This window comes from Rhizobium sp. BK112 (assembly GCF_014193215.1).
GTDB classification, from domain to species: Bacteria; Pseudomonadota; Alphaproteobacteria; order Rhizobiales; family Rhizobiaceae; genus Rhizobium; species Rhizobium anhuiense.
Genome location: NZ_JACHYZ010000006.1, coordinates 1 through 113930, shown reverse-complemented (window position 1 = coordinate 113930; position 113930 = coordinate 1). Strand labels below are relative to the sequence as shown.

Annotated in this window: 106 protein-coding genes and 5 pseudogenes (1 of these 111 running past the window's edge); 62 read left to right on the top strand and 49 right to left on the bottom strand. The window is 61.1% G+C overall.

Going from position 1 to position 113930, the window contains the following annotated elements:
- On the top strand, positions 1 to 323 hold the 3' end of the coding sequence (locus tag FHT75_RS18130) for a fatty acid desaturase (RefSeq protein ID WP_183845104.1). Its footprint begins 601 nt before the window's first position; the window shows 323 of its 924 coding nt (coding positions 602-924); the start codon falls outside the window, past its left edge; it ends in the stop codon at positions 321 to 323.
- A gap of 140 nt (positions 324 to 463) precedes the next feature.
- Here the strand turns inward: FHT75_RS18130 and FHT75_RS18125 are convergent, their stop codons facing one another.
- The gene (locus FHT75_RS18125; protein WP_183845103.1) at positions 464 to 1060 is read right to left on the bottom strand and encodes a TetR/AcrR family transcriptional regulator; all 597 of its coding nucleotides are present in this window, start codon (positions 1058 to 1060) and stop codon (positions 464 to 466) included.
- Positions 1061 to 1163: 103 nt separating this feature from the next.
- Here FHT75_RS18125 and FHT75_RS18120 point away from each other — a divergent pair, with 103 nt between their 5' ends.
- Complete coding sequence (locus tag FHT75_RS18120) at positions 1164 to 2207, top strand: saccharopine dehydrogenase family protein (RefSeq protein WP_183845102.1); 1044 nt, start codon at positions 1164 to 1166, stop codon at positions 2205 to 2207.
- Between the two features lie 282 nt (positions 2208 to 2489).
- Positions 2490 to 2828 carry a hypothetical protein gene (locus tag FHT75_RS18115; RefSeq protein WP_183845101.1) on the top strand — a complete coding sequence of 113 codons (339 nt, stop codon included), beginning with the start codon at positions 2490 to 2492 and terminating at the stop codon, positions 2826 to 2828.
- Positions 2829 to 2885: 57 nt separating this feature from the next.
- Here the strand turns inward: FHT75_RS18115 and FHT75_RS18110 are convergent, their stop codons facing one another.
- Together FHT75_RS18110 and FHT75_RS18105 are read right to left on the bottom strand one after the other, a co-directional pair.
- Positions 2886 to 3506, bottom strand: a complete 621-nt coding sequence (locus tag FHT75_RS18110; protein ID WP_028756770.1) for a helix-turn-helix domain-containing protein — start codon at positions 3504 to 3506, stop codon at positions 2886 to 2888.
- On the bottom strand, positions 3496 to 3681 hold the full coding sequence (locus FHT75_RS18105; RefSeq protein ID WP_028756771.1) for a hypothetical protein: 186 nt from the start codon (positions 3679 to 3681) through the stop codon (positions 3496 to 3498). The genes FHT75_RS18110 and FHT75_RS18105 overlap by 11 nt, the downstream gene beginning before the upstream one ends.
- 401 nt (positions 3682 to 4082) lie before the next feature.
- On the opposite strand from FHT75_RS18105, the gene msuE reads away from it, so the two are divergent.
- The 6 genes from msuE (at position 4083) to FHT75_RS18075 (ending at position 6253) form a co-directional block, all read left to right on the top strand.
- Positions 4083 to 4643 (top strand): FMN reductase, encoded by a 561-nt coding sequence (msuE, locus tag FHT75_RS18100; protein WP_028756772.1) that lies wholly within the window; start codon positions 4083 to 4085, stop codon positions 4641 to 4643.
- A gap of 11 nt (positions 4644 to 4654) precedes the next feature.
- The gene (locus FHT75_RS18095) at positions 4655 to 4852 is read left to right on the top strand and encodes a hypothetical protein (protein WP_028756773.1); all 198 of its coding nucleotides are present in this window, start codon (positions 4655 to 4657) and stop codon (positions 4850 to 4852) included.
- 96 nt (positions 4853 to 4948) lie between these two features.
- Positions 4949 to 5125 carry a hypothetical protein gene (locus tag FHT75_RS18090; RefSeq protein ID WP_164735886.1) on the top strand — a complete coding sequence of 59 codons (177 nt, stop codon included), beginning with the start codon at positions 4949 to 4951 and terminating at the stop codon, positions 5123 to 5125.
- Between the two features lie 13 nt (positions 5126 to 5138).
- Positions 5139 to 5291: a hypothetical protein gene (locus tag FHT75_RS18085; RefSeq protein WP_165932218.1), complete on the top strand. Its 153-nt coding sequence runs from the start codon at positions 5139 to 5141 to the stop codon at positions 5289 to 5291.
- Positions 5292 to 5358: 67 nt separating this feature from the next.
- Positions 5359 to 5940: an RBBP9/YdeN family alpha/beta hydrolase gene (locus FHT75_RS18080; protein ID WP_028758374.1), complete on the top strand. Its 582-nt coding sequence runs from the start codon at positions 5359 to 5361 to the stop codon at positions 5938 to 5940.
- A 10-nt stretch (positions 5941 to 5950) separates the two neighbouring features.
- On the top strand, positions 5951 to 6253 hold the full coding sequence (locus tag FHT75_RS18075) for a hypothetical protein (RefSeq protein ID WP_183845100.1): 303 nt from the start codon (positions 5951 to 5953) through the stop codon (positions 6251 to 6253).
- A 160-nt stretch (positions 6254 to 6413) separates the two neighbouring features.
- Here the strand turns inward: FHT75_RS18075 and FHT75_RS18070 are convergent, their stop codons facing one another.
- From FHT75_RS18070 to tauA, 3 genes are read right to left on the bottom strand one after another with little or no spacing between them, the layout of a single operon-like run.
- Positions 6414 to 7268 carry an ABC transporter permease subunit gene (locus tag FHT75_RS18070; protein ID WP_047612316.1) on the bottom strand — a complete coding sequence of 285 codons (855 nt, stop codon included), beginning with the start codon at positions 7266 to 7268 and terminating at the stop codon, positions 6414 to 6416.
- Positions 7265 to 8053, bottom strand: coding sequence for a taurine ABC transporter ATP-binding protein (locus FHT75_RS18065; RefSeq protein ID WP_047614701.1), 789 nt, complete (start codon positions 8051 to 8053; stop codon positions 7265 to 7267). Before FHT75_RS18065 ends, FHT75_RS18070 begins: the two co-directional genes overlap by 4 nt.
- Positions 8054 to 8109: 56 nt before the next feature.
- A complete protein-coding gene (gene tauA / locus FHT75_RS18060; RefSeq protein ID WP_183845099.1) occupies positions 8110 to 9123 on the bottom strand; it encodes a taurine ABC transporter substrate-binding protein in 1014 nt (337 codons plus the stop codon).
- Between the two features lie 223 nt (positions 9124 to 9346).
- On the opposite strand from tauA, the gene FHT75_RS18055 reads away from it, so the two are divergent.
- Together FHT75_RS18055 and FHT75_RS18050 are read left to right on the top strand one after the other, a co-directional pair.
- Positions 9347 to 10702 carry an FAD/NAD(P)-binding protein gene (locus FHT75_RS18055; protein WP_246712945.1) on the top strand — a complete coding sequence of 452 codons (1356 nt, stop codon included), beginning with the start codon at positions 9347 to 9349 and terminating at the stop codon, positions 10700 to 10702.
- A gap of 140 nt (positions 10703 to 10842) precedes the next feature.
- Complete coding sequence (locus FHT75_RS18050; RefSeq protein ID WP_028756780.1) at positions 10843 to 11535, top strand: GntR family transcriptional regulator; 693 nt, start codon at positions 10843 to 10845, stop codon at positions 11533 to 11535.
- A 47-nt stretch (positions 11536 to 11582) separates the two neighbouring features.
- Here the strand turns inward: FHT75_RS18050 and FHT75_RS18045 are convergent, their stop codons facing one another.
- Both FHT75_RS18045 and FHT75_RS18040 read right to left on the bottom strand, forming a co-directional pair.
- Entirely contained in the window at positions 11583 to 11900 is a 318-nt protein-coding gene (locus FHT75_RS18045) for a hypothetical protein (RefSeq protein ID WP_049816567.1), read from the bottom strand.
- Positions 11901 to 12178: 278 nt separating this feature from the next.
- The gene (locus FHT75_RS18040; RefSeq protein ID WP_125853765.1) at positions 12179 to 12361 is read right to left on the bottom strand and encodes a hypothetical protein; all 183 of its coding nucleotides are present in this window, start codon (positions 12359 to 12361) and stop codon (positions 12179 to 12181) included.
- 514 nt (positions 12362 to 12875) lie between these two features.
- Between FHT75_RS18040 and FHT75_RS18035 the strand changes: the two genes are divergently transcribed.
- The 11 genes from FHT75_RS18035 (at position 12876) to FHT75_RS17985 (ending at position 23492) form a co-directional block, all read left to right on the top strand.
- Positions 12876 to 13478, top strand: a complete 603-nt coding sequence (locus FHT75_RS18035; protein WP_028759123.1) for an amino acid synthesis family protein — start codon at positions 12876 to 12878, stop codon at positions 13476 to 13478.
- A 14-nt stretch (positions 13479 to 13492) separates the two neighbouring features.
- Positions 13493 to 14338 (top strand): alpha/beta fold hydrolase, encoded by an 846-nt coding sequence (locus FHT75_RS18030; RefSeq protein WP_183845097.1) that lies wholly within the window; start codon positions 13493 to 13495, stop codon positions 14336 to 14338.
- Entirely contained in the window at positions 14335 to 15270 is a 936-nt protein-coding gene (locus FHT75_RS18025) for a flavin reductase family protein (protein WP_097542513.1), read from the top strand. Before FHT75_RS18030 ends, FHT75_RS18025 begins: the two co-directional genes overlap by 4 nt.
- Positions 15267 to 16307, top strand: a complete 1041-nt coding sequence (locus FHT75_RS18020; RefSeq protein WP_183845096.1) for an LLM class flavin-dependent oxidoreductase — start codon at positions 15267 to 15269, stop codon at positions 16305 to 16307. The genes FHT75_RS18025 and FHT75_RS18020 overlap by 4 nt, the downstream gene beginning before the upstream one ends.
- Positions 16308 to 16311: 4 nt before the next feature.
- A complete protein-coding gene (locus tag FHT75_RS18015) occupies positions 16312 to 17775 on the top strand; it encodes an aldehyde dehydrogenase (protein ID WP_183845095.1) in 1464 nt (487 codons plus the stop codon).
- Positions 17776 to 17780: 5 nt separating this feature from the next.
- Positions 17781 to 18104 carry an NIPSNAP family protein gene (locus tag FHT75_RS18010; protein ID WP_183845094.1) on the top strand — a complete coding sequence of 108 codons (324 nt, stop codon included), beginning with the start codon at positions 17781 to 17783 and terminating at the stop codon, positions 18102 to 18104.
- Positions 18105 to 18152: 48 nt separating this feature from the next.
- Positions 18153 to 19163, top strand: coding sequence for an ABC transporter substrate-binding protein (locus FHT75_RS18005; RefSeq protein WP_097622473.1), 1011 nt, complete (start codon positions 18153 to 18155; stop codon positions 19161 to 19163).
- Between the two features lie 113 nt (positions 19164 to 19276).
- Positions 19277 to 20149 carry an ABC transporter permease gene (locus tag FHT75_RS18000; RefSeq protein ID WP_097542509.1) on the top strand — a complete coding sequence of 291 codons (873 nt, stop codon included), beginning with the start codon at positions 19277 to 19279 and terminating at the stop codon, positions 20147 to 20149.
- 1 nt (position 20150) lies between these two features.
- The gene (locus FHT75_RS17995; protein ID WP_047612339.1) at positions 20151 to 20951 is read left to right on the top strand and encodes an ABC transporter permease; all 801 of its coding nucleotides are present in this window, start codon (positions 20151 to 20153) and stop codon (positions 20949 to 20951) included.
- Positions 20948 to 22027 carry an ABC transporter ATP-binding protein gene (locus FHT75_RS17990; protein ID WP_047612341.1) on the top strand — a complete coding sequence of 360 codons (1080 nt, stop codon included), beginning with the start codon at positions 20948 to 20950 and terminating at the stop codon, positions 22025 to 22027. Before FHT75_RS17995 ends, FHT75_RS17990 begins: the two co-directional genes overlap by 4 nt.
- Positions 22028 to 22037: 10 nt before the next feature.
- Positions 22038 to 23492 (top strand): NAD-dependent succinate-semialdehyde dehydrogenase, encoded by a 1455-nt coding sequence (locus FHT75_RS17985; protein WP_183845093.1) that lies wholly within the window; start codon positions 22038 to 22040, stop codon positions 23490 to 23492.
- Between the two features lie 93 nt (positions 23493 to 23585).
- Here FHT75_RS17985 and FHT75_RS17980 read toward each other — a convergent pair whose 3' ends face one another.
- From FHT75_RS17980 to FHT75_RS17960, 5 genes and pseudogenes are all read right to left on the bottom strand, one after another.
- Entirely contained in the window at positions 23586 to 23942 is a 357-nt protein-coding gene (locus tag FHT75_RS17980) for a RidA family protein (protein WP_063475863.1), read from the bottom strand.
- A 16-nt stretch (positions 23943 to 23958) separates the two neighbouring features.
- Positions 23959 to 24780, bottom strand: coding sequence for an ABC transporter permease (locus FHT75_RS17975; RefSeq protein WP_183845092.1), 822 nt, complete (start codon positions 24778 to 24780; stop codon positions 23959 to 23961).
- Positions 24780 to 26036, bottom strand: a complete 1257-nt coding sequence (locus FHT75_RS17970; RefSeq protein WP_183845091.1) for an ABC transporter permease — start codon at positions 26034 to 26036, stop codon at positions 24780 to 24782. Before FHT75_RS17970 ends, FHT75_RS17975 begins: the two co-directional genes overlap by 1 nt.
- Before the next feature lie 69 nt (positions 26037 to 26105).
- Entirely contained in the window at positions 26106 to 27155 is a 1050-nt protein-coding gene (locus FHT75_RS17965) for an ABC transporter substrate-binding protein (RefSeq protein ID WP_047612353.1), read from the bottom strand.
- Between the two features lie 48 nt (positions 27156 to 27203).
- Positions 27204 to 28284, bottom strand: a pseudogene (locus FHT75_RS17960) (ABC transporter ATP-binding protein).
- Positions 28285 to 28513: 229 nt separating this feature from the next.
- Between FHT75_RS17960 and FHT75_RS17955 the strand changes: the two are divergent.
- Together FHT75_RS17955 and FHT75_RS17950 are read left to right on the top strand one after the other, a co-directional pair.
- On the top strand, positions 28514 to 29911 hold the full coding sequence (locus tag FHT75_RS17955; protein WP_047612358.1) for a PLP-dependent aminotransferase family protein: 1398 nt from the start codon (positions 28514 to 28516) through the stop codon (positions 29909 to 29911).
- Positions 29912 to 29914: 3 nt separating this feature from the next.
- Complete coding sequence (locus FHT75_RS17950; RefSeq protein WP_063475866.1) at positions 29915 to 31207, top strand: NAD(P)/FAD-dependent oxidoreductase; 1293 nt, start codon at positions 29915 to 29917, stop codon at positions 31205 to 31207.
- 7 nt (positions 31208 to 31214) lie between these two features.
- Here FHT75_RS17950 and FHT75_RS17945 read toward each other — a convergent pair whose 3' ends face one another.
- From FHT75_RS17945 to FHT75_RS17920, 6 genes are all read right to left on the bottom strand, one after another.
- Positions 31215 to 31529 (bottom strand): WGR domain-containing protein, encoded by a 315-nt coding sequence (locus FHT75_RS17945; protein ID WP_312865379.1) that lies wholly within the window; start codon positions 31527 to 31529, stop codon positions 31215 to 31217.
- Between the two features lie 58 nt (positions 31530 to 31587).
- Positions 31588 to 32565: an ABC transporter ATP-binding protein gene (locus tag FHT75_RS17940; RefSeq protein ID WP_047612363.1), complete on the bottom strand. Its 978-nt coding sequence runs from the start codon at positions 32563 to 32565 to the stop codon at positions 31588 to 31590.
- 4 nt (positions 32566 to 32569) lie between these two features.
- Positions 32570 to 33397 carry a carbohydrate ABC transporter permease gene (locus FHT75_RS17935; RefSeq protein WP_047612366.1) on the bottom strand — a complete coding sequence of 276 codons (828 nt, stop codon included), beginning with the start codon at positions 33395 to 33397 and terminating at the stop codon, positions 32570 to 32572.
- Positions 33394 to 34272 (bottom strand): carbohydrate ABC transporter permease, encoded by an 879-nt coding sequence (locus FHT75_RS17930; protein ID WP_047612369.1) that lies wholly within the window; start codon positions 34270 to 34272, stop codon positions 33394 to 33396. Before FHT75_RS17930 ends, FHT75_RS17935 begins: the two co-directional genes overlap by 4 nt.
- Before the next feature lie 66 nt (positions 34273 to 34338).
- Positions 34339 to 35622, bottom strand: coding sequence for an ABC transporter substrate-binding protein (locus FHT75_RS17925; RefSeq protein ID WP_047612371.1), 1284 nt, complete (start codon positions 35620 to 35622; stop codon positions 34339 to 34341).
- A 37-nt stretch (positions 35623 to 35659) separates the two neighbouring features.
- On the bottom strand, positions 35660 to 37981 hold the full coding sequence (locus FHT75_RS17920; RefSeq protein ID WP_183845090.1) for an alpha-L-rhamnosidase: 2322 nt from the start codon (positions 37979 to 37981) through the stop codon (positions 35660 to 35662).
- Positions 37982 to 38124: 143 nt separating this feature from the next.
- Between FHT75_RS17920 and FHT75_RS17915 the strand changes: the two genes are divergently transcribed.
- Positions 38125 to 39186: a LacI family DNA-binding transcriptional regulator gene (locus tag FHT75_RS17915; RefSeq protein ID WP_097595481.1), complete on the top strand. Its 1062-nt coding sequence runs from the start codon at positions 38125 to 38127 to the stop codon at positions 39184 to 39186.
- 112 nt (positions 39187 to 39298) lie between these two features.
- Here FHT75_RS17915 and FHT75_RS17910 read toward each other — a convergent pair whose 3' ends face one another.
- A complete protein-coding gene (locus FHT75_RS17910) occupies positions 39299 to 40210 on the bottom strand; it encodes a dihydrodipicolinate synthase family protein (protein WP_063475872.1) in 912 nt (303 codons plus the stop codon).
- 148 nt (positions 40211 to 40358) lie between these two features.
- Between FHT75_RS17910 and FHT75_RS17905 the strand changes: the two genes are divergently transcribed.
- Positions 40359 to 41063: a GntR family transcriptional regulator gene (locus FHT75_RS17905; RefSeq protein WP_183845089.1), complete on the top strand. Its 705-nt coding sequence runs from the start codon at positions 40359 to 40361 to the stop codon at positions 41061 to 41063.
- Between the two features lie 117 nt (positions 41064 to 41180).
- On the top strand, positions 41181 to 41921 hold the full coding sequence (locus FHT75_RS17900; protein ID WP_063475873.1) for a DUF4231 domain-containing protein: 741 nt from the start codon (positions 41181 to 41183) through the stop codon (positions 41919 to 41921).
- A gap of 87 nt (positions 41922 to 42008) precedes the next feature.
- Here FHT75_RS17900 and FHT75_RS17895 read toward each other — a convergent pair whose 3' ends face one another.
- Entirely contained in the window at positions 42009 to 43346 is a 1338-nt protein-coding gene (locus tag FHT75_RS17895) for an alpha-L-fucosidase (RefSeq protein ID WP_183845088.1), read from the bottom strand.
- A gap of 89 nt (positions 43347 to 43435) precedes the next feature.
- A complete protein-coding gene (locus tag FHT75_RS17890) occupies positions 43436 to 44443 on the bottom strand; it encodes a LacI family DNA-binding transcriptional regulator (protein WP_183845087.1) in 1008 nt (335 codons plus the stop codon).
- Positions 44444 to 44621: 178 nt separating this feature from the next.
- Here FHT75_RS17890 and FHT75_RS17885 point away from each other — a divergent pair.
- From FHT75_RS17885 to FHT75_RS17875, 3 genes and pseudogenes are all read left to right on the top strand, one after another.
- A pseudogene (locus FHT75_RS17885) lies at positions 44622 to 44744 on the top strand (SDR family oxidoreductase); the annotation flags it as partial.
- Positions 44735 to 46477, top strand: coding sequence for an L-arabinonate dehydratase (gene araD, locus FHT75_RS17880; RefSeq protein ID WP_183845086.1), 1743 nt, complete (start codon positions 44735 to 44737; stop codon positions 46475 to 46477). The pseudogene FHT75_RS17885 and the gene araD, both read left to right, overlap by 10 nt.
- A 29-nt stretch (positions 46478 to 46506) precedes the next feature.
- Complete coding sequence (locus FHT75_RS17875) at positions 46507 to 47226, top strand: ribonuclease activity regulator RraA (protein ID WP_097630232.1); 720 nt, start codon at positions 46507 to 46509, stop codon at positions 47224 to 47226.
- A 267-nt stretch (positions 47227 to 47493) separates the two neighbouring features.
- Here FHT75_RS17875 and FHT75_RS36495 read toward each other — a convergent pair.
- From FHT75_RS36495 to FHT75_RS17860, 3 genes and pseudogenes are all read right to left on the bottom strand, one after another.
- Positions 47494 to 47682, bottom strand: a pseudogene (locus FHT75_RS36495) (hypothetical protein); the annotation flags it as partial.
- 640 nt (positions 47683 to 48322) lie between these two features.
- Entirely contained in the window at positions 48323 to 51463 is a 3141-nt protein-coding gene (locus FHT75_RS17865) for an efflux RND transporter permease subunit (protein ID WP_183845085.1), read from the bottom strand.
- Complete coding sequence (locus FHT75_RS17860; protein WP_179869489.1) at positions 51463 to 52563, bottom strand: efflux RND transporter periplasmic adaptor subunit; 1101 nt, start codon at positions 52561 to 52563, stop codon at positions 51463 to 51465. The genes FHT75_RS17865 and FHT75_RS17860 overlap by 1 nt, the downstream gene beginning before the upstream one ends.
- Positions 52564 to 52769: 206 nt before the next feature.
- Between FHT75_RS17860 and FHT75_RS17855 the strand changes: the two genes are divergently transcribed.
- From FHT75_RS17855 to FHT75_RS17845, 3 genes are all read left to right on the top strand, one after another.
- Positions 52770 to 53456: a response regulator gene (locus FHT75_RS17855; RefSeq protein ID WP_097622504.1), complete on the top strand. Its 687-nt coding sequence runs from the start codon at positions 52770 to 52772 to the stop codon at positions 53454 to 53456.
- Between the two features lie 2 nt (positions 53457 to 53458).
- Positions 53459 to 54772 (top strand): ATP-binding protein, encoded by a 1314-nt coding sequence (locus tag FHT75_RS17850; RefSeq protein WP_183845084.1) that lies wholly within the window; start codon positions 53459 to 53461, stop codon positions 54770 to 54772.
- 77 nt (positions 54773 to 54849) lie between these two features.
- Positions 54850 to 56304, top strand: a complete 1455-nt coding sequence (locus tag FHT75_RS17845; RefSeq protein WP_183845083.1) for an efflux transporter outer membrane subunit — start codon at positions 54850 to 54852, stop codon at positions 56302 to 56304.
- Positions 56305 to 56335: 31 nt separating this feature from the next.
- Here the strand turns inward: FHT75_RS17845 and FHT75_RS17840 are convergent, their stop codons facing one another.
- The 5 genes from FHT75_RS17840 to FHT75_RS17820 are packed head-to-tail and all read right to left on the bottom strand — an operon-like array spanning position 56336 to position 62245.
- On the bottom strand, positions 56336 to 57172 hold the full coding sequence (locus FHT75_RS17840; RefSeq protein WP_097630235.1) for an HpcH/HpaI aldolase/citrate lyase family protein: 837 nt from the start codon (positions 57170 to 57172) through the stop codon (positions 56336 to 56338).
- Complete coding sequence (locus tag FHT75_RS17835; RefSeq protein ID WP_097542480.1) at positions 57169 to 57621, bottom strand: MaoC family dehydratase; 453 nt, start codon at positions 57619 to 57621, stop codon at positions 57169 to 57171. Before FHT75_RS17835 ends, FHT75_RS17840 begins: the two co-directional genes overlap by 4 nt.
- Entirely contained in the window at positions 57621 to 59486 is a 1866-nt protein-coding gene (locus FHT75_RS17830; RefSeq protein ID WP_183845082.1) for an acetyl/propionyl/methylcrotonyl-CoA carboxylase subunit alpha, read from the bottom strand. The genes FHT75_RS17835 and FHT75_RS17830 overlap by 1 nt, the downstream gene beginning before the upstream one ends.
- Before the next feature lie 6 nt (positions 59487 to 59492).
- Entirely contained in the window at positions 59493 to 61103 is a 1611-nt protein-coding gene (locus tag FHT75_RS17825; protein WP_183845081.1) for a carboxyl transferase domain-containing protein, read from the bottom strand.
- Positions 61100 to 62245 (bottom strand): isovaleryl-CoA dehydrogenase, encoded by a 1146-nt coding sequence (locus FHT75_RS17820; RefSeq protein WP_097542477.1) that lies wholly within the window; start codon positions 62243 to 62245, stop codon positions 61100 to 61102. The genes FHT75_RS17825 and FHT75_RS17820 overlap by 4 nt, the downstream gene beginning before the upstream one ends.
- 168 nt (positions 62246 to 62413) lie before the next feature.
- Here FHT75_RS17820 and FHT75_RS17815 point away from each other — a divergent pair, with 168 nt between their 5' ends.
- Positions 62414 to 62674: a type II toxin-antitoxin system Phd/YefM family antitoxin gene (locus FHT75_RS17815; RefSeq protein ID WP_097542661.1), complete on the top strand. Its 261-nt coding sequence runs from the start codon at positions 62414 to 62416 to the stop codon at positions 62672 to 62674.
- Positions 62664 to 63083 carry a hypothetical protein gene (locus FHT75_RS17810; protein WP_183845173.1) on the top strand — a complete coding sequence of 140 codons (420 nt, stop codon included), beginning with the start codon at positions 62664 to 62666 and terminating at the stop codon, positions 63081 to 63083. Before FHT75_RS17815 ends, FHT75_RS17810 begins: the two co-directional genes overlap by 11 nt.
- On the opposite strand, the gene FHT75_RS17805 is transcribed toward FHT75_RS17810, so the two are convergent.
- The gene (locus FHT75_RS17805; RefSeq protein WP_246712942.1) at positions 63067 to 64131 is read right to left on the bottom strand and encodes an AraC family transcriptional regulator; all 1065 of its coding nucleotides are present in this window, start codon (positions 64129 to 64131) and stop codon (positions 63067 to 63069) included. The two genes, FHT75_RS17810 and FHT75_RS17805, sit on opposite strands and share 17 nt — an antisense overlap.
- Positions 64132 to 64223: 92 nt before the next feature.
- Between FHT75_RS17805 and FHT75_RS17800 the strand changes: the two genes are divergently transcribed.
- The 9 genes and pseudogenes from FHT75_RS17800 to FHT75_RS35890 form a co-directional block, all read left to right on the top strand.
- Positions 64224 to 64991: a 3-hydroxyacyl-CoA dehydrogenase gene (locus FHT75_RS17800; protein WP_183845080.1), complete on the top strand. Its 768-nt coding sequence runs from the start codon at positions 64224 to 64226 to the stop codon at positions 64989 to 64991.
- A gap of 23 nt (positions 64992 to 65014) precedes the next feature.
- Positions 65015 to 66202, top strand: a complete 1188-nt coding sequence (locus FHT75_RS17795; protein WP_183845079.1) for an acetyl-CoA C-acyltransferase — start codon at positions 65015 to 65017, stop codon at positions 66200 to 66202.
- Between the two features lie 13 nt (positions 66203 to 66215).
- On the top strand, positions 66216 to 67343 hold the full coding sequence (locus FHT75_RS17790; protein WP_183845078.1) for an acyl-CoA dehydrogenase family protein: 1128 nt from the start codon (positions 66216 to 66218) through the stop codon (positions 67341 to 67343).
- Positions 67344 to 67406: 63 nt separating this feature from the next.
- Entirely contained in the window at positions 67407 to 68639 is a 1233-nt protein-coding gene (locus FHT75_RS17785; protein ID WP_097542472.1) for a 3-methyl-2-oxobutanoate dehydrogenase (2-methylpropanoyl-transferring) subunit alpha, read from the top strand.
- A 1-nt stretch (position 68640) separates the two neighbouring features.
- Positions 68641 to 69654, top strand: coding sequence for an alpha-ketoacid dehydrogenase subunit beta (locus tag FHT75_RS17780; protein ID WP_097542471.1), 1014 nt, complete (start codon positions 68641 to 68643; stop codon positions 69652 to 69654).
- 3 nt (positions 69655 to 69657) lie between these two features.
- A complete protein-coding gene (locus FHT75_RS17775) occupies positions 69658 to 70899 on the top strand; it encodes a dihydrolipoamide acetyltransferase family protein (RefSeq protein ID WP_097630240.1) in 1242 nt (413 codons plus the stop codon).
- A 5-nt stretch (positions 70900 to 70904) separates the two neighbouring features.
- A complete protein-coding gene (gene lpdA, locus FHT75_RS17770) occupies positions 70905 to 72302 on the top strand; it encodes a dihydrolipoyl dehydrogenase (protein WP_183845077.1) in 1398 nt (465 codons plus the stop codon).
- Positions 72303 to 72330: 28 nt separating this feature from the next.
- The gene (locus FHT75_RS36490) at positions 72331 to 72579 is read left to right on the top strand and encodes a hypothetical protein (RefSeq protein WP_097542468.1); all 249 of its coding nucleotides are present in this window, start codon (positions 72331 to 72333) and stop codon (positions 72577 to 72579) included.
- Positions 72580 to 72710: 131 nt separating this feature from the next.
- Positions 72711 to 72877 (top strand): annotated as a pseudogene (locus FHT75_RS35890) (nucleotidyltransferase); the annotation flags it as partial.
- Between the two features lie 30 nt (positions 72878 to 72907).
- On the opposite strand, the gene FHT75_RS17760 reads toward FHT75_RS35890, so the two are convergent.
- From FHT75_RS17760 to FHT75_RS17735, 6 genes and pseudogenes are all read right to left on the bottom strand, one after another.
- On the bottom strand, positions 72908 to 73591 hold the full coding sequence (locus FHT75_RS17760) for a redoxin family protein (protein WP_097542467.1): 684 nt from the start codon (positions 73589 to 73591) through the stop codon (positions 72908 to 72910).
- A 956-nt stretch (positions 73592 to 74547) separates the two neighbouring features.
- Positions 74548 to 74865, bottom strand: coding sequence for a succinoglycan biosynthesis protein exoi (locus FHT75_RS17755; RefSeq protein ID WP_097630243.1), 318 nt, complete (start codon positions 74863 to 74865; stop codon positions 74548 to 74550).
- A gap of 251 nt (positions 74866 to 75116) precedes the next feature.
- Positions 75117 to 76070 carry a sulfonate ABC transporter substrate-binding protein gene (locus FHT75_RS17750; protein WP_183845076.1) on the bottom strand — a complete coding sequence of 318 codons (954 nt, stop codon included), beginning with the start codon at positions 76068 to 76070 and terminating at the stop codon, positions 75117 to 75119.
- 162 nt (positions 76071 to 76232) lie between these two features.
- Positions 76233 to 77262 (bottom strand): annotated as a pseudogene (locus FHT75_RS17745) (NADP-dependent oxidoreductase).
- A 278-nt stretch (positions 77263 to 77540) separates the two neighbouring features.
- Positions 77541 to 78437, bottom strand: coding sequence for a cyclase family protein (locus FHT75_RS17740; RefSeq protein WP_183845075.1), 897 nt, complete (start codon positions 78435 to 78437; stop codon positions 77541 to 77543).
- Between the two features lie 292 nt (positions 78438 to 78729).
- Complete coding sequence (locus FHT75_RS17735) at positions 78730 to 79659, bottom strand: TauD/TfdA dioxygenase family protein (protein ID WP_183845074.1); 930 nt, start codon at positions 79657 to 79659, stop codon at positions 78730 to 78732.
- Positions 79660 to 79933: 274 nt separating this feature from the next.
- Between FHT75_RS17735 and FHT75_RS17730 the strand changes: the two genes are divergently transcribed.
- Positions 79934 to 80341: a carboxymuconolactone decarboxylase family protein gene (locus FHT75_RS17730; protein WP_097542660.1), complete on the top strand. Its 408-nt coding sequence runs from the start codon at positions 79934 to 79936 to the stop codon at positions 80339 to 80341.
- Between the two features lie 134 nt (positions 80342 to 80475).
- Here FHT75_RS17730 and FHT75_RS17725 read toward each other — a convergent pair whose 3' ends face one another.
- The 7 genes from FHT75_RS17725 to FHT75_RS17695 form a co-directional block, all read right to left on the bottom strand.
- A complete protein-coding gene (locus FHT75_RS17725; RefSeq protein ID WP_164735891.1) occupies positions 80476 to 80667 on the bottom strand; it encodes a hypothetical protein in 192 nt (63 codons plus the stop codon).
- A 13-nt stretch (positions 80668 to 80680) separates the two neighbouring features.
- Entirely contained in the window at positions 80681 to 80878 is a 198-nt protein-coding gene (locus tag FHT75_RS17720; protein ID WP_097595561.1) for a hypothetical protein, read from the bottom strand.
- A 381-nt stretch (positions 80879 to 81259) separates the two neighbouring features.
- Positions 81260 to 82426 carry a UDP-galactopyranose mutase gene (locus FHT75_RS17715; protein WP_063475909.1) on the bottom strand — a complete coding sequence of 389 codons (1167 nt, stop codon included), beginning with the start codon at positions 82424 to 82426 and terminating at the stop codon, positions 81260 to 81262.
- Between the two features lie 6 nt (positions 82427 to 82432).
- Positions 82433 to 84490: a glycosyl transferase gene (locus tag FHT75_RS17710; RefSeq protein ID WP_409527370.1), complete on the bottom strand. Its 2058-nt coding sequence runs from the start codon at positions 84488 to 84490 to the stop codon at positions 82433 to 82435.
- A 170-nt stretch (positions 84491 to 84660) separates the two neighbouring features.
- Positions 84661 to 92964: a hypothetical protein gene (locus tag FHT75_RS17705; protein ID WP_246712941.1), complete on the bottom strand. Its 8304-nt coding sequence runs from the start codon at positions 92962 to 92964 to the stop codon at positions 84661 to 84663.
- A gap of 787 nt (positions 92965 to 93751) precedes the next feature.
- Complete coding sequence (locus FHT75_RS35885; RefSeq protein ID WP_246712940.1) at positions 93752 to 94015, bottom strand: GNAT family N-acetyltransferase; 264 nt, start codon at positions 94013 to 94015, stop codon at positions 93752 to 93754.
- 83 nt (positions 94016 to 94098) lie between these two features.
- Positions 94099 to 94452, bottom strand: coding sequence for a MarR family transcriptional regulator (locus FHT75_RS17695; protein ID WP_097622511.1), 354 nt, complete (start codon positions 94450 to 94452; stop codon positions 94099 to 94101).
- Positions 94453 to 94542: 90 nt separating this feature from the next.
- On the opposite strand from FHT75_RS17695, the gene FHT75_RS17690 reads away from it, so the two are divergent.
- The 13 genes from FHT75_RS17690 to virB11 are packed head-to-tail and all read left to right on the top strand — an operon-like array spanning position 94543 to position 104683.
- On the top strand, positions 94543 to 95082 hold the full coding sequence (locus FHT75_RS17690) for a hypothetical protein (RefSeq protein WP_183845072.1): 540 nt from the start codon (positions 94543 to 94545) through the stop codon (positions 95080 to 95082).
- A 3-nt stretch (positions 95083 to 95085) separates the two neighbouring features.
- Positions 95086 to 95748, top strand: coding sequence for a transglycosylase SLT domain-containing protein (locus FHT75_RS17685; RefSeq protein ID WP_183845071.1), 663 nt, complete (start codon positions 95086 to 95088; stop codon positions 95746 to 95748).
- On the top strand, positions 95745 to 96044 hold the full coding sequence (locus tag FHT75_RS17680) for a TrbC/VirB2 family protein (RefSeq protein WP_097542453.1): 300 nt from the start codon (positions 95745 to 95747) through the stop codon (positions 96042 to 96044). Before FHT75_RS17685 ends, FHT75_RS17680 begins: the two co-directional genes overlap by 4 nt.
- 5 nt (positions 96045 to 96049) lie before the next feature.
- Positions 96050 to 96388 carry a type IV secretion system protein VirB3 gene (locus FHT75_RS17675; RefSeq protein WP_183845070.1) on the top strand — a complete coding sequence of 113 codons (339 nt, stop codon included), beginning with the start codon at positions 96050 to 96052 and terminating at the stop codon, positions 96386 to 96388.
- Positions 96381 to 98747: a VirB4 family type IV secretion/conjugal transfer ATPase gene (locus FHT75_RS17670; protein WP_183845069.1), complete on the top strand. Its 2367-nt coding sequence runs from the start codon at positions 96381 to 96383 to the stop codon at positions 98745 to 98747. The genes FHT75_RS17675 and FHT75_RS17670 overlap by 8 nt, the downstream gene beginning before the upstream one ends.
- Positions 98747 to 99445 (top strand): P-type DNA transfer protein VirB5, encoded by a 699-nt coding sequence (virB5, locus tag FHT75_RS17665; RefSeq protein ID WP_183845068.1) that lies wholly within the window; start codon positions 98747 to 98749, stop codon positions 99443 to 99445. The genes FHT75_RS17670 and virB5 overlap by 1 nt, the downstream gene beginning before the upstream one ends.
- Positions 99442 to 99675, top strand: a complete 234-nt coding sequence (locus FHT75_RS17660; protein ID WP_183845067.1) for an EexN family lipoprotein — start codon at positions 99442 to 99444, stop codon at positions 99673 to 99675. The genes virB5 and FHT75_RS17660 overlap by 4 nt, the downstream gene beginning before the upstream one ends.
- A gap of 3 nt (positions 99676 to 99678) precedes the next feature.
- A complete protein-coding gene (locus FHT75_RS17655; protein ID WP_183845066.1) occupies positions 99679 to 100599 on the top strand; it encodes a type IV secretion system protein in 921 nt (306 codons plus the stop codon).
- Between the two features lie 52 nt (positions 100600 to 100651).
- Entirely contained in the window at positions 100652 to 100936 is a 285-nt protein-coding gene (locus FHT75_RS17650; protein WP_183845065.1) for a hypothetical protein, read from the top strand.
- A gap of 1 nt (position 100937) precedes the next feature.
- Positions 100938 to 101609, top strand: coding sequence for a virB8 family protein (locus tag FHT75_RS17645; protein WP_183845171.1), 672 nt, complete (start codon positions 100938 to 100940; stop codon positions 101607 to 101609).
- Complete coding sequence (virB9, locus tag FHT75_RS17640; RefSeq protein WP_097542447.1) at positions 101606 to 102463, top strand: P-type conjugative transfer protein VirB9; 858 nt, start codon at positions 101606 to 101608, stop codon at positions 102461 to 102463. The genes FHT75_RS17645 and virB9 overlap by 4 nt, the downstream gene beginning before the upstream one ends.
- Positions 102464 to 102472: 9 nt before the next feature.
- Complete coding sequence (virB10, locus tag FHT75_RS17635) at positions 102473 to 103645, top strand: type IV secretion system protein VirB10 (RefSeq protein WP_183845064.1); 1173 nt, start codon at positions 102473 to 102475, stop codon at positions 103643 to 103645.
- A gap of 6 nt (positions 103646 to 103651) precedes the next feature.
- The gene (gene virB11, locus FHT75_RS17630) at positions 103652 to 104683 is read left to right on the top strand and encodes a P-type DNA transfer ATPase VirB11 (RefSeq protein ID WP_132573429.1); all 1032 of its coding nucleotides are present in this window, start codon (positions 103652 to 103654) and stop codon (positions 104681 to 104683) included.
- 64 nt (positions 104684 to 104747) lie between these two features.
- Here the strand turns inward: virB11 and FHT75_RS17625 are convergent, their stop codons facing one another.
- Positions 104748 to 106433 carry a putative bifunctional diguanylate cyclase/phosphodiesterase gene (locus tag FHT75_RS17625; RefSeq protein WP_246712939.1) on the bottom strand — a complete coding sequence of 562 codons (1686 nt, stop codon included), beginning with the start codon at positions 106431 to 106433 and terminating at the stop codon, positions 104748 to 104750.
- Between the two features lie 277 nt (positions 106434 to 106710).
- Between FHT75_RS17625 and FHT75_RS17620 the strand changes: the two genes are divergently transcribed.
- Positions 106711 to 107166 carry an NUDIX hydrolase gene (locus FHT75_RS17620; protein WP_183845062.1) on the top strand — a complete coding sequence of 152 codons (456 nt, stop codon included), beginning with the start codon at positions 106711 to 106713 and terminating at the stop codon, positions 107164 to 107166.
- Complete coding sequence (locus FHT75_RS17615) at positions 107163 to 108176, top strand: alpha/beta hydrolase family esterase (protein ID WP_183845061.1); 1014 nt, start codon at positions 107163 to 107165, stop codon at positions 108174 to 108176. The genes FHT75_RS17620 and FHT75_RS17615 overlap by 4 nt, the downstream gene beginning before the upstream one ends.
- Before the next feature lie 454 nt (positions 108177 to 108630).
- On the opposite strand, the gene FHT75_RS17610 is transcribed toward FHT75_RS17615, so the two are convergent.
- Together FHT75_RS17610 and FHT75_RS17605 are read right to left on the bottom strand one after the other, a co-directional pair.
- Positions 108631 to 108846: a DUF3072 domain-containing protein gene (locus tag FHT75_RS17610; RefSeq protein ID WP_097630254.1), complete on the bottom strand. Its 216-nt coding sequence runs from the start codon at positions 108844 to 108846 to the stop codon at positions 108631 to 108633.
- A gap of 247 nt (positions 108847 to 109093) precedes the next feature.
- The gene (locus FHT75_RS17605) at positions 109094 to 110005 is read right to left on the bottom strand and encodes a LysR family transcriptional regulator (protein ID WP_183845060.1); all 912 of its coding nucleotides are present in this window, start codon (positions 110003 to 110005) and stop codon (positions 109094 to 109096) included.
- A gap of 98 nt (positions 110006 to 110103) precedes the next feature.
- Between FHT75_RS17605 and FHT75_RS17600 the strand changes: the two genes are divergently transcribed.
- A complete protein-coding gene (locus FHT75_RS17600) occupies positions 110104 to 110865 on the top strand; it encodes an SDR family NAD(P)-dependent oxidoreductase (protein WP_183845059.1) in 762 nt (253 codons plus the stop codon).
- A gap of 169 nt (positions 110866 to 111034) precedes the next feature.
- Here FHT75_RS17600 and FHT75_RS17595 read toward each other — a convergent pair whose 3' ends face one another.
- Positions 111035 to 111943: a nucleotidyltransferase and HEPN domain-containing protein gene (locus FHT75_RS17595; RefSeq protein ID WP_183845058.1), complete on the bottom strand. Its 909-nt coding sequence runs from the start codon at positions 111941 to 111943 to the stop codon at positions 111035 to 111037.
- A gap of 330 nt (positions 111944 to 112273) precedes the next feature.
- Complete coding sequence (locus tag FHT75_RS17590) at positions 112274 to 112879, bottom strand: TetR/AcrR family transcriptional regulator (protein ID WP_183845057.1); 606 nt, start codon at positions 112877 to 112879, stop codon at positions 112274 to 112276.
- A 60-nt stretch (positions 112880 to 112939) separates the two neighbouring features.
- On the opposite strand from FHT75_RS17590, the gene FHT75_RS17585 reads away from it, so the two are divergent.
- Complete coding sequence (locus FHT75_RS17585) at positions 112940 to 113809, top strand: DMT family transporter (protein ID WP_183845056.1); 870 nt, start codon at positions 112940 to 112942, stop codon at positions 113807 to 113809.
- The last annotated feature ends 121 nt before the right edge of the window (positions 113810 to 113930 follow it).

The window sequence follows — 113930 nt, the reverse complement described above, 5'->3', positions numbered from 1 at the left end:
ATCTTGCTTTCGTCTATACGGGTGCTGCGATGACGCGGCTCAGATCCTATGCCGAGCACAGATATGCCGAAAGCCATGAAGAACGCACCGCCATCGTCGAAAACAGCCATCTCTTCGGCTTGCTGTTTCTCTACAACAATCTGCACGTTCTCCATCACCGCCGGCCGGGCATCTCCTGGTATCGCCTTCCGGCGGTCTATCGCAAAAACCGCGAAACGCTTGTCCGGTCGAATGGCGGGCTTGTCTATAATGGCTATTGGGATATTGCGCGCCGGTTTTTCCTGAAGCCGCACGACGATCCCACGCATCCTCATCATTCCTAAAATTTCTACCTGAGCCGGACCGGGCAATGATGTTTGAAAAGCCGGGATTTGGGGGCTGCTCAGTCGCCCTGTCTTGCGGCTTCCTTTTGCCCCCATTTCACAGCTCTGCAATTTGTACTTTCAGCGGATGTCCAGTGTGATCAGCTACGGCTGGCGGCGATCAGGGCGTGCGCTGCATCGCGCAGCAAACCGGTGGCCTCGCCGGGTTCAAAGAGCTGCATGCTGACAAAGGCGCCGTTGATCAGAACCGCGAGTTGACCGGCGAGCCGATCGGGCGCGGCAACCGCAAGCCCCTCGGCGATGGTCTTCAGACGCCGCCGCATCTCGCGCATGTGGGCTTCGGCGACCTTGCGGGCAGGGTGATCCGCTTCGGGAAATTCGGCTGCGGTGTTGATCTGCGGACAGCCTCGGTAGTTTCCCCGCCCGACCCGTTCGCCGATCCACTCAAAATGTGCATCGAGCTCGGCCTCGGCATCGTCCGGATGCTGTTCCGTCACGCGATCCCAGGTGCTCCAGAAGTCCAGGTCTTCGCGCTTGAGGAAGGCCGCGATGAGGTCGTCCTTCGTGCCGAAATGGCGGTAGAGGCTGGTTTTGGCGACGCCGGATTTTTCGACCACAAGATCGACACCGACAGCACGCACGCCGCGCCAGTAAAAGAGTTCCGACGCCGTCTCGAGAATTCTATCCCGCACCTCGTTGCCGCCAGAGGCACGGGAGTTCGTTGCGCTTTTCGACATTCGTGTACCTCCAAGGTCGCCAGCATAACAGCAAACGGATTGACACGCTACAGACCTGTATGTTTTATTGGATACAGACAGGTCTGTAGCGCAGGAGAAAACAATGACCATCTACGAAGCCGACATCACGAAGACGTCCCAATCTATCGCGGTCTTGGGAGCGAACGGCCATACCGGTCGTTTTGTCATCGCCGAACTGTTGCGGCGCGGTCTCAAGCCCATCGCGATTGGACGGAATGCCGAGCGGCTGGCGGCTGCGGGCTTTGCGGAGCGCGGCATCGAATGCCGCGAAGCAGCGGTCGAGGATGACGGGGAACTGGACAGGGCGCTAGCCGGCGCGGCGGCGGTCATCAACTGCGCCGGCCCGTTCATGGACACCGCCGACGCAGTGGTGCGTGCCGCGTTGCGAGCGGGGATTCATTATCTCGACGTGACGGCCGAGCAACCGAGTGTGCAGGCCACGTTCGAGAGGCATGAGGTTGCGGCCCGGGAAGCGGGCATAGCCGTCATCCCGGCCATGGGTTTCTATGGCGGCTTGGCCGACCTGCTCGTGGCAGCTGTCATGGACGAGTGGGAGCACGCTGACGACATCGAAATTCGAGTTGCGCTTGACAGCTGGCTGCCGACGAGAGGCACACGCGTTACCGGAGAAAGAAACACTGCACGGCGCCTGGCCGTCAGCGGTGGGCAGCTGGAGCCGGTGCCTCAACCGCCTGCTGAAAGGGTGTCGATTTTACCGGCCCCGTTCGGCCGGCAGACTTTCGTCGAGCTTCCCTTTTCGGAAGTGCCGCTGATCGCCCGGCACGTCCGGACGAAGGAACTGCACACCTTCTTGAGCACAACCGCTCTGCGGGATGTTCGCGACTCGTCGACGCCTCCGCCGCAGGCAGTCGACGAATCTGGGCGTTCGGCGCAGCGCTTTGCAGTAGAAGTGATCGTCACGCAGGGTGACGTGCGCCGTCAGATTGTCGCACAGGGACAAGACATCTACGCCGTCACGGCGCCCATCATCTGTGAAGCGGTCCAGCGTATCCTTTCGGGGAGCATCCGCGATATCGGCGCAAAGGCGCCGGCAGCCATTTTCGATGCCGCTAGCTTCCTGCAGGCGCTCGGCCCGGATCTGTCGGTCGAGATATCGGAAACTTAGTTCGGAAACGCCAGACTTTCAGAAAGTCCTTCACAATGGCGTGGGGGACTTAATTCTCCGGGCGTATTCAGGGAGACTGTTCAGAGCGATCGTCCCGCTCGGGCGATGATAGCGGATGGAATTCCGTTATCTTGGCGAGATTGCGCAATCCCATTGAAACCATTCCATTCTATTGGAGGAAAAGATAGGGGAAGATTTTTTTACATTGTTTGCTGGAATTAGTTCTTTTATCTCCTGTTTCATCGAAACGCGAAACGCCGCTATATTGATCGGAGAGAGACCATGAACCCTGCCATGAACATGATGCCGATGATGAACAACATGATGCCCGCCATGATGAACCCGATGATGGGTGGAATGATGCCGATGATGTCAGGCATGCCCATGATGAACGGCGCCATGATGCCGATGATGGCCTCCATGCCGATGATGATGATGATGGGCGCCATGAAGTGCACGATGACTGCCGAGGGCATGGTCTGCGAAATGAAGCCGATGGAAGGCATGGACAAGGACAAGTTCATGGAATGCTGCAAGCGCATGATGTCGATGATGTCGGGCGGCATGCCTGTCATGATGAACTGCGGCGGCATGATGATGTGCTGCACGATGGCCGCCTGAGCCATCGGCCTCTTAGAGGAAATGACCAAGAGCCTCCGGAGACGGGGGCTCTTTGCGTCAGACGCGAACGTCTTCGAGATAGGTCGTCACCAGGTAGAGGATCGCTTCCGTTCCCGTCATGTTCCGGTAGATATGGGGCACGTCGGCATCGAAGATGATGGCGTCGCCTTCGCCCAGGATATGCGGCGCCTGCCTGCCCGCGATGATTTCGACCGTGCCTTGGGCGACGACCAGATTTTCGACCGTTCCGTGCTGGTGGGCATCGGCACTTTCGCTATGATGCGGAGCGATCCTCAGCTCGTAGAATTCTACTTTCCGCTCGCCTTCGAAGGGGAAAAGAGCCCGTGTCCGGAAGCGCCCCTCGGACGAGGCGAGGATTTTCGATCTTGCCCGCGGCACTGTAATGATCGAGGTTTCGCCGCGTTCGGCAATCAGTGCTGCGCAGGGAATGCCGAGAGCAAGCGCGATCTTCGAGAGAATGCTGAGCGTCGGGCTGCTTTTGCCCGTTTCGATCTGGCCGAGCATGGCGCGGCTGACGCCAGCGATCTTTGCCAGCCTGTCCAGGGAATAGCCGCGGCGGGTGCGAATGCGCCGCAAATTCTGTCCTGTCTGAACGGTGATCTGCTCGGCGGCGTCTATGGTTTCGACGTCGGAGAGAAGCGCTTGATCAGACGCCATATCCGGCAATGCCCATTGCCATCACCGGGATAAAACCCCAATAGGGCACCCACATCAGAACGGGCTGCATCGCGAAAGATGCCGGCGCGAGCGCCTTTGACGCATCAGCCGCATCTTTGCAGCGCGATTGCCGGTAAGCCTGGAAATCGATGACATCAGCCGTCTGCAATGGCATGAAAAACTCCCGCTAAAATCTATAAGGAATGTATATTTTGTGCGACGGAAAGGGCAGAGCGTGTCATCCAATCGTTCCGCTGAACCGGAAATCTTATACCAATAATATCCAACCTTGCGGCAAAGCCATTTAGCCCGAGCGGTTCACCGGCGCTTTTTGCTGGTGACGGCATTGAGCCGCCCCCGCGGTGTTTCCATGTTCCACGACGTCTTTCCCCATTGGAGCCGATATCCCGTTTCTGCCTGCGGTCGCGAGAACCGGTGACGATCGCCCTTCAGCCTGTGCGTGCCGGGGCGAGAGCGAACGTTTTTTTCAACCAGCCGAATAAGGAGAGATGCACGTTCCTTTAATCTATCAATTTTGTAGACAATAGTTGAGGCAATCCAAAGAGAGGAAAAACCATGTCAGGTTTCAAACTCGTCGGCATTGCTGGCAGCTTCAACCGTCCTTCGAAGACATTGGCACTCGTGCGCCACGTCGCCGACCGCGCGAGCATTCGTTACGGATTTGCGAGCAAGACCTATGATCTCAATGATGTCGGTCCATCGCTGGGCAGGGCCTTGTGGCGCAAGGACCTCGACGAGCAGGCCAGACATGTCGTCGACGAGATCGTGCAGGCCGATGCCCTGATCATCGGCTCGCCGACCTACAAGGGCTCTTATCCCGGCCATTTCAAGCACCTCATCGATCTGCTCGATCCGCACGAGCTTCGTGGCAAGCCGATCATCATCACCGCGACAGGCGGCGGTGACCGGCATGCCTTGATGGTCGAGCATCAGCTTCGGCCGCTGTTCGGTTTCTTCATGGCCCATACCTTGCCGACTGCCGTTTATGCGGCCGATCGCGATTTTACCGACTATGCGGTCTCATCCGATCCGCTTTTGGCCCGCATCAACGAAGTGATCGGCGAATTGGCTGCCTTCTTCCCGGACGCAAACCCTGCACTGGCGGCGGCCGAGTAAGGGGCGCCGCCATGGTTCGATCTCAGGAGGCGAAAATGGATGATGCGGAAAGGCCGGGGCCAAGCGATCAATTGTGGAGCGTCTTCGAATTCGCCCGACGATATCGCCTCGCCAAACGCGAGGAGAACCGCCTGCTGATGCTCTACGGACCGACAGCATCGCTCCGCGATCTTCTCGCCAATGCGAGCCGTCATTCGCTGATGTCCTAGGGCAATTCCAGCAAAAGTGCACAGCGGTTTGCGTCCGGAATTGCGTGAAAACAAACGTTCTCGCTGAAAAGTACCAGTCCCTGACAGGAGGTTCGCATGAAGCTTGATTTTCACCTCTGGCTGAAACTGACGATTGGCCGATTGCTCGAGCCGAAGGCGCCGGCTGCGCACGCGCCTGCCAATGGATTGTTCACGCGCGACGAAGAGCGCGATTGGTCCGCACGCGAATACGAGCTCCATTATTGGGGCGCCATGCCAGGCCTTTGGTATTGAGGAGAGCGGTGTGATGGCGATTGTCGTTGAGACCGAGTTGCGTCGGCACAATGCGAGAAGGGCGGGAAGCAGCGTCATGTCGCAGCTCAGGCATGCGGCCGGGATCTGCACGATCGTCAGCTCTTTCACATTCCTGTTCGCTCTGGTGATCGGGTTGATCCGATGAATGGTGCCAGATGTTTGCCCCGATGGGAAAAAAGACCGGCGCGCCGCCCGGGAGAGGATGGCGCCAGATGATCGATGTACTTATTCTTCCCGGGCTTTTCGGCTCGGGAGAAGGGCATTGGCAGCAGCATTGGCTGGAGGATCAGCCGGACAGCCGTTGCGTCGCTCAGGACGATTGGGATCATCCGAATCTGGACAGCTGGCTGTTGCGACTGGAAGGCGCGCTTGAGGAGGCCGGTGAGGCCTATCTGGTTGCCCATAGTCTCGGATGCCTGCTTGCCGCCCGGCTGGCCGGGCGAAGTGCGGCGCGCCGCGTCAAAGGAGCCCTACTCGTCGCTCCGTGCGATCTGCCGGCCACGGAAATTCTGCATCCGGGGCATATCTCGTTTGGCGCCATGCCGACGGCGCCTCTGCCCTTTCCGAGTATCGTCGTCGGCAGCATGAACGATGCCTACATGACGGTCGATCGGTTGACCCTGTTTGGCCGCCTGTGGAATGCCGAGACCAGGAATATCGGCCTTGCCGGCCATATCAATGTTTCCAGCGGCTTCGGCCGCTGGCGCAACGGCTACCGGCTGTTGCAGAACTTGAAGGCGCAGACGCGCGGTCGAAGGCATGTCGCTGCCATGCCGCCGGCTTTTGCGATGTGAGTGGAATCGGATGTCCGACATTGCCGCCGACCTCCTGCGCCTGAGCGAAGATCCGAATGCCGACCCGAGGACCAGGCGCCGGCAAACCATGGAGCGGTTAGTTCAGACGCTGCTTGCCATGGCCGATGCCGAAATCGGATCGGAAGATCCGCAGCATCGCCATTCCATTATCCATTTGACGACAATCATTCGCAATATGACCGGAAGGATCGCAGAGGCCGATGATGCAACATTCTCGGCAATCGTCAGCGAGGCCGTGATGCTGGTCCGCAGCCTGCAGCAGCGCCAGGCCGATGCGGTTACTGTGCACTGACCGATCGCGACATCCACAAGCGATGCCGCGAATTTTCGATACTCGGTGAATCTAGGATGGCCCTAACGGGCGAGCTCGGAGGTTGACGTCAGCCCCCGAGCTGCACCGAATATCGTGTACGCAAGCCGATGTTTGGATGGCGCGCCATCCCGCCATTCGGTCAGAGCTTGCCTTTCCAGGGCACGAGGAACGCCTCCAGAAAGCGGATGGCGGCCGAGAAGGTGAAGGCGCAGATCGCGATGATGCCGATGCCGACGAAGACGACGTCGGTCGCCAGGAACTGTGAAGCCGACATGATCATGAAACCGATTCCGCGCGTGGAGGCGATCAATTCGGCCGCCACCAGTGTGCCCCAGCCGACACCGAGCGCAATGCGGATGCCGGTGAGAATCTCGGGCAGGGCGGAGGGCAGGACGATGTCCAGGAAGAGCTGCAGCCGGCTCGCGCCCAGCGAACGCGCGGCATTGACCCGCTCGATCGGCAGCGAACGAACGCCGGCCTGGGCCGAGAGGCAGATCGGCGCAAACATCGCCAGCACCAGCAGCGTGATCTTCGACGTCTCGCCGATGCCGAGCCAGATGATCATCAGCGGCAGGTAGGAGAGCGGCGGAAGCGGCCAGTAGAACTCGATCGGTGCGTCGAGCACGCCTTTTGCCCAGCGGTTCAGTCCCATGAGCAAGCCGAGCGGAATGCCGGCGGAAATGGCGATGAGGGCTGCGACCACGATGCGGAACAGGCTTGCAAAAATATGCTCGGACAGTGACGCGCCGGCGTAACCGTCGCGATAGACGGCGCCGATCTGTGTCAGCACCTCGTCCGGACGCGGCAGGAACAGGTGTGGAACGACGCCGAGCGCGGATACGACCCACCACAGCAGCAGTATGGCAAGCGCCGTGGCAATGCTGATGGCCACCGTCGACTTCTCACCGGCTCCGAAGCTTGCCATTTTCACCAGCTTGACCTGGCGGTCCTCACTACCAGCCGCAATCGGCGATGCCTGGACTATATCGCTCATGCGGCGCTCCTTAAATCTTCGGTGCTGTGCAGAATGGCGCGGATCTCCTCGCGCAGCTCGGCAAATTGCGGCGACGCCTTGATCGATCGGGCGTCGCCGGTTTCGGCGAAGCGGCGAACGAAATCCAGATCGAAACGCGCCACGACGCGTCCCGGTCGAGGCGACATGACTAGGACCTGCGTACCCAGGAACAGGGCCTCTTCGATCGAGTGGGTGATGAAGAAAACCTTCTTTGCCGTTTTATCCCAGATGGAAACCAGCAGTTCCTGCATCTGCTCACGCGTCAGGCTGTCGAGCGCGCCGAACGGCTCATCCATCAGCAGGATGTCGGGATTTGTCGCCAGAGCACGCGCGATGCCGACACGCTGGCGCATGCCGCCAGACAGCTCGTAGGGAAACGCGCCGGCGAATTCATCGAGGCCGACGATCCTGAGCAGCTCCCGGGCGCGCGCTTCGCGCTCCTTGCGCTTGACCCCGGCGAATTTCAAACCGAGCGCGACATTGTCGACGACGGATTTCCACGGCAGCAGCGAGTCCTTCTGAAAGACGACGCCGCGATCGGCACCCGGCCGTTCGACCGCGCGGCCGTCGAGCGTGATCCGGCCTTCCGAAAGCGGAAGGAAACCGGCAATCGCATTGAGAAGAGTTGATTTGCCGCATCCCGACGCTCCGAGCGCGACGACGAAACCCCGTTCGGGAATATCGAAAGACACGCGATCAAGCGCGTGAACGGTCCGCCCGTCGCGGGCTGCGAAGAAAACACTGGCGTGATCGACTTTAAGCATATTCCTGCTCGCATGTTAGACGCCGGCGCGGCAAGCCGTGCCGGCGTCGGGGAGGATCAGTTGCTGACGCCGGCCAGCGCGTCGGCGGTGACGAACGCGCCGTAATTGGCCAGCACGTCGGAGACCTTGCCCTGTTCCTTCAGGAATGATGCCGTGTCCTTGAGGATCTTGCCGGCACCCGCCTTTTCGCCGCCGCCGAGCCAGGCATCCGATGCCTGAACCTCAGGCGTCAGAAGCGTGAGGTTCTTCAGGGCCGATGCTTGCTGGTCGGCTGTGCCGCCGAGAAGCTTGGCGAGCGACTTGGCGTTGTCGCTGTCGGGACCCCAGGCGGCTTTGTCCGAGGCGAAGGATGCGTAGTATTTGTTGATGACCGACGCGAAGCCCTTCAGGAATGCCGGGTTGTCGGCGGCAAATTTCGAGGTCGCGACCCAGGCCGAAAATGTCGGCGCACCCTTGTCCGCCACGTCCTTGGAGGTGACAAGAACCTTCCCGTTCTTCTTCAGTTCGGTGAGCGCCGGATCCCAGACGAAGCCGCCGTCGATATCGCCGCGGTTATAGCTGGCGACAATTTCGGGCTGAGGGATGGCGAAGACCTGAACGTCCTTTTCGGTCAGGCCCAACGATTTGATCAGCGCCAGCAGCTGATAGTGGTCGGTGGAAACAGGCGCGGCAGCAAGCTTCTTGCCCTTCAGATCGTTCAGGCTTTCGATGCCGGAACCGTTGCGGACGACGAGAGCCTCGTCGATGCCCGAGATGGAGGCGAGGTAAAAGGCCTTGACCTCGAGCCCGCGTGATACTGCAGCCGCAAACGGGCTGGAGCCGACATAACCGACCTGAACGTCACCGGAGGCAATCGCCGCAAAGATCTCGGCGCCCGAATTAAATCTGCGGAAGTCGATGTCATACCCGGTTTCCTTGGCAAATTCGCCATTGGCGATCGCCACGGAAGACGGCAAGGCATCGGTTTGATAGCCGACCACCACCTTCTGGTCCGCCGCTTCGGCGATAACAGTCGTTGCAAGCGTGCCGACGCCGATAGCGATCGCGGCAACCAAAGTCTTGAAATTCATTTTGAGCCCCTTTGTTCAGGGCCGCACGGCCCTCGATCTCACCCGCAAAAGGGTAATGGTTGGGAACGGGCTAGCGGGAGAAATAACAAACTATATTTATAGACGATAGAGATAATTGTTTCGTGATTCTGCCGCTTGTGCGATCCGTAAGGCACGGCGAGCGATCTCGAGGCGTGAATGAGAAATGTCTCGCCGGGCGTTGCGGAGCTTCAGGGAGAATGCGTTGATATACGATGTTATCGTGGTCGGTTCCGGTTTTTCAGCGATTGCCGTGACCTGCAATCTCATCGAGCAGCTTCCCGCCTCGGCGAAGGTTGCCGTCGTCGGCGACGATCCCGGTTTCGGGCGCGGGACGGCGTACCGAACGGAGCTCTATCTCCACCGCCTCAATGTTCCCGCCGGCCGCATGAGCCTGCTGCCGCATGAACCCGACGACTTTGTCGACTGGCTGAAACGTCATGGACGCCTGATGCAGGCAGGCGATTTCGCCTCGCGCAGCGATTACGGTCTTTATGTCCGCGACACACTTGCGCGGCTGCTTCGAAAGCGGGACGGTCGTTGCCGGGTCGATTTCATCAAGGCCAAGGCGGCCGGATGCGTGGAACGTTACAGCAGCACGCTGGCCTTCCATCTCGGTAATGGCGACGAGATTGCCGGCAGGAACGTGGTGCTTTGTCTCGGTGTCGGCAATGCCAGCCTTCCGGTCGATCCGGATGGCGTACCGCCATCGCTGCGATCACGGATCATCGAGAATCCGTGGCGGCTTTCGTGGCTAAGGCGCGTCGCATCGTCCGATGCGGTGTGCATCCTCGGATCCGGTCTGACGATGATCGATCAGGTTCTGGCGCTACGCGCCCACGGCCATAGCGGCAGGATCGATGTACTTTCGCGGCGCGGGCTCGCACCGCTCGGACATGCGAGGGAATTGCCGGCGCCATTGCCGATCGACGTCGAGGCGCTTCCGGATACGATCAGCGAGATATTGAAGAGCTTGCGGGGCAAGAGCAGGACGGTTGCCGACTGGCGAGGCGTGATGGACGGTCTGAGGCCCGCAACGCAGGCTCTCTGGCAACGGCTTTCCAGCAAGGAACGGTCGCGATTCCTCAGGCATGCGCTTCCCTGGTGGAATATCCATCGCCATCGGGTCGCGCCCGACGTGTTCGACAAGTTTGAGAAGCTGGTCTCGGACGGAATCGTTCGTTTCCACGCGGGTTTCCTGAAATCGCTGGGAGCCCAGGAGGGCAGGCTCCTTGCCAGCTACAGGGTGAGAGCAACGCCGCAGATCGCCGGGATCAATGCGGACTGGCTCGTCAACTGCACGGGAATGGAGCGCGCCGGGATCAGCCACTCACCGCTCCTGAAGGAGATGAGCCGGTTTCAATTGATCGTCCCCGATCCCCTTGGTCTCGGGATCCAGGTGAATGCCGCTTCCGAGGTGACAGCCCCGTCCGAGATCTCGCCGGCCCGACTCTTCGCAGTCGGCGCCCTGACGGCGGGACAATTCTGGGAGATCACCGCCGTTCCGGATATCCGGGTGCAAGCCAAGGCCGTAGCCGAGGAGATCGTTTCGAGAGGCTGAACCTTTCCGGGCGGCACGACGCTTGTTGAATTGCCGGTCGCCGACAGCTACAGTATCTGGTACGCCATAATACGATTCTTGCATTCGGCTGCCGCTGGGGAATTTGAGCGTGCGAAGTCAGTCCAACACTGAGGTACAGAATGAGCGGTGCTCTGAAGGACGCCATTAGAGTCGAGCGTCCTGCAAAGACCTTGCGGGAATTGGCGCTCGACAAGGTCCGCGAGGCCATCGTCAACGGATATTTCCGTCCCGGAGATCGCCTTGTCGAGCGCGATCTCTGCGCCCAGCTCGGGGTCAGCCGAACGGTGGTGCGCGAGGTTCTGAGACATCTCGAATCGGAAGGGCTTGTCGCCAATCTGCCGAACAAGGGGCCGATCGTCGCGCAGCTCGACATCGAGGAAGCCAAACAGATCTATGAGATCCGCGGCGCGCTCGAAGGCATGGCGGCGCGGCTATGCGCCGAGCGCCGCAGCCCCGAGATCGTCGCCGCGCTGGAAGAATCCCTGAGTGGGATTCGCAACAGTTACCGCGATAACGATATGGCGGGTGTGCTGACCAACACCTCTTCCTTCTATCAAACGCTGTTCACGATGGTCGACAGGCACGTTGCCTGGGGCGTCGTCAACCTCCTCACCGTGCGCATAAACCACTTACGTTCGATGACGATCAAGACGGAGGGGCGCGGCATCGAAGGACCGGCACAGATGTCGAAGATCGTCGATGCCATCCGCCGCGGCGACGGCGAGGGGGCTTACCGGGCGGCGATGGATCACGTCGCCGCTGCGAGCGCGATCGCCGAAGCGGTACTGTCCGCCAAGAAGCCGGCCGAATAGGCGAGGCGCAGGCCGCTGCGGTATTGCGGCATATTGCGAGGGTGGCCTCATCCCTGTTCGAGGAATTGCGCGATCTTCTCCCATTCTTGCTCGATATGCCGTCGACGCATCACCCGTTTCAGCCATGACAGAAGACGAAAACGTCGCCGCGACAGCGATTGGAACATGATGGTTTGGACATCGTTCTCGCGCCAACCGGCCCATTCTCCTGCAACGGAGCAGAGGTTTGATGCAAATGCCGGGGCCACCTCGTCCTCCAGGATGGATCGGAGCTCCGCAAGGGAGTATCTGGATATGTCGAGCGCCTTGGCGATCCGGCGATAGTCCTTTGCCTGCAATTCGCTGTCGAGGAACACCTCCGACATCGCGTGCCAAACCGGCAACCTCTGCACATCGAACAAGGCAATTTGCGTCAAAGTGCAGGCACCCCCTGCGAGCTTGCAAGGCGTGCGAGCAGACCGGCTTTGATGCTCTCCGACGCAAAGCTCGCTTCGATCGATACGCCACGTTCAAGACGCATGTGGATTTCCACTTTCGGCAACGCGCGGCAGAAGATGGATCGACGACACAGTTTTTCCCTCTCCCGACCCGCGGTCATAATTCTTCTGGGAAACATACGCATTCACTGCGCAAGGACGCGCATTTATCCAAAATTGCCGGTCTTCAGGCGGTAGGCGGCGAAGCCCAAAAAGGCGGCGAGCACAATGCCGAAGATCACGACCTGACGGATCATCCGCATGCGTTTTTCTTGTGGCGACAAGCTCATTTCCCGGGCGAGTAAATCAGTGATCAAAGCTCGATAGGCGCCCGCAGACAAATGAGTCAAGCCGTATCAAGGTCCCTTGCGGAGCATGGACGTTGGGCGAGCAGCCGCACGGACGTGAATCCACATACCGGCCGAATGCAGACGGCATTCGCGATGATGACCTCGTGCAATTCACGACAATTCATACTCCGCGCTTGACACTCAACTTTGCTCAATGTGATGGTATGCCATAATAAATAATATATGAGGCGGTATCATAGGAACTGGGATGGTTGTGGCGTCCGGCTTCGTTGCGCCTGCGGGCCGCCGTTGCGGGGCCTCTGGCGGTTCACCACAGGCTGAAAGAAGGAAAGTGCTTCCGGAGCGTCGAATGCGCACGCGTGCCGACGTCGAGATTCCGGAGCCGGCCAACATTGGCAGCAGCTGATCTGCGGCGATCGCGTTCAGCCGACAAGTCTTTGTTTTTGAATGAGTATCTTGGGAGGATTGTCTAAGTCCGCGTCTTCGCGGGAACGAACTTGACACTCTTATATTATGGTATACCATAATACGAAACTGAGAAATGAGGTGTTCGGTGGCCATTCAAATTCGCAAGACGGGACTGCAGATCGAGACGACGTTGATCGAGGGCGGCAAGGCCGCGGCGGTTCCGCTGAAGCTGTTTACCGCCTTCGCGGTCGTTAAGAATCCCTGGGCGGGCCGTGGCTTCGTCGATGACCTCAAGCCTGAAATCCATGCAGGCGCTCCGGTGCTCGGCGAGTTGCTGACCAAGATGATCATCGATGCGGTCGGCTCCGGTGAGGCCGTCGAAGCATATGGAAAGTCCGCGGTCGTCGGCCTGGACGGCGAGATCGAACACGGATCGGCGCTCATCCATACGCTGCGTTTCGGCAATTTTTATCGCCAGGCCGTCGGCGCCAAGTCCTATCTCGCCTTCTGCAACACACGCGGTCCTGCCAACGCGCCGATCATGATCCCGCTGATGGACAAGAACGATGAGGGTCGCCGCTCGCACTACCTGACCATCCAGACGTCGATCCCCGACGCGCCTGCCGCCGACGAGATCGTCGTGGCCCTCGGTGCTTCGATAGGCGGACGCCCCCATCACCGCATCGGCGACCGCTACCAGGATCTGAAGGACCTGGGGCAGGACGTTGCCAATCCTGCGGGCGTTTGAGGGAGCGCTTTGAGATGCTGACAGCCGGATCGACCACAGGCACCGCTGCAGCAACGAACGCCGCCGGTGCCTTGCCCCGAAAGAAGACGGCAAGCGGCACGGCCTATCACGAGGCCGGCAGTGGTGAGCCGCTGGTTCTCATTCACGGCGTCGGCATGCGGCTCGAGGCCTGGGCTCCGCAGATCGCATTTCTGTCTGCGGACCATCGCGTCATCGCCGTCGACATGCCGGGACACGGTGAGAGCGCAAAGCTGCCGGCAGGCAGTCGGCTCGAGGAATTCGTCGCTTGGTTCGGCCGCTTTCTCGACGAGATGGCGATCGACGCGGCAAATGTTGCCGGGCACTCGATGGGCGCATTGGTATCGGGAGGGGCGGCAGCGACCTTTGGCAAGCGTATCAGCCGTGTCGCATACCTCAATGGCGTCTACAGGCGCGACCCTGAAGCCAAGGCTGCCGTCTTGGCGCGGGCTGCGGCCATTCCGGTGGCGGGCGTCGACAAGGAAGGGCCTCTGGCCCGCTGGTTCGGCGATGATGCGGACAGCATCGTTGCGCGTGAATTGACACGAAAGTGGCTGAACCTCGTTGATCCCCAGGGCTATGCCGTCGCTTACGCTGCCTTTGCGGGCGGAGACGAGACCTACGCCGATGGCTGGAAGGATGTGGCCGGTCCGGCCCTGTTCCTGACGGGGTCCGATGATCCGAATTCGACACCCCTGATGGCGACGCAAATGGCAGAGCTTGCGCCGCAGGGCTACGTCCGTATCGTCGAAGGTCATCGTCACATGGTGAACCTGACCGCGCCTGATATCGTCAATTCGCTGCTCGCTGAGTGGCTGTCGTTCGGGGAGGATGAACGATGACAATCCAGACTGTCGACCCAAGGGCATTGCGAGATGCATTCGGCGCTTTTCCCACAGGCGTGACCGTCGTCACCGCCTGCGACGGGGATGGAAATCCGATCGGCTTCACGGCGAACTCCTTCACCTCGGTCTCGCTCAATCCACCTCTGCTGCTCGTCTGCCTTGCCAAGACGTCGCGCAATTTCGCCATCATGACCGGAGCGCCGCATTTTGCCATCAACGTGCTTTCGGAAACTCAGAAAGACGTGTCGAACACTTTTGCGCGCCCGGTCGAAGACCGGTTTGCGGCGGTCGAGTGGGCGAGGGGATCGGCAGGCTGCCCGATATTCTCGAATGTGGCGGCCTGGTTCGAATGCGCCATGGAACAGGTCATCGAGGCCGGCGACCACGTCATTTTGATGGGACGCATCGAAGCTTTCGACAATAGCGGCCGCAACGGTCTCGGCTATGCGCGCGGCGGTTATTTCACGCCGACGCTGGCAAGCAAGGCGGTTTCCGCGGCAAGCGAAGGCAATATCGAACTGGCCGCCGTCGTCGAGCGCCGCGGAGAGGTACTGCTGCTCGGCGAGGATGTGCTCTCCCTGCCAAGCGTCGACGCCTATGATGGCAACCCGACCGAGGCGTTGCAAACATACCTGGAGTCGCTCACCGGGCTGAAGGTCAGCATCGGCTTTCTCTATTCGGTCTATGAGGGCAAGAGCGACGGCAAGCAGCACATCGTCTATCACGCCGTTGCCGGCGAGGGCGAGCCTGCCGGCGGCAGGTTCGTAAAACCTGACGCCTTGGTTGCGGCAAAGTTCAAGACCAGTTCGACCGCCGATATCGTCAACCGTTTTGCGATGGAAAGCTCGATCGGCAATTTCGGCGTCTATTTCGGCGACGAGACCGGCGGCACCGTTCATCCCATTCCAGCCAAGGGCGCAAAATCATGAAGTTCTCCCTCTTCGTCCATATGGAACGGCTCGACGCCAGCCAGAGCCACAAAAGCCTCTATGAGGAATTCGTCGCGCTCTGCGAGATTGCCGACAAGGGCGGCATGCATGCGATCTGGACGGGCGAGCACCATGGCATGGATTTCACCATTGCGCCCAACCCGTTCGTGACCATTGCCGATCTGGCGCGCCGCACATCGCGGGCACGGCTTGGGACGGGGACGGTGATCGCCCCCTTCTGGCACCCGATCAAGCTAGCCGGCGAGGCCGCCATGGCCGACATCATCTGCGACGGAAGGCTCGATATCGGTATCGCGCGCGGGGCCTATTCCTTCGAATATGAACGTCTGCTGCCCGGTCTCGATGCCTGGGGCGCCGGCCAGCGCATGCGCGAGCTTATTCCGGCGGTCAAGGGCATATGGGCCGGCGACTACGCCCATGACGGGGAGTTCTTCAAGTTTCCCTCGACCACCTCGGCGCCGAAGCCGCTGCAGCGGCCGAACCCGCCCATCTGGGTTGCGGCGCGCGATCCGAACTCGCATGAATTTGCCGTTGCCAACGGCTGCAACGTTCAGGTGACGCCGCTCTGGCAGGGCGACGACGAGGTCCAGTCGTTGATGGAGCGCTTCAACGACGCCTGCGCCAAGAATCCCGATCTCGAGCGGCCGAAGATCATGCTGCTGCGCCATACCTATGTCGGCTCGTCAGAGGACGATGTCGCCCAGGCCGCCCATGAACTCAGCGTCTACTACAATTATTTCTTCGCCTGGTTCAAGAATGAGAAGCCGGTTACCCAGGGCCTGATTGAACGGATTCCGGACGAACAGATCAGAGCAAACGAGATGCTCTCGGATCAGGTCATGCGCACCAACAATGTGGTTGGCGACGCTGAGACCGTCATCGCCAGGCTCAAGGCGTATGAAGCGCTCGGCTATGACGAATATTCCTTCTGGATCGACACCGGCATGAGCTTCGAGCGCAAGAAGGCGTCGCTCGAACGCTTCATCACCGAGGTCATGCCGGCATTTCAGGAGTAAGACCATGCGGCGTTTCCAGCATTATATCGACGGCGAATTCTCCGATGGCGAGGCCAGCTATCCGAGCATCGATCCCGCCTCTGGCGCGGTCTGGGCTGAGATGCCCGAAGCGCGCGAAGGTGATGTCGATCTGGCTGTCAACGCGGCCGACAGGGCGCTTTACGAAGGCCCCTGGCCGAAAATGACGGCCACGCAACGCGGCAAGCTGCTTTACAGGCTGGCCGATCTGGTCGCCGCCAACGCACAGGTCCTCGCGGAGCTGGAGACGCGCGACACCGGCAAGATCATCCGCGAAACATCGGCGCAGATCGCTTATGTCGCCGAATACTACCGCTATTATGCCGGCATATCAGACAAGATCGAAGGCGCCTATCTGCCGATCGACAAGCCTGACATGGATGTCTGGCTTCGCCGTGAACCGATCGGCGTCGTTGCGATGGTCGTGCCGTGGAACAGCCAGCTTTTCCTGTCGGCGGTCAAGATCGGCCCGGCGCTGGCGGCCGGCTGCACCATGGTGGTCAAGGCCTCCGAAGACGGGCCGGCGCCGCTTCTCGAATTTGCGCGGCTCGTGCACGAGGCGGGTTTTCCCGCAGGCGTCGTCAACATCATCACCGGTTTCGGCGCCTCCTGTGGTGCGGCTCTCGGGCGGCACCCGAAGGTCGCGCATGTCGCCTTCACCGGCGGTCCTGAAACCGCCCGGCACGTCGTTCGCAACTCGGCCGAAAACCTCGCTTCCACCTCGCTTGAACTTGGCGGCAAGTCACCCTTCATCGTCTTTGCCGATGCGGATCTCGAAAGCGCCGCCAACGCCCAGGTCGCGGGCATCTTCGCGGCGACGGGGCAGAGCTGCGTTGCCGGATCGCGCCTCATCATCGAACGCAGCGTCAAAGACAAGTTCGTCGCCCTGTTGCGCGAGAAGGCGGAGGCGATCCGGATCGGCGCGCCGCTCGATATGGCGACCGAAGTCGGCCCGCTTGCCACCAAGCGCCAACAGGACCATATCGGCGCCCTCGTCGCCAGCTCGATCGAAAGCGGCGCCCGCCTCGTCACCGGCGGCAGCAAGATCGACGGTGCAGGCTATTATTTCCCGCCGACGATCCTCGACTGCGACGATGTCGCCTCGCCCTCGCTGATCGAGGAATTCTTCGGGCCGGTCTTGTCCGTCGTGTCGTTCGAGACCGAGGCCGAGGCGCTGCGCCTTGCCAACGATACCCGTTATGGGCTGGCCTCCGGCGTCTTCACCCAGAATCTCACCCGGGCGCACCGACTGATGAAGGGGATCCGCGCCGGGATCGTCTGGGTCAACACCTACCGCGCCGTATCGCCGATCGCGCCGTTCGGCGGTTTCGGCCTGTCGGGCCATGGCAGGGAAGGCGGCATGGCCGCAGTGCTCGATTATACCCGCACCAAGACGATCTGGCTCAGGACATCGGACGATCCAATCCCCGATCCATTCGTGATGAGGTAGCGCCGATGTTTTACGAAATCCGGACCTATCGGCTGAAGAACGGCACGATCCCGCAATATCTCAAGGTCGTCGAGGAAGAGGGGATCGAGATCCAGAAGGGCCATCTCGGCACACTCGTCGGTTACTTCTTTTCGGAAATCGGGACGATCAACGAGATCGTCCACATCTGGGCCTTTACCAGCCTGGACGACCGGGAGGCGCGGCGCCAGAGGCTTATGGCCGATCCCCGGTGGCAGGCCTTCCTGCCCAAGATCCGCGATCTGATCGAAGTGGCGGAAAACAAGATTATGAAGCCAGCTAACTTTTCTCCCAGGAGCGAGGCGCACTGACGGCATAAGGCATACCCGTAGGACAAACCAGAACAAGGATAAGGGAACATGAAAACAACATTTGCTTTCGCGGCGGTTGCCGCATTCGTGGCTGTGTCTGCACCGGCACACGCCGACAACATGGTCTTCTCGAGCTGGGGAGGAACGACCCAGGACGCGCAGAAGGCGGCATGGGCAAGCCCGTTCACCGAGAAGACCGGCATCACCGTCGTGCAGGATGGACCGACCGACTACGGCAAGCTCAAGGCGATGGTCGAGGCCGGTGAGGTCACCTGGGACGTCGTCGACGTCGAAGGTGACTATGCCGCCCAGGCCGGCAAGAACGGCCAGCTTGAGAAGCTCGATTTCTCCGTCATCGATAAATCCAAGCTCGATCCGCGCTTCGTCACCGACTATTCTGTCGGCAGCTTCTATTATTCCTTCGTGATCGGCTGCAATGCCGATGCCGTCAGCGCCTGCCCGAAGACATGGGCCGATCTGTTCGACACGGCCAAGTTTCCGGGCAAGCGTACATTCTACAAGTGGTCGGCTCCCGGTGTAATCGAAGCTGCGCTGCTTGCCGACGGCGTGCCTGCCGACAAGCTTTATCCGCTTGATCTCGATCGTGCCTTCAAGAAGCTCGATACGATCAAATCCGATATCATCTGGTGGTCGGGCGGCGCGCAGTCGCAGCAGCTTCTGGCATCCGCCGAGGCTCCCTTCGGCAGTGTCTGGAATGGCCGCATGACCGCACTTGCTGCGACCGGCATCAAGGTTGAGACGTCCTGGGAACAGAACATCACCGCTGCGGATGCGCTCGTCGTGCCGAAGGGTTCGCCGAATGTCGAAGCCGCGATGAAGTTCATTGCACTGGCGACCTCGGCCGAACCGCAGGCCGCCCTGGCAAAGGCCACCGGATATGCGCCGATCAACGTCGACTCGGCCAAGCTGATGGATCCGGAGACGGCCAAGACCCTGCCGGACCAGCAGACGGCAAGCCAGGTGAATGCCGATATGAACTACTGGGCTGAGAACCGCGATGCCATCGGCGAGAAGTGGTACGCTTGGCAGGCGAAATAGCCTGGAAGATGAGATGAACGGGCACGGCGAATGTTCGCCGTGCCTCCCGCAGCGTCAGTGCCCGTTTGTCAGGCCTCGGCGCCTGTGGAAACTGACGGGTGGGAAGGACTGTCATGTCGACGTATAGCGATGCCTCAGCTGCAATAGCGCCCCTGCCAAAGGTGCGCAGGCCAACAGGTTTTAGCGGGGTCGTTCCGGCGCTCGCCTTTGTGGGGATCTTTTTCATCGCACCGGTGGCGGTGCTCCTGTTGCGAAGCGTGCTGGAACCCGTGCCGGGCCTTGGAAACTATGCGCAGCTGATCGGCTCCGCGACCTATCTCAAGATTTTCGCCAACACCTTCATCGTCTCGGGTCTGGTCACGGTGATCTCGCTGCTGATCGGATTCCCGGTGGCCTGGGCGCTGGCCATCATGCCCGGGCGCCTGGCGTCGGTGATCTTTGCCATCCTGCTCCTGTCGATGTGGACCAACCTGCTGGCCCGCACCTATGCCTGGATGGTGCTTTTGCAGCGGACGGGCCTCATCAACAAGATGCTGATCGGAATGGGCCTGATCGACAAGCCCCTGGCACTCGTCAACAACCTGACCGGCGTCACGATCGGCATGACCTATATCATGCTGCCCTTCGTCATCCTGCCGCTCTACGGCGTGATCAAGAAGATCGATCCGTCGACCCTGCAGGCGGCCGCCCTTTGCGGCGCCAACCGGTGGCAATGCCTGACCCGTGTCCTGCTGCCCCTGGCGATGCCCGGCATGGCGGCCGGCGCCCTCATGGTCTTCGTCATGTCGCTTGGTTATTTCGTCACGCCGTCGCTTCTTGGCGGCACCGCCAACATGATGCTCGCGGAACTGATCGCGCAATTCGTGCAGTCACTGGTCAACTGGGGCATGGGCGGTGCTGCGGCGCTGGTTCTCCTCGTGGTGACCCTGTCGCTTTATGCCGTGCAACTGCGCTTCTTCGGCAACCAGAACCCGGGAGGGCGCTGACATGCTGCTCAATTTCGACCGCCTCGGCTGGTGGAAATATATCCTGCTGACGATAACGCTTCTGACCGCGGCCTTCCTGCTGCTGCCGATCGTCTTTATCGCGGCGCTCTCCTTCGGCTCCTCCCAGTGGCTGATCTTCCCGCCGCCCGGCTGGACATTTCAATGGTACGGCGAGCTCTTTGCCGATCCGCGCTGGCTGGAATCCGCTTTGACGAGCTTCAAGATCGCGGTGATCGTCACCATCCTGTCGGTGCTGCTCGGGCTTGTGACCTCCTTCGGGCTGGTGCGCGGTTCGTTCCTGTTCCGCGACGCGCTGAAAGCACTGTTCCTGACGCCGATGATCCTTCCCGTCGTGGTCCTTGCGGTTGCCCTCTATGCCTTCTTTCTGAGGATCGGCCTGGGCGGCACCTTGGCGGGCTTCGTCATTTCGCACCTCGTTCTGGCGCTGCCCTTCTCGATCCTCTCCATATCAAGTGCGCTGGAGGGCTTCGACAAGTCGATCGAGGATGCGGCGGTTCTCTGCGGCGCCTCGCCTCTGGAAGCAAAGATCAGGGTCACCCTGCCCGCGATCAGCCATGGGTTGTTTTCGGCTGCCGTCTTCTCGTTCCTGACATCCTGGGATGAGGTGGTGGTGGCGATCTTCATGTCCAGTCCGACCCTGCAGACGCTGCCGGTGAAGGTATGGGCGACGCTGCGGCAAGATCTGACGCCTGTAGTCGCCGCCGCGTCGACCCTTCTCATCCTTTTGACGATCATCTTGATGGCGCTTGTTGCCGTCGTGCGTAAGGTACTGAAACAATGAAAGAACCATTCCTTCAGATCCGCGGAATACGCAAGGAATACGGCCCTGTCGTCGCCGTGCACGACGTCAATCTCGACGTCCGGCGCGGGGAGTTCCTCACCTTTCTCGGACCGTCCGGATCCGGCAAGAGCACGACCCTCTACATCTTGGCCGGCTTTGAAAATCCGACGAAAGGCGACATCACGCTGGAGGGCAAGACCCTGCTGGCCACGCCCTCGCACAAGCGCAACATCGGCATGGTGTTCCAGCGCTACACCCTGTTTCCGCATCTGACGGTGGGGGAAAACATCGCCTTCCCGCTGAAGGTCCGGCGCAAGTCCAAGGCCGAGGTCGACAGCAAGGTGAAGGAGATGCTGCGCCTCGTTCGGCTCGAAGGCTTCGAGGATCGCAAGCCCGCGCAAATGTCCGGCGGCCAGCAGCAGCGCGTCGCTCTTGCCAGAGCCCTCGCCTATGATCCGCCGGTGCTTCTGATGGACGAGCCGCTGTCGGCGCTCGACAAGAAGCTGCGCGAGGAAATCCAGCATGAGATCCGCCGCATCCACCAGCAGACCGAAGTGACGATCCTCTATGTCACGCACGACCAGGAGGAGGCGCTGCGGCTCTCCGACCGCATCGCCGTCTTTTCCAAGGGCGTCATCGACCAGATCGGGACCGGCCCCGAACTCTATGCCAATCCGAAGACCCGCTTCGTTGCCGAATTCATCGGCGACAGCGACTTCATTTCGTGCGACCTGGTGTCATCTTCCGACGGACAAGCCACCATTACCCTGGGCGGCGGGACCATCTTCAATCAAATTCCGGTGCATGGCAAAGGGACCTCCGGTGCAAGGGCAGCTCTGATGCTGAGGCCCGAGCGCATTCGATTGTCGCGCGCCCGGGCGGCCGGCGCGGGTCTTGCCGCGACGGTCAGCGACATTACCTTTCTGGGCAACAATATCCACGTCTCGACAGAGACGGCGGCAGGCGAGGCGCTTTCGGTCCGCTTGCCGTTCGGTCATGAGGCTATTGCCGGGCTCAGCCGTGGAGATATAGTCCATCTGGATTTCGATCCCGGCGCCGCTCACGTATTCTGTTGAAAGTTGTCCTATGAAGCTCAATGATCCCTCGCTGTTCCGCCAGGCATGCCCCATCGCCGATCGCTGGATCGAAGCCGAAGGCCGCAAGGCGGCGACGGTCCGCAATCCGGCGACGGGCGAGACGCTGGGGTTGGTCCCAGACCTTGGTGCGGCGGAAACGGAAGACGCGATCCGCGCCGCCGTCATTGCCCAGAAGCTTTGGGCGAAGAAGACCGCCGGGGAGCGCGCCAACGTTCTCAAGGCATGGCACCGCCTGATGATCGAAAACCGCGACGATCTGGCGATGATCCTGACGCTGGAGCAGGGAAAACCCCTGGCCGAGGCCAAGGGCGAAATCACCTATGGTGCGAGCTTCATCGAATGGTTCGCCGAAGAGGCGAGGCGCATCAACGGCGAGACCATCCCAGGGCATCAGCCGGACAAGCGGATCCTGGTGCTGCGCCAGCCCGCGGGCGTGGTGGCGGCGATCACGCCCTGGAATTTTCCGAACGCGATGATCACCCGCAAGATCGGTCCCGCGCTTGCCGCCGGCTGTGCCGTCGTCCTCAAGCCGGCGCTGCAGACGCCATTCTCCGCCATCGCAATCGCGGTTCTTGCGGAGCGTGCCGGCCTGCCGCCGGGGCTGCTCAACATCGTGACCGGTGACGCAGCCGCCATTGGCGGTGCGCTGACATCAAGCCGTGACATCAGAGTGCTGACATTCACCGGCTCCACCCGGACGGGCGAACTGCTTTACCGGCAATGCGCGCCGACGATCAAAAAGCTCGGCCTCGAGCTTGGCGGCAATGCCCCCTTCATCGTCTTCGACGATGCCGATCTCGACGCTGCCGTCGAAGGCGCGCTCATCGCCAAGTTCCGCAACAACGGCCAGACATGTGTCTGCGCCAACCGGCTCTATGTTCAGGACGGCGTCTATGAGGCCTTTGCCGCCAAGCTTGCCAAGGCGGTTTCGGGCTTGAAGGTCGGCAATGGTCTCGAGCGCGACGTCGTGCTCGGCCCGCTGATCGACGACAATGCCGTTGCCAAGGTCGAAAGCCATATCAGCGACGCCGTTGCAAAGGGTGCCGGGATCGTCTTAGGCGGCAAGCGCCACGCGCTCGGCGGCCATTTCTTCGAGCCGACGATCCTGCGCGATGTCGCTGCCGGCATGCAGGTCGCCCGCGAGGAAACCTTCGGGCCGCTTGCACCGCTGTTTCGTTTCCGCGACGAAGAGGACGTCATCGAACAGGCAAATGACACCGAGTTCGGACTGGCCTCCTATTTTTACGCGCGCGATCTGTCGCGGGTATTTCGCGTCGCCGAAGCGCTCGAATATGGCATGGTCGGCGTCAATACCGGTCTCGTCTCCACCGCCGAAGCGCCGTTCGGCGGCGTGAAGATGTCGGGCCTCGGCCGCGAAGGGTCAAGGCACGGGTTGGATGAATATACCGAGCTTAAATACGTATGCCTCGGTGGCATTGCCTAAATTGGCCGGGACCAGAATGCCTCTCGTCAGCATCGACTGTATGTCACATCGGAGCCGCTCGCGGATGTGACGGCTGGGTCGAGGCACGGACCGTCAATTGCCAGTCGCTGCGATAATGCCGATCTCCACGGCGAATTCCGGCCCGGCGAGCCTCGCTTCCACCGTCGCGCGCGCCGGCGCATGACCTGGGGGCATCCAGGCGTCCCAGACGATGTTCATCTCTTCGAACTCGGAGATATCAGCAAGCCAGATGGTTGCGCTGAGGATCCGCGTCGGATTGCTGCCCACGCTTTCCAGAAGCCGCGCGATCCGCGCCAGGATGTTGGTGGTCTGCTCGCGGACGGACGTGCCTGGTGCGTCGATGGCGACTTGGCCTGCGAGGAAGACGAAGCCGCCATAGGTCACGGCCTGGCTCATCCGCTTTCCGGTTTCGTAGCGTTCGATCTGCATGTCCAACCCCCTTGGATTAATCTCTATGCGCAGTCTTCTGGCGTTCGGCGCGGCGCTGCAGCCATTGGATCGTAGCGAGGAATAGTGTCGAAAACACAATGAGGAGCGTGGCGACGGCGGCGATCGTCGGGCTCAGCGTTTCCCGTACGCCGCTCCACATCTGGCGCGGCAGCGTGCGTTCTTCGGAACCGGCGATGAAGAGTGCAATCACCACTTCGTCGAACGACGTTACGAAGGCGAAGAGGGCGCCGGACGCCACCCCCGGCGCAATGACGGGCAGCATGATGCGCAAGGTCGCTTCAACCGGGGCGGCGCCGAGGCTGGATGCCGCCCGCATCAGATTGTGATCGAAGCTTGCCAGCGTCGCGGTGACGGTGATCACCACGAAGGGTGCGCCGATCGCAGTATGCGCCAGCACCAGGCCGGTCAGGCTGTTGAGCAACCCGACGGCGGCGAAGGCATAATAGATGCCGACTGCCGAAACGATGACCGGCACGATCATCGGTGAAATCAGAATGGCGGTCAGCGTTGCCCGCGCCGGGCAGGATGGCCGGCTGAGGCCGATGGCGGCAAGCGTGCCGAGAAAGGTCGACAGAAGCGTGGCGAAGACAGCGACGATGATGCTGTTCTTCAGCGCCAGCTGCCAGACGTTGGAATCGAAGAATTCGCGGTACCACCGGAGTGACAGGCCGGGCATGGGATAGGTGAAGAACGGCTCGGCATTGAAGGAGAGCGGCACGATCGCCACGATCGGCGCGATCAGGAACAGGATGACGAGGCCACCCGCCAGCCACAGCAGGATCGAAAACAGTCGCGGGAAAGACAGGAAATTCGTCATCAGCCTATCCTCAGCCGGTCGATGCCGACGATGCGATTATAGACGGCGTAGAGGATCAGCACCGCCACCAGCAGGATCGTGCTCAAAGCCGCCGCCATGCCCCAGTTCGTGACCTGATTGGAGTAATAGGCGATGAAATAGCTCACCATCTGGTCTCCCGGCCCGCCGACCAGAGCCGGCGTGATGTAATAGCCAAGCGCCAGGATGAAGACGAGCAACCCGCCGGCACTGACGCCGGGCATGCTCATCGGCAGGTATATGCGGAAGAAGGCCGCGACCGGCGGCGCACCGAGCGACGAAGCGGCTCTGAGATAGACCGGAGGGATGCTTTTCATGACGCTGTAGATCGGCAGCACCATGAAGGGCAGCAGAATATGGGTCATGGCGATCAGCACGCCGATGCGATTGTAGATCAGGTCGAGGGGATGGGCGGGGTCGATCAGGCCCAGCCAGATGAGCGCTGAATTGATCACGCCGCGCCCCTGCAGCAACACCACCCAGGCGCTGGTGCGCACCAGCAGCGAGGTCCAGAACGGCAGCAGCACCAGGATCAGCAGCGTATTGGCAACCGCTCCTTTCGACCGGGCGATCAGCGCGGCGAGGGGATAGCCGAGCAACAGGCAGAGCACGGTGACCGAAGCGCTGACGACGAATGTGCGGATCAGCACGTCGACATGCACCGCATTCTCCGCCGAGACCCTGCCGATGGCGCCCGAGGCGTCGCGCTCTAGGTCGAGCGAGGCGAGCAGGTAATAGTCGGTGAAGGGTGGCGCCGCATTCTTGATGAGCGTCCAGTAGTGCGGCGTCTCCCACTTGGGGTCGATGGCGACGAAGGCGGCCTTGTAGGGCGGTTTCGCGTCGCGGATCGTGCGTGCGGTTTTCAACAGCATCGAGCGCATGCCCGTCTCGTAATAGTTGAGACGCTTGGCCACCTCGGCGATCTGGTCGCGGGGCGATTGTTTGAGATCGGCGGCGAAGGCGGCAAACAGCGCCTCGTCGGGCGGAGATTGTCCGTCCCAGGCGGATAGAGCCGACATCGTGTAGGGCAGGGCGGCGGAAGCCGTCCTGTTGTCGATCGCGCGCGTCAACAACAGGGCAATGGGCAGGACGAAGACGAGCAGCAGGAAGATCAACAGCGGCGCGACCAGCAGCAGCGCTCTCAGCTGCGCCTTGCTTTTCGCGCTGCCGCGGCTTTTCACCCGCGTGCGTGCGGCAATCATCGAGCCGTCGCCTTCATTCATTGTCGCGATCACCATCGCTCATGCCTTCTTGCGGTAGAGAAAGGGGCGGACGAAGCCAGGGGGACACTCGCCCGCCCGACGAGGTTACTGTGCGAGCCACTTGTTGAAGCGTTCGGTCAACTCCTCATCATGATCGGCCCAGAACTCGGAAGAGACGACAAAGGCGGTCTTCGTGTTCTCAGGCGCGGTCGGCAGATCGACGAGAATATCCGCCGGGACCTTGGCGATGGCCGCTTTCAGGGTCGGGCCGTAGGAAATATATTTCGACTGCTGCGCCATCACATCGGGATTGACGGTGAAAGCGACGAATTTGTCCGCCAGTTCCTTGTTCTTCGAGCCTTTCGGCTCGGCCCAGAGGTTGAAGTCCATTCCCTGGCCGTCCCAGACGATCTTGAAGTTCTTGCCGCTGTTCTTGACGGCATCGTAGATGCGGCCGTTCCATGCGGTGGTCATCACGACTTCGCCGTCGGCGAGAAGCTGCGGCGGCTGCGCGCCCGCCGTCCACCAGACCTTCACATCCTTCTTGATGGTGTCGAGCTTCTTGAAGGCGCGATCGACACCCTCCGGCGTTCCAAGCACATCGTAGACTTCCGCGGGTTTGACACCGTCGGCAATCAGCGCGAATTCCAACGTGGTCTTCGGTGACTTGCGCAAGGCGCGCGGCCCGGGGAACTTGGCGGTATCGAACAGATCGGCCATGGTCGTCGGCCCGCCATTCGGGAACTTGGCGGCATCATAGGCATAGATGGTGCCGAAGACGATCGTCGCGACGGCGCAATCCATCGCAGCGCCGTCGATGAAGGCGTCCTTGCCGCCGAGCTTTGAATAGTCGATCGGCTCAAGCCAGCCTTCGTCGCAGCCCTGAAGCGCATGGCTGGGTTCGACGTCGACGACGTCCCAGGTCACCTGGCCCGTCTCGACCATGCCCTTGAGCTTGGCAGTCGAGCCGTCCCATTCGTCCTGGAGGATCTTGGTGCCGGTCTCCTTGGCGAAGGGCTTGAAAAAGGCCTCCTCCTGGCTCTTCGTATAGGCGCCGCCCCAGGATGTGACGGTCAGCGTATCCTCGGCAAATGCGGCTCCTGCGATGGCAAGAGTCATGACGGAACTGAGAAGCATGCCGTTTAAACGCATCATGGTGGTTCCCCTTTTTGTAGCTGCGTTTGCGAAAAAATGAATGTCCGGTCAGGAGAGCGCCAGCACGCGGCAATCCTCAAGCGCCCAGCCGATGACGGTATTCGCGCCTGGCGCATGAGCCGGAATGTCCTGGGCGGCTGCCTTTGATGAAGACATCGTCGCAGCCGCAGGCTGAGACGCGCAACCTGATATGGTCGCCGTGGTAGATGATTTCCTTGAGCGTGGCCGTGAACCGGTTCGCAACCTCGGCCGCGGGCGCCAGCTGGATCCGCTCGGGCCGCAAGACCAGCGTTGCCCGCGCGCCTTCCTTCAATCCTTGTCCGGCATGGCCGGTGATGATCGAACCATCGGGCCCGCGAATTCGGCAGGTCGCATTTTCGATCGCCACGACTTCGCCCGATATTGCATTGTTCTCGCCGATGAAGGTTGCGACGAAGGGGTTCGCCGGCGTCTCGTAGAGCGCATGCGGCGGCGCGATCTGCTGCAGGATGCCGTCATTGAATACGCCGACCCGATCCGACATGGTCAACGCCTCGCTCTGGTCGTGGGTGACGTAGACGACGTTGATGCCGAGGCGGGCATGCAGATGCTTGATCTCGAGCTGCATATGCTCGCGAAGCTGCTTGTCGAGCGCACCGAGCGGCTCGTCCATCAGCACCAGTTGCGGCTCGAAGACGAGGGCGCGGGCAAGCGCAATGCGCTGCTGCTGTCCGCCGGAGAGCTGGTTGGGTCGCCGCGTTTCGAAGCTCGCCATGCGCACCATGTCGAGGGCGCGGCGCACCCGCTCGGTGATCTCAGCCTTGCCGAGCCGGCGCATTTTCAGCGGGAAGGCGACGTTCTCGCCGACGGTCATATGCGGGAAGAGCGCGTAATTCTGGAAGACGACTCCGATATTGCGGCGATGCGGCGGAACGCTGTCGATCCTGTTGTCGGCAAGCGTGATCGTCCCGTCGGTGGGGGCCTCGAAACCGGCCAGCATCATCAGCGTCGTGGTCTTGCCGGATCCGGACGGGCCGAGAAGGGTCAGAAACTCGCCTTTGGCGACGTCGAGATCCAGGCCGCGCACGACATAGCTGACGCCGTCATAGGATTTACGCACGCCTTCGAAAGCAATGAAGCGCTCGCTCATGAAGTCCTCCTGTTTTGCATCGGCCGGGTCCCTGCCTCTTTGTCTCGATGCTGGGCTATATTGTCTCGGTCTATTTCCGCTTGTCAAGCCACACAAATAATTTTGTATGGTGGCGGCTGCGGATCTCGAAAACGCTGGAAAAGCATGCTATGCCGCACGAAGCCAATGCTGAATCGCTTAAAATGTGCTGTATTTGGCTTGTGGAATTGGACGTTGTTGCAGGGATTGTATGTCTGAAAGATCGGAAGTGACCCGGACAAATCAGGAGCGGGAAACGCGGATACCGGCCTATCTGGAGCTCGCAAGCGAGCTCGAGGCGAAGATCCGCTCAGGCGCCTTGCCACCCGGCAGCCAACTCCCGCCGCAGCGCGACCTGGCACGGGAGCGATCGCTCAACGTCTCCACCGTCACGCGCGCCTACCGCGAATTGCAAAACCTCAACCTGGTGATGGGCAGCACCCGGCGCGGCACGATCGTCATGGGCGACGGCGCCATGCCGCGGGTCGACCGGGCGGCGAACCCGTCCGGTATCATAGACCTGACGGTCAACCGGCCGGCTGTCGACGATTTCCAGCAACGCCTCGCCCAATCCCTGCCGGACCTTTCGTCGGACCGGCGCTTCCGCCAGATGCAGGAATATCAGCCGCCGGAAGGCCCGGCCTGGGCGCGCCAGGCGGCGAGAAAATGGATATCGCTCAACGGCTTCGATCCGTCCGAGGACGATATCGTCGTCACCAGCGGCGCCCAGCACGCTCTTCTGGCGGTGATCAGCAGCCTGATCGAGCCCGGCGACACCATCGTCTGCGATCGGCTGACTTATTATGGCCTGATCGCGCTCGCGCAGATGTTCCGCTTCCGCATCATCGGGATCGGAAGTGACGATCAGGGCATGTCGGCCGCGGAGCTTGACGACATCTGCGGCCGGGAGAGCGTGCGCGCCGTCTTCACGGTTCCCTCGATGCACAATCCGACCGTCGTCACCATGAGCGAGGCCCGCCGGCGGCAACTGGTCGATGTCGCGGAAAAGCACGATCTCGTCATCATCGAAGACGATGTCTATGGACCGATGCTCGGGACCCGCGCAAGCGCCCTGATCACGCTTGCGCCGACCAGAACCTACCATATATCGGCACTCTCCAAGGCACTGGCCCCTGGCCTGCGCGTCGGCTACCTGACGTGCCCGCCCGGCCGGGCGCTGCTGTCTGCCGAGGCGGTCCGCACCACCGCCTGGATGCCCTCGCCGCTGCCGCTGCTGCTGGCGACCCGCTGGCTGGAAGACGGCACGGCCGAAGCAATTCTGAAGGCCCAGCTTGCCGAGTTGCGTGCACGCCACGCGATCGTCACGACGATCCTTGCCGGCCATTCCTTCTCCGCCGATCCGCGCTGCATGTTTCTCTGGCTGAGGCTGCCGGCCCCTTGGCGATGCGAGGATTTTGCCGCCAATCTGCGCGCCCACGGCGTTGCCGTCATGGCTGCCACCGCCTTTGCCTGCGACCGCCAGCCGGTCGAGCATGCCGTGCGCGTCAATGTTGGCTGCGCATCGTCGCGCGACGAACTTGCAACGGCCCTGCGCATCATCGCCGCGACGCTGAACGATCGTCCCCGCGCTCTGGCAGGCCTGGTCTAGACGATGAACAAGCCGCTTGCCGAGCTTCAGCCCTTGCCCGACGCCGAGCGCCAGCATGTGGCTGTGGTCGGTGCCGGGCTGGTCGGCCTCTGCTCGGCCCTCTGGCTGCAAAGAATGGGGCACCGGGTCACGATCATCGATCCGGCGCCGCCCTTGGGCGACGCGTCCTACCGCCAGGCCTGTTCCTACGGGAATGCCTGCACCTTTGCGCCGCACGGCGTCGTTCCGGTCGCGACCCCTGGCGTCATCTGGCGAGTGCCGGGCATGCTGCTCAATCCGCTGGGTCCGCTGGCGATCGTCTGGCGGTACCTGCCGCAACTGGTCCCGTGGCTGCGCGCATTCCTGGCGTCGAGCGGGAAAGCCGAGGTTGAACGGATCGCCGGGACACTGGCCATGCTGCTTGCTCACGCTGATGCCGCCTGGCAACCGCTTGTGGCGCAGGCAGGCGCCGAACGGCTGAAGCGGCATGATGGCTGCCTGTATCTCTACAAGAGCGAAGCGCAATTCCGGGCGGCTGATGCCGAGAACGGGCTGCGTGAACGCCACGGCGTCGCCATGGACCGTCTGGACCGCGCCGATATTGAGAGCATGGAGCCCAATCTTGCGCCGCTTTACCACAAGGGCGTGCTGTTTCGTGACGCCTATGTGTTTTCCAGCCCCATGCAACTCGCCTTCGCGCTCGCCCAGGCTGTCGTAAACGGCGGAGGAGAGATCATCCGTGGCGAAGTCTCGGCCATCGAGCCCCGCGACAACGGCATCAGTCTGCGGATCGCGGGCAAGGAAATTCTTGCGGATCATGCGGTCGTTGCCGCCGGCGCCCATTCACGCAAGCTCACGGTATCGATCGGCGACCGCGTCCTGCTCGATACAGAGCGCGGATATCATGTCTTGTTCCCGCAAGCGGTCAATCTGCTGTCGCGCCCGGTCTGCTATCCCGAACACGGCTTCTATATGGTGCCGATGGCAGATGGATTGCGCGCGGCCGGAACCGTCGAACTCGGCGGACTTGCCGCTCCCTTGAACCCGAAGCGGACCGCGATGATCCGTGACGGCGTGAAACTGCTCCTGCCGGCGGCCGGACAGGGCAGCGACGAGTGGCTGGGTTTTCGCCCGTCCATGCCGGATTCACTTCCGGTGATCGGCAGTTCCCGCCGTTTGCCCCGCGTCACCTATGCCTTCGGCCACGGCCATCTCGGCCTGACGCTGTCGGCTTTGACCGGCTATCTCGTTTCCCAGCTGGTCGCGGGCCAGAGACCGGCTGTCGATCTGACGTCGCTGCGTCCCGAGCGGTTCTGAACCGGCCCTATGAATCTTCCTCATTCCGCCGATATCCGCGTTTGAGCTTGCCGTGCAGCAGCTTCCGGGATGCTTGCCTGGCTTCGACCGCCGTATCGAAGAGGTCGATCTTCACCTGTCCCTTCGTCCCCATACGTCCCCAGCAACGCGTGAGCGAGCTGCCGCCGAACAGGGTCGGTTCGACGGCCAGAAGATAGAAGCGGCCATGTTTCGCGCCGGATCTACATGAAAAAGCAATATCGGATGGGTCGCCTGGGTCATGCCGCAAGAATCCCGTACAGCGGCCAACGCGTCCAATGAATATGCTGAATCGATCGAGCACCAGCGATTCCTTCGTGTGATGTTTCACGGTGTGGCGCTGATAGCGCGCCGCGCCATCCTCAGAATTGGTGCTCCGCTCCCTCGACCGGATTTGCCCAGACCGTCATTCCAGGCGTAAACGGCGTCTCGCCTTCGGCGCGCACGACCATCTCGCCGAGTTCGGGGACCTCGAGATAGAGGATCGCGTCGGCGCCAAGCCGCTCCAAATGCCGGATCCTGCCCTGCCATTGTCCGGCGCCTTCCGACAGCCTGATATGTTCGGGACGGATACCGTAGGTCGTGCAGTTCAATCGTCGTGCCGTCTCGCCGCCGTACAGGTTCATCTTCGGGCTGCCGATGAAGCCGGCGACGAAGGGTGTCGCGGGGTTACGGTAGAGCTCCATCGGACTGCCGATCTGTTCGACCACCCCGCCATTCAGGACGACGATCTTGTCTGCCATCGTCATGGCCTCGACCTGGTCGTGGGTGACATAGATCATCGTCGATTTCAGCCGGGCGTGCAGATCTGATATTTCGAGGCGCATCTGGGCTCGGAGCGAAGCGTCGAGATTGGAGAGCGGCTCGTCGAACAGGAAGACCTTGGGATCGCGGATGATCGCCCGGCCGATGGCGACGCGCTGCCTCTGGCCGCCGGAGAGGGCTTTCGGCTTTCTCTCCAAGAGCTGGGTGAGCTGCAGCGTTTCCGCCGTCGCCGCGACCTTGGCGGCGATTTCCGCCTTCGGACGGCGGGCGAGCGAAAGGCCGAAGCCGATATTTTCGGCGACGGTCATATGCGGGTAGAGCGCGTAGCTCTGGAACACCATGGCAATGCCGCGCTCGGAGGGCTCGGCATAGGTGACGTCCTTGCCGCCGATGGTCAGCGTGCCTGAGGTCGTGTCTTCCAGGCCGGCGATGATGCGCAGCAGCGTTGACTTCCCGCATCCTGACGGACCGACGAACACCACGAACTCCCCGGAGGCAACCTCGAGATCGACCCCTTTGATGACTTCGAGGGCGCCGAAGCTCTTGCGAACCTGTTTCAGAGTGAGCTCAGCCATTTTGCTACCCCTTTACGCCGCCGGCCGTCATACCCGCGACGATCTGCCGGTTGAAGAAGATGAAGACGATCAGCGGCGGGATCGTCACGAGGAGGATGTTCATGAAGAGCAGATTGTACTGGCTCGTATACATGCTCTGGAAATTATAGAGCGTCAGCTGCACCGTGACGTTCTCCTTGCCGGGAAGGTAGTAGAGCGGATTGGTGAAATCGTTGAAGATCGCGATTGACTGCACGACGACATTGGTCACGGTCACCGGTTTCAGCAGCGGCAGGACCACTCTGAAAAAAATCTGCCGGGGTTTGGCGCCGTCGATCAGCGCCGCCTCATCGAGATCGCGCGGTATGGTCGAGATGAATGACCGATAAAGCAAAATCGAAAAGGAGAGATTATAGGCGACCTGGATCAGGATCATCCCGGTCATGGTCTTGAACAGCCCGATATCCTGCAACAGGCCGATGGTGGGCACGACCGCCGGCGGCATCATCAGGCCCATGAAGAGGGCAATGGAGGCCACCCTGTTCCAGACGGTCTTGCGGCGCTGCATGACATATCCGACCATCGCCGACAGCAGGATCAGAATGGTGACCGAGACGACCGTGATCAGGGTGGAGTTGAAATAGGCAAGCGCAAGCTGATAGTCGCGGGCCTTGAAGACGGCCACCAGATTATCCCAGAATAGCCAATGCTCGGGCAATTCGAAATCGAGCCGGGACGCTTCGGATTTCGATTTGACCGCCTGGAGAGCGACGAAGACGAACGGCATGACGAAGATGATCGCCGCCACCGCAAGGGCTATCGCGCCGGTCACATAAGGGCGGACGTTTCTCATTCCCCGACCTCGCGCCGGTTGAACCACAGGGTGAAGGGCAGGATGATTGCCGCGATCAGCGCAAACAGGATGACGTTTCCGGCCGTCGACAGGCCATAGAAACCCGCCTGGTATTGCTTGTAGATGACCGAGGCGATCACGTCGGAGGAGAAACCGGGCCCGCCGCGGGTCATGGCCCAGATCAGATCGAAGGAACGGAGCCCGCCGATCAGCGACAATGTCACGACGATGACGGTGGCCGGACGCACGAGCGGCAGAGTGATCCGGGAAAATTGCTGGAGACGCGTGGCGCCGTCAATTCTCGCCGCCTCGTAATAATCGGGGCTGATCGCGGCAAGTCCGGCGATGAAGATCAGGGTGGCGAGGCCGACACCCTTCCAGACATCGACCAGAGCCACCGAAAAAAGCGCGAGCGCCGGATTGGTGAGCCATCCAGGTCCCGGAATGCCGAGCGTCTCGAGCGTGACATTGATGATGCCCTTGGTCGGATGCATCATCACCGTGAAGGTGATGCCAATGCCGATCGTCGAGACCAGGACGGGGAAGAAGACCAGCGTGCGCAGAAAACCGCGGGCGAAGATATTGCTGGTGAGCAGCACGGCCAGCAGCAGTCCGCAGACCGTCTTCAGGCCGGAGGTCGTCACGGCGTAGATCAGCGTGTTGACGAGCCCTTTGACCAGAAACGGTTCGGAAAAGAACTGCCGAAAGTTTTCAAGCCCGATGAATTCGGCCGTCGAAAGATCCCAGCGCGTCAGGCTGAACCAGAGAGACGATATCGTCGGAAACAGAAACAGCACGCCGTAGATGATGGCGGCGGGAATGAAAAACCAGAGCGGGTAGGGCGATTTGCGCGAGCGGCGGCGTGTCTCGGTCATCTCAATCTCTTCGATCGGGTGGAGCCTCGCTCCGTCAGGAGCGAGGATAACTGGCCCGAAAGACCGCTACCAGTTGGGCAGGCCGAGCTGCTTGGCCTGCTTGCGGACATCGTCGTCGTAGAGTTTCGCTGCCTCGGCGGGCTGGCGAATGCCGGAGCCGACCTCGACGGTGATCTGCTCGAGAGCCGGTCCCTTGATCGGCGAAACGAATTCCAGCGCCGGCGTCGTCTTGTCCTTGGCCTCGAAATAGGGGAGCATGTCCTTGATCGCAGGCGGTACGCTAGCTGGCAGGTCGCAGCCGTCGATCAGGGAAGGCCCCTGAACGGCGTTGGTTTCCACCATGATCTTGCAGGCCTCGACGCTTCCCGCGAAATCGACGAATTTCCGTGCTTCCTCGGCGTGCTGGCTGGTCACCGGAATGTAAAGGGCTGGCGGCATCCAGACCGTCAAGCCGTTGGTCGCGGCGTCGTCGCTCGGCTGCGCGAAAAAGCCGACATCGTTGAGGTTGTCCGGATAATTCTGTTTGAGGGCGCCGACCGCGAAGCTCAGCATCGGATAATGCGCTGCCTCGCCGGTTGCGACCATTCTCAGGCCATCGTCGTAGCTTGCCGCGCCAAAATCTTCATTCATCAGACCGGCGTCGTGAACGTCCTTCAGACGTTCGAAGCCCTTCAGGGCCGCAGGCGTCTCGGCGTATTTTGCCTTGTTGGCGGTATAGTCTGCGGCGAAGTTGGGCACGGCCGCATGCAGGTTGTAATAGTCAGCCAGAACGAACAGCTGCGAGGTCCAGGTGTCGCGATAGGTCTGCGCCACGGCGACCTTTCCGGCAGCTTTGACCTTCGCGTTGTTCGCCATGAAGTCGGCCCATGTCTTCGGGACGGAGAGGCCGAGGTCCTGGTAGATTTTCCTGTTGTAGAGGATCCCGCCTGCCATCGCCGTGCCGAAGGGAACGCCATAGAGCTTGCCATCGGCACGCACGACCGCTTTGAAACTTTCGTCGACCTTCGCTTGCGACGACAGGCCGCTCAGATCGACAAGCGTCTGTGTCGGCTTCAGCGCCTGTAAGAGCGAACCGGAATTGTAGAGAAACACATCGGACATCTCGCCGGTCGCCAGCCGCGTCTTGATGATGTTGTCGCCTTCGCCGCCACCGGCCCGCGGCTCGATTTCGATCGTCACGTCGGGTGCCTTTGCCTGATAGGCGGCAACCAGTGCCTCGGCCGCCGCGACTGTGTCCGGGTTATTGTCGATCAGGAATGACAGCGTGACTTCCGCATGCGACGGACCGGCCGCGACCAATGCCAAAAGCGCGGACGTGCCGGCAAGAATGAGCTTTATCCGATGTGTCATGACGTTCCTCCTCTGAACGGTGTGACGTGTATGCTCCTCAAGATTCGGGTAGGGAAAAGACCAGTCTGTGTGTTCCGGCGGGAAGAACGGCTTCCTCGGCCACAGGCGCTCCATTGAGCGACGGGTTTTGATGTCGCTTTCCGGGCCGGAAACGACCGATGCAGCCTTCCGGAAGCGTCAGCACATAGGTGACTTCGTTGCCGTCGCACTGCCAGCCAACCTCGATGCGCCCTTGGCTCACGTCATGATGGGCTGAAACCGGCGAAAGGGACGGAATCGGTGCGGGATCGACGATCACCTCGGCAAATCCCGGTGCGCGCGGGCTCGGCGAAATCCCGGCGACGCTTTCGAACAGCCATTGGCAGACGGCGCCATAGGCATAGTGGTTGTAGCTGTTCATGTCGGGTTCGTAGATGGTGCCGTCGGGCGCCATGGAATCCCAGCGCTCCCAGATCGTCGTCGCTCCCTTCGAGACCTGATAGAGCCAGCCCGGTACATCTTCCTGCAGGAAGACCTTTTCGGCCAGATCGTCCATCCCAAGCTTCGTCAGCGCCGGCAGCAGGGCGGGCGTGCCGATGAAGCCGGTGCCGATCTTGTAGTCGGCATCGATGATCACCTGCCGGAAATGCTGCTGTGCGGCTTGCTTGTGCTCGGCCGGTATCAGCTCGTGCAGGAAGGCGAGCGCATAAGACGTCTGATCGTTATGCGCGAGCCGTCCCGATGGCGTGATGAATTCGTTGGTGAATGCCCGCCGGATCTCGTCGGCGCGGCTTTTCATTCGCTCTTCAAGCGCATGCTCGCCGAGCGTGGCTGCGATCCTTGCCAGAAGGTCGGTCGAGATGAAGTGGTAGAGCGTCGCCGCGCAATCGTCGGCGATCGTCGGGCGGGGCTTCCGGTTATCGCCGATCGGCTGCAGCCAGTCGCCGAAGGTGAAGCCGCGGTCGCCCCAGCGCGACGGCGGGCGCACCAGCGGACCATCCGAGATCGACCAGACGAAATCGACCCAGCGCACCATCGAATCCAGGCATTCCGCCAGAACCGCCCGGTCGCCGTAATGGGTATAGAGTACCCAGGGGATGACGACGATCGCATCGCCCCAGCCGGTCGAGCCGGCATAGCCCGGGAAATCGGCCGGATGCAGACGTGTCGGATCGGGCGAAAAGTGTGAGACGGCGCCGTCCTCGCGCTGGTCGGCCATCACGTCGCGCAGATATTTCCTCAGGAAGGATTGGCTGTCGCTCAGCCAGCAAGCGGTTGCGGCAAATACCTGGGCGTCGCCCGTCCAGCCCAAACGTTCGTCGCGCTGCGGGCAATCGGTGGGTACTTCGACGAAATTGGCGCGCTGCGACCAGATGGTATTCTCGACGAGGCGATTGACCAGCGCATGGCCCGACGTGAAACCGCCGGCCGGATCGGGGACTGACGAGATCGGGACGGATGCGATCGACAGGATCTTTGCGACGCCTGTGATGGTCACCCGGGCATAACGGAAACCATGGAAGGTGAAATGCGGCGCATAGGTTTCGTCGCCGTCGCCACGTAGCGTGTAGACGGTATGGGCGGCCGCCGTGCGATAGTTGCGATTGTCGAAATGACGGTCGGGGCCGAGAACCTCCGAATGCTCCACCCGAATTTCGGCACCGGCGGTTCCGCGGACCGTATATCTGGCATAGCCACCGACATTCTGGCCGAAATCGTAGACGGTCCTGCCGTTATCGTCGGTCCAGCTGTCAACCGGGGTGAGTGGCCGCAACTCGCGCACTGCAGCCGTTTCATGCGCGACAAGCAGCGCCCTGTCGAAGTCCAGCTTCTCGGTGCCATGGGTCTCGGCGTAATTTTCCTGGCGGGCATCATAGATTTCGCCGAAGTAGATCCCGGACTTCAGGATCGGCAGAAGACCGCTTCGCCATGTGGTGTCGGTGGAAAGAAGGTTGCCATCCGGTCCGAGCAGATCGGCGATGGCGCCGATCCTGTTGCCCCAGCAATTCGGGATCGCCTGGGCGCCCCACATCAAAGGCGACCGATACCATCCGTCGGCAAGCCAGATTTCGATGCGGTTCTGGCCCGGCTTGAGCAGATTCGAGACATCATATCGCTGATAGGCAAGGCGATCGTCGTAGTTGGTCCAGCCGGGTGTCAACAGGTCGTCGCCGACGCGAACGCCGTTGATGAAGCAGCGGTAGAGGCCAAGTGCGGAGATAAAGAGCTCGACGGGAAGCTTGGCGCCATCATGTTCAAAAGTCTTGGAGACGAAGCTTGCGGCCGTTCCCTGACCGCTATCCGATAGTGGCGCGATCATATCCCCGGACCAGGCACGCGAAACGAGGTTGCCGCTGATGGCTGCCGGCTGAAAGTTCATCAAGTCCTCCCGACGGGTTGTAGAACGTTCTCCATATAACGTTCTACATTTTCTTCGGAAGCGCAATAGAATTTTCGTTGCCAGTCTGTCATGGTGGTTCTGCGGGCAATTTTTGCGGCCCGCAGCCGCAAGTCAGAGATTTCATGTCAGTCGAAGAAAAACAAAAGCCGCAACGAAACGATCGTGTAACGATCCGGACCGTAGCAGCTCATGCAGGCGTATCGGTCGCAGCGGTTTCCAAGGTGATGCGAAATGCCTACGGCGTCAGTGACGCACTGCGCGCAAGGGTGATGGATGCCATCGAGGCCCTCGCATATCGCCCCTCGCGGGCAGCGCGCGGGCTGCGTGGGCGGAGTTTCACCATCGGCGTGCTCCTGATCGACATCCGCAATCCCTTTCTTCCGGAGGTGATTGCCGGCGTAAACGGGGTGCTGGCGCCCTCGCACTATCAGGCGATGATCGGCGTCAGCGATGCGCGAGTGCAACTGGAAACGTCGTTGATCGAGTCGATGATCGACTACAAGATGGATGGCCTTATCCTCGTTGCGCCGCGTTTGCCCTCGGAGATCCTCGCAAAATTCGCAGTCCAGATACCGATCGTCGCGGTCGGTTACCACGATGCCAGCGCCACGGCTTTCGATACCGTCAATGCAGACGATCAGCGCGGTGCGGAGATCGCCGTGGAAGCGCTTCTGGCCTGCGGCTATCGCGACGTCGAAATGCTGAGCCTTGGCGAGCGCCAAGGGCACGCGGTCTCCGTCGTGCGCCAGCGTGAGATCGGGTTCCGCCGGGCCATGCAGCGTGGCGGGCTCGGCTCCTCGCCAGCGATCGGCAAAATTCCCATTGCTTCGCCAAAGCGGGAAGAGGCGATGCGAAAATTCCTATCGCGGAAAGACAGGCCGCGCGCCGTATTCTGCTGGAGCGATCTCGACGCGATCACCCTTCTGAGCCTGGCGATGGAATTGGGTGTGCGCGTGCCCGAAGATCTCGCCGTCATCGGATACGACAACTCGTCTACGGCAGCCCTCGGTCTCGTCAACCTCGCAAGCATCGACCAGTCGGGCAGGGAACTCGGTCAGATCGCAACGCGAACCCTCATTTCCAGAATAGAAGGCCGCACCGCTGCCGAGCATATTTTCCAGATACCGTCGCTCGTCAGCCGAAATAGCCTGATCCGTTCCGGAAACTCCAAGAACACGAGATAGGAACGAAAGCCAGAGAGTCTGCCGCGGCCGGGCGGCAACTGGCTCTCGCCCGAAAAGTAGCGAGAATGGAAAGACCGGCAACCGCTTGTCGGCGTTTGCCGGCCCCGTTGTCTCAGGCAGCCTGGCGGATCTTCGAGGGGCGAGTGGCCGCGGCCTTCTCCACCATCGCAGTAACTTCAGCGCGGCGGGCGCCAGAAAGCGGCAGGCGCGGCAGGCGGACACGTTCGGAGCCGCGGCCCATGATCTGTTCGGCGAGTTTGATCGACTGCACGAGATCGTGTTCGGCATCGAGATGCAGAAGCGGCATGAACCAGCGATAGATCTTGCGGGCCTCTTCCCAGTCGCCGCGTTCGGCGGCGGCCACCAGCTGCACGGATTCCTCCGGGAAGGCGCTGGTGAGGCCGGAGACCCAGCCCTTGGCGCCGAGCATCAGGCCTTCGAGCGCGACGTCGTCGAGACCGGCGAAGATATCGAAACGATCGCCGAATTCATTGATGAGATCGGTGAAACGGCGCGGATCCGGGGCGCTTTCCTTGACCGCCTTGATATTCGGCACGTCGGCAAGCACCTTCAGCACATCGGCGCCGATATTGACGCGGTAGGCCGGCGGGTTGTTGTAGAGCATGATCGGCAGCGAGGTCGCCTCGGCGACGGTGCGGAAATGCGCGATCAGCTCTTCCGGCTTCGGCACATAGACCATGGCCGGCAGCAGCATCAGGCCGTCGGCGCCGAGTTTTTCGGCGTCGCGGGCATAGGCGACGGCGCGGCGCGTGTCGAATTCGGACACGCCGGTGACGACGGGAACGCGGCCATTAACGACCTCGACGGCGGCTTTCAGGATCGTGCGCTTCTCATCGGGATCGAGCGAATTGTTCTCGCCGCAGGTGCCCATCACGATCAGCCCGTTGACGCCGTCGTTCACCAGCGCGTCCTGGACGCGCTGGGTCGCAGCCAGATCTACGGAAAGATCTTCGTTGAATTGTGTCGTTACGGCGGGGAATACGCCCTTCCATCCTGTTGTCATCGATCGACCTCCTTGAATTTGATTGCGTTATATACAAACTGTCGACAAGATTCAATCCGGCGCGATCCTGAAATTTGCAGGCGGAAGACTGCCGTTGCGGGAATCGGCCGAAACGCAATACAAGGCTCTCATGACAGCGGAGGCGCGGATGCAGAACGAGGCGGAGAATGTGCGGGTGCGCGGTTCCGGCACGCAGAGCGTCTATATCACGCTGCGCCGGGAAATCCTGTCGATGGCGCTGGAGCCCGGCAGTCCGCTCGATGAAGTGCGGCTGTCTGAACGGTTCGGGATGTCGAGGACTCCCATTCGCGAGGCGCTGTTGCGGCTCGCCGCCGATGGGCTGGTCACGACCCTGCCGAACAGGAACACGATCGTCGCGACGATCGATTTCGCCAGCCTGCCCACCTATTTCGAGGCGTTGACGCTGATGTACCGGGTCACGACGCGCGGCGCCGCCCAGCGGCGTAACCCCGAAGTCATGAAGGTGATCCGGTCGCATCAGAGGGACTTCGCCGATGCCGTTGCCGCGCGCGACGCCTATGCGATGATCGAGGCGAACCGCGAATTTCACGTGGCGATCGCCGAACTGGCCGGCAATTCCTATTATACGGCCTTCTTCGCCAGGCTGCTCGACGAGGGCCGGCGCATTCTTCGCTTGTATTATTCGACCTTCGACGACCGCCTGCCGCGCCAATTTGTCGACGAACATGAGGAGATGATCGCCGCGATCGAGGCCGGCGACGCCGAACGGGCCGATCAGCTGGCGATCGCTCACGCCGGGCAGATCGTCCGCCAGATCCAGGATTATATCGCTCGCGATCTCGACCGGCCGGTGGCAATCAGCATATCCTGAAGCAAGCGATAGAGCCGCCGGCGATCGCCTAATCAAGTATCATTAGTAAACGTTACTTGATTTTTCGTGTGTTGCAAGTTTGACTGTGGTCAAACCTCCAACCCCGAGGATAGGGTGATGGATTTGTTCAGGAAGAGGGACGATGACCCTGCTTTGCAGCAGCAAATGCCATTGCCATCACGATATAGAAATATATTAGGGATGCTTTCTATAGCGGTTGTTGTTTTATCTGTATTCTTGATATCGCTTGGCGCTTTAATTGAGGTTTTTGAGCCGGAATTTCCTCCGAACGTCATCCTCGACCAAATTCCCTTGAGCTACATCTCCTGGTTCATGATTACCTTCGGGATAACCATCGTTGTCATCAACGTGATTTTGGCAGCAAGACGGGAGTTTGCTCGAGAGAGAGCGGAAAGGATGCTTCCATCGGATACGGTGGAGATCAAAAGGCAGGCTTTGCGTGACCTGCGGACGCATCGAAACTGGTATGCGCGATCCTCCAGGGTCAATCAGTATCTCTGGAATTTTCTCACAATGGGGATCATCGTTCTGAGCGGCCTCTCTTCATTGTTCTCGGCCTATGGCACGGCCGTTCCCCAATGGCTTCCTATGATGAGCTCGGCGCTCGCGGCGCTTTTCGGTACGATCATCGTCCAATTCCGCATCCGGGATGCCTGGCAGTTGAGAGAGCAGGGAAGGATCGAAGCCGAGATGCTCGTCGCCGAGGCTCATCTCATTGATATAACGGATGAGCTTGAGACGCTCAAACAGGCCGTCGCTCTTAGAAAGCGCGCTCATGCGCTTGAAATGAAGCAGCTCAACCAGTTCTTCGTGGAGACTACCGCAGCCAATCCCTGAGCCCGTTGTCGGCATCCGGCGGCGGGACCGGCCGAGCCATTCTCCTGAGCGGGTATATGTCCGCTCAGGCAAGCGGGTCACCACCTTCTAATCCTGGACGCCTGGGGCACTCCCTGCCTTGAGCTTGACTTCGATGACCGGGACCACGATCTGAGGCCGGCGCACCTGCAGGACGAATGTCAGTTGATCCTCGCCGACGGGGAACTGGGTGTTTGCCCATAACGTATTGGCGGACGGGCGCAGCCAGGTGACCTCGCTGCCATCATGCAGGAATTGCGCATATTCGATCTTGCCCGCCAGCGCATCGAAATGCAGATGGCGATAGGGCCAGTTGAAGAGGTGGATATAGAGACGATCGCCATTCTGGGTCAGGCGGCAATCGGCCGGCGCGGTGAAGTCGGACTGGCTGCAGCCGACAATGCTGCGCTCGTGCAGCGCCATCCATTCCTCATAAGCGGCAAGGGCAGCTATCGCGCGGTGGTCGAGCGTGCCGCGCGCCGTCGGCCCGACATTCATCAGCAGATTGCCGCCCATGGCCACGGTGCCGACCAGCATCTGCACCAGTTGCTCCGTGCTTTTCCAGGTGTCCTCGTCGCGGTGATAACCCCAGGAGCCGCTGAGCGTGTGGCACGCTTCCCAGACGACGCGCTTGCCGTCGCGTAGCGGCCGGGCCCGCGGCATATATTGCTCCGGCGTGACGATATCGGGCTGCAGGCCGGCGAGATCGAGCCGGTTGTTGATGATGATATCAGGGGCGAGTTCGCGCACCAGGCGCACGAGTTTCTCGCTTTCCCAATCCTGATGGCCCTTTCCAACCAGTTCGCCGAGCTTCCACTGCGGATAGCTGAAATCGAACCACATGATGTCGATCTGGCCGAACTCGGTCAGCAACTCGCGCACCTGCTCGCGCATGAAGGCGGCATAGCGGCTGATATCCCGGCCTTCGTTGATTTTCAGCGCATCCGGATGATTGCGCTGCGGGTGGCGCGGATCGACCGTAAAGTCGGGATGATGCCAGTCGATCAGCGAATAGTAGAAGCCGATCCTCAGGCCCTCGGCGCGGAAGGCGTCGACGAAGGGGCGCAACAGATCTTTCCCATAAGGCGTGTTGGTCACCTTGAAGTCGGTGGCCTGGGTATCCCAGAGGCAGAAGCCTTCATGGTGCTTGGTGGTCAGCACCACATATTTCATGCCGGCGGCTTTTGCGCGCCTCGCCCATTCGCGTGGGTCGTAGAGATCGGGATCGAAGTGATCGAAATATTTCTGGTAGTCGGCGTCGTTCAGTTCTTCGCGGCTCTTGACCCATTCATGGCGTGCCGGCAGCGCGTACAGCCCCCAATGCACGAACATGCCGAACCGGTCGTGAACGAACCAGGCCTTCTTCTCCTCAGGCAGGGCCAGTGACTGCAGATTGTCGATATCCATCGGATATTCCTCCCGTTCCAAACTTTAAGATTGGAGCATGATGTCGTCCGAAGACCGCTCACACGTTTCGGCATCATGTTCCGGGGCGTTCAGGTCGTTTCACGGATGATGAGCTCCGACACGATGACGATGCCGTGCTGGCGGTTTCTGGTGGCGATGCGGCTGAGCAGCAGACGCACAGCTTCCTCCCCCATTTCCCGCTTCTGCACCCGCAAGGTGGTGAGCGCCGGAGACAGCAGTTCGGCCGTCGGAATGTCGTCGAAACCGATCAGGGCAATCTGCCCGGGGATCGAAATGCCGGCGGCTCGGCAGGCCTTCATGGCGCCGATCGCATTAAGATCGTTGTAGCAGACAAGCGCATCGATGCCGGGCGCTTCCGCCAGCAATTGCGCGGCCGCCGTCTGGCCGCCGGCGGCGGTGGGATCGCAATAGACGATGCCTTGCGCCTTCAGCCCGTGGGCCGCCAGCGTCTTGCGAATTCCGACAAGACGGCTCTTGCCGCCAAACGAACTGCGCGGCCCGGCGATGATCGCGATCTTGCGGCGTCCGCGCTCGACCAGATGGTCGATGGCGCGCGATGCTCCTGTCTCGTAGTCGGTGACGATCGTCCCGGCGACCTCGTTGGGCGCCTCGCGGTTGATGAGCACCACGGCCCGGTGGGGCGCAAGCGCCTTATGCAAGGCGGCATCGGGCAGTCGCGGGCTGCAGACGATGATCCCGTCGACCCGATGCCTGAGCAGCGTTTCGATGAGCTCTTCCTCCCGCTTGCTGTTCTCGACGACATTGGAAAGAAGCAGGTTGTAGCCGGCAGCGCTCGCGGCATCCTCGGCTCCCCGGATGACTTCGGGAAAAAACGGATTGGTGATGTCGGGAACGAGAAGGCCGATGGCCTTCGATCGATCGGACCGCAATCCGCGCGCAAAGGGATTGGGCCGGTAGTTGAGTTCGCTCGCCGCCAGAATAATCCGTTGACTGGTCTCCGCACTGGCTCCGCCCTGGTCATTGAGCACGCGCGACACCGTCATCGGCGACACTCCTGCGGCGCGGGCAACATCGGCGATGGTTATTTTGGATTCTGGCTCTTTAGGGCGGCTCAACGGGACTGTCTCTCGGAGGGGTTAGAAATTTACGATAACGATAACTAGCATAATTTCCCGGAAAGCCAAGGCAACTCCGGCTCAATGCAAGGCAGGGAGAATCTCTTTGACAAGATTGTACGGTAACGATAACGTTCGAGAAAGAGGAGAATACGTTAACGATAACCTAGAGCGGAAGGCCGGCCGCTGGGGCAGGCTTGAGGAATTGACGGGCGCCTGTATCTTTCTCGCTTCGGACGCTTCAAGCTATGTCAACGGTCACATAGTTTACGTGGATGGAGGCATGTCGGCATGTCTTTGAAAGTGACGAAGACACGGGAAGACCTGCGATCGGCGCGCTGGTTCGCATCCGAAGACCTGCGCGGCTTCGGCCATCGCTCGCGCCTGATGCAGATGGGCTACGACGCCGGCGATTGGGCCGGCAAGCCGCTGATCGGCATCCTGTCGACCTGGTCGGATCTCAATCCCTGCCACGCCCATTTCAAGCATCGCGTCGAAGACGTGAAGCGCGGCGTGCTCCAGGCCGGCGGCTTTCCGGTGGAAATGCCGGCGCTGGCGCTGTCAGAGAATTTCATGAAGCCCACGACCATGCTCTATCGCAACCTTCTGGCGATGGAGACCGAAGAGCAGATCCGGGCCCACCCGGTCGACGGCGTGGTGTTGATGGGCGGATGCGACAAGACCACGCCGGGCCTCATCATGGGGGCGCTCAGCGCCGGGGTTCCGATGATCTACCTGCCGGCGGGGCCGATGCTGCGCGGCAATTATGCCGGCCAGCAGCTTGGATCGGGATCGGATGCCTGGAAATATTGGGACGAACGGCGCGCCGGAACGATATCCGATAAACAATGGGCCGGCATCGAGGCCGGCATTGCCCGTTCCTACGGCCATTGCATGACGATGGGCACGGCCTCGACCATGACCGCGATTGCCGATGCGATGGGTCTGACGCTGACGGGGGTATCGTCCATTCCCGCGCCCGATGCCAATCATATCCGAATGTCGGCCCAGTCAGGACGGCGGATCGTCGACATGGTCTGGGAGGATCTGACGCCGGACCGGATCGTGACGCCGGCGGCGGTGCGCAATGCGGCGACGGTCGCCATGGCGACAGGCTGTTCGACCAACGCGGTCATCCATCTGCTGGCGATGGCGCGCAGGGCAGGGGTCGCGCTGACGCTGGATGATCTGGACGCGCTCGGCCGCACCACGCCTGTCGTGGCCAATATCCGCCCTTCCGGAAAGACCTATCTGATGGAAGACTTCTACTATGCCGGCGGCCTCGTGGCGCTGATGTCGCAGATCAGGGAGCGGCTGGATCTCAGCGCCATGACGGTTTCGGGCGAACCCCTGGGTGCGGCGCTGGCCGACGCGAAGGTCTATAATGACGATGTGATCCGGCCGCTTTCCAACCCGATCTACCCGGAGGGATCGCTGGCCGTGCTCAAGGGCAATCTGGCGCCCGATGGCGCGGTGATCAAGCCGGTGGCCTGCGACCCGCGCTTCCATGTCCATCAAGGTCCCGCCCTGGTTTTCGACAGCTATCCCGACATGAAGGCCGCAGTCGAGGACGAGACGCTTGATGTGACGCCCGATCACGTGATGGTGCTGCGCAATGCCGGGCCGCTCGGCGGTCCCGGCATGCCGGAATGGGGCATGCTGCCGATGCCCAAGGCACTGCTGAAACAAGGGCATCGCGACATGCTGCGGCTATCGGATGCGCGCATGAGCGGCACCAGCTACGGCGCCTGCGTGCTGCATGTGGCGCCCGAAGCCCATGTCGGCGGCCCGCTCGCCCTTTTGCAGAATGGGGACATCGTCAGGATCGACATTCCCAACCGCCGGCTGGACATGCTGGTCGACGAGGTCGAACTGGCGCGGCGCCGTGCCGCCTGGGTGAAGCCCGCCGACCGTTTCGGTCGTGGCTACGGCTGGATGTACGCGTCGCATGTCAGCCAGGCCGACAAGGGCTGCGATTTCGACTATCTGCTGCCGGAATTTGGCCCGGCGGCAGGGGAACCGGATATTTTCTAGCCAGACATTTTCCAGGAGGACATGCAGGCATGACGACACTTTCCGACAGCACGCGCGACAAACTCATGAAGGTCAGCGTTGCCACCATCAGCACCGCGCTGTTCAAGCGCGGCCTGCGCAACCAGACCATTCAGGATGTGCAGCCGGTCGCCGGCAAAGGCCGGAACATGGTCGGCCCGGCCTATACGCTGCGGTACATTCCGGCGCGCGAAGACCTGAACACGCTCGAGGTTTTCCGCAATCCGGAGCATCCGCAGCGCGCCTGCGTCGAAAGCTGCCCGGCCGGGGCGGTACTGGTGATGGACAGCCGCAAAAATCCGCGCGCCGCATCCGCCGGCTCTATTCTGGTGACGCGGCTGATGGTGCGGGGCGTGGCAGGCGTCGTCACCGATGGCGGGTTTCGCGACAGCCCGGAAATTGCCGGGCTGGGGATCCCCGCCTATCACAACCGCCCGTCGGCGCCGACCAATCTGACGCTGCATCAAGCGCTCGACATCAATGTGCCGATCGGCTGCGGCGATGTGGCGGTGTGGCCCGGCGATATCATGGTGGGCGACGATGAAGCTGTGATCGTCATTCCGGCCGAATTGGCCGACGAGATTGCCGATGAGGCGGTGGAAATGACGGCTTACGAGGATTTCGTCACAGAACGGGTGCTGGCCGGTCAATCGATCATCGGCCTCTATCCGGCAACACAGCCGGGCAATATCGAGGATTTTGCCGCCTGGCGTGCCAAGCATGGTCGTTAGACCTGGCGATTTTCAGGGATGGGGGTGGTTTTCAATTCGCCCGCGACCCGTCCGTCGATCCCGAAAGCCGGGTCAACGACGGCAGGACGCGCAGGCGGCTGACGCCGCCTGCGGGGGGAATACGTCCCGCGGCCTTGTTCCGGGGAGAGGAACTCGACCGAAGAGGTTGTCACTGAGATCGGCAGGAATCGCCCGTATCGGGTTGCGACCCTCTTGCCATTGCAACGCCGCCGATCTTCTCTGCCGCAGTGCGCGCCAAAGCAGCCATCGCTGGCCTTGCCCTCCCTTGGAAAGTTCGGGCTTGAAGGTGATCGTCGTGTGATCGTTGGATGAATGCGCTTCTGTGTCGGCGGTTTCCGGCTCGTTCAGGTCGTCGACGTGTGTGAAAATGACAGGGATGACGATGAGGCTGAGCAGCATCGACATCAACAGCCCACCGGTCACCGCGATCGCCATAGCCAGGGAGTGGTGGCGTCCAAGAGGGTATTGAACTCGATCTAATCCGGAGCATGTCATCAATCACCCCGTTCCACCAATTGAAATGTCTTCCGACAGAGCATCACACCCTTTTCGAGCGTTTTGCATTGGGTCTGATTCGCTCCTAAGTCTTAAGAAACGAGGCGCTGTGTCGCACTGATTTGAAATATAAAACTGAATTATCATAATAGAGCGTGCGCTCAAGAAAGTATAACAATACTCATAGCTTGATTTAAACTTGAGAATGCATCGCGAAGCCTCGGCAAGTATGACTTTCCGCTCCGCGAAGCGGCAACGCAGAATATTTCGATGTGCCTTGGACACACGACACTCCGGATTGAGCTGAGGTCGAACTCTAATAGCTGTTCGGATGTTAAGCGCGGTTAAGAAAGTGTAAAGTTTGGTAAAGATTCAGACGAGGGCAGTTGCCACCAAGGCGATGCGTGCCTGGACTTTCCACACGGTGCAGGACGCGCAGGCGGCACGATGCCGCCTGCGGGGGCATTACGTCCCGCGGTCTCGTTCCGGGGGAGAGGAACTCGACCGAAGAGGTTGACGATCACCAGGCGTCGCCCTTATCGGGCGCGGGACCTTCTGGCCAATAACCCGGCGAGAGCAGTCATCTCTGACCTTGCCCCCGCTTCGAAAGCTCAGGCTTGAAGGTGATCGTCGTGTGATCGTTGGATGGATGCGGTTCGGCGGTTTCCGGGCCGGTCCGGTGAACGAGGCGCCTGAGCGCCTCGTTCAAGTCGTCGACGAAGGTGAAGATGACAGGGATGACGACGAGGCTGAGTAGCGTCGACATCATCACCCCGCCGATCACCACGATCGCCATCGGCTGCCGGAAGCTGGAATCGCCGCCTGTCAGGCTGAGGGCCACCGGCAGCATACCGGATGCCATGGCAATGGTGGTCATGATGATCGGTCGCGCGCGTTTGTGGCATGCATCCACAAGAGCATTGAACCGGGGCATGCCCTGGCGGCGCGACATGATCGCGTATTCGATCAGAAGGATCGAATTCTTCGTCACCACGCCCATGAGCATGAGCAGCCCGATGACGGCCGCCATCGAGAAGCTGGTTCCGGTCACCACCAGCGGCACCAGCGCGCCGCCGAGCGAGAGCGGCAGAGCCATCAGAAGCGTGAGGGGCTGCAGGAAGTCGTGGAAGAGCAGAACGAGGATCGCGTAGATGCAGAAAACCCCGATTGCCATCGCCAGACCAAAGCTCTGGAACAGCTCCGAACTGCGCTGGAGTTCTCCCTGTTCGACAAGGGTGACGCCCGACGGCAGATGCTGAAGCGCCGGCAGCGCCTGCGCCTCGCGGTTGACGTCGCCCAGGATGCGGCCGTTGAGCTCGACTGAAAGAGTGACATTGCGCATACGATCGATGCGGTCGATTTCCGACGGGCTGCCGCCGATCCGGATATCGGCAATCGACCCGAGATCGACATTGCCGTTCGTCCCAGACACCCGCATGTTCTTGATGTCGTCGAGTTTGGTGCGCGTCTCGGGGCTGAAGCGGACGACGATGGGAACCTGGCGCTGCGGCAGGTTGAGCTTCGGCAGATCGGCGGAATATTCTCCATCCGTCGCCACGCGCACGGCCTCGGCGATGGCGCTCGACGTCACCCCGAGCGCTGCTGCGCGGGCGAAATCGGGCGTGATCTGGATCTCCGGCGCCTGCCTGGCCGCGGTCGATGTCACCGCGCCGATGCCCTGAAGCGTGCGCAGCTGTTCTTCAAGCGCCGTGCTGGCGCTGTCGAGCGCGTTGGCGTCGTCACTGGCAAGGGTGATCTCGAGCTTCGTGCCGTTGCCGCCGCCGCCAACGGCGATCCGCACACCGGGAAGGACCGAGAGAGCCTGCCGGATGTCGTTTTCGATTTCCGACTGTTTGCGGTCGCGCTCGCCGATGGGTGGCAGCACGGCGACGATCGTCGCGGATCCGACGCTGCTCGAGGTGCTGGAATCTGGGCCGCCGCCCGAGGATGCCGAACCGACCGCGGAAAAGACATGCGTCACGTCCTGGAGCTTGCCGATGATATCGGCGGCCTGCCTGGTCGTGGCGTCTGTCTGCTCGATGGTGGCGCCCGGCTGCATGGTGAGCGTGATCTGGGCCCGCGCGTCGTCGGAAGCGGGCAGGAAACCGGATTTCAGGAGCGGGATCGTGGCCAGCGAAAGCCCGACGACGACGGCGGTCACGGCCACCGTGATCTTCCTGTGGTTCATGGCGGCTTTCACGATTGCCATATAGGCGCGCATGATGCGGCCGTCCTTTTCCTCTTTCGGATGGGCCTTCATGAAATAGGCGGCCATCATCGGCGTCAGCAGGCGTGCGACAACGAGCGAAACGAGGACGGCGACCGCGGCGGTGATACCGAACTGGCGGAAGATGAGCCCCGGTATGCCGCTCATGAAGGCCGTCGGCAGGAAGACGGCGACCAGGGTGAAGGTGGTGGCGATGACCGCGAGCCCGATCTCGTCGGCCGCCTCCAGAGCGGCGTCGATCGGCCGCTTGCCCATCTGCAAATGGCGGGCGATGTTCTCGACTTCGACGATGGCGTCGTCGACGAGGATGCCGACGACGAGCGACAGTGCAAGCAGGGTGACGATATTAAGGCTGAATCCGGCCAGGTACATGACGAGGAAGGTCGGTATGACGGACAATGGCAGCGCCACGGCCGACAGGATCGTCGCACGCCAGTCCCGGAGGAAGAGCCAGACGACGACGATCGCCAGGATCGCGCCTTCGTACAGCATGTGCATCGAACCGTCGTAATTGTCGAGGATCGGCCCGATCGTGCTGTAGGCCTCCTCGATCTGCACGTTGGAATGCTTGGCCGCAAACTCCTTCATTGCCTTGTCGACGTCCGCGGCGACACCACTGTCCGAAAAGCCGTTCGAGCGCTTGATCTCGACCGCCACCACCGGTTTGCCGTCGAGATAGGCCATCGAAGATCGCTCCGCGAAGCTGTCGGTGACGGATGCGACGTCGTCGAGGCGAACCTGCTGCCCGTTGGCGAGGGGAATTCGCAGTTCCTTCAGCGCGTCGACCGAGGCAACGGCGCCGAGCGTGCGCAAGGTCTGACGGGTGCCGCCAATCTCTCCGAGGCCACCTGAGGTATCGGCCTGAACCGATTTCAACTGCGCCGACACAGTGGTCGCCGTGACGCCGAATGCGGCCATCGTCGTCGGATCGAGGTCGACGTGAACCTCGCGATCGACACCACCGATACGATTGACCTGTCCAACGCCCGGCACCGAGAGCAGCGCCTTGGTCAGATCGTTGTCGATGAACCAGGAGAGCTCGGTTTCGTTGAGGACGGAAGACCGGACAGCATAGGTGACCAGCGCCGAATTCTGCACGGTGACTTTGCTGACGCTTGGCGTCTGCATCTGCGCCGGCAGATCGGACTTTGCGCTGTCCACGGCATTGCGCACTTCGTTCAAGGCGGTCTCGCTGTCCTTCTCCAGTTTGAAGGAGACGCTGATCGACACCGAGCCGTCGGTAATCGTTGTCGTGATGTGGTCGAGATAGCTCAGCGAGGCAAGATTGTCCTCGATCGTGCGGGCGACCTCGGTTTCCAGCTGCGAAGGTGCGGCGCCGTCGAGCGTCGCAGTCACTTTGATGGTCGGGAGATCCATATCAGGGAAGTTCTGCACCGCCAGATGCTTGAAGGCCAGCAGGCCGCCGACGGCAAGCATCGCAAAGAGCAGGATCGCCGGTACGGGATTGCGGATTGAAAATGCGGAAAAGTTCATCAGCCTTCTCCCGCGACTTTCACGAGATCGTTGTCCGACAGAAACGCTCCGCCCGACGTCACCACTCTCGCCGATTTATCAATGCCCGAGATGATCTCGACTTCGCCGTCATTGCGGCGCCCGGTCTCGACCCGCACCCGTTTTACCCGCTTGTCCTCGCCGACCGCAAAGACGTAGTTGATCCCGTCACGGAAAACGATCGCGGTCTCGGGAACCGTCAGCGCCGGCGTGGTCCTGAGTTCGACGGTGCCGGTGACATAAAGACCGGTGCGCGGCTGAACGTCCTGGGGAAGGGTGACATAGACGATCGCCCGGCTCGTATTGGTGTCGATCGAAGGTCCGACGAGCCTCACCTTGCCCTGAATGCGGCGTCCGTCCGGCCCGTCGATGTCGACGCGCAATCCTTCCGAAATGCGCGAGAGGTAGCGGGCGGAAACCTCGGCCTGCCATTCGACCCGCTGCTGGCGGACCATGCGAAACAATTCGCTGCCGGAGGAAACGACGGCGCCGAGCTCGGCCGAGCGCGAGGTTATCAGACCGTCGTCGACGGCCGTGACGGTTGCCTGGTCTAGCTTGATCTTCTGGCTGTCGAGCGCTGCCTCTTCGGATTGGAGACTTGCCGCCGCGGTCTGTTCGTCGGCAAGATATTCGACGATCTTCTCGTCCGAGAGGGCGCCGGAGGGTTGAAGCTGGCGAGCGCGATCGGCATTGGCCTTTGCCTTTGTGAGGTTTGCCTTCGCGGTCACGACGGCCGCCTCCTGCTTGCGAAGATCGGCCTGCACACTGTCCTGCGACATCAGGACGAGGGTCTGCCCCTTCTTAACCACGGAGCCGACATCGGCCAGGATTTCGGTGATGCGAAGTCCGCTCGTCTCGGAGGCGATGATGGCTTCCTGCCAGGGTTTCAGCCAGCCGCTTGCCGGAACGGTTTCCGGCCAGTCCCGCTCAGCCGGCGCCATCAGCGAGACGGTCAGGGCGGGGGCGGCGGCTTGATCCGCCACGGCACTGCGCAGCGGCAGCAGAAGCGCTACCGCAATAAGAGCGGTGGCGAATATTCCAGATGGTTTTCTCAACGATGCACTCCTTGTGGTCAAAGGCATCGCTGCCCTTTCCCGGTCCGCGCCAACTTGGCGGATGATTGCCACTCATGCGCGGCAACCGGCCTCGACGCGCGTCCATGTCATGGCAGGATAAGTAACGGGGCGAACGTTAAGTGCGGTCAAGTTAGTGTTAAGATAGGTAAAACTCGCTCACGCGACGGTGTTTGTGCTGTATGGCTTCATCGAATTAATGACGGACGAAGTGAATGAACAAGGTTCTCCTCATCGACGACGATGCCGAGCTGACGACGCTTCTGCAGGAATATCTCGTTGAAGAGGGATATGACGTCGTAACGGATACGGACGGTCGCGCTGCCATTGCCGCTGCTGCCGGCAATACGGTCGATATCATCGTGCTCGACATCATGATGCCTCGGATGAACGGGATCGAGGTTCTGCAGAGGATCAGGAAGCTCAGCCAGGTTCCGGTGCTGATGCTGACTGCAAGGGGCGATGACGTGGACAGGATATCGGGCCTCAATCTCGGTGCCGACGACTATGTGCCGAAGCCATGCTCGCCGGGCGAACTGGCGGCGCGGCTGCGCGCCATCCTGCGCCGGGCGGCGCAGCCGGCAGCCGGCGCGTCGACCGACACGATCAGGGCGGGGCAGCTCGTGGTCCATCCGGGCAGCAGGATCGCCGAATGGCGCGGAGAAAGCCTGGAGCTGACCGGCACCGAGTTCAGCCTGCTCGAAGTGCTTGCCCGCAGTGCCGGCCAGCTCGTGTCGAAGCAGGACATCTCGAAACGGGCCTTCGGCAAGCCGCTGACCCCGTTCGATCGCCGTATCGACGTCCATATCAGCAGCGTGCGCCAGAAGCTCGGACTGCGGGAGGACGGGCAATCCTGGATCCAGTCCGTTCGCGGCCAGGGCTATCAACTTCTCGTGGACTGACCATGCCTAGGCTTTTCTGGAAATTCTTCGCGACGATCTGGTTGACGCTTGCAACGACGCTCACTGTTATCATCGTGATCGTCAACCTCTTTCAGATCCCGCCGCCTGGCCGCGATCGGGAATACCAGGAGCGAGCGATCATTCTGAAGCTGACCGCGAACGTCCTCGCAAGGGATGGGGAGGACGCCGCAGAGCGCTTCATCCGCACAAGTGAAGATACGGTGCCGCTGGGCCTGACGCTTTCGAAAACCATGGAGTCGCCTGCGTGCGGAGACGAGGGTAGGGCAGAGACGAAGTCCATTCTGAAGGACGGAATTTGCTACCGGATCTCCGTGGCGCCGGAAGCGAACTTCCTTCTCAACGTGGTGGATAACCTGGCGCTGCTGGTGCCTTGGCTTTCGATTTTCGTTTCGAGTACGGTCGCTGCCGCAGCACTCGCCCGCTATCTCATTCGACCCGTCGTGCATCTGCGCGACGGCCTGAGCGCGCTCGCCCATGGCCGCTTCGACTTCCGTATCGGCGACCAGATGGCCGGCCGAAAGGATGAAGTCACTGCGCTGGCGCATGACTTCGATTCCACCGCCGCGCGGCTTCAGGAGCTTCAGGATGCGCAGCAGCGGCTGTTCCATGATGTCTCCCATGAATTGCGTTCGCCCCTGTCCCGCCTGCAGGCTGCCGTCGGCGTTCTTCGGCAGAGCCCGGCCAAACTCGGCGCCATGCTGGACCGAATGGACCGGGAGGTTGAACGGCTCGACGCGCTGGTCGGCGAAGTTCTGACCCTTGCCAGGCTCACCGCCGGCTCCGGCCTGCCGCTGAAGACCCAGCCCCTGGATGTCATCGAACTGCTGAATGAAATCCTTGGCGACGCCGCATTCGAAGCCCAGGCACGAGATGTGTCGATCACGACAAGCGTCGACGGCAGCTTCCGCGCCGAGGTCGAAGGCGAGCTGCTCTACCGAGCACTCGAAAACGTCGTGCGCAACGCCGTCAAATACACGGCCGAACATTCGCACATATCCGTGTCTTGCGAGGCGGCGGCCGAGCGCCTCAAAATCTGCGTCACCGATCGGGGGCCAGGTGTGAGGCGCGACGAACTCGAACGCATCTTCCAGCCGTTCTCACGCGGGAAAGAGGCGGTTCCAAGAGGCGGATACGGCCTGGGTCTTGCCATCACCCGGCAGGCCATCGAGCGCCATGGCGGGCGTGCGCATGCGTCGTTGCCTGACGCCGGAGGCCTGGCGATCACGCTGGAACTTCCGAGACGGCCGACGCCCTATAGTTCGGTTGATGATCAAGCATCCCGGGATTTTACCTAACTTTACAGTTTCTTTACCGCCATTAACGCTGGCCTCGCTAAGCCTGGATCTCCGATCCCGGTTCAGAAAGCTTGCCAGTGAGTCCGTCGCTCCGCACCAGACTATCATCCCTCCGCTACGCCGCATCCGCCTTCACGCTGCTGCTCGCAGGCTGCGTCAGCGGTCCGGATCACGTTCCCCCTGAGATGCCGCTTCCCGCCAAATTCGAAGAGGGCACCACCAAAAGCAACGGCAATGTCGTGACGGCTGAGTGGTGGAAGGCCTATCGCGACAAGCGGCTCGACGGCTTGGTGGCCCATGGCCTCAGCGAAAACCTCGATGTGCTGCAGGCGCTCGAGAGCATCAATTCGGCTGCCGCCAATGTCACGGTTGCCGGCGCCGGCGGTCTGCCGAGCCTCAGTGTCGACGCTTCGCACACGGTATCCGGTGAAAAGGGGCGGCTGCGCACGACGGTCGGCACCACGAATACCACAGGCGGTGAGGCCAGCCTTTCCTGGCTGCTCGACATCTTCGGCCAGTACCGTCGCTCCAAGGAGAGTGCCATCGCCTCGCTGGGAGCCGCCTATGCGACGGCCGACAATGCAAAGCTCACCTTCCTGAAAGACCTTGTCGAGAGTTATATCGACGCCCGCTATTACCAGGAGCGCATCGCGCTTGCACAGGCGAGCTTGAAATCCCGCCAGCAAACTTACGAACTCACGCAGTTGCAGCTCAAGGCAGGTGCGGCCTCCCGCCTCGACGTCGTTCAGGCCGAGGGCCTTGTGCAGTCGACAAAGTCCGACATTCCCGGCCTCGAACAGAGCTTCACCGAATCGGCCCATCACATTGCCACGCTGCTCGGGATGCCGGCGGCCTCGCTGATGGACGAGCTGCAGAAAAGCGCCGGTCAGCCGGTTTTCCGCGGCGATATTCGCGCCGGCATTCCGGCCGATCTCATCCGCAACCGTCCTGATATAAGAAAGGCCGAACGCGAGCTGGCGGCGGCCGTCGCCGATATCGGTGCTGCCGAAGCCCAGCTTTATCCGTCGATCTCGCTCTCCGGTTCGATTTCGCCGAGCTGGGTCAAATCATTGGGCGCCAGCGGCTCGAGCCTCACCAGCTGGTCCTTCGGACCGACGCTCAACTTGCCGATCTTCGACGGCGGCAAATTGCGCGCAAATGTCGATATCGAGAAATCCGATGCGAGGGCGCAGTATCTCGCCTGGAAAGCGGCGGTGCTGAACGGGGTCGAAGAGGTGGAAAACGCACTGTCGGCAGTTCGCCGCGACACGCAGACACTGGCGCCGTTGCGCAGGCAGGTGCAGACGGCGGAGGAATCCCTGGCACTGTCGACCGCAAGCTACAAGGACGGCGCCTCGTCGTTGCTCGATGTCCTCGACGCCCAGCGGTCGGTTTCCGATGCTGAGGCAAGCCTTGCCGCTACCGTGCAGCAGGTTGCCAAAGACTATGTGGATCTCTATGTCGCCGTCGGCGCCGGTTATCTCTCGCCAGAAGTGCCTGTCGCCTCCGAGCAGGCGGCGAAATCGGGCTGATCGGCAGAAGGCGGTCAAACGCGTTCCCTGACTATCGTCCTGATATCTCCAGGATGCGGAGCGCGAGCTTGAGATGCGGCAGATCCAGCATGCGCCCGTCAAGTTGAATGACACCTGCGTCGGGCCTCGCGGCAAAGGCGGCGGCGACTTTCTCCGCCCAGGCGATCTCGGATGCATCCGGCGTAAAGGCGTGGTTGATCGTTTCGACCTGGCTCGGATGGATGGCCATCATGCCGGAAAAGCCGTCGCGCCGGGCGCGGCCGACATAGGCCCTGAGACCGCTATGATCGTGGAAATCGGGATAGACGGTGTCGATGGCCGGAACGGCGGCGGCATGGGCGGCAAATAGCGTCAGCGAGCGGGCAAGCTCGTAAGGCGGCGTGTAACGGCCATCAGTCCTGCGCGCGGTCGCAGCCCCGATCGCGGCGGGCAGATCCTCGGCACCCCAGGTCAGGCCGCAGAGGCTGGCCGCGACGTCCCGGTAGCTGCCGATCTCGAAGATCGCCGACGGCGTTTCGGTTGCGATCGGCAAGATGGGGATTTCAGGTGCAAGTGAGCCTGCGAGCTTCAGCACCGAAGCCGCCCCCTCGGCCTTCGGCAGCATGATCGCGAAAGGATGGAGGCCACTCAGAGCGGCAAGGTCGTTTTCGAACTCCGGGGAGGCGAGGGGATTGATGCGGATCAGGAGATTGGTTTCGCCGGTCTGGCGCAGGACGAATTCGTGGACGGCCTGGCGGGCGCGTGGCTTGTTGGCGGGTGCAACCGAATCTTCGAGATCGAGAATGACGGCATCGGCGCCCGAGGCGAGTGCTTTCTCGAAACGCTCCGGCCGATCGCCGGGCACGAAGAGCAGCGAGCGAAGTCTCATGACGGCTTTACCTTCAGCATGGCGGTGCGCAGGCACTGGCAGACGATCTCGCCGCGCTGGTTCAGGGTGATGTGCCGGAAGGTGACGATGCCGGCGTCGGGGCGGGAGTTCGAGCGGCGCAGTTCCGTCACCTCCGTTTCCACCCGCAGCGTGTCGCCGATGAAGACCGGCTTCGGCATCGTCACCTTGTCGTAACCGAGATTGGCGACGAGCGTGCCGAGCGTTGTGTCGCCGACCGAAAGGCCGACGGTGAGCGCAAAGGTGAAGGTGCCGTTGACGACGATCCGGCCGAATTCCGTGCCGGCCGCATAATCGGCATCGAGATGCAGGGGCTGCGGATTGTGGGAAAGCGTCGTAAACAGCAGGTTGTCGGTCTCGGTGACCGTGCGGCGGATCTCGTGGGCGATGCGGTCGCCGAGCGTCCATTCGTCGAAATAGCGGCCGGCCATCAATCCAGCTCCTTCGTGACGGTGACGACCAACTGGTTCTCCGAGACCCTGGCGCCGGTGGAAACCTGCAGTTTTCCGATAATGCCGTCGAAAGGCGCGCGCAGCGAATGCTCCATTTTCATCGCTTCGACCGTCAGCAGACGCTCCCCCTTGGCGACACGATCGCCTTCGGCGACATCCACCGAGATGACGAGGCCGGGCATGGGCGACAGGATCGCGCCATCACCCGCGCCCTGGCTCGCCTCGATCTCGCTCGCGACGGGCAGGCTGATCGGCCAGGCATTGCCGGCGTCGAAAAGCACGGTCGTTTCACCTGATGTAACGGTATTTGCCTCAAGCGCCGCGCGTGATTGCCCCCAATAGAGGTGACCGTCGATGCGGACGCGCACGCGGCCGTCGCTTGGCCCGGCGATGCGAAAACCGGAAAGTGCCGACCAGGGATCAGTGTCGGTTTTCTTCGAAAGCACCGTGGCCGCCCTGTCGATTGCCGTTTCATCCGGCTCCTTCGCTGCAAGGCTATCACCGTGGCGGTCGAGGAAGCCGGTGTCGATTCGCGCGGCGCGAAAATCCGGATTGGTGGCGATGCGGGCGAGAAGGCCGGCATTGGATCTGACCGGCCAGACCTCGATGCCGGCGCAGGCGGTTGCGAGCTTCGAAAGTGCGGCCTCGCGGTTCGGTCCATGTGCAATGATCTTGGCGATCATCGGATCGTAGAAGGCAGTGATCTCATCGCCCTGTTCGACGCCGCTATCGACGCGGACCGTTTGCGGCAGCCGCAGATGGTCGAGCCTGCCGTTCGAGGGCAGATAGCCGGCGGCAGGATTTTCGGCATAGAGCCGGGCTTCGAAAGCCCAGCCGTTCATGACGATCTCGTCCTGCATTTTCGGCAAGGGCTCGCCGCTCGCGACCTTGAGCTGCCAGAGCACCAGATCCTCGCCTGATATGGCCTCGGTGACGGGGTGCTCCACCTGCAACCGCGTATTCATCTCCATGAACCAGATGCGATCGTCGCGAAGGCCCTCCGACGCATCGGCGATGAATTCGATGGTGCCGGCGCCGACATAGTTGACCGCTCTTGCGGCTTTCACCGCCGCCTCGCAGATCGCCGTGCGGGTGGCGGCATCGAGGCCGGGGGCAGGGGCCTCCTCAATCACCTTCTGATGACGGCGCTGCAGCGAACAATCGCGTTCGAAGAGGTGAACGCAGTTTCCGAGCGTGTCGGCGAAAACCTGCACCTCGATATGGCGCGGATTGGCGATATAGCGTTCGATCAGAACGCGGTCGTCGCCGAAAGAGGTGGCCGCCTCGCGGCGGCAGGAGGCGAGAAATTCGACGAAATCCTGCGCGCGGTCGACGCGGCGCATGCCCTTGCCGCCGCCGCCGGCAACCGCCTTGATGAGCACGGGATAACCGATGGCCTCAGCTTCCGCCGCCAGCCGCTCTTCGCTCTGGTCCGGTCCGAGATAACCGGGCGTCACCGGCACGCCAGCTGCCTGCATCAATTCCTTGGCGGCATCCTTGAGCCCCATCGCCCGGATGGCCGCCGGGGGTGCGCCGACCCAGACGATGCCGGCCTTCTCCACTGCCTCAGCAAATCCGGCATTTTCCGAAAGGAAACCGTAGCCGGGATGGATCGCGGCAGCGCCGGTTTTCCGGGCGGCCTCCAGAATGCGCGTCTCAGAGAGATAGCTTTCGCGGGCTGGCGAGGGGCCGATGGCGATCGCCTCGTCCGCCTCTCGCACGAAGGGCAGGCCGGCGTCGTCTTCGGAGTAGACGGCGATGGTGCGGATGCCGAGCGACTTGGCGGTGCGGATGATGCGGCGGGCGATTTCACCCCGGTTGGCGACGAGAAGACTTTCCATCATCACGCATCACATCCTGAACAGGCCGAAGCGCGGCCCTTTCGGGATCGGCGCATTCAGGCAGGCGGAAAAGGCAAGGCCCAGCACGTCCCGCGTCTGGCGCGGATCGATGATGCCGTCGTCCCAGAGGCGGGCTGTGGCGTAATAGGGATTGCCCTCCACCTCATAGCCGGCGCGGATGGGCGCCTTGAAGGCTTCCTCCTCTTCCACGGGCCAATTCTCACCGCGCGCTTCCATGGAGTCTCGGCGGATGGTGGCAAGCACGGAGGCGGCCTGTTCGCCGCCCATCACGCTGATGCGGCTGTTCGGCCAGGTGAAGAGGAAGCGCGGGCGATAGGCGCGACCGCACATGCCGTAATTGCCGGCGCCGAAGCTGCCACCGATGATGACGGTGACCTTCGGCACGGTCGCGGTTGCAACAGCCGTCACCAGCTTGGCTCCATCCTTGGCAATGCCGCCGGCCTCATAACGGCCGCCGACCATGAAGCCGGAAATATTCTGCAGGAAAAGCAAGGGTATGCGCCGCTGGCAGGCGAGCTCGATGAAATGGGCGCCCTTCAGCGCACTTTCGGAAAACAGCACGCCGTTATTGGCGATGACGGCGACCGGCATGCCCCAGATGCGGGCGAAACCGCAGACCAGCGTGGTGCCGTAGAGCGGCTTGAACTCATGCAGTTCCGAGCCATCGACGATCCGTCCGATGACCTCGCGCACGTCGTAGGGTGAACGCACATCATCCGGGATGAGACCGCAGAGATCTTCGGGATCGAGTTTCGGCGGTCGCGGCGGCTGGAGGTCGATATCGACTGATTTCACAGTGTTGAGGGTGGCTGCGATATCGCGCACGAGCAGCAGCGCATGTTCATCGTTCTCGGCGACATGATCGACAACGCCGGAGCGGCGGCCATGGGTCTCGGCGCCGCCGAGCTCTTCGGCCGAGATGATCTCGCCGGTCGCGGCCTTCACCAGCGGCGGACCGGCGAGGAAGATCGTGCCCTGATTGCGCACGATGACCGTCTCGTCGGACATGGCGGGCACATAGGCGCCGCCGGCGGTGCAGCTTCCCAACACGCAGGCGATCTGTGGGATTCCCTCGGCCGACATCTGGGCCTGGTTGTAGAAGATCGCGCCGAAATGGTCGCGGTCGGGAAAGACGTCGGCCTGATGCGGGAGATTGGCGCCACCGCTATCGACCAGATAGAGGCATGGCAGCCGGTTCTGCAGAGCAATCTCCTGCGCCCGCAGATGTTTCTTCACCGTCAGGGGGTAATAGGCGCCGCCCTTCACCGTCGCGTCATTGGCGACGATCATCACCTCGCGGCCGGAAACACGGCCGATGCCTGTTATGATGCCGGCGCCGGGCGCCTCATCATCATACATGCCGTTGGCCGCCAGCGTGCCGATCTCCAGGAACGGGCTGCCGGCATCGATGAGCAGCTGGATGCGGTCGCGCGGCAGGAGCTTGCCCTTGCCGGTATGGCGCTCGCGTGCTGCCTGCGATCTACCCTCGCGCGCTTTCGCCGAGCGGTCGTGGAGTTCGTCGCTAAGGGCCTTGTTCTTGGCTGTATTGGCCTTGAAGGTCTGGCTACCGCGGTCGATCGCCGTCGAAATCACCGTCATGATGCAATGAGCTCCCGGCCGATCAGGTAGCGGCGGATCTCATTGGTGCCGGCGCCGATATCGTAGAGCTTGGCGTCGCGCAAAAAGCGTTCGACCGGCCATTCCTTGGTATAGCCGGCGCCGCCGAGTGCCTGGATCGCTTCCAGCGAGACCTTCACGGCATTCTCGCTGGCAAAGAGGATCGCGGCGGCCGCATCCGTGCGCGTCGCGCGGCCGGCATCGCAGGCCCGGGCGACGGTATAGACATAGGCGCGCGCCGAATTCAGCGCGACATACATGTCGGCGATCTTGCCCTGCATCAGCTGGAAGTCACCGATCGGCTTACCGAACTGTTTGCGATCGCTGACATAGGGCAACACGACGTCGAGGCAGGCCTGCATTATGCCAAGCGGCCCGGCGGCGAGCACTGCGCGCTCGTAGTCGAGGCCGGACATCAGGATCTTCACGCCTTCTCCCTCCCGGCCCATCAGCGCCTCGGCCGGCACCTCGCAATCCTGAAAGACCAGTTCGGCGGTATCGCTGCCGCGCATGCCGAGCTTGGAGAGTTTCTTGGAGACGCTGAAGCCCGGCAGGCCCTTTTCGACGATGAAGGCGGAAATGCCTTTCGGGCCGGCTGCGGGATCGGTCTTGGCATAGACGACCAGCACATCGGCATGCGGCGCGTTGGTGATCCAGAATTTGGCGCCGTTCAGAACATAGCGGTCCCCCTTTTTCTCGGCACGCAAGCGCATGGAGACGACATCGGAACCGGAGCCCACCTCGGACATGGCAAGCGAACCCACATGTTCGCCGGAGATCAGTTTCGGCAGATGACGGCGTTTCTGTTCCGGCGAGGCCCAGCGGCGGATCTGGTTGACGCAGAGATTGGAATGGGCACCGTAACTCAAGCCCACGGAAGCCGAGGCCCGTGAAATCTCCTCCATGGCGACGACATGATCGAGATAACCGAGACCGGCTCCGCCGAATTCTTCCTCGACGGTAATCCCATGCAGGCCGAGGGCGCCCATCTCAGGCCAGAGCTGGCGTGGAAACGTGTTGCTTTCGTCGATTTCCGCAGCCAGCGGAGCAATATGAGCGGCAGCAAACCGCGCCGTCGTTTCACGGATCGCGTCCGCGGTTTCGCCGAGCGAAAAATCAAACATGGCACTCCTCCCGCTGAAATATGTAGCGCGGGTTGCGGCGGGGTCAAAGTGCCCTTGAATGATACGGGTGGAGAGCCCTGAGAATTCTCGTCGAGGGCGCGTGAACGCCATTTTCTTGAAAAGATGGAAAATATGGAATATATGGAAATTAAACCGGAGAGTATAGTCATGCGACAGTTCACGACAGGTGATCTCAATAAACAGATTGGTGATGTCACCGATGTCGCGAGCCGCGAGCCGGTTATTCTTACCCGCCACAACAAGCCCCGTTTCGTGCTGATGAGCTATGAACACTATCAGCGGATGCGCAGCGGCGAGGACCCGCGTCGCGCGCATCACATTTCGGAGATGCCGGATGAGCATGCCGAATTGTTCGGCGAGGCGATTGAGCGACTGGCGCGCGGGGAAAGTTACGACGATGAACCATGAGTTTCGCCCTGGCGAGGTGATAACCTATCCCTATCTCTGGGCATGGCAGCAGCAGCGTGGTGAGACGGAGGGGCGCAAACAGCGCCCGGTCTGTGTCATCATTGCGATCCGCAGTGCGAGCGATGGAAATACGCATCTCGCCCTTCTGGCAATCACCACGCAACAGCCGCCGTCGGGAAGGGCTGCGCTGGAAATTCCCGATATCGAACGTCGGCGTGCTGGTCTCGGTGATCTCAAACAAAGTTGGATCGTCGTCGACGAATACAATTACGATATCGTCGAGCGTTCCTGGTACATCGAGCCTCATCAGGAGGTTCTTGGTCGCTTCAGCAAGTCCTTCGTGATGAAGATTGCCGTCATGTTCGCGAACGCGCGGGGCCGGTCAGAACGAGTCAATCGATTCGACTGACATCCTCTCGATTTTCCGTTCCGTCCCGCCGAAAGGCCTCAGGGCTCTTGCCTATCCATTTCCTGAAGGCCCGGAAGAAGGCGCTCGGCTCGGAATAGCCGAGCTGGACGGCGATCTCGCCGATGGTCTTCGGCGTGTTCAGCAGCAGGTCGACGGCGAGATCCCGGCGGATGTCGTCCTTGATGGCGGCATAGCTTTGTCCCTCGTCGTGCAGGCGGTGGCGGAGCGTGGAGGGCGGCATGCGCATATCGGCGGCAAGCTCGGCAAAACTCCGCCACATGGCAGGCGTTGCCTGACTCAAGCGGCGGCGGACGGCGGCGGCGATACCGGCATCATAGCGGTAGCGCACCAGAATATTGGCGGGCGCGCCGCGCAGGAACTGCTTGAGCGCCTGTTCGCTGCGTGAAATCGGCAGGTCGAGCAGGGTGTTGTCAAAGCCCAGCCGGCTGATGGCTTGCGAGAAGCGCACCGGCGCACCGAAGAAAAGCCGGTAGTCAGCGCCCTGTTTGGGCTCGGCGCAGCGGAAGTCGACGCGCCGGATCGGAATGCGCCGGCCGACCAGCCAGCAGATAATGCCGTGCAGGATGATCCAATAGGTGCGATAGGCGAAGGCCGAACGCGGGCCGCCGGCATCCCGAAGCTCGACCTCGGCCAGACCGTCGCGGATGACGAGCTGTCCCCTGGGATCGTCGAGCACGATATCGAGGAAACGCAGCGCCCGACGAAGCGCATGACCCAGCGTCGGCGCATGCAGCACAGAGTGGCAGAGCAGTGTGAAGCTGCCGCTGCGCATCGGTCGGCCGCCCATGCCGAAGAATTCGTCGTCGAGCTCGGCGGCGATGGCCAGCCACAGCGCGCCGTAGGTTTCTGCCGAGACCGGCTGGTCGACCCGGGGCAGTCCCACGCGCGCAAGAATAGGCTGCGTCGGCTTATCTAGTCGCCGCAGGCTGTCGAGCGCCTCCTCGACAAAGGCCGGCGCAATCATCCGTCGCTCGATTTCGGCCACCCCACCCTCGCTATGGCAAAACTGGCCGAAATAATGGAGCATTTCTGTCATCGCTTGCAATAGGTGGAGCGAATAGAATCGTACCCGTCGGTTGCGCTTGGAGGCGGTCGCCGCCGGCAGGGAGGAACAGATTCATGTTGATCCAAGGAGCAAGCTTCATCGTCACCGGTGGTGGCTCCGGCCTCGGTGCTGCCACGGTGCGCGCGCTTGTCGAGGCAGGCGGGCGCGTGACGATCGCCGACCTCAATGCCGAAGCGGGCGAACATGTCGTCCGGGAATTCGCAAGCGCTGCACAGTTCGTCAAGGCCGACGTGGCCGATGAGAAGCAGGGAGCAGCAGCGATTGCCGCTGCCGTCGAAGCCTTCGGCGGCTTGCGCGGCTTGGTGAATTGCGCCGGCGTCGCACCGGCCGAAAAGGTGATCGGCCGCGACGGGCCGCATCGGCTCGAAAGTTTTGCCCGCACGGTCGGAATCAATCTCATCGGCACGTTCAACATGATCCGGCTTGCCGCCGCAGCGATCCAACAGACCGATCCGGATGCCGAAGGCGAACGCGGCGTCATCGTCAATACGGCCTCGGTCGCCGCCTTCGACGGTCAGATCGGCCAGGCAGCCTATGCCGCCTCCAAGGGTGGGGTGGCGGCGATGACCTTGCCGATCGCCCGCGAGCTTGCGCGTCACGGCATTCGCGTCGTCGCGATCGCGCCCGGCATTTTCGAGACGCCGATGATGGCTGATATGCCGGCTGAGGTTCAGGCCGCACTCGGCAAGAGCGTGCCCTTTCCACCGCGGCTCGGCCGGCCGGCGGAATTTGCCGGGCTGGTGCGCCATATCTTGGAAAACAACATGCTGAACGGCGAGGTCATCCGCCTCGACGGCGCATTGCGGATGGGCGCGCGGTGAACGCGTCGCCCCAAGGAGGAAAGATGGTTTTGCAGGATCCCATCGTCATCGTCGGTGCAGCGCGCACCCCGATCGGCAGCTTTCAGGGAGAGCTGAAAGAGGCGACAGCGCCGGAGCTTGGAGCGACGGCGATCCGCGCAGCGCTTGAGCGCAGCCGCATCGCGGCCGAGGCGATCGAGGAGGTTATCTTCGGTTGTGTCCTGCCGGCCGGGCAGGGCCAGGCGCCGGCGCGCCAGGCGGCGATCCATGCCGGCCTGCCTTTCGCGACGGCGGCCAGCACCGTCAACAAGATGTGCGGCTCGGGCATGAAGGCCGTGATGATGGCGCATGACCTGATCGCCGCAGGCAGCGCCTCGGTGGCGGTTGCAGGCGGCATGGAAAGCATGACGAATGCGCCCTATCTCCTTGACAAGGCCCGTGGCGGCTACAGGCTCGGCCATGGGCGTGTCGTGGATCATATGTTCCTCGACGGGCTGGAGGATGCTTATGACAAGGGGCGCTTGATGGGCAGCTTCGCGGAGGATTGCGCCGAGGCCTATCAGTTCACGCGCGAGGCGCAGGACAGCTACGCCATCGCCTCGCTGACGCGGGCGCAGAAGGCGATTGCCGAAGGCTGTTTCGACCGCGAGATCGTGCCGGTTACGGTGAAATCCGGCAGGACTGAGCAGGTGGCGAGCCGCGACGAACAGCCCGGCAAGGCGAAGCTCGACAAGATCCCGACGCTGAAACCGGCCTTCCGAGACGGCGGCACGGTGACTGCCGCCAATTCCAGCTCGATTTCCGATGGCGCGGCAGCCCTCGTGCTGATGCGCCGTTCCGAGGCGGAGCATCGCGGCCTCAAGCCGCTTGCCACCATCCTTGGCCATGCCACCCATTCGCAGGCGCCCAATCTTTTCGCTACCGCACCGATCGGTGCGCTGCAGAAACTGTCCGATCGCACCGGCTTATCGTTGTCGGAGGTCGATCTTTTCGAAATCAACGAGGCCTTTGCCGTCGTCACCATGGCGGCGATGCGCGATCTCAACCTGCCGCATGAGAAGGTCAATGTGCATGGCGGCGCCTGCGCGCTCGGCCATCCGATCGGCGCTTCGGGGGCCCGGATCCTGGTGACGCTGCTTGCGGCGCTGGAGCGCTACGATCTGAAGCGCGGCATGGCGGCGCTCTGCATCGGCGGCGGCGAGGCGACCGCCGTCGCCATCGAGCGGCAATAGGAGGACAGAACAGATGATCCTTTCCGACCTCCAGCAGCAGATTTCAGATCTCGCCCGCGACTTTGCCCGCGACCGGCTGGCGCCGGGGGCGGCCAAACGCGACCGGGAGCATCTCTTTCCGCGCGAGGAACTGAAGGAGATGGGTGAACTCGGGCTGCTCGGCATGCTGGTGCCGGAAGCCTATGGCGGCTCGGATACCGGCGTGGTCGCCTATGCCGCAGCACTTGAGGAGATCGCCGCCGGCGACGGAGCCTGTTCGACGATCATGAGCGTGCACAGTTCCGTTGGCTGTGTGCCGATCCTGAAATTCGGCACCGAGGAGCAGCGGCAGCGTTTCCTGCCGAAACTGGCCAACGGCGAATGGATTGGCGGCTTTGCGCTGACCGAGCCGCAGGCGGGTTCGGATGCCTCGAACCTGAAGACCCGGGCGCGGCGTGACAGTGACCACTATGTGCTCGACGGCTCCAAGCAATTCATCACCTCGGGAAAGAACGGCGATGTCATCATCGTCTTTGCCGTCACCGATCCCGACGCCGGCAAGAAAGGCATTACCGCCTTCATCGTGCCGACGGAGACGCCAGGCTACGAGGTGATCCGCGTCGAAGAGAAGCTTGGGCTGCATTCCACCGATACCTGCCAGATCGCCTTCAACAACATGCGCATCCCGGCCGGGCTGAGGCTCGGTGCGGAAGGTGAAGGTTATCGCATCGCGCTCGCCAATCTCGAGGGCGGGCGGATCGGCATTGCGGCGCAGGCCGTCGGCATGGCGCGGGCGGCCTTCGAGGCGGCGCGCGACTACGCCCGCGAGCGCACGGCCTTCGGCAATCCGATCTTTGAGCACCAGGCCGTGGCCTTCCGCCTTGCCGATATGGCGGTGCGGATCGAGGCGGCGCGGCAGCTCGTCTTTCATGCCGCCTCGCTCCGGGAGGCGGGGCTGCCCTGTCTGTCGGAAGCCTCGATGGCGAAGCTCTTTGCCTCCGAGATGGCCGAGCGTGTCTGCTCCGATGCGATCCAGATCCATGGAGGTTATGGCTACATGGCCGACTATCCGGTCGAGCGCATCTACCGCGATGTGCGCATCTGCCAGATCTACGAAGGAACGAGCGACGTGCAGCGCATGGTGATCGCCCGCAATCTATAGAACGACATCCGGCCCGGCTCTCGGAGGAGAGGGGCAAGGCCGGCAAGGGAGGAAAGAAACGACATGGTGGATTCTGCTCGTTTGAGCCTGCACGTCCCCGAACCCGCCGTCCGACCTGGCGGCCAGCCTGATTTTTCCAATGTCAGGATTGCCAAGGCCGGCGCGGTGCCGCGGCCGGAGGTGGATGTCGCGTCGGAAGACATCCGCGATCTTGCCTATTCCATCATCCGTGTTTTGAACCGCGACGGCGAGGCGGTCGGCCCCTGGGCCGGGTCGCTCTCCGATGAGGAGCTGCTGACCGGGCTTCGCAACATGATGAAACTGCGGGCCTTCGACGCCCGCATGCTGATGGCGCAGCGGCAGGGCAAGACCTCCTTCTATATGCAGCATCTCGGCGAAGAAGCCGTCAGCTGCGCCTTCCGCAAGGCGCTCGAGAAGGGAGACATGAATTTCCCGACCTATCGCCAGGCGGGCCTCTTGATCGCCGACGACTATCCGATGGTCGAGATGATGAACCAGATCTACTCGAACGAGAGCGATCCCCTGCGCGGCCGGCAACTGCCGATCATGTATTCCTCCAAGGAGCACGGCTTCTTCACCATCTCGGGCAATCTCGCTACCCAATATGTGCAGGCCGTCGGCTGGGCAATGGCCTCGGCGATCAAGAACGACAGCCGCATTGCCGCGGCCTGGATCGGCGACGGATCGACGGCGGAATCGGATTTCCACTCGGCGCTGGTCTTCGCCTCGACCTACAAGGCGCCGGTCATCCTCAACATCGTCAACAATCAGTGGGCGATATCCACCTTCCAGGGCATCGCCCGCGGCGGCTCCGGCACCTTCGCCGCCCGCGGCCTTGGCTTCGGCATTCCGGCGCTGCGTGTCGATGGAAACGATTATCTCGCCGTCCATGCGGTCGCCCGCTGGGCGGCCGAGCGCGCGCGGCGCAATCTCGGCCCGACGCTGATCGAATATGTGACCTACCGCGTCGGCGCCCACTCGACCTCCGACGATCCGAGCGCCTACCGGCCGAAGACGGAATCGGAGGCCTGGCCGCTCGGAGATCCCGTGCTGCGGCTGAAGAAACATCTGATCGTCAAGAGTGTCTGGTCGGAGGAGCGGCATGTGCAGGCGGAAGCCGAAATCATGGATGAGGTGATCGAGGCGCAGCGCCAGGCAGAGGCGCACGGCACCCTGCATGCCGGCGGCAGGCCCTCGGTGCGCGACATTTTCGAGGGCGTCTATGCCGAGATGCCGCCGCATATCCGCCGTCAGCGGCAGCAGGCGGGGTACTGACATGGCCAGGATGACGATGATCGAGGCGGTGCGCAGCGCCATGGACGTCTCGATGGCGAAGGACGACAATGTCGTCGTTTTCGGCGAGGACGTCGGCTATTTCGGCGGCGTCTTTCGCTCGACGCAGGGCCTGCAGGCAAAATACGGCAGAACACGCTGCTTCGATACGCCGATCAGCGAATCCGGAATCGTCGGCACGGCGATCGGCATGGCCGCCTACGGGCTGAAGCCCTGTGTCGAAATCCAGTTCGCCGATTACATGTATCCGGCCTATGACCAGCTGACGCAGGAGGCGGCGCGCATCCGCTACCGGTCCAACGGCGATTTCACCTGCCCGATCGTCGTGCGCATGCCGACCGGCGGCGGTATCTTCGGCGGCCAGACGCACAGCCAGAGCCCGGAGGCGCTTTTTACCCATGTCTGCGGGCTGAAGGTGATCGTGCCTTCCAATCCCTACGATGCCAAAGGCCTGCTGATCGCAGCGATCGAGGATCCCGATCCCGTCATGTTCCTGGAGCCGAAGCGGCTCTATAACGGCCCCTTCGACGGCCATCACGAGAAGCCGGTGACGCCCTGGTCGAAGCATGACCTCGGCGAGGTGCCCGATGGCCATTACACTATTCCGATCGGCAAGGCCGAGGTGCGGCGCGTCGGATCGGCGGTGACCGTGATTGCCTACGGCACCATGGTGCATGTGGCGCTTGCCGCAGCCGAAGATGCCGGCATCGATGCCGAGGTGATCGATTTGAGGAGCCTGCTGCCGCTCGATCTCGATGCGATCGTCAAATCGGTCGCCAAGACGGGGCGCTGCGTCGTCGTGCATGAGGCAACCCTGACGTCGGGCTTCGGCGCCGAGGTCGCAGCACTGGTGCAGGAACATTGCTTCTATCATCTCGAGGCGCCGGTCGTGCGTGTCGCCGGCTGGGACACGCCCTATCCGCATGCGCAGGAGTGGGACTATTTCCCCGGTCCCGGCCGTGTCGGGCGGGCGCTTGCCGAAGTCATGGAGGCCTGAGCCGTGGGCGAATTCATCATCAAGATGCCCGATGTCGGGGAAGGGGTCGCCGAGGCCGAGATTGTGGAATGGCACGTGAAGACAGGCGATCCCGTCCGCGAGGACATGGTGATTGCCGCCGTCATGACCGACAAGGCCACCGTGGAAATTCCGTCGCCCGTCCATGGCACCGTCATCTGGCTTGCCGGCGAGGTCGGAGACCGCATCGCGGTCAAGGCCCCGCTGGTGCGGATCGAGACGGCGGGAGATGTCGGCGAGACGCAGCCTGTGGTGATTGGGCAGGCGCCGATTGCCGAAGCCCCCAGGGCCGACATTGCAAAACCTACCCCGGCAGCGCCAGCGCCAGCGCCAGTGCCGGCGGCTGCATCGACGGAAAAGCCGCTTGCCGCGCCCTCGGTGCGGCTTTTTGCCAGGGAAAGCGGTGTCGATCTCAGGCAGGTGCAGGGGACAGGACCGGCCGGGCGTATCCTGCGCGAGGATATCGAGCAATTCCTGACCCCAGGAGCCGCTCCCGCAGCAGTGAAGAACGGTTTTGCCAGGAAGACGGCGACCGAGGAGATCAAGCTGACCGGCCTGCGCCGCCGCATCGCCGAGAAGATGGTGCTTTCCGCCTCGCGCATCCCCCACATCACCTATGTGGAGGAAGTGGATATGACCGCGCTCGAGGAGCTTCGCGCCACCATGAACGGCGACCGCAGGCCAGGCCACCCGAAGCTGACTGTTCTGCCCTTCCTGATGCGCGCACTGGTCAAGGCGATTTCCGAGCAGCCTGACGTCAACGCCACCTTCGACGACGATGCCGGCATCATCACCCGCCACGGTGCCGTCCATATCGGCATCGCCACACAGACGCCGGCCGGCCTGACCGTGCCGGTGGTCCGGCATGCGGAAGCCCGCGGCATCTGGGATTGCGCCGCCGAGATGAACCGGCTGGCGGAAGCAGCACGATCCGGGACGGCGACGCGCGATGAGCTTTCCGGCTCCACCATCACCATCAGCTCGCTCGGCGCGCTCGGCGGCATCGTCTCGACACCCATCATCAATCATCCCGAGGTGGCGATCATCGGCGTCAACAAGATCGCCACGCGACCGGTCTGGGACGGCGCGCAATTCGTGCCGCGCAAGATGATGAACCTCTCCTCCAGTTTCGACCATCGCATCATCGACGGCTGGGATGCGGCAAACTTCGTGCAGCGCATCCGCACGCTGATCGAAACGCCGGCGCTCATTTTCATCGAAGGCTGAGATCCATGAAAGAGATCCTCTGCAAGCTCCTCGTCATCGGCGCCGGTCCGGGCGGCTATGTCTGCGCCATCCGCGCCGGACAGCTCGGCATCGATACCGTCATCGTCGAGGCCGGTAAACCGGGTGGCACCTGCCTGACGGTCGGCTGCATTCCCTCCAAAGCGCTGATCCATGCGGCTGAGGAATTCGACGCGACGCAAAAGATGCTGGCTGGCAGGAACCCGATGGGCATCCGCGTCGAAGGCGCCTCGATCGATCTCGGCAGAACGATTGCCTGGAAGGACGGGATCGTCGGCCGGCTCACAGGCGGTGTTTCGGGACTGCTGCAAAAGGCGCGGGTCAAGATCGTCCACGGTCGGGCCCGCTTCCGCGACGGCAAGACGGTGGAGGTGGAGACGGAAACCGGCCAGCAGATCATCCGGGCCGAGACCGTGGTGATCGCCACCGGTTCCGATCCGGTGGAGCTTGCCGATCTGCCTTTCGGCGGCCGCGTCATGTCCTCGACAGAGGCGCTGTCGCTGACCGAGCTGCCGAACAAACTCGTCGTGGTCGGCGGCGGTTATATCGGGCTGGAGCTCGGGACGGCCTTTTCCAAGATGGGATCTGATGTGACGGTCGTCGAGGCGACGCCGCAGGTGCTGCCCCAATATGATGCCGAGCTGGTGCGGCCCGTCATGCGCAAGTTGGCCGAAGGCGGTATCCGGGTGTTGACCGGCGCCAAGGCGATCGGCCTTGCCGACGATGGCGACGCATTGATCGTCGAAACACCGGATGGCCGTCAGCAAAGCCTGCCGGCGGACCGCATCCTCGTCACCGTCGGCCGCCGCCCGAGAACGGCTGGGTCGGGTCTCGAAGAGCTCGATCTCGATCGTGCCGGCCCTTATCTGAGGATCGACGATCGTTGCCGCACGTCGATGCGCGGCATCTATGCGATCGGTGACGTGACCGGCGAGCCGATGCTTGCCCACCGGGCCATGGCGCAAGGCGAGATGGTGGCTGAGATCATTGCGGGCAAGAAGCGGGCCTGGGACAAAAGATGCATTCCCGCCATCTGCTTCACCGACCCGGAGATCGTCAGCGCCGGCCTGTCGCCGGCAGAGGCGAAGGCGCAAGGCTATGAAATCCGCACCGGCCAGTTTCCGTTCAGCGCCAACGGTCGGGCGATGACGATGCTATCCGAAGAGGGCTTCGTGCGCGTGGTGGCCCGCGCCGACACCAATCTCGTGCTCGGCCTGCAGGCGGTGGGCGCCGGGGTCTCCGAGCTCTCGGCGGCTTTTGCGCTGGCCATCGAGATAGGTGCGCGTCTGGAAGACATCGCAGGCACCATCCATGCACATCCGACCCGCAGCGAAGCGGTGATGGAGGCGGCGCTGAAAGCTTTGGGAAGTGCCCTGCATATCTGAGGCCCAAGTCCAGGTCCGGACATTGACAATGCTGGAAGGCGTCGCGATCGGCGGCAAAACCGTCGATCACGGCTCCAATTCCTGGGGTCAAGGGGTCGCTGGTTCGACATCCGTCAGATGCGACGAACCGCGCACGGTCCCAGCGATCATCAACATCAAGGAGAGCGACATCACGATGCTGGCCTCGCGCGGCCGGATCGACGCCGCTCAGCTCGCAGCTGCGACGAGGTTCCCCGCCTTATGGGAAGCGCCATCGACTACGGCCGCGAGCCGTTAGCCGGCGGCAGTCATACGGACCCGATCAGCCACAGGCAGATGCACGCGGCCGAGGAGCTTAGGCGCGTATCCGACCTCGGCTTGGCCCTACATCATTTCGCCAACAGTTAAATTAGGCGCGGTGTTGGAAGTGGCCGGATCCTGAAGATCATCCTGTTTGGCTTCTAGGCCAAAGGTGGCTGGGTGGATGAACCCTTCACAACGAAGGGCTATCGGGCGGATTTCGACCTGCTGATCATCGTCAACAACGGGAAGCCCTGCGAGTCCGCCGAGTATTGGTAAAGGCTGCCGACCGTCTGAGGACGGTGGTCGTCGAGATTTTCAGCAGCTTATAGATGTGCGACTTGGGAAGCTGCGGACATCAATTCTTCGGGACTCGGGGCCCGGCATAGATTTTGGCCTTCCTCTTCGGCTTCTGTGAAACTCCAGCGCACAGTGCCTTCCCGATCGAGCAGGAACTCGCCGATAAGCGGCATGTGACCGGCGATCATAATCTGCCGGTCGGCCGCCGTAATTTCATACCAGTCCTTTTTCTCAAGAAAGTCGCCCGCCGCAGCCGGGTTCATCGGCACGGGCAACTCCCCCGGCAGATCGATCCGCATTGTCATGACCGCGTCCATTCCGAGCTTGTGCGGCCATTCGGTTTCATTCTCCGTGAACTCGAGGATGGGTAAACCGAAGGCGCGATGTGAAGCCCCCACCGGGTCGGATGCGCTAAGAAGGTCGGGTAGCGGATGGTAGCGGAAGTAGAGCCGCGCCCGCTCGACTGGCGTCTTGACCACTGCGAGACATTCGATGCCTTTCTCCTTCAGGGCCGGGTTGAGTTGCGCCATCGCCGCGAGATGACGCCGGCAGAACGGACAGTGTAGGCCTCGAAACAAACCGATCAGTAACGGGCTGCGGCCTCGAAAATCATCGAGCGCGATCTTGCCTTCGCGCGAGATCGCGTCGAATACAACATTCGGTGCCCGGTCGCCGGGTTGCAGCGGGCGGTCAACACTACTCGTGGACATGAACAACCTCCTCGCCTCGGATCAGCAAAAAAGGCAACACACCCAGCGCTCCGGGGCTCGAACCCGTGCTGGGCGCAAAATCTCTACGCCGGGACAAAGTAGCTTTCGGCCATCTGCCATATTGCCGACGTCGAGCTTGAGCCGTGCGGCCCATCATAGCACGTAAAAGCGTCTGCGGGCGAGCATTCAGGCTGGTCAGCAATCCGCGGCGCTATGTCCTCTGTGAGGTCTTCGAGGGAAAATTTTTTCCGCCGCTCTCGCCGGTCGATCTAAGTTTACAACCTGAGACAGTAAAATATACCATTAAATCCTACGGTAGTTTTCAATTCGTTGGTCTGATAATTTTCGTTGGTCCGCCTTACCCAATCCAACAAGGCGCAACAGTGGAGATCGTGATGACCGATAACTCTAAGACGCCTCCCGCCAAGAAGACAATCCAAGACCCCCCAGAATACGCGGCTGCGTCCGAAGACCCCAGCCAAGCCGCTCCTTCCAACTCGTCTGGCACGGCAAAGCCTCCCCAGCCAGTATCTCAAGATCTTCGGGGCCAGCTTAAATGGAATGAGCAGCGTACCGGCGAGACCGATGATTGGTTGGGCGGGCCGCAAAACGGGGCCGAAGCGCCTGGCTCCAAGGAGAGTGGTCCGACAGGCTCGGGGAAAGTGCAGGGCGAAGGGGCAAGAAACCCCCAAACCGGCGAACGAATTGCAAGGAACCCCCAAACGGGAGAGTAGCAGCCGATACTGCTGCGACTTCGCGGTGTCCCACGACGGGCGCCGGTGCGAGCGCGGTTAAAGGCTTATCGAGGATTCTCACGTCAACTTGGATTGACGGATCGGGGCTGGGTTAGTCCCCGATCCGTAGCACCATCGTTTCCCAGAGAACGTGTTAAGTCGATGCGGCCCGGTCTCTGCGGCATGCCCGCGCCAAAGCTTCTCCGGCCCCACGCCGAAGCATCACGATTTCGATTTCCGCCAGCCGGCGGCCCACGCTTCGAATTCTGAGCAGAACCATCTTTCCCCGAACTGGGGGCTGATCTTCGTCTCTGCGTAGCGTCGCTGCCCCGGCAGGTGGAAGATACGCTCGCCCGTGTTGATGGAGATGTTGCCCTTGATCCTGCACGATTGTCCGGAGCCGCCAGAAGCGCTCCATGAGGCCAGCAAGTCGCTCGCGGTCCAGCCGCCGGCCGCACCAAACGCGAGCGCGCCGATGACTAAACCCGGAAACTTGAGAAGTACCGGTCTCTTTTGTGGATTGCGATAACCCTGACGCATCCCCCATCCCCGTCATTTCGCGCGAGGATTGTAGCGACGGATGGAGCACGGCGATATCCGTCCAAAAGGCGTAGTGCGCGGGGGCCTCGCCAACTAACCGCATCAGTCGTTCCGTTCCTTCGGGCTCTAGGGATGATGACGCATAACGTCTCACGTGCCGGAGGTTTGCTACACTCGGCAGGCTCGCACCGCGGCTCCTAACGAGAAGGTTGGCCAGACCTTCCCGCTGGGACCAGGATCTCAGGTGGGGATTACGCCTTGCTCTTGCGGATGACGTCCGCAATCTTCACTTGCTTGGGAATGAGCTTCAGTTTGAAAAACGTGTCGGCGATGTTCTGCTGCTGCGCGACGACGGTGTCATCCAGGCTCTTGACCCCGTAGGACTGACGCTCGAGCGCCTTGACGAGCACAGGTTCGGGGATGCCGACCGACGGTGACAGCTCTGCAGCGGCAGCCGCGGTATCGGACTTCGTCCATTCGTCGATCTCGGAAATGGCCTCGATCAAGATATCGATCGCCTCGGCGTGGCCGTCGACCAGCGCCTTGGTGCCGAGATAGAACTGGTGATTGGGAACGATGCCCTCGCCGTTTCTGAGTTCTCGCGCTTCGACCGCCACTTCCGCCGCTGCCTGGAAGGGATCCCAGATGACCCAAGCATCGACCGCGCCCTTTTCGAAGGCGGCGCGGCCGTCGGCCGGGGCGAGGAAGGATGCTTCCACGTCCTCGTAGGTCAAGCCGGCTTCTTCGAGCGCCTTGACGAGCAGGTAATGCACGTTCGAGCCCTTGTTGAAGGCGACCTTCTTGCCCTTCAGCTCCGCGACCGATTTGATGGGGCTGTCCTTCCGGACAAGTATGGCTTCGCCGCGCGGGGCAGGGGGCTCGTGCGCGATGTAGACGAGCGGAGCGTTGGCGGCCTGGGCGAAGATCGGCGGCGTTTCGCCGGTCGATCCGAAATCGACGGCACCGGCGTTCAGCGCCTCGAGCAGTTGAGGGCCGCCTGGAAACTCGGTCCATTCAACCGTGTAGCCGACCGATTCAAGCTTCTTCTCCAGCGTCCCTTTGCCTTTGAGAAGCACCAGAGTTCCATATTTCTGGTAGCCGATACGCACGACCTTGTCAGCTGCGCCAGCCAGTCGAACATGCGTCAAAGGTGTCGCGATGGCGCCTGCCACCACCGCCGTGAAAGCGCGTCTTGTAATCTTCATCATAGCCTCCGGAATAGGATGAGGCTAAATTAAAGTGTCTCTATCTTTTTCATAGAATATACGTGCTCCGGCATCCGCTTCTTAGGGATTGGCTTTTTTGTTCTGTTGCGACAACGAGCAAAAAGAACCGCGCCGCGAAATAGGAAACGTCAAGGCGATGTTTCAGGGCGCGACGCGCACGATCAGTTTTCCGAAATTCCTCCCTTCCAGAAGGCCAAGAAAAGCCTCTGGAGCGTTTTCAAGTCCGTCAACGATGTCCTCCTTGTATTTGAGCCGTCCCCCCGGTGATCCACGCTCCAGCCTGCTGATAGAAGTCAGGACGCTGATCGGCGAATTCGCGCTGGATGAAACCGCGGATGGTGAGGCTTTTGCGCAGGATGGCGCGCATCACCGCAAGAAGCTGATCATGTCCGCTCAAGGCAGAGGATCCTTCGTTATAATGCGCGATCAGCCCGCAGACCGGTATGCGTGCGAAGTCGTTCAGCAATGGAAACACCGCGCTCCAGACGTGGCCACCGACATTCTCGAAATAGACATCGATACCCTTCGGACAAGCGGCTGCAAGTTGTGCCGGAAAATCGCTTGCATGATGGTCTATGGCGACATCGAAGCCGAGCGCCTGGCGTATGTAGTCACATTTCTCAGGCCCGCCTGCAATTCCAACGACACGTGCCCCGGAAATCTTTGCCATCTGCCCGACTGCCGAGCCAACCGCGCCGCTCGCCGCGGCGACCACAAGCGTTTCGCCTTCTTTGGGCTTGCCGATATTGCGAAGCCCGGCATAGGCCGTGAAGCCGGGCATTCCGAGAATGCCGAGTGCCGTCGTGATCGGTGCGGTTTGCGGATCGAGCTTCCGCAAGTCCGCACCATCTGAAATCGCATGGCTCTGCCAGCCGGAATGCGAAAGCACGATGTCCCCCGCCTTGAACGCCGCGTTGCGGCTGCGTGCGATCCGCGCGACCGTGCCCCCTTCCATCACGCCGCCGATGTCGACCGGCTTGGCATAGGATTTGGCATCGTCCATGCGGCCGCGCATGTAGGGGTCCAGGGAAAGATAAAGCGTCTCAAGAAGAACCTCGCCCTCGGTGAGATCGCGAACCGTCTCCCGCTCGAGCCGGAAATTCGCCGCCACCGGCTTTCCGGATGGGCGCGATGCAAGAACGATGCGGGTGGCAACGGGTTGAGCGGTCATGGATGTGTTCCTCTTCTGATTTTTCCTCGGTGTATCAGGGATTCGCTTCGAAAACTGGGCCTCGCCATCCGGACCGTGCCTGCTTGCCGACCGCGCCTTTGCCGTGACGCCCTTACAACCGCTCATCGATCCCACGACCAAACGAGCTCGATCATTGTCATCGAGCTCGATGTCGTGCCATTGGCGGTCGCCAAACGCGAACATCCTCCTTATGTGGATGATCGGCGTGTGCCAAAAGGCAATGACCTCTCCGAGCGGACTTGATGTCGCCGCCCGATTTATCGAATGCGCATGCCTGCCGCTTCATCGTAGTGAAGCGGTTTGTCAAATTTTGCGAGCGGCGCTTCCGGCACCGAGCCGATGGTCACGCCATGCGGCCAATCCGGAGGGCAGATGGCGATATAGCGGGCATAGCCGCCAAGCCCACCCCCGAATTTCGGATAACCGATCGCGACCAATGCACCCGTTTCCGGGACCTGATCGAGATTGGCAACGCCTTCGGCCTGCGCGAAGCCGTTATGCATCAGCCAGTGTTCGCCCTCGAGGTTGGGCGTGGTGTCGGTATCGAGCGGCTCGTGGCCGTGAAACAGGATCTTGCGCTCGAGATGGAGGAATTTCAGCGCATCCAGGCTGACGCCCGGAAAAGGCGTGGTGGTCGAGAGCGCCGGGTCCGGCCATGTCTTGGACCAGCCCGAGCGGACGAAGACAACCGATCCTTCGGGAATCGTTCCGTGTTTCGCCTCGAAATCCTTGATGTCGGAGACCTGCAGGTGATAGCCGGGATCGGCCTTCACCTTGTCCTCGATAGAAATGACGACGAGCGGGCGGACCGCGAAGGTCGGCGGCAACTCGTCGATTGCGGCATATTCCGGTGCCCAATGGGCCGGCGGATCGAGCTGCGTGCCGAGCTGATCTGTCGTCAGCAGGTAGCTCGTCGCTTCGAAACCATGCTTGTCGTAGGTGTAGACATCGCCCTGCTTGGCGAAGCCTTCTAAATTCGCACCCGCCTTTGCCGGTGCAAAGCTTGAATTGCCGAAGCCCGCCCAAACGGGGATTTTCGGAGTGATGGTATGGGTCAGATCCACATATTTCGCGCCCTTGAAGGCGTCGTTGTAAACCTTCCAGAGCCCCGGCTCGTCGGCCCGAGCGGCCGCAACGGCCGAGAAAAATGTCATCCCGAAAATCATGGCAACGCGTGTCGCAAACCGCCTCATTGCTAATCTCCCTTCTGCCTCGATGTCATCGATAGTGCGCTCTTGGAATCTCACGACAGCGCCGCGCGTATTTCCACATACGCAGAGGGCGCTGTCGACTTTGACATACTGCATGATGTTATCCTTCAATCGATGCCGATTTAAGGAATTTTGCAGCAACCGACTTCAAGTGGATTCCGGAGCCTGCGCCAGCCGAGGCGATCAGCACGGCAAGCGCTTGCGAGTTTCATGTCCTTCCACTGTCCGGCCGCGCTCATGCGGCATTTGCTTTCGGCCGGGCAGCCTTAACGTGGGTGACGCTGCGGCGACCGTCGACACTGGCAGGGACGTCGCCATCGACGGTGGCGCGGCGCACGACCCGGTGCTGGTCGCCGTAGTCGTTGACCGCATAGTGCTGGGTCGCGCGGTTATCCCAAATTGCGACATCTCCGGCTCTCCAGCGCCAGCGCACGGTATTTTCCGGGGCGGTCACGTAGGACTGGAACACCTCGTAAAGTTTCGCGGAGTCGCTCTTCGACAGGCCGACTAGACGCTGAACGAAATTGCCGAGCAGCAGCGATCTTTCGCCGGTTTCGGGATGGACACGCACGACTGGATGCTCGGTCTCGTAGATGGTCGAGGTGAAGACTTCCTCGAAATGCTTCTTCTCTTCAGCGGTGGCGCGAGGGCGCACGGCTGCGTAGTCATAGGCATTGCTGTGAATGGCCCATAAATTGTCCGCCAGCAATTTGAGCGGCGCCGGCAGACTTTCATATGCGGCATGCGTGTTGGACCAGATCGTATCGCCTCCAGCTGCCGGAATGACGACGCCGCGAAGGACCGAGAATTTAGGATAGGCATCCACGAAGGTGACATCGGTGTGCCACTGGTCCGCCCTGCCGCCGCCGCGGCTGGAATCGAGATTGAGGATCGAAGCCGTGCCGGCCACCGAACCCTGGGTTGGATGCGGTACAAGGTCGCCCAGGCGGCGTGCGAAGGCTTCCTGTTCGGTATCGTCAAGATGTTGCTGGTCGCGGAAGAAGATGACCTTGTGTTTCAGGAGAAGCTGGTTGATGGCTGCCACCGTCGCGTCGGAAAGTTCTCCGCCAAGGCGGATACCCCTGATTTCGGCGCCGACACGGCCGGTCAGCGGCACGACATCGGACTCGGGAATGATCTGATTGACGAGAACTGGATTGCTCATGGAAAGCTCCTGGCTGGTCTTGGAAGAAGACGGCAAGTCACATGCACCCGATGGGCATCCACCGGGCGATCGAAAATCTCATCGCTAAACTCGACAGGGCTAGGGAACAGGATAATCTATAAATGCTATAGATAAATAATTCTAATTTTGCCCGCTTCCCCGAAACGGCTGCGTTAGATATTTCCTCTTGTCGGTGAATTCTCGCCTGCCGACGCAACCGAAGAAAAGATCACGTTTACGGCCGTCCATGGAGGCCGCCGGAAAGGAACTTTCGATGGCAACAGTCAAGCTCCTGTCTGACCAAGAGGCTGCGGCCATTCCGGCCGTTCAAGCCGTGTTCGACGACATCAGGGCGACGCGCAAGACCGACTTCATCAACAACTTCTGGCGTGCGCTTGCGAACGATCCCGCAAACCTCAAGCGGGTATGGGAAACGCTGAAATCGGTCATGACCGTGGAAGGTGCGATCGATCCATTGACACGAGAAATGATCTACATAGCGGTGTCGACGGCGAATGCTTGCCAGTACTGCATTCAATCCCATACCGCAGCGGCCCGTTCGCGCGGCATGACGGATGCACAGCATGGCGAACTTCTAACGATCATCGGGCTTGCGGCGCAGACAAATCATCTTGCGCTGGCCTTGCAGGTCCCGCCGGATCCGGAATTTGAGGTCCGGTAAAACCCGGCTCGGGATTGGGTCGCAACGCCAGCCGATCGATAATGGAAGCGGTCGACAGGTCGATGATGGTGTTGACAGTCACTTCTTGAGCGCTGACGGCGCTGTTCAGGATGGCGTGAACAGCGGGTGCGCTTTCAATGGCGGTGCCGATACTGGCGCGAAGAGATTTCGATGGTGAGCTCCGCGTATGTCGATTGGAGTTCCCTATCCGTGCCGTCTTCGAAATGGTCGTCGAGAAGCAGGGAGCGATACTCTCGAGCAAGCAACCTCGTTTCGAGCTCGTCGCGCAACGCAGAGAGCCGGAAGAATTGGCGTAGCCTGCCCATGGTGTTTCTCCGATCAGGCGGCGCGATGAATGCCGGCTTGTGATGCCGACATCAATTTGTGGATTGCTCGCAGCACGTCCGACGGCGCGGCGAAGTGCTGGCCGTCGAGGTCATGCACGTGAAACTTCACGGCGATGAACCTCAGCTGGTCCTTGTCTGGAACGACGATGCCGACCGGAACGCCGGCATACTCGATCACCTGTTTGGCCATTGCGATCATCCGTAAAATGGGTCCTCTTGCGACGCATATTCGGCGGGGGCATGTTTATAGTCTATTAATTTAATAGACCATATAAGCGGTAAACGGAGATGACTGTTCCGATCGATTCCAAATAACTCCTATGATCGGAGAAAATAATTCTAGAACTGCGGCTTTTTTGACCGCTCCCGGGGCTGAGCCGACAGGGCCTCCGTGTCCGGAAAAGACTTCGCTAACGCGTATCGCCACCCTCGCTCGCCCGGCACAGCGGGATTCGAACGACTGGGACGAGCACTGCCAAAAAAGCATGCTGCAAATTTTTGAAATGACTTCAACGCCGGACTCGGCCGGGTCGTGTCAAAAGGCGTGTTCAGGCCCGCGTTCCAGCGCCACTCAAGGCATCTGGAGCGGCGGATGCAAGAATGCAGGCATGGGCGTCTCACCGGGCCTAGTGGAGAGATAAAGCCGTGCGGTGTCCAACGCTTCGCGAATAGTCACGTCCATGTCGAGATAGCGGTAGGTCCCGAGGCGGCCGACGAAGGTGACGGAAGCCTCCTGTAAGGCGCGCCTGACATATTGGCCAAGCTGCTCCTTTTCCTTTATCAGGCGGATCGGATAGTAGGGGATGTCGTCCGGACCGCAGGCCCTGGAAAATTCGCGATAACAGACCGAGCCGGCATGATCTTCCCATGGGGAAAAATGCTTGTGTTCCGTCACCCGCGTATGGGGCACGGCGACATCCCCATAATTCATGACCGCGCAGCCCTGGTAGTCGCCCTCATAGGTAAAGCGCTCGAAATCCAGCGTGCGATATCCCAGACGGCCATATTCGTATTCGAAATAGCCGTCGAGCGGACCGGAATAGAATATGTGGTCAAAGCTCTTGCGCAGACCGCTATCGAAGCGCGTTTCCAGATGGACTGTTATATTTGTGTGATCGAGAATTCGCCCGATCATCTCGGTATAGCCGTGCTCCGGCATGCCCTGGTATTTGTGGAAGAAATAATTGTCGTCGTAGTTGAAACGGACTGGAAGCCGTTTCAGGATGGACGCCGGAAGCTCGGCCGGCGAACATCCCCATTGCTTCTGCGTATATCCCTTGAAGAAGGCATCATACAGGTCCTTGCCGACGAAGCGCAGCGCCTGATCCTCGAAGGTCTTCGGATCGCTTATGCTTTTGTCCGAGCAGCTGTCGATGAAAGCGCGCGCCTCGTCAGGCCTGAACACCTTGCCAAAAAACTGATTGATCGTGTGAAGGTTGATGGGCAGGGAATAGACCTGCCCGGAACTGGTCGTCTTGACCCGGTTCTTATAGGGCAGGAAATTCTGAAAGACATTCACATAGTCCCAGACGTCCTTGTCATCGGTGTGAAAAATGTGCGGCCCGTAGACATGAACCATGACGCCGGTCGCCGCGTCGCGCTCCGTGTGGCAATTGCCGGCAATATGGTTTCGCGTTTCGAAGACGTCGACCTCGTGACCTGCCTTGGCCAGTTCACGCCCGATGACTGCACCTGAAAGGCCCGCGCCGACGACGGCAATTTTTTCAATCCGCGGCATTGCCGATCAGCTCTTCCCGGTGGCGCTTATTGTCGAGGCGGTGAACCCTTCCGTCGCCAGGCGGCTGTCGTAGGGGAAAGGCGCATAATCGTGCCATTCGGCCAGCTTGTTGCGGTAAGCCTGCCTGTAAGCCCGATCGTCCGAAAACGCGATATTGTCCTGAACGAGTTCCATCCCGATGTCGTAATAAATGTCGAGGTTGCGCAAGTCCGGCACAGGTGTTTCACCGCCTTCGGATTCTGCTTGCATTTGCCAGAAAAGCGCCTCGAGGCGGGCGGCAAGAGCTGGAATGTCGCGCAACGTGCAGCTCTCCCGTTTTGCCTGCAAGGATTCCCTGATCGTTCTCAGGCTCTTGGGGTCGTTTGCAAAGCCAATGGCTCTTTCGATGTAGCTCTGCGGCCCCGAGCAGATCAGTTCCGGGACGCCGGCGGCGGCAACGATGCTATGGCAGAAACGCGCGGCAAAGCTCTTGCCGGGGAATGTCAGGATAGGCAGTCCCATGGTGAGCGCGTCGGCTGCGGTGGAATGCGCTCCATAGGGAAATGTGTCGAGGAACAGGTCGGCGAGCGCGATGCGGGCGAGATGCTTCGCATTCGGCGCCTTGGGCGCGAAAATGAGCCGTTCCGGCGCGACACCGGCTTTCTCCGCTGCCTGGCGCAGGCGTTGATCCACATCGTCGTTTCCAGCGAGCAGCCAGAGCACGCTGCCGGTCGTCGCAAGAAGAATTTTCATCCAGTCGGCAAAGGTTTCCTGCGTGATTTTCTGCATGCCGTTGAAGCAGGCAAAAACGAAGGCGTCTTCCGGCAGTCCGGCTTCTGCTCGCGACGGCCTTTCGGCGATCACCCTCTTGCGATCGATCGGCTGGTTGCAGGCAATCCTGAGCACCTTTTCCGAATAATAGATCTCGTTCTCGGGCGGGATGATGTGTTCGTCGGCGATGATGTAGTGATGGAACGGGCTGGCCATGGTGCCGGGATAACCGCAAAAGTTGACCACCACAGGCGCTGGCCGGTAGGCAAAGATTTTCGTTCGTGCATGCTTGGTGTAGCCGTTGACATCGACAAGAATGTCGATGTCGTCGTCGGCGATCTGCCTTGCAGCGTCGGCATCGCTCAGCGCGGCAATATCGCGCCAACAATCAACGGCAGCTTTCATGCGTGCCTGGGTCGCATCCCCTGCAACCGGCTCGCCGCAATAATAGGCGTAGATTTCGAGGCTCTTCTTGTCATGCAGCTCCAGCACCTCTCTAAGCGCAAAACCGACCGCGTGGTCGCGCAGATCCGAGGAGACATAGCCGACGCGAAGGCGCTGGCCGGTTCCCGTCTTCTGCTTGGGCACCTTGCGTGAGAAGCCGCTGGTATCCGGACGTCCGACGAAGGCCTTGTTGTAGCGGTAGGCTTTGGCGAGCTGGAATAATGGATCATCGGAAAAGCAGGCGAGCGCCAGCGGCGACATGGAATCGAGCAGGTGACGCATGGAGACATGGTCCGATGGCACCAGCGTCGGCCACTTGCACTGGCGCTGGCGGAGCGCGCTCCAATGTTGCCCGGCTTCCGTCTTGTCGGGCCGCAGTTCCATTGCCTGCCACAATGCCGTTTCCGCGTCTTCCAGGAGACCCGCGTTTTCCATGACGCGCCCGATGTGCTGAAGCGCCAGCAGGCGATGCAGCAGCCCGTCGGCTGTGCTCTCCGCAGTCATCTCCACGAAACTCTGCCATTGCAGAATGGCCTGCGTGGCAACGCCGCTGTCTTCCAACGCCCGTCCAAGATTGATGTGCGCCGGTCCAAAGCGCGGATTAAGTTTCAAGCAGGCGCGCAATGCGTGGATCGAGCCTGCCACGTCGCCCAACTGCCGCAGGGCGACCGAATAATTGAAATAGACGAGATGCAGGAAAGGATGAGTCTCGTTGAAGGCGATCCAGACCTTGTAGACCTCTGCCGCCTCGAGTCTTTGCCCGACGGCGCTGCGACTTTCGGCGAACTGAAACAAGTCCGTGAAAGAAAGGATCCCAGCCAGTGACGGAACGGGAATTGGCGCTGATGCATCATTGGTGACCATGGACATCCCACGAATTGACGGCCGGCATTGCTACCATTTGCGAAAGGCTAACGATAGCTAAAGGCGATAGCTTGCTCTAAACATGTCGGGCAGACACCTCTTGAAATCAGCGTGGGACTGCGACCCCTGCGATGGCCGAAATCCTTGCGCTGCTCGCTCGCGCTCCCGCCGTGCGATCAGGCATTCAGATAAACCGAAATGACTGCCGCTATCTGGTCCGAACTCAGATTGCCCATCTGGGTTTCCATGAGAGCATTCAGTTGCTCGCTCGACAGGCTCACAATATCGTCCGTGGACAATCCAGCCACACCGGTCGAGCTGAACGATGCGATATCGGCGGTCGAGAAGGTTGCCAGCTCCTCGGTGGTCAGTGCCGCGACTTGGGCCGACGTCAGGCCGGTGACCTGGCTTGAGGTCAAAGCCTCCGCCTGTTCTGTCGTCAAGGCGGCGATGGCTCTGGTGGTCAGTCCCGAAATCGCACTTGAACCCAAGGCGATGATGTCGTCGGTGGAGAAGAGAGCGAGGTCGTCCGTGTCCAGTGCGGCGAGCTGCACTGCATTCAGGGCACTGATCTGCGCCGTCGACAAGGCCGCGATTTGATCGGTGCTCATGGCCGCCACCTGCTTGTAACCCAGCGAGGCGACCTGGCTTTTTGTCAAAGCGGCGACCTGCTCGCTGGAAAGCGTGGCGACAACGGCTGTGGACAATCCCGATATGGCGCTCGAGCTGATCGCCACCAGTTCTTTTGTCGAGAAGCTTTCCAGATCCTCGGTGGTCAGGCCTGCGACGCCAGCCGAGCTCAATGCTGCAATCTGGGTGGTGGAAAGCGCTTCAACCTGTTCGATACTGAGGGCTGCGACCTGAACGCTGCTCAGACCGGCAATGCTTGCCGTGCCCAGGCCGGCAATTTGAGCCGTGGAGAGAGTGGCGATAAAGTCGGTAGACAATCCCTGTATGGCAGCCGAGCTGATCGCTGCGATATCGGCTGTTGAGAAGGTTGCCAGGTCGTCGGTGGCGAGGCCCGCGATGCCGGCCGAACTCAACCCGGCAATCTGTGTGGTGGAAAGCACCTCAACCTGCTCGATGCTCAAAGCACCGACCTGCGCGCTGCTCAGACCGGCGACGCTGGCTGCGCTCAGAGCCGCGATCTGCGCGGTCGACAAGGCCGCGAGATCATCGGTCGTCAAGACGGCAACCTGTGTGGAACCAAGCGCGCCGACCTGAGCGGTGGTCAGGGCCTCCAGCTGATCGGTGCTCAAGGCCTCGATCTGTGCGGTGGAAAGGCCCGCAATGCCAGCCGTGCCCAGGGCCGCGATCTGACCCGTCGATAAGGCTGCGATGGTGGCCGTGCTCAAACCGGATATGGCAGTCGAGCTGATCGCCGCGATATCGGCGGTCGAGAAGGTCTCGAGATCGTCCGTTCCGAGTGCCGCAATCTGGGCTGAGCTCAGCACGGCAACCTGGCTCGTCGTCAAAGCCTTGGCCTGATCGGTGCTCAATGCGGCAATCTGCGTGGTCGCCAGGCCGGCGATGCCAGCCGTGCTCAGGGCCGCGATCTGGGCAGTCGACAGAGCCGCGATAACGGCCGTGGACAATCCCGATAGTGCGCTCGAACCGATCGCTGCGATATCGGCGGTCGAGAACGCCTCGAGATCGTCCGTTCCGAGCGCCGCGGTCTGCTTGGAGCTGAGAGCCCCGACCTGGGTCGTCGTCAAGGCCTCAACCTGACCTGTGCTGAGTGCTGCAATCTGCGCGCTGCTAAGACCTGTGATGCCGGCGGCACTCAGAGCCGCAATCTGCGCGGTCGACAGTCCCGCGATATCATCGGTACTCAAGGCAACAACCTGCTTGGAACCAAGCGCGCCGACCTGAGCGGTCGTCAGGGCCTCAAGCTGGCCAGTGCTCAAGGCAACGATCTGCGCGGTGGAAAGGCCCGCAATGCCAGCCGTGCCCAGGGCCGCGATCTGGCCCGTCGAAAAGGCTGCTATCGTGTCTGCGGTCAATCCCGATATTGCGCTCGAACTGATCGCTGCGATATCGGCGGTCGAGAAGGTCTCCAGATCGTCCGTTCCGAGCGCCGCGATCTGGGTCGAGCTCAAGACTGCGACTTGCAGTGTCGTCAGGGCACTGGCCTGATCGGTACTCAATGCGGCAATCTGCGCGGCGCTCAGACCTGCGATGCCGGCCGTGCTGAGTGCCGCGATCTGCGCGGTCGTCAGTCCCGCGATATCAGCGGTCGCCAAGACAGCAACTTGCTTGGAACCAAGCGCGCCGACCTGAGCTGTGGTCAGGGCCTCCAGCTGATCGGTGCTCAAGGCCTCGATCTGCGCGGTGGAAAGGCCCGCAATGCCAGCCGTACCCAGAGCCGCGATCTGGTCCGTCGAAAAGGCTGCGATCGTGTCCGCGCTCAATCCCGAAATGGCACTCGAACTGATCGCCGCGATATCGGCAGTCGAGAAGGTCTCGAGATCGTCCGTTCCGAGCGCCGCAATCTGGGTCGAGCTCAGCACCGCAACCTGGGGCGTCGTCAGAGCCTCGGCCTGGTCCGTGCTCAATGCGGCAATCTGCGTGGTCGTCAGGCCGGCGATGCCGGTCGTGCTCAGCGCCGCAATCTGGGCGGTTGACAGGGCCGCGATATCATCCGTGCTCAGGGCGACAAGCTGCTTGGAGCTGAGAGCCCCGACCTGTGTCGTCGTCAGGGCCCCAACCTGACCTGTGTTGAGCGCAGCGATCTGCGTGGTGGTCAGACCCGCAATACCGGACGTGCTGAGCGCGGCAACTTGCGTGCTGGAAAGGGAAGCGACCGCAGCGGTGCTCAGGGCGGCGATCTGCGTCGAGTTGAGCACAGCAACCTGCTTGGTCAGCAAGTCGTCGATTTGCCCGGCGTCCAAGGCCGCGATCTGTTTGGTGGAAAGGCCGGCAATCCCGGCCGTGCTCAGGGCAGCGATCTGAGCACTGGACAGCGCGGCGATAACCGTCGTGGACAATCCGGTGATCGCACTCGAACCGATCGCCGCCATATCCTTGGTTGAGAAAGTCGCTATATCGTCCGTATCCAGGGCCGCAAGCTGCGTCGCACTCAGCGCCCCGACCTGGATCGTCGTCAATGCCTCGGCCTGTGCGGTGCTCAGGGCGGCGATCTGTTTGGTGGAAAGCTGTGCGATGCCGGATGTGCTCAGGGCCGCGATCTGATCTGTCGAGAGGACGGCTATGACAGCGGTGGGCAATCCCGCTATGGCGCTCGCACTGAAGGCGGCGATATGCTTGGTCGAGAACGTGGCTATGTCGTCGGCATCCAGCACAGCAAGCTGTGTCGAACTGAGGGCGCCGATCTGAGCGGTGGTCAAAGCGTCAAGCTGTGCTGTGCTCAAAGCGACGATCTGTTTGGTGGAAAGGCCCGCAATGCCTGACGTGCTCAGGGCCGCGACCTGATCCGTCGAGAGGGCCGCGATAACGGCGGTGGACAATCCCGATATGATACCCGAACTGATGGCCGCGATATCCTTGGTGGAGAACGTGGCTATGTCGTCCGGACTCAAAGCAGCGATTTGCTTGGAATTGAGAGCGCCGACCTGCGTGGTCGTCAAGGCCTCGGCCTGGGCGGTGCTCAGCGCCGCAATCTGTGTGGTGGAAAGGCCTGCGATGCCTGATGTGCTCAGGGCTGCGATCTGCTCAGTGGAGAGGGCGGCGAGAAGATCCGTACTCAAGGTGGCGACTTGCGTCGAACTCAGCGCTGCAATCTGCCTGGTGAGCAAGGCGTCGATCTGACCGGAATTCAGCGCATTGATCTGTTCGGTGGTCAGACCCGCAATGCCTGACGTGCTCAGGGCCGCGATTTGATCCGCCGAGAGGGCAGCCATAGCGGTCGTGGACAAGCCTGATACGGCGCTCGAGCCGATCGCCGCGATGTCCTTGGTCGAGAAAGCGGCCAGATCATCCGTCTGCAGGGCGGCTATCTGATTTGAGCTCAGCATGGCGACCTGCGTCGTCGTCAGGGCCTCCGCCTGTACAGTGGAAAGGGCGGCGATCTGCTCGGTGGTCAGACCCGCAATGCCGGATGCGCTCAGAGCGGCGACCTGCGCAGTGGAAAGGGCGGCGATGACATCGGTGCTCAAAACAGCCACCTGCGCTGAGCTGAGCACCCCAACCCGCGCGGTGGTCAAGGCGGCAACCTGCGACGTGCCGAGGGCGGCGATCTGGCTGGTGGTCAGCCCGGCGATCGCGGACGCGCTCAATACGGCGATCTGATCCGTCGAAAGCGCCGCTATGACAGCCGTGCTCAAGCCCGACATGCCTTTACTCGCGATCGCCGCGATATCGGCGGTCGAGAAAGTGGCGACGTCACTGGGTTCCAGAGCACCTACCTGGGTCGAGCTCAGCGCGGCGACCTGGGCCGTCGTCAATGCCTCTGCCTGCGCCGTGCTCAAGGCCTCGACCTGATCGGCGGTCAGACCCGCAATGCCGGATGTGCTCAGGGCGGCAATCTGTGCGGTGGAAAGGGAAGCGACGACATCCGTGCCTAAAGTAGCGACTTGCGTTGAACTCAGCGCCGCAACCTGCTTGGTGAGCAGGGAATCGATTTGACCGGTGCTCAGTGCGTCGATCTGTTTGGCGGTCAGGCCTGTGACGCTGGCCGTGCTCAGTGCGGCGATCTGATCCGTGGAGAGGGCTGCCATGACGGCCGTGCTCAAGCCCGATATGGCTTTGCTGCCGAGCGCCGCAATATCGGCGGTCGAGAAAGCGGCGATATCGTTCGTATCCAGGGCCGCAAGCTGGGTCGAGCTCAACATTGCGACCTGCGTCGTCGTCAATGCCGCTGCCTGGGCCGTGCTCAGGGTGTCGATCTGTTCGGTGGTCAGACCCGCAATGCCGGCCGCGCTCAGGGCAGCGATCTGCGCAGTGGAAAGGGAAGCAACGGCGTCCTTGTCGAGAGCCGCCACTTGCGCCGAACTCAGCACCGCAACCCGCGCGGTCGTCAAGGCGGCAATTTGCGCCGGCTTCAGGGACGCGATCTGGCTGCTCGAAAGACCTGCAACCCCTGCTGCGCTCAGGGCAGCGATCTGATCCGTCGAGAGGGCTGCCGTGACGGCCGTGCTCAAGCCCGATATGGCTTTGCTGCCGATCGCCGCAATATCGGCGGTCGAGAAGGTCGCGATATCATCCGTCCCCAAGGCGGAATACTGTGTTGAACTCAGCGCTGCAGCCTGGGTCGTCGTCAATGCTTCCGCCTGCGTCGTGCTCAGGGCGGAGATCTGTTCGGTGGTCAAACCCGCCGTACCGGCGGCGCTGAGGGCCGCAACCTGCGCAGTGGAAAGGGATGCGACGACATTCGCCCCCAGGGCCGCGACTTGCGTTGAACTCAGCACCGCAACGCGAGCGGTGCTCAAGGCGGCAACCTGGCTGGTGTTCAGGGCTGCGATCTGGCTGGTCGTCAGGCCAGTAACCGCGCTCGCGCTGAGGGCCGCAACCTGTGCGGTGGAAAGCTCTGCGATCTGTTCTGCGCTCAAGCCCGATATGGCTTTACTGCTGATCGTCGCGATATCGGCGGTCGAGAAGGTGGCTATGTCATCCGTCCCAAGAGCGCCGAGCTGGGTTGAGCTGAGGACCGCGACCTGGGTCGTCGTCAGCGCGCCAGCCTGGCTGGTGCTCAAGGCGGCGATCTGGCTGGTCGTCAGGGCAACGACGGCGCTCGTGCTCAAGGCGGCGATCTGATCGGTCGAGAGTGCGGCAATGCCGTCTGGGCTCAAGCCGGCCATGGCTTTGCTGGTGATCGCCGCCATATCGGCGGTCGAGAATGTGGCCAAGTCGTCCGTTCCGAGCGCCGCAATCTGGGCGGAGCTCAGCACTTTCACCTGTGAGGCGGACAGTGCCTCGGCCTGCGCCGTGCTCAAGGCGGCGATCTGGTCGGAGGTCAGTCCCGTGACACCGGATGTGCTGAGGGCGGCAACCTGCGCGGTAGAAAGCACCGTGATGTCTTTGGTGTTCACGACCGCGATTTGCGACGCCTTGAGGGCGCCAACTTGTTCCGTCGTCAAGGCGGCAATCTGCGATGTGCCGAGCGCTGCGATCTGACTGGTCGTCAGGGCAACGACGGCGCTCGTGCCCAGAGCAGCGATCCGATCCGTCGAAAGCGCGGCAATGCCGGCCGTGCTCAAGCCGGTTACCGCTTTACTGGTGATCGCCGCCATATCTGCAGTCGAGAATGTGGCCAAGTCGTCCGTTCCGAGCGCCGCGATCTGGGCGGCGCTGAGTGCCTTCACCTGTGAGGTGGTCAGTGCCTCGGCCTGCGCCGTGCTCAGGGCGACGATCTGATCGGAGGTGAGACCCGTGATGCCTGATGTGCTGAGGGCGGCAAGCTGCGTGGTGGAAAGCGCCGCGATGTCGGCCGTGTCCAGGACCGCGATTTGCGATGCCTTGAGGGCGCCAAGCTGGGTCGTCGTCAAGGCGGCGACCTGCGATGGGCTCAAGGCGGCGATCTGACCGGTCGTCAGGGCAACGACAGCGCTCGTGTTCAGAGCAACAAGCTGTTCCGTCGAGAGGGCCTCGACCTGACTGGTCGCCAGACCCGCGATCGCGCTCGTGCTAAGGGCGGCGACCTGCGCGGTGGAAAGCGCCGCGACAAGGCCCGTGCTCAAGCCGGTCACCGCCTTGCCGGTAATTGCCGCGATATCGGCGGTCGAGAAGGTGGCTATGTCGTCCGTTCCGAGCGCCGCGATCTGGGTTGAGCTCAGCGCCTTCACCTGTGCGGCAGACAGGACCTCGGTCTGTGTCGTACTCAAGGCGACGATCTGGTCGGAGGTCAGCCCGGTGATGCCTGATGTGCTGAGGGCGGCAACCTGCGCGGTGGACAGGGATGCGACGATAGCCGGACCTAAAGCCGCAATCTGCCTGGAGCTCAAAACCGCGGCCTGGCTCGCCGTCAATGCTCCAGCCTGCGCCGTGCTCAAGGCGGCGATCTGCTCGCTCGTCAAGCCCGCAATGCCGGCCTTGCTCAGCGCCTCGATCTGGTCCGTCGAGAGAGAGGCGATCACGGCCGTGCTCAGGCCCGGCATGGCTTGATTGGTGATCGCCGCCATATCGGCGGTCGAGAAAGTGGCTATGTCGTCCGTTCCCAGGGCCGCGATCTGGGTCGAGCTCAAGGCTGCGACCTGGATCGTCGTCAATGCCTCGGCCTGTGCCGTGCTCAGGGCGGCGATCTGGCCGGACGTCAGACCCGCAATGCCTGATGTGCCGAGGGCGGCAACCTGCGCGGTGGAAAGCACCGTGATGTCGTTCGTGTCCATCACCGCGATTTGCAACGCCTTGAGGGCGCCGACCTGGGTCGTCGTCAAGACGGCAATCTGCGCCGTGCTGAGGGCGACGATCTGGCTGGTCGACAGCTCGGCGATCGCAGCCTTGCTAAGGGTGGCAACCTGCGCGGTGGAAAGCACCGTGATGTCGTTCGTGTCCAGGACCGCGATTTGCGATGCCTTGAGGGCGCCGACCTGGGTCGTCGTCAAGGCGGCAATCTGCGCGGTGCTGAGGGCGACGATCTGGCTGGTCGTCAGACCAGCGATCGCGCTCGTGCTCAGGGCCGCCACCTGTTCGGTGGAAAGGGCGGCGACAAGGCCCGTGCTCAAGCCCAATATGGCTTGACTGGTGATCGCCGCCATATCGGCGGTCGAGAAGGTAGCCAAGTCGTCCGTCCCCAGGGCCGAAATCTGGGTTGAGCTCAGCGCCTTTACCTGCGTGGCCGACAGTGCCTCGGCCTGTGCCGTGCTCAGGGCGGCGATCTGGTTGGTCGTCAAGCTCGCAACCGCACCTGTGCTGAGAGCAACAAGCTGGGCGGTGGAAAGCACCACAATGTCTTTCGTGCCCATGGCCGCGATTTGCGATGCCTTGAGGGCGCCGACCTGGGCCGTCGTCAAGGCGGCGATCTGCGATGTGCTCAGCGCCGCGATCTGGCTGGTGGTGAGCCCCGCGATCGTGCTCGCGCTCAAGGCAGAGATCTGATCCGTCGAGAGGGTTGCGATAGCGGCCGTGGACAGACCCGATATGGCTTTGCTGGTGATCGCCGCGAGATCGGTGGTCGAGAAAGTCGCCACATCCGCGGCGCTTAAAGCGGCGAGCTGCAACGAACTGAGAGCACCCACCTGAGATGAGGTCAGGGCCTGTGCCTGATCTGTCGTCAATGCGCCAATCTGCGCGGTCGTGATTGCCGCAATTTGAAGCGAGCTCAGGCTTTCGATGTCAGTGCTGTTCAAGACAGCCAGTTGATCCACGGTCAAACCGACAATGGCACTTTGTGAAATGGCACTTAATTGCTGCGAGCTGAGAACATCGACATCTTCCGTGTCCAAAGCAGCGATTTGAGACGACGAAAGGGCGCTGATCTGCTTGGTGGTAAGCGAGGCCACATCTTCCGTCGTCCAGGCTGCAACCGTGGACGTTGCAAGAGACCTGATCTGACTGCTGGTAAGGGAGGAAACAATCGACGTCATATGTAAAAACTCTTGCGTTAGCCAATACAATAAAGTTCAGCGTTTCGAAGCCTGCACCGCCTGTTTGGCCGGGCTCTGAAAAGAACCAACGCTCTGAAAATTCACTGCCCAGCAAAGAGGAGTGTAATCAGATTGGCTTGCGCGAACCTGTAGTTGTCAAACTGATCGGTACCGGAATTGTGCGGTGAGCCGCCGCTCGATCCCGTCCAAGGGCCTGATTTGCAGGTCGATGTCACGCGTCGGTTCGAGAAGGACGTTGGGGAGAGGCGTTGGCAAACAGCTGACGGCTATGCGACGGCTCGCATAAAGAGCTTGATGCAGTTTCGATCGAGATGGCACCCCCACCTCATCGAAACCCGGGCGGAGTGACATTCCAACTTTGCACAAACAGGGACACTTCAACTCTAACTTCTAGTCTAAATACAACAGGAGCCTAGGCGCCTGCTGGCAGGGAGACAGCCGCGCTCAAAGACGTCCTGTTCGGGATTGTTAAGCTGTGCCGGGTCGGATCGGGCCGATGTAAAGAAGCTCTGCTCCGAGGATAAAGCTGCCGTGGATTGCCAGCCCTTAGCGCCTCATTGGCAAGATCAGGCCCCAACCGAGTTTCCTGAGGCGGTCCGAACGGTTCGAAACCCAGTTTTTTGTAGACGGCAATCGCTCGTTCGTTGCCAGGATGAGGATCGGTTGCGATCACGGCGCCTTCTCATCAAAGAGAGCCTGCATTCTCGCGCCGATAAATGCTGATCCGTGCCCAACACCGATCGTATCGGGGTCGCCAATGTATTGGTCAATTCCCCGCGAAACCCTCGGGAAGTTTGGCAAAATGGTGATCTTCCCACCCATGGACTGTGTAGTCCTGCATGAACGCGAAGGGAGGTCCGAAGGATGAAACAATCCAGCGTGCTACCCGAGGATCAGCCAATTCCTCTTCATCGTTATGGTCATCCGAATTCCACCATTCACGCAGATGAGGCTTCGATTGCCATTCCATGAGCAAATCAAGGTCGTCCAGTGTCGCTCTGCGAAAACTGTATTGATCGGGTGTCATCATGAGCTCAGTTTACCAGATCATCCGCCGGAGGGTATGGCAGCCGAATGCTGGACGATCTGAAAAACGTCACTTAAATCCGCCGCTCATTCGTTTCCGAACGAACTTAGCTTCTCCAGAAGCGCTTCCGAGATCTCGAACTGACGCGCCGTTCCACGACCCATAGAGTTCTTGACGATCGTCTCGGTCAACATTCCTCGCCTCACCAGAAGGTCCACCGTCTCCTTGACGCCGCTGCGCGTCAGAGACGTGATTTCCATGATGCTGGAAAGAGTTAGCTTCTGGTGCGCTTGGTTCATGCTGTAGAGGACCGTCATCATGCCGACCTGCTTCAGCCTTGCCTGAGGCGTCTCGTCTTCCTGGGGGTGATCGAGGATCTCATGCAGGATAAGGCCTGAGAAAGCCAGATTACGCCACTGGGTTGCAATTGCTCTTGTCATGTCTTTTTACTGTGTTATATAAATCAGTATAAATCGCACTAGCACCACGCTACCTCTTCCGCAATGGGACGTCTTTGAAGGGTCGTGCTCATGAAAAACCTTCTGTTCAACACGGTTGTCGCGGCCTGCTGCATATTGCCACCCTATCTTAATTCACCAGGCAGGGCGCAAGCAAATGAGTGGGGTTGCGAGGTTATTCTGTGCCTTTCCAACCCCGGAGGCCCGACGCAGTTTGCAGAATGCCGCCCGCCGATCGAAAAGCTCTGGCGCGAGCTTGCCGAGGGGCATTCGTTCCCCACTTGCAGCGGCGCCACCTTCCACAGTTCCCGCCCGGGCTATGAGCCGTATTACTGCGAAAGCGGATACCGGCTGCAAAGCGATTATGGTCCGCGCGGGCAGGAAATAACCTGCGTGTCGATCGCCCTTCAGCCGGTGAGCGACGCGTTCTGCCCCGATCTCGGGGAGAGCAGCAGTTCCAGCAACAATTCGGTTTTGGCGCCGCGATGGCAGCTGGTCGATGGTCGGCGCCAATGCATGGGCTATCCGACCGCTTGCCCGATGGTGAGATCGCAGCCCCACTATGTCGACGTCACCATCCATGGGATGGGCACGCAACGGGTCTGGTACTGAACTATGGCTGTGGCATTCGTTGATCTCGCCCAGAACTGCGCACCCGTGGTGGACGTCAGGACGCTTGCCGCCGTCGTCAGTCTGGAGAGCGGCTTCAATCCACTCGCCATTGCTATCAACAGCGGTCCGCCGCCTGAGCGCAAACCCGCGTCGAAGGCGGAGGCGATCGAGCGCGCGACCTCCCTTGTTGCCGATCGGCAGGACATCCGGATCGGTCTGGGCGGCATTGGGGCGGCGGAGCTGGGCAAACTGAAGCTTTCGATTTCGGATGCGTTCGATCCCTGCTTGAACCTCAAGGCGACGGCCACTCTGCTCGATGGCTACTACCGCCTTGCCTTGCGCTCCGGGGCCGATGCGACGCAAGCCGAAAAGGTGATGCTTCAGTCCTACTACGGGCGTGACGATCCGTCTGTTGGCGAAATGATCAAATATGACGCTGAGGTCCGCCAGGAAATGAGCCGCCTGCCTTCCGACCTTGCGTCTCTCACTATCGCCGAGCCGCGGCAAGAAACCTCTGTCGCGGACCCGTCAGCCAGGCGGGAGATATCGCCGGCTACACAATTGCTTTCCCAATCCGGCGGAGCCGCATCATGGGACGTCTTCAACGTCCGGCGGTCATCCCAGGTTCTCGTGTTTCAAGACGAACGATCGGAGCAAAGAAAATGATCTCAAGAGCAGACTTTCGCCCTGTCGCAGCCCCTCTCCTGATGGCCGCCGTCATCAGCGCCTGCCTGGTAGAGCCGGCCTTCGCGCAGGCGGCCGGCGTCGAAACCGTCCTGCAGAACATCGTCGACATGCTGACCGGCAATATTGCCAGGCTGCTTGCGGTCATCGCCGTCATCATCATCTGCATCGCCTGGATGTTCGGCTACATGGATCTTCGCCGCGCCGGTTTCTGGATTATCGGCATCGGCGGAATCTTTGGTGCGACGGAACTCGTCAATACGATCGTCGGAAGCTGATCATCATGCAAAGAGCCGCCGCTATCGAGGAAGATATCTTGTTTCTTGCCTGCACGCGCCCGGCGATGATTGCCGGCGTGACGATGGAGGCGATGGGCGTCAACGTCATGCTGACGACCATCCTCTATATCACCGCGGGATCGATCGCCTACGCACTTGTCGGCGTCGTCTTCCATTTCATATTCCGCACGCTCGTCAAGCGTGACCACAACATGTTCCGCATCCTGATCTCCTGGATCGAGACCCGCGGCCGGTCGCGCAACGCCGCCTATTGGGGCGGCGCCAGCTTGTCGCCCCTGAGGCTCATCCGGCGCTATGACGAAAAGGATTTGAGCTTTGCCTAGCACCGCAACGCTTCGCTCGCGCGAACTCGGGCCCGAAACTTTCATTCCATACGTCCGTCATGTCGACGAGACGACGATCGCGCTCGAATCCAGGGCGTTGATGGTGATGGTCGCGCTTGAAGGCATATCCTTCGAAACTGCCGATGTCATGGACCTCAACAGCCTGCACCGCGATCTCAATACGCTTTACCGCAACATCGCCGACGACCATCTGGCGCTCTGGAGTCATGTCATCCGCCGCCGCGACAACGCCTACCCGGACGGAGCCTTCGCCAACCCCTTCTCGCAAGGTCTGAACGCTCGATATCGCGACCGCATGATCGAAGAGGATCTGTTTCGCAATGATCTTTACCTCTCGCTTGTCTGGCATCCGGACCGGGATCCCGCAGAAAAAGCCGCCCATCTTCTCTCCCGCCTGCGCAAGGCGCGCCGCGACCGTGTCGAGCTTGATGAGGATGCCCTGAAGCATCTGAGGGACAAGGTCTCCGACGTGACTGCCGGGCTGAAACGCTTCGAGCCTCGTGTGCTTTGCCTCTACGAACAGGACGACATCGTCTTTTCCGAGCCGAGCGAGGTTCTGCATCAGATCGTCGGCGGCCGGCGGGAGCGGGTCCCGCTGACGGAAGGCCGCATATCCTCGGCGATCTATTCGCATCGGGTGATCTTCGGGCGGGAGACCGTCGAGATCCGTCATGAGGCCGCAAGCCGTTACGCCGGCATATTCGGGTTCAAGGAATATCCGGCGACCACCCGCAGCGGCATGCTCGACGGCATCCTGACGGCGCCCTTCGAGCTTATCCTGACGCAATCTTTCGCCTTCGTCGCGAAAGCCGATGCGCGCACGATCATGGGGCGCAAGCAGAACCAGATGGTCAGCGCCGGCGACAAGGCGGCGTCGCAGATCGAAGAGCTCGGCGATGCCATGGACGATCTGGAATCGAACCGCTTCGTGCTTGGAGAACATCATCTGGCCCTGTCGGTCTTTGCGCCCTCGGTGAAGGAACTCACCGACAATATGGCCAAGGCACGCGCCTATCTCACCAATGGGGGTGCGGTCGTCGCCCGCGAGGATCTTGGCCTTGAGGCGGCCTGGTGGGGGCAGGGGCCGGGCAATTTCCGCTACCGGGCAAGATCGGGCGCCATCACCTCGCGAAATTTTGCCGCACTTTCCCCTTTCCATTCCTATCCCGCCGGCAGGAAAGACGGCAACGAATGGGGACCGGCCGTCGCCATGCTGAAGACCGCCTCCGGTTCGCCCTTCTATTTCAATTTCCACCATAGCGATCTCGGCAACACCTTCGTCTGCGGCCCGTCCGGCACGGGCAAGACGGTGCTCTTGAACTTCATGCTGTCCCAGCTCGAAAAACATGATCCGCACATGGTCTTCTTCGACAAGGATCGCGGAGCCGACCTGTTCGTCCGGGCCGCGGGTGGCACCTACCTGCCGCTTCGAAACGGTGTCGCCACCGGCTGCGCGCCGTTGAAGGCATTTGAACTCACCCCGGAAAACAAGGTGTTCCTCGCCCGCTGGGTCGGCCAGCTGGTCGGGTCGGCAAAGCGTCAACTGACGGTCCTGGAGCTGCGCGACATCGCCTCGGCGATCGACGGGCTGGCGGACCTGCCGGTCGAAGGACGCTCGATCGGCGCCTTGCGCACCTTCCTCAACAATACCGACCCCGAAGGCATCGCGGCGCGGCTCAGGCGGTGGGAAAGGGGTGGGCCGCTCGGCTGGGTGTTCGACAACGAGACCGACGACATCGGCATCGGCGCCAAGTTCATCGGCTACGACATGACCGACTTCCTCGACAATGAGGAAATCCGCACGCCATTGATGGCCTATCTGTTCTTCCGCATCGAGCAGCTGATCGATGGGCGGCGCATCATCATCGTCATTGACGAGTTCTGGAAGGCGCTGCAGGACGAAGGCTTTCGCGACCTCGCGCAGAACAAGCTGAAGACGATCCGCAAACAGAATGGCCTGATGCTGTTTGCGACCCAAAGCCCGCGCGACGCGATCGTCTCGCCGATTGCCCATACGATCATCGAGCAGTGCCCGACGCAGATCTTCCTTCCCAATCCGCGCGGCGACCATGGCGATTACGTCGACGGGTTCAAACTGACGGAGCGCGAATTCGAACTGCTCTCGCGCGAGCTTTCGGTCGAAAGCCGGCGCTTCATCGTCAAGCAGGGCCACAACAGCGTCGTCGCCGAATTGAACCTCAGGGGCTTTGACGACGAGCTCGACATCCTGTCCGGCCGCACCGCCAACGTCGAACTCGCCGAGACGATCCGGGCGGAGATCGGCGACCGGCTGGAAGACTGGCTACCCGTGTTTCGGCAAAGAAGGAGGACGGATTGATGGAAAGGATCAGAATAGAGTTTGCTCTGGCGATGATGGTCGCACTGTTGCCGGCTGGAACGGCATTTGCGCAGGGCATTCCGGTCATCGACGAGACGGCGATCGCCAAGCAGATCGAGAGCATTTCCCAGCTGAAATCCCAGCTCGACACGCTCAATCAGCAGCTCCAGCAGGCGCAGCAGCTTTACGCATCGCTGAACAAGCTTACCAACATGGCCGATGTCGCCGGTCTGCTGAACGACCCTTCGATCCGCAAGGCATTGCCGCAGGATTTCAATGCCATCGAAGGCTTGCTCAAAGGCTCGGGCAGCGGTGTCTTCGCCACCTCCGCCTCGAAATTCCTCGAAGAAAATTCGACCTATCGCACCGATGCCAATGATTTCTATGCGCAGGAATTGGCCCGCGCTCAGAACCAGAATGCCGGGCAGATGAGCCTCGGCCAGCAGATCTACGATGCCGCCACCAAGCGCATCGACGGCATCGATCAGCTACGCCAGCAGATCTCGGGTGCAGCCGACGCCAAGGATATCGCCGACCTTCAGGCACGCCTGCAGGCCGAAACCGCCTTTCTGCAAACCGACGTGCTGCGCATGCAGGCTCTGCAGATGGTTCAGCAGGCACAGGTTCAGGTCGACGACCAGCGCAAGGCCGAGGATTGGCGCAAGCGCCTGGATGCCATGGCAGAGGCGCTCAAATGAAATATCTCGTTCCTGGTATCGCCGCGCTTGCGCTTTCCGGCTGCTTCGGCGAGGTCGACAAGATCTATACCGTCGACGAACTGATGGCTGATCAGGCCCTGCTGGCAAAGATCACAGGCAAATGCCGCAACAACCCTGGCGCCTTGCGTCAGGCGCCGAATTGCCAAAACGCCGAGGCGGCGGACTGGAAGCTCCGGCTTGAACGCATGAACAGGGCGCTTGGAGGCTGAGCCATGTACCAGGTCTTCAGCTTCGTCGATGGTCAGTTCAAGTCGCCGCTCGAGAATTTCATCTCGTCGGGCACGTCGAACATCGCCAGCTGGATCAGCGGCCCGCTCACCGCGGCGCTGACGCTCTACGTCGTGCTCTATGGTTACCTCGTCCTTCGGGGCTCAGTCCAGGAGCCCATTGTCGAATTCGCCTTCCGGGCGATGAAACTTGCGATCATCGTGATGCTGGTGCGCAACGCCAGCGAATATCAGACTTATGTCACCAAGATTTTCTTCGAGACGCTGCCGCGCGAGATTTCCCAGGCGCTGAACTCGGGTAGCGCACCGAGTGCCTCCACCTTCGACAGCCTGCTCGACAAGGGCCAGAAATGCGCCAAGGACATCTGGGCGCGTGCCACCTGGCCTGCCGACATCGTCAACGGCATCGGCGGGATGATGGCCATCGGCGCGAGCTTCACGGTGGCGGCGATCGGCTATATCGTCTCGCTCTATGCCCGGCTGGCGCTCGCCATCGTGCTGGCCATCGGGCCGATCTTCGTGGCGCTGGCGATGTTCCAGTCCACCCGTCGTTTTACCGAATCCTGGATCGGTCAGCTCGCCAATTTCGTCATTCTCCAGGTCCTGGTCGTCGCGATCGGTTCACTGCTGATCAGCTGTATTGACACGACCTTCACGGCGGTCGAAAGCTATACCGATGTCATGATGCGCCCGGTCGCCCTTTGCGCCATCTGCCTTGCTGCCCTTTACGTCTTCTACCAACTGCCCGGCATTGCCTCAGCGCTTGCAACGGGCGGGGCGTCGCTGACCTACGGCTATGGTGCTGCCCGAGACGCCCATGAGGGCACGCTCGCCTGGGCCGCCTCGCATGGTGCCAGAGCTGTTGGTCGCGGCGCCCGTTCCGCCGGCCGCCGTCTCAGATCTTGAGGGGCCGCAAGACGACTTCTCCACGACAAATGTTTCAGAGGTTTGCATTTCAATGATCCGCATTATCGTCTCGCTCCTCCTTGCCTTGGAGTTCACCGGCTGCGCATCGAGGTCCCATCCTTTGCCCAAATGCGATGGCTATTCGCGCCGGCCGCTTAACCGCGCCATGTGGCAGTGGGAGGACAACAAGCCCGCCAAGCAAAGCGGCAATGACGCAGTCCCGGCGACGGCGACCGGCCAGGTGTCTTCCTATGGAAAAGAGCCGCTGACGGAGGGGCCAGCCGACTTCGCGCATTTCGATGCCGCGGGTTCCTATCGGCCATGCGAGGAGGGGTGAGATCGTGAGTACCGACAGTCTGAAGAGCTATTTCGAAAGGGCACGCCGCTTCGATCAGGATCGGCTGGTCCAGGTGGAGCGGTCGGCGCGCATCGCCTGGTCTATCGCGATTGCCGCAAGCGTGCTTGCCGCCACCTCGATCGTCGCCGTTGCGGGGCTGACGCCTTTGAAGACGGTCGAGCCTTTCGTCGTTCGGGTCGACAATTCGACCGGCATCGTCGACGTCGTCTCGGCGCTGACGTCGACTGCCGGCAGCTACGACGAGGCGGTGACCAAGTATTTCGCCGCCAAATATGTGCGTGCGCGGGAAGCCTATGTCTGGAGCGAGGCCGAGGAGAATTTTCGCACCGTCGCTCTGCTCTCGACCCAGCCGGAGCAGACGCGTTTTGCGGCGATCTACCGAGGCGGCAATCCGGACTCTCCGCAGAATATCTATGGCCGCGGCGCGACGGCACGCGTCAACATCGTCTCGATCTCGCTGATCAACGCCAATGTCGTATCGGTGCGCTATACCAGGACCGTCACGCGTGGTGACGACGTCCGGACCACCCATTGGGTGGCGACGCTCACCTTTTCTTATGTCAACGCGCCGATGTCCTCGACCGACCGGCTGACCAATCCGCTTGGTTTTGCCGTCAGCGATTATCGCGCCGATCCGGAGGCCATCAATTGAAGCAGAGTTTCCTCATCGCCCTGACGGTGACCGCAGGACTCACCACGACCGCGCTGGCGCTCGATATCCCGCGAGGCGCATCGCAGGATAGCCGCGTCCGTTTCATCGACTACCAGCCCTATAACATCACCAAGATCGTCGGCACGTTGCGGTCTTCGGTGCAGATAGAGTTCGCCGCCGATGAGGAGATCGCCCATGTGGCACTCGGCAACAGCGTCGCGTGGGAAGTGGCGCCGGCCGGCAACATCCTGTTTTTAAAACCCCGCGAAAACCAGCCGGTGACGAACATCTCGGTCGTCACGACCAGGCGGGATGGCTCGACCCGCAGCTACCAGATGGAGCTGACGGTGCGCGATGGCAGCGTCGAGGCCGGGCAGAACACCTACTTCTATGTGAAGTATCGCTATCCCGCCGACGAGGCCGAACGCCGGAGGCTGGAGACCGCTGCCCGCGCGCAAGCAGCTCAGGCCGGAGAAGCTGACAAGGTTCTGGCTCTCCACGAGGCCTATGGGCCACGCAACTGGCGCTATTCGGCTCAAGGGACCTCGGCACTTGAACCGCAGGCCGTCTACGACAATGGCAAGGTCACGACCTTTTCCTTTGCCGGCAACCAGGAAATGCCGGCGATCTACATGGAAAATTCCGACGGCAGCGAGAGCCTCGTGCCGAAGTCCGTCGAGAACAACCTGGTGCTGGTGCACGCGATCAGCCGCAAGTTCATCCTGCGCAGGGGAGGCGACGTCCTCTGCGTCTTCAACGAGGCCTATGACCGTATCGGCATCGATCCCGATACGAATACGACCTCACCCTCTGTCGAGCGCGTCGTGAAGACGCAGGCTGTGGCAGGACAATAGGAGGACGCCATGGCCGAGGAAGACAGCACCCACATTCCCGGTGAGCGCGCCGAAACGACGACGGGCCGCGGTCTCGACAGCAATCCGACGGTGAGACGCGGTGCGGTGGCGCTCGCCATCGTCGCCTTCGTCGGCTTTGCCCTCTGGTCGATGCGCGGCCAGGATAAGCCCGTAGATGGCATCCAGCCCGAACGCGTCGTCATCCGGCAGACGTCGGATTTCGAGCCGGCGAAGGAACCGGTCCAACCGGTCGCCACGCCGCCTGAAACGCTGCTGCCAACACCCGGGATGCCCGAACAGGCGGGCGAGGATGAGAAGCTTCTCGACGCTGCCCGACGCGCGCCGGTCATCGCCTATGGTGGGAAGCAATCCTCTCCGTCTCATTCTCGAGACCAGGACGCCAGCGCCGATACCGCGTCAAATTACGTTCCGCTCGGGAGCAACTCGGGCGGTCCCGGTGCCCAGGCCGAAAACGAGGACCAGCGCTTCAATCGGCTGTTGACGCCGACCCAGCTGCAGGGCTCGCGCGCCGGCACGCTTGGGAATCGCGACTTCATCGTCGCCATGGGAACGTCCATTCCATGCGTTCTGGAGACGGCACTGTCGTCGGACCAACCCGGGTTCACGAGCTGTGTCATCAGCCGCGACGTCCTGTCGGATAACGGCCGGGTCGTGCTGATGGAGAAGGGCACGCAGGTGGTCGGCGAATATCGCGGCGGCCTTCGCCGCGGCCAGAAGCGCCTGTTTGTGCTCTGGAACCGGGCAAAGACGCCCAAGGGGGTGATCATCACCCTGGCGTCGCCGGCAACCGACGCCCTTGGGCGTGCCGGAGTCGACGGTTACGTCGATACCCATTGGTGGGAGCGTTTCGGCAGCGCGATCCTGTTGTCGATCGTCGGCGACGCCACCTCCTACGTCAACAGCCAGCTGCAGGACAGCGATGTCGATGCAGACAACACGACGAGCGCCGGCAAGCAGGCCGCGACCATCGCCGTCGAGCAGTCGATCAACATTGCGCCGACGTTATTGAAGCATCAAGGGGAGCTCGTCTCGATCTTCGTTGCGCGTGATCTCGATTTCTCGAGCGTCTATCGCCTCCGCGTGACGGAACCGCGCAACCGAGTCTACGATCGGGCGGTTCTCGGGGACTTCGCGCCAGCCTCGACCCTGGTCACGAAATAGCCCGCCATGACAGAGGGAGCCGATTCAGGCGTCGTGCGAGAGCTGTTGGCACCCCTGTCGCCCTTCCTGCGCGACAAATCCCTCTATGAGATCATCGTCAACTGGCCGACCCAGGTGGTCACCGAGGGCACGGCCGGGTGGCAGGCCCATGATCTGCCGGAGCTGTCGTTCGACAAGCTGATGCGTCTGGCGCGCGCTGTCGCAAGCTTTTCCAACCAGTCGATCGACGAAACCCGGCCCATCCTCTCGGCAACGCTGCCCGGCGACGAGCGGATCCAGATCGTCATCCCGCCTGCTACGACGAAGGGAACCGTCAGCATCACGATCAGAAAACCGTCTTCCGTGTCGCTCAGCCTCAACGATCTTGACCAGGGCGGCTTGTTCGCCGAGGTTGCGAGGCAAGAGGCGGACATCTCCTCGGCCGACCGGAGGCTTCTGGAATTCTATAGAACGGGGTCCTACCAGGCATTTCTGCGAGAGGCCGTCTACGCACGCAAGAACATCATCATCTCCGGGGCGACAGGATCCGGCAAGACGACGCTCTCGAAAGCCTTGATTCGCCATATCCCGTCGAGCGAACGCATCATCTCGATTGAAGACACGCCGGAGCTCGTCATCCCGCAGCCGAACCACGTCCGTCTCTTCTACTCCAAGGGCGGCCAAGGGCTGGCAAAAGTCGGGGCGAAGGATCTGCTCGAATCCTGCCTGCGCATGCGGCCGGATCGCATTCTTCTGCAGGAGCTGCGCGACGGCACCGCGTTCTACTACATTCGCAATGTGAACTCAGGCCATCCGGGTTCGATCACAACGGTGCACGCCGACTCCGCCGACCTTGCATTCGAACAGCTGACACTGCTGGTGAAGGAATCCGAAGGTGGGAGAGACCTGGAGCGAAACGACATACGCGCGATGCTGAAGATCGCGATCGACGTCATCGTCCAGTGCAAACGCCTCGAGGGTCGGTTTCGGGTGACTGAAATCTACTATCGCGCCGCCGCGGCAACTAAAATCGCTCGCGGCGATGGTCAAAACTGCTGACGCCGGGGTTTCCCGGCACGCCATAGCTGTCAAGGCGAAGCGTCGAATGCATCGCGGGACTGCATCAAATGCAGTCAGCTTTGGGCGGGGTGGATGCTGCATTTTGCTCGATGACACCGACGGCCGCGCTGAACGCCATAGGCCGACCGAAGAGGTAGCCTTGGCCATATGGGCAACCCAAGGCCAACAGAGCCTCCTCCTGTTCGCGGGTTTCAATGCCTTCTGCGACGGTGTCCAGTCCCATGTCTCGGCTGAGCCCGATCAGTGCGCGTGTGATCGCAGCATCGTTCGGCCTGCTGCGGATCTGCTGGATGAAGCCGCGATCGATCTTCAGCGTCGTCAGTGGATAGCGCTGCAAGGAACTGAGCGAGGCATATCCCGTTCCAAAGTCGTCGAAGGCGATGCCAACGCCAAGCTCCCGCAGGGCCGTCATCGCTTCCAGAGAACGATCGTCATCGGCAAGTGCGATCGTTTCGGTGACTTCGAGCTCCAGTCGCCCAGGTGCAAGGGAGTGCCTTTGAAGTGCGTTCGCCACTTTGTGGATGAGATTGGGGGCGCGGAGTTGCCCCGGGAAGAGGTTGACGCCGATCTTGATTTTGTAGCCTGACGCCTGCAGTTCGCTGGCGCGCTTTGCTGCTTCGTCAAGCGTCCACCAGCCAATATCCAGAGCCAATGCGCTCTGATCGAGAGCAGGAAGAAAGGCTCCAGGCGTCAGCAGGCCCCGGGTGGGATGATGCCAGCGGATCAATGCTTCGAGCCCGATGATTTTTCCGTCGGAGAGTCTGACCTGGGGTTGATAGAAGAGCTCCAGCTCACCTTGACGCATCCCGGCAAGCAGCTCATCGCGCAGTTCGCGCCGCGCCGACGTCTCGCTCCGCATGGTGGCGTCATACATCCGGATCGAGTGTCCGCCTGCGGCTTTCGCTCGATACAGGGCGTAGTCGGCACTGGCAATCACCTCTTCGGCTTCCACCCCGTGGGCCGGTGAAAGAGCAAAGCCGATGCTGGTGCCGAGTTCCAGGATATGTCCGCCGAGTTCAAACGGCTTTGCAAATGCCTGGAGGATAGCATCGGCTTGGGCATAAACGGCACGCGGGTCGCTTACATCCTGCAACAGCACCGCAAATTCGTCGCCGCCGACACGTGCAATATGAGCGTCAGGACGCAGCGTGTATGGGAGCCTGACACCGACGGCCTGCAAAAGGCAATCGCCGACCAAATGTCCGTGCGTGTCGTTGACTTCCTTGAAGCCATCCAGGTCCAAGAGCATGATGGCGGCAGCATTTCCCGCAGCAAGCGTATCGGCAAGCAGCGCGGAAAAGCGATGACGATTAAGCAGTCCTGTCAGGGTATCCTGGCTTGCCAGGCGCAACAGTCGCCCTTCCTTCTCCCGTCGCTCTGAAATATCGATGATGACGGCGCCAGCACAGAAGCCGCGTTTGCCACGCCAGGTCGACAGGGTGATTTCGATCGGAAACTCCGTGCCGTCCTTCCTGACCGCCGACACCTCGACCGGCCTGCCACCGAGATTTGGCTTTTGCCCCGCCGACACTTTTTGCAGCCCTGCCATGTGGGCGCCCCGCATCCTCTCCGGGATGATGATAGTGATGGGCCTTCCGATCATCTCGCCTTTGGTGTAGCCGAACAGCGCGCAGGCGGAGGGATTGACGAACTCGATATCTCCGTGGCTGTCGATCGAGATCAGGGATAATTTCGTCGCCTCGGCAAATTTCACCACCGTGAACGGCATGCGCCGCTCCGAGCTGCTCATTGAAGACGACTTGGGTATCATGCGTGCCTCGTGCATCGTGCCGGGCCTGTTTCGAAATTATCCGGTTGGGAAATCTGCCGGCCAAGCACAATCACCATGGAATACATGCGTGAACATTGATTTAAGTCGCGTGCATGCCGCTGGCAGAAAAGCCCAGATAGCGCAACTCGAGAGTGCCACCAGAGGTGATCAAGCAAACTGGACTCTTGAAGGCAGCCCCGCTAGCGTGCGCGGGCTTCGAAACCGGAGGCGGACAATGCTCAACGAAAACGACCAGACGGAACTTGCGAACACCCTGTCTGGTCGCGATGTCGCGCAGGCTGGTGCTCTTTGCTATCGTCGGACCGAAGGCGGTGGACTTGAAATTCTTTTTGTAGGCAGCCGACGGAACGGTCGCTGGGGCATTCCGAAAGGGCGCGTCGAGTATGGTGAAATCACCAGCGCTGCGGCGCTCAGAGAGGCCTTCGAGGAAGCCGGAGTGGTAGGCCTCGTCGACGCGACCGTGTTCGGTTCCTTTTTGTATCGAAAGGACACGGGTCCCAACCACTACCATGTGTCAGTCCATCTTCTCCAGGTGTCGCGCATCGCGGACGAGTTTCCGGAGAAAAGCATCCGTAAAACACATTGGTTCCCACTGAAGGATGCCATGCGCGAGGCCGCCCGGCCGGGTCTGCGAGCGCTCCTTTGTCGGGTTGAGAACATCGACCTATGAAGCTCAGTTTCGGCAGATCGTTATTGAGGGTCCTCAGAGCCCACAGCAAGCGGATCGAGAAAGCTGTCGCAAAGACCCGACGCAAAACGAAACGTTCAACGCCCCGTCCCGCGAAACCGATTTTGGTCGAGACAACCGCGTTTGGAAGCAACCCGGGCCGCCTGGTGATGAAATCCTTCGTTCCGACGTCACGGCTGCCTAAGAACCCTGCGCTTGTCGTCTTGCTTCACGGATGCCATCAGACTCCTGAAAGCCTGGATGCCGCGGCGGGCTTTTCCAAGCTCGCGAAAGAGCGCGGTTTCGTTCTTCTCTATCCACAGCAGAAGAGAGCAAACAATTCGCAAGATTGCTTCAACTGGTTTCGACCAAGTGCCGTCGCGCGAGACCGCGGCGAGGTCCGTTCGATCAAGCAGATGATCGAGCACCTATGCGAGCGACATCGCATCGACCGGTCGAGGATCTTCATCGCGGGGCTGTCCGCCGGCGGGGCGATGACGGGCGCACTTGTCGCGATCTATCCCTCACTGTTTGCCGGCGCCGCAATCATCGCCGGCATGCCGTTCGGATCTGTCCGCGACGCGATGTCGGCCCTGCGCGCGATGAAGTCAGGTGCGACGCCGCCACCGGGCGGATGGGGACGGCCGATCGCCGAGATTTCGCCAGAAGTCAGGGCATGGCCTCCGATAACCATCTGGCAGGGCATGGAAGACCGGGTGGTCAAGCCCGCCAATGCGCTCGCTTGTGTTGCTCAGTGGCTCGAAGTTCAGGGCATTGTAGAAAGCAGCGGCCGCTTGGAGAAAAAACCATGGGGCAGCTTGCAGTCGTGGAAAGTGACCGGCGAGAGGAAAGTGGCCCTCTATTCGGTCAGCAACATGGGCCACGGGCTTCCGATCAAGAAACGCAAGAGCGTCACAACACTACGATCTGCAGACCCCTATGTGATCCCGGCTGATATCTCAGCTCCAGCTGAGATGATGCGATTATGGGGCTTGTCGAGGTTTCGAGTGTAACCAGTTCGCGGGCATGTTCGACCGCACCAGGCAAAGTCCGGTCGCGATGGGGTCACCTACACCATCTCAGTGCGCGCAATGAAATGCCAGGCTTGTCTTCGAGCAGCTGACAGTGCAGGTGAAGGAAATACCAGGCCCGGGGATACGAGGTTCGTGAGATGTTGAAGATCGCGATCACGTCATCGCCAATGCAAATGCGGCGGTGGCCGCTTTCGGGTAACTGGGATCTACTATCGGGCCGCGGCCTGAACCAAGATCGGCGAGGGTGCTCGCAGCGACCACCACGCTGGCCAACGGCGTAAATCCTTTGTGGACCAAAAATCACGCGGACTGGTTCGCGTTGCAGGCTGACAGATTTCGCCCTTTTGCCGTTGCGCAATCAGAGTATAGCGGGTCTCAAAAGGTCGGCCTTCGGCCTTCGACCTCAATCAATCGGCTACGACAAGACGGCCGCTCATTCCAAATCGAGCGACTGCTTGAGTTCGTCGATCCGCTTGGACGCTTCGGCCTTGGTCAGATCCTCGGCATAGGCTTCAGGCCGGTGCGCCTGTTCCGACAAGGTCTTCAGATAGGACCGCTGCGCGCCGGTCATCGGCTCGTCGCCGCTGACCCAATCGTCGGGGTCTTTCTCTGTGTTGGATGATGTCTTGCTTTTCGGATTGTCACTCATAGCGGCCTCCTGAATTCGTTCTCTAAACGTTCCAAGTGGTGCTGCTGTTCCCGCCGTATGGCGATCGTCGCGTTGGGCAATCGATGGCTCTTGTTCGGACGTAAAGGCGCCCCCGCCGAGCGAGAGGAATTCCGCTCATTGCAACAGCCGCTTGGTCAGTGCCGAAAACGGTGGTCGATCGGTTCGTCCGAGAAAGCAGCGCGCCAGTCCGATAGCCGTCGGCTGACCAGCCCGCCACGACGGGTCATTAGGAATGGGGATCTTCCCGCCATTCGGATGTCGCGCCGAATTCTGAAATGGCAAACGAGATGACGCTGCGCAGGCGCGGCGTCATGCGGCGATCGCGATGATAGACAAGCGACATCGGTCGCTCACTGAGATGCCATTCTGGAAAGAGTTGAACGAGCAGGCCTGCCTCGACATCCGAACGCAGCAGAATGGATGGCTGCATGATCACTCCCAGGCCCGCGCGTGCGGCCATGCGGACGGCCTGACCGCTATTGACAGTGATCGATATCCGCGGAATGACTTCGACCGAAACGTCGCCTTTTGCCAGCTTCCATGGCGACCGTGCCGCCGGGGCAAAGCCGATGGCATCATGGTTGGCCAGGTCACCTGGATGACCTGGATTGCCCCTTCGAGCAAGGTAGTCTGGTGCAGCGCAGATCATCATCTGGTAAGGGGCAAGACGGCGCGCAATCAAGCGGCTATCGGGTAATTCGCCGATACGGAAGGCAATATCGAATCCTTCGTCGACAATGTCGACATTGCGATCCGTCAAGGTGATATCCAGCGTGACATCCGGGGCAAGCGCTCGGTAGCGCTGCAGTCTCGGCATCAGCACCTCTGCGCCGAACGTCGTCGGAGCCGTCATCTTCAGCTTGCCGCGAGGCTCTGCTTGCAATGCCTCGGCATCCTGATCGGCGATCGCCACGCGCTCCAGAATATCTCGGCACTGTTCGACATAGCTGGCGCCGAAATCCGTCAGGCTCTGACGGCGGGTCGTCCTGTTCAGAAGGCGCATTCCGAGCCGTTCCTCAAGTGCTGCCACATGCTGCCCAACCATCGCAGGTGACATCCCGAGCTTGCCGGATGCGGCACTCATTGAGCCTTCTTGCACGGTTGTCACGAATACCTGCATGGATCGGAAGAGGCCCATTCGATAGCTCTGCTTTTAAATGATGATATTATTTTCGCGATTATCCATTTGTATGGGTGAAATACAACTCCCGTGACGCTGCAAACAAGGAGCACGACATGGCGCAGAACAGATTCACGGGCAAAACCATCCTCATTACGGGAGCGGGAACCGGCATGGGGCGGGCTGCCGCGCTTCGACTGGTCGAAGAGGGTGGCCAAGTCGCTGTCGTCGGGCGCCGGCCCGAGCCTATCAGCCAATTGCAGTCGGAGATCGAGGCCGCCGGCGGCACAGCCATTGCGATCGCCTGCGATATCGCCGACAACGAGGCGGTTGCCGCGGCCGTGCAGACGACGATAACTTGCTTCGGCAAACTGGATGCCCTCTTCGCCAACGCCGGCGTGCTTGGCGAGTTCAAGCCATTGGCTGTCACAGAAGCGGACGAATTCGACGCGCTGATCGCCACCAATCTGCGCGGCACCTTTTTCACCATCAAGCAATGCCTGCCGTTTCTGGCCGATGGTGCGATCCTCATCAACGCCTCCTGGACGGCTGGTGGCGTGATGCCAGGCGCCGGAGCCTATGCCGGCACGAAGGGTGCCCTGCAGGCGATGATGCGCACCCTTGCGGTGGAACAAGGCCCACGGAACATCCGCGTCAACGCCATAAACCCTGGCATCATCCTGACGCCGATGGCCGATGACGTCATCGACCCTGTCTTCGCGGCTCGCCTCGCCAGTCACACGCCTCTTCGCCGTAACGGCAGATCAGAAGACGTCGCGGGCACCGTGGCGTGGTTGCTGTCGGACGATGCCAGTTTCGTCACCGGCCAGGAAATCACCGTCGACGGTGGTTTCACAATTGGCGGTATCCGGCTCTAGTCTGGTCCAACCATTCCATCGGGAACTGACGGCAAGCACCTCGCAAAGCCGGCCACCGGCCGCTTTGCGAGTTCTTCGCGTAGGTCCGGCCCGGGGAATTGAAGCCATTGTTAAAGCTTGGTGATCAAGCCTTTTGCGTCCCACCAATCATGGCCGTGTCGTCCGGTTTCTAGTCGCTGCTGTGCTTCAGCTTTTCCAGATGCTCGGAGCAAACGACCCTGACCAATTCGAGCAGCATTGTTGTTCGCTCACCGAGCCACCTGAGCGCCTCCTCGCTGATCTCATAATGCTTTGAATAGCGCGCCTTCACATATGCTTCGTTCAATGTGTTGAACCACGCGCGTTCCTTGTGTTGATCACGCGGAAAGGCTTCGGCCAGCCGGCGGTTTTGTTCCTCGGCGAGGGAGCGCAGAAACTTGATATTGTGCGATGGTGGGCCGTAGTTGGTGAGGGTGAGCAGGACGCAGGAATAGGCTTGCTCGAGCGATTGATGGAGTTCAAAGGCGGCGACGCGAAACTCTCTCTCTCCGACATAGAACCGGAAACCCTTTAAGAATGTCTGGGAAAGCGAGAACCTGTCCTTGAAGTGCTCCCTAGCAATACGCAGTTGGTCTGCCGGGCTTAGTGGTGCGGCTTCCGCAAGCGGTTCATCGTCAAGTTCATAAAGGACGATGCCTTCCTTGCGAATGTCGGAGAAGAAATACTGTCCTTCCTTGAGGTAGGTATTCACCTCACGCCTTGAATGGACGATGAAGCTCACCGGCGTTTCGATCGAGGCCTCGTGGATTAGCCGGTCGGCGGCCTTGTACCAGTAGTCGGCGAATTCGCAGAGCTTGCGGTTGTTGACGATGATCAAGAGATCGAAATCGGAGCGATACCCTTTCATGGTGAAGGGTTCATCGACCCATCCGCCCTTGGCGTACGAGCCGAACAGGATAATCTTCAGAATCCGGCCGCGCTTCTTGAAATCGGCCGTGCCTTCTTTCAGCGCGTCCTCGAATTCCTCGTGGAGGATTTCAAGGACCCGGCCGAGTTCTCGTTGCTTGCGAAGCGGCATATGATCGAGCGACGATTTCATAAGCAATCGATAGGCGAAAGATCCAATAGCGTCTACTCGCAGTTTTGAGAGGGAATCTGTGGGAACTAATCGCCTCGGAGATCACGTTCTCTCGAGGAACCGCGTTAATCGAAGACGACCGTGAATGTGGCTTCCCAAGAAGGTCCTGCACTCCAGGAACGGGGAGCACACGCTGCGTCACCGGCGCGTTGGCCACCGAAAAGGCAGATGCCCTTTCGCCTCTGAATGGGGATGTCGATCAGCTTGATTACGCGGAATCAATTTCGTTGGAATGATACCACTTTATTACCTGCCAGGATCATTGGAATCTTCCGGATTGGCTGAATGCGACTAGCGGACATTTAGCTTCGTGGGCGAAATCAAATGTTTCAGCCCGATTTCACGGAAGCGGGTGAATGCCAACACACCATCCTTGGCTTTAGCTCGAATGAGCGCCCCCTCGTAAGCGTCCACGATACTCGCTGTTAGATCATTGATGTTCTCGTCACTGTCGATATCGCCATCCTGCTGGGCAGCGGCCAGCACCCCTTGAATACTTTTCTCCCAGCGTTCGAATGAAGCGGCGAGCGCATCGAGAACGACTGCGCTCCGGCCTGCAGCGCTTTGGGCAATCATACCGTAAAGGCACCCTGCATATGGGGCGGCCGCCTTATACTCTTGTTCAAGAGCTGCGAAATAGGCATCGAGGCGGGCCAGCGGACGGAGCGACATGTCAGTGAAGAATTTCTCCCGCACCTGCCGGTACTTCTCCTCATACGCTTCGACGACCGCTACGACGAAGTCATCCTTGCTCTGAAAGAAATAATAGAAGGACCCTTTCGGGACATCGACGGCCTTCAGGATCGGGCCGATCCCCACACCGTCATAGCCATGCGCCAGCAATTGCCGCATACCTTCGGAAATGAGGCGTTCACGCGTCGCAGATTGACCATCCATAACTAGACCAATCGTCTACTAGGTTGTTTATGCACATCTCTCTCCACGGAGTGACCTCATATGTGCATAGCACGCAGTAGGCTTGTCGGCATCTATCTCGTGATTTCTTCTGCTGTTTTGTGGAGCACGGCCGGGCTTTTTGTGCGCATCGCCGACATGGATGTCTGGTCAATGGTCGCTTGGCGGTCGGCCTTCTCATTCGTCACGCTTGGCGCATTTATATTGATCCGCCGAAGATGGACGAAGAAAGGTGTTAAAGGGACTTTCGGCATGCCCGGTGTGGTTGCATGTGTCGTTTCTACAGTAGCGGCGATCACCTATATTGCGTCTTTGCAGTGGACGACCGTCGCGAATGTCATGACGGTGTACGCCACGCTTCCGTTTGTAGCGACCGGGATCGCTTTCTTATGGCTGCACGACCGCGTGACATACCGCTTCGTGATCGCTGGCTGTCTAGCTTTCCTGGGAGTAGCTATTTCGGTCGGAGCAGCTATGTCGGCAAACGACCTTCTTGGCATCCTGGCTGCTTTTATCATGACGGCTGGATGCGCCACGCAGATTGTCATTGCCAAACGGTTTCCAAGCATGGATTCGACGATGATGACGGTCTTGGCCGCGTTGGCCTGCTTTTGCATCGCCCTTCCGCTCATGCAGTATTCGATACCGACATCGACACAACTCCTCGCATGCGCTTTCTATGGGATTTTCACGACCGGCATTGGTTATGTGCTTTTGTTGCTTGGCTCTCGCCGGATTGGTTCAGGTGAAGCCGGACTATTATCCATGCTTGATGTCATCCTTGGCCCAATATGGGTCTGGATTTTCTACAGCGAGGAGATCACGCTACCAGTCCTTCTGGGCGGTGCAGTCGTTTTGACTTCTGTCTTTTGGTATCTCCTACCGAGCCGTAAGGTTGCTGCCCCCGTTTGAGCAACGGCCGCTTTGGGCAGATACCGTTGATAAAGTCGCGTCGAGATCGTGCGGCAGCTCTGGATTGCGGCTGGCGCGCCAAGGTGTAGCTCCCTTTATGCTGGTTTCGGCATCGGCGTCG

Coding starts and splice junctions, on each gene's coding strand:
- FHT75_RS18125 (WP_183845103.1), bottom strand. CDS start 1,060: ATGTCGAAAAGCGCAACGAACTCCCGTGCCTCTGGCGGCAACGAGGTG.
- FHT75_RS18120 (WP_183845102.1), top strand. CDS start 1,164: ATGACCATCTACGAAGCCGACATCACGAAGACGTCCCAATCTATCGCG.
- FHT75_RS18115 (WP_183845101.1), top strand. CDS start 2,490: ATGAACCCTGCCATGAACATGATGCCGATGATGAACAACATGATGCCC.
- FHT75_RS18110 (WP_028756770.1), bottom strand. CDS start 3,506: ATGGCGTCTGATCAAGCGCTTCTCTCCGACGTCGAAACCATAGACGCC.
- FHT75_RS18105 (WP_028756771.1), bottom strand. CDS start 3,681: ATGCCATTGCAGACGGCTGATGTCATCGATTTCCAGGCTTACCGGCAA.
- msuE (WP_028756772.1), top strand. CDS start 4,083: ATGTCAGGTTTCAAACTCGTCGGCATTGCTGGCAGCTTCAACCGTCCT.
- FHT75_RS18095 (WP_028756773.1), top strand. CDS start 4,655: ATGGTTCGATCTCAGGAGGCGAAAATGGATGATGCGGAAAGGCCGGGG.
- FHT75_RS18090 (WP_164735886.1), top strand. CDS start 4,949: ATGAAGCTTGATTTTCACCTCTGGCTGAAACTGACGATTGGCCGATTG.
- FHT75_RS18085 (WP_165932218.1), top strand. CDS start 5,139: ATGGCGATTGTCGTTGAGACCGAGTTGCGTCGGCACAATGCGAGAAGG.
- FHT75_RS18080 (WP_028758374.1), top strand. CDS start 5,359: ATGATCGATGTACTTATTCTTCCCGGGCTTTTCGGCTCGGGAGAAGGG.
- FHT75_RS18075 (WP_183845100.1), top strand. CDS start 5,951: ATGTCCGACATTGCCGCCGACCTCCTGCGCCTGAGCGAAGATCCGAAT.
- FHT75_RS18070 (WP_047612316.1), bottom strand. CDS start 7,268: ATGAGCGATATAGTCCAGGCATCGCCGATTGCGGCTGGTAGTGAGGAC.
- FHT75_RS18065 (WP_047614701.1), bottom strand. CDS start 8,053: ATGCTTAAAGTCGATCACGCCAGTGTTTTCTTCGCAGCCCGCGACGGG.
- tauA (WP_183845099.1), bottom strand. CDS start 9,123: ATGAATTTCAAGACTTTGGTTGCCGCGATCGCTATCGGCGTCGGCACG.
- FHT75_RS18050 (WP_028756780.1), top strand. CDS start 10,843: ATGAGCGGTGCTCTGAAGGACGCCATTAGAGTCGAGCGTCCTGCAAAG.
- FHT75_RS18045 (WP_049816567.1), bottom strand. CDS start 11,900: ATGTCGGAGGTGTTCCTCGACAGCGAATTGCAGGCAAAGGACTATCGC.
- FHT75_RS18030 (WP_183845097.1), top strand. CDS start 13,493: ATGCTGACAGCCGGATCGACCACAGGCACCGCTGCAGCAACGAACGCC.
- FHT75_RS18025 (WP_097542513.1), top strand. CDS start 14,335: ATGACAATCCAGACTGTCGACCCAAGGGCATTGCGAGATGCATTCGGC.
- FHT75_RS18020 (WP_183845096.1), top strand. CDS start 15,267: ATGAAGTTCTCCCTCTTCGTCCATATGGAACGGCTCGACGCCAGCCAG.
- FHT75_RS18015 (WP_183845095.1), top strand. CDS start 16,312: ATGCGGCGTTTCCAGCATTATATCGACGGCGAATTCTCCGATGGCGAG.
- FHT75_RS18010 (WP_183845094.1), top strand. CDS start 17,781: ATGTTTTACGAAATCCGGACCTATCGGCTGAAGAACGGCACGATCCCG.
- FHT75_RS18005 (WP_097622473.1), top strand. CDS start 18,153: ATGAAAACAACATTTGCTTTCGCGGCGGTTGCCGCATTCGTGGCTGTG.
- FHT75_RS18000 (WP_097542509.1), top strand. CDS start 19,277: ATGTCGACGTATAGCGATGCCTCAGCTGCAATAGCGCCCCTGCCAAAG.
- FHT75_RS17995 (WP_047612339.1), top strand. CDS start 20,151: ATGCTGCTCAATTTCGACCGCCTCGGCTGGTGGAAATATATCCTGCTG.
- FHT75_RS17990 (WP_047612341.1), top strand. CDS start 20,948: ATGAAAGAACCATTCCTTCAGATCCGCGGAATACGCAAGGAATACGGC.
- FHT75_RS17985 (WP_183845093.1), top strand. CDS start 22,038: ATGAAGCTCAATGATCCCTCGCTGTTCCGCCAGGCATGCCCCATCGCC.
- FHT75_RS17980 (WP_063475863.1), bottom strand. CDS start 23,942: ATGCAGATCGAACGCTACGAAACCGGAAAGCGGATGAGCCAGGCCGTG.
- FHT75_RS17975 (WP_183845092.1), bottom strand. CDS start 24,780: ATGACGAATTTCCTGTCTTTCCCGCGACTGTTTTCGATCCTGCTGTGG.
- FHT75_RS17970 (WP_183845091.1), bottom strand. CDS start 26,036: ATGGTGATCGCGACAATGAATGAAGGCGACGGCTCGATGATTGCCGCA.
- FHT75_RS17965 (WP_047612353.1), bottom strand. CDS start 27,155: ATGATGCGTTTAAACGGCATGCTTCTCAGTTCCGTCATGACTCTTGCC.
- FHT75_RS17955 (WP_047612358.1), top strand. CDS start 28,514: ATGTCTGAAAGATCGGAAGTGACCCGGACAAATCAGGAGCGGGAAACG.
- FHT75_RS17950 (WP_063475866.1), top strand. CDS start 29,915: ATGAACAAGCCGCTTGCCGAGCTTCAGCCCTTGCCCGACGCCGAGCGC.
- FHT75_RS17940 (WP_047612363.1), bottom strand. CDS start 32,565: ATGGCTGAGCTCACTCTGAAACAGGTTCGCAAGAGCTTCGGCGCCCTC.
- FHT75_RS17935 (WP_047612366.1), bottom strand. CDS start 33,397: ATGAGAAACGTCCGCCCTTATGTGACCGGCGCGATAGCCCTTGCGGTG.
- FHT75_RS17930 (WP_047612369.1), bottom strand. CDS start 34,272: ATGACCGAGACACGCCGCCGCTCGCGCAAATCGCCCTACCCGCTCTGG.
- FHT75_RS17925 (WP_047612371.1), bottom strand. CDS start 35,622: ATGACACATCGGATAAAGCTCATTCTTGCCGGCACGTCCGCGCTTTTG.
- FHT75_RS17920 (WP_183845090.1), bottom strand. CDS start 37,981: ATGAACTTTCAGCCGGCAGCCATCAGCGGCAACCTCGTTTCGCGTGCC.
- FHT75_RS17915 (WP_097595481.1), top strand. CDS start 38,125: ATGTCAGTCGAAGAAAAACAAAAGCCGCAACGAAACGATCGTGTAACG.
- FHT75_RS17910 (WP_063475872.1), bottom strand. CDS start 40,210: ATGACAACAGGATGGAAGGGCGTATTCCCCGCCGTAACGACACAATTC.
- FHT75_RS17905 (WP_183845089.1), top strand. CDS start 40,359: ATGCAGAACGAGGCGGAGAATGTGCGGGTGCGCGGTTCCGGCACGCAG.
- FHT75_RS17900 (WP_063475873.1), top strand. CDS start 41,181: ATGGATTTGTTCAGGAAGAGGGACGATGACCCTGCTTTGCAGCAGCAA.
- FHT75_RS17895 (WP_183845088.1), bottom strand. CDS start 43,346: ATGGATATCGACAATCTGCAGTCACTGGCCCTGCCTGAGGAGAAGAAG.
- araD (WP_183845086.1), top strand. CDS start 44,735: ATGTCTTTGAAAGTGACGAAGACACGGGAAGACCTGCGATCGGCGCGC.
- FHT75_RS17875 (WP_097630232.1), top strand. CDS start 46,507: ATGACGACACTTTCCGACAGCACGCGCGACAAACTCATGAAGGTCAGC.
- FHT75_RS17865 (WP_183845085.1), bottom strand. CDS start 51,463: ATGAACTTTTCCGCATTTTCAATCCGCAATCCCGTACCGGCGATCCTG.
- FHT75_RS17860 (WP_179869489.1), bottom strand. CDS start 52,563: ATGCCTTTGACCACAAGGAGTGCATCGTTGAGAAAACCATCTGGAATA.
- FHT75_RS17855 (WP_097622504.1), top strand. CDS start 52,770: ATGAACAAGGTTCTCCTCATCGACGACGATGCCGAGCTGACGACGCTT.
- FHT75_RS17850 (WP_183845084.1), top strand. CDS start 53,459: ATGCCTAGGCTTTTCTGGAAATTCTTCGCGACGATCTGGTTGACGCTT.
- FHT75_RS17840 (WP_097630235.1), bottom strand. CDS start 57,172: ATGAGACTTCGCTCGCTGCTCTTCGTGCCCGGCGATCGGCCGGAGCGT.
- FHT75_RS17835 (WP_097542480.1), bottom strand. CDS start 57,621: ATGGCCGGCCGCTATTTCGACGAATGGACGCTCGGCGACCGCATCGCC.
- FHT75_RS17830 (WP_183845082.1), bottom strand. CDS start 59,486: ATGATGGAAAGTCTTCTCGTCGCCAACCGGGGTGAAATCGCCCGCCGC.
- FHT75_RS17825 (WP_183845081.1), bottom strand. CDS start 61,103: ATGACGGTGATTTCGACGGCGATCGACCGCGGTAGCCAGACCTTCAAG.
- FHT75_RS17820 (WP_097542477.1), bottom strand. CDS start 62,245: ATGTTTGATTTTTCGCTCGGCGAAACCGCGGACGCGATCCGTGAAACG.
- FHT75_RS17815 (WP_097542661.1), top strand. CDS start 62,414: ATGCGACAGTTCACGACAGGTGATCTCAATAAACAGATTGGTGATGTC.
- FHT75_RS17810 (WP_183845173.1), top strand. CDS start 62,664: ATGAACCATGAGTTTCGCCCTGGCGAGGTGATAACCTATCCCTATCTC.
- FHT75_RS17805 (WP_246712942.1), bottom strand. CDS start 64,131: ATGCTCCATTATTTCGGCCAGTTTTGCCATAGCGAGGGTGGGGTGGCC.
- FHT75_RS17800 (WP_183845080.1), top strand. CDS start 64,224: ATGTTGATCCAAGGAGCAAGCTTCATCGTCACCGGTGGTGGCTCCGGC.
- FHT75_RS17795 (WP_183845079.1), top strand. CDS start 65,015: ATGGTTTTGCAGGATCCCATCGTCATCGTCGGTGCAGCGCGCACCCCG.
- FHT75_RS17790 (WP_183845078.1), top strand. CDS start 66,216: ATGATCCTTTCCGACCTCCAGCAGCAGATTTCAGATCTCGCCCGCGAC.
- FHT75_RS17785 (WP_097542472.1), top strand. CDS start 67,407: ATGGTGGATTCTGCTCGTTTGAGCCTGCACGTCCCCGAACCCGCCGTC.
- FHT75_RS17780 (WP_097542471.1), top strand. CDS start 68,641: ATGGCCAGGATGACGATGATCGAGGCGGTGCGCAGCGCCATGGACGTC.
- lpdA (WP_183845077.1), top strand. CDS start 70,905: ATGAAAGAGATCCTCTGCAAGCTCCTCGTCATCGGCGCCGGTCCGGGC.
- FHT75_RS36490 (WP_097542468.1), top strand. CDS start 72,331: ATGCTGGAAGGCGTCGCGATCGGCGGCAAAACCGTCGATCACGGCTCC.
- FHT75_RS17760 (WP_097542467.1), bottom strand. CDS start 73,591: ATGTCCACGAGTAGTGTTGACCGCCCGCTGCAACCCGGCGACCGGGCA.
- FHT75_RS17755 (WP_097630243.1), bottom strand. CDS start 74,865: ATGCGTCAGGGTTATCGCAATCCACAAAAGAGACCGGTACTTCTCAAG.
- FHT75_RS17750 (WP_183845076.1), bottom strand. CDS start 76,070: ATGAAGATTACAAGACGCGCTTTCACGGCGGTGGTGGCAGGCGCCATC.
- FHT75_RS17740 (WP_183845075.1), bottom strand. CDS start 78,437: ATGACATTTTTCTCGGCCGTTGCGGCCGCTCGGGCCGACGAGCCGGGG.
- FHT75_RS17735 (WP_183845074.1), bottom strand. CDS start 79,659: ATGAGCAATCCAGTTCTCGTCAATCAGATCATTCCCGAGTCCGATGTC.
- FHT75_RS17730 (WP_097542660.1), top strand. CDS start 79,934: ATGGCAACAGTCAAGCTCCTGTCTGACCAAGAGGCTGCGGCCATTCCG.
- FHT75_RS17725 (WP_164735891.1), bottom strand. CDS start 80,667: ATGGGCAGGCTACGCCAATTCTTCCGGCTCTCTGCGTTGCGCGACGAG.
- FHT75_RS17720 (WP_097595561.1), bottom strand. CDS start 80,878: ATGGCCAAACAGGTGATCGAGTATGCCGGCGTTCCGGTCGGCATCGTC.
- FHT75_RS17715 (WP_063475909.1), bottom strand. CDS start 82,426: ATGCCGCGGATTGAAAAAATTGCCGTCGTCGGCGCGGGCCTTTCAGGT.
- FHT75_RS17710 (WP_409527370.1), bottom strand. CDS start 84,490: ATGTCCATGGTCACCAATGATGCATCAGCGCCAATTCCCGTTCCGTCA.
- FHT75_RS17705 (WP_246712941.1), bottom strand. CDS start 92,964: ATGACGTCGATTGTTTCCTCCCTTACCAGCAGTCAGATCAGGTCTCTT.
- FHT75_RS35885 (WP_246712940.1), bottom strand. CDS start 94,015: ATGATGACACCCGATCAATACAGTTTTCGCAGAGCGACACTGGACGAC.
- FHT75_RS17695 (WP_097622511.1), bottom strand. CDS start 94,452: ATGACAAGAGCAATTGCAACCCAGTGGCGTAATCTGGCTTTCTCAGGC.
- FHT75_RS17690 (WP_183845072.1), top strand. CDS start 94,543: ATGAAAAACCTTCTGTTCAACACGGTTGTCGCGGCCTGCTGCATATTG.
- FHT75_RS17685 (WP_183845071.1), top strand. CDS start 95,086: ATGGCTGTGGCATTCGTTGATCTCGCCCAGAACTGCGCACCCGTGGTG.
- FHT75_RS17680 (WP_097542453.1), top strand. CDS start 95,745: ATGATCTCAAGAGCAGACTTTCGCCCTGTCGCAGCCCCTCTCCTGATG.
- FHT75_RS17675 (WP_183845070.1), top strand. CDS start 96,050: ATGCAAAGAGCCGCCGCTATCGAGGAAGATATCTTGTTTCTTGCCTGC.
- virB5 (WP_183845068.1), top strand. CDS start 98,747: ATGGAAAGGATCAGAATAGAGTTTGCTCTGGCGATGATGGTCGCACTG.
- FHT75_RS17660 (WP_183845067.1), top strand. CDS start 99,442: ATGAAATATCTCGTTCCTGGTATCGCCGCGCTTGCGCTTTCCGGCTGC.
- FHT75_RS17655 (WP_183845066.1), top strand. CDS start 99,679: ATGTACCAGGTCTTCAGCTTCGTCGATGGTCAGTTCAAGTCGCCGCTC.
- FHT75_RS17650 (WP_183845065.1), top strand. CDS start 100,652: ATGATCCGCATTATCGTCTCGCTCCTCCTTGCCTTGGAGTTCACCGGC.
- virB10 (WP_183845064.1), top strand. CDS start 102,473: ATGGCCGAGGAAGACAGCACCCACATTCCCGGTGAGCGCGCCGAAACG.
- virB11 (WP_132573429.1), top strand. CDS start 103,652: ATGACAGAGGGAGCCGATTCAGGCGTCGTGCGAGAGCTGTTGGCACCC.
- FHT75_RS17625 (WP_246712939.1), bottom strand. CDS start 106,433: ATGCCGTTCACGGTGGTGAAATTTGCCGAGGCGACGAAATTATCCCTG.
- FHT75_RS17620 (WP_183845062.1), top strand. CDS start 106,711: ATGCTCAACGAAAACGACCAGACGGAACTTGCGAACACCCTGTCTGGT.
- FHT75_RS17615 (WP_183845061.1), top strand. CDS start 107,163: ATGAAGCTCAGTTTCGGCAGATCGTTATTGAGGGTCCTCAGAGCCCAC.
- FHT75_RS17610 (WP_097630254.1), bottom strand. CDS start 108,846: ATGAGTGACAATCCGAAAAGCAAGACATCATCCAACACAGAGAAAGAC.
- FHT75_RS17605 (WP_183845060.1), bottom strand. CDS start 110,005: ATGGGCCTCTTCCGATCCATGCAGGTATTCGTGACAACCGTGCAAGAA.
- FHT75_RS17600 (WP_183845059.1), top strand. CDS start 110,104: ATGGCGCAGAACAGATTCACGGGCAAAACCATCCTCATTACGGGAGCG.
- FHT75_RS17595 (WP_183845058.1), bottom strand. CDS start 111,943: ATGAAATCGTCGCTCGATCATATGCCGCTTCGCAAGCAACGAGAACTC.
- FHT75_RS17590 (WP_183845057.1), bottom strand. CDS start 112,879: ATGGATGGTCAATCTGCGACGCGTGAACGCCTCATTTCCGAAGGTATG.
- FHT75_RS17585 (WP_183845056.1), top strand. CDS start 112,940: ATGTGCATAGCACGCAGTAGGCTTGTCGGCATCTATCTCGTGATTTCT.